This window comes from Acinetobacter sp. T63 (assembly GCF_053852345.1).
In genome coordinates this window covers 2,593,167-2,704,695 of record NZ_CM132659.1, presented here as the reverse complement: position 1 = coordinate 2,704,695, position 111,529 = coordinate 2,593,167, and the positions used below count along the sequence as shown (strand labels likewise).

The window sequence follows — 111,529 nt, the reverse complement described above, 5'->3', positions numbered from 1 at the left end:
TTTGATAGCGAAAAAATGTCTGATTACGGAATGATGAGATACATTGATTACAATAAGGAAACCTCTGATAGTCTTCATAAGAAAGCATCCCATCACCATTTTTACATGGTAATGAGGGTAGTGTTCAAAAATCTGTGTCATTTCAATAAACTGAATCAAACAGGAAATGACACATCATGGCAAACAACTTTGATTTCGAAGCAGCTTTAAAACAATTACAATCAGGACAACCCCTCACTGGTGAAAACGGTATCCTGACACCACTAATCAAACAGCTGACAGAAGCGGCTTTAAATGCTGAAATTGAAAACTATCTGGAAGAAAATCCTAAACCATCCAATCGCAGGAATGGTTACTCTCGCAAGACCGTAAAATCATCCTCCGGTTCATTTGAACTGGAAACACCTCGTGATCGCACTGGTGATTTTGAGCCTCAACTCGTCAAGAAAAATCAAACCAAACTCTCTGAAGAGATCGACAGTAAAGTCATCTCACTGTTTGCGCTCGGCATGAGCTACCGTGATATTCAAAAACATATTGCCGATATGTATGCACTGGATATTTCCGAGGGTGCCATTACCAATATTACAGACAAGCTAATCCCCGAATTACGTGCCTGGCAACAGAGGCCGCTTGATGCCGTATATCCCTTTGTGTGGCTCGATGCCATCCATTACAAGATCAAGGATGAAGGCCGTTATGTCAACAAAGCCGTTTATACCGTGCTGGGATTAAATACCGAAGGCCATAAAGAACTGCTGGGTCTTTACCTATCAGAAAGTGAAGGTGCTAATTATTGGCTCAGCGTACTCACAGATTTGCAGAACCGTGGCATACAAGACATTCTGATCGCCTGCGTTGATGGGCTTAAAGGCTTCCCTGAAGCAATTGCTGCGATATTTCCGCAGACAGAAGTGCAGTTATGTATTATTCACCAAATCCGCAATAGCTTGCGTTATGTGGCCAGTAAGGATCAAAAAGCCTTTATGGCTGATCTGAAGCCTGTTTACCGAGCAGATACCAAGCAGGCAGCTGAAATGGCGCTAGATGAGCTGGAAGCCAAATGGGGGGATAAATACGAGAAAGTCATTCGTTCATGGCGTGAAAAATGGCATTTACTCAGTGCCTATTTCAAATATCCGAAAGCGGTTAGGAAGCCAATTTATACCACCAATGCGGTTGAAGCAGTACATCGCCAATTCAGAAAACTGACCAAAACCAAGGGGGCTTTCCCGAATGAAAATAGCCTGCTGAAATTGCTGTATATTGGCATTCAACAGGCTTCTGAAAAATGGACAATGCCGGTGACAAACTGGGGGCAAACCATCACACAGTTATCGATTTACTTTGAAGGCAGGCTCGATGATATAATTAAACTCTAGCCAATTCGGCTGACACAGAATTTTGAACGCTCTCGTAATGAGTGATTAATTGTTAAATTGCCGCCACATACATTGCCTGTATTTGAATGACCGACAGAAACAGAATTATTTGTCATAAGAATCCTAGCTATTTATTTAAGAGTTATATCTCTTCCTGCAACATTCCCAGTATTTGAGTCACCGACCGTAACAATATTACCCTTAGGTGGTTCTGGAGTATTTTGAGTTAATAACCCAGCCAAGATATGTCTTTGTACAGTTTCTGGTGCTTGCCGAAATAATTCAATCAGCACTTTTTCTTGTGTTGCCAGACTTAAAGACTCTCTTTTTCCTGTTAAAACGTAATTAATATCAAAGCCTAATTCCGTAAGTTTAGCAAGATACTCTGCATCTGGAGAGCGTTTGCCATTTTCATAATTAGACTGTGTAGGAATTGCTACACCAACAAATTCAGCTACATCTTTTGCTTTTAAATTCAACCTATTACGTTCTTCTGTTAAAAAAATCTTATTCATTTGAATAAATCCTGTTGATTTTAGTTAATCAAACGATTAATATTAATTTGTTAGCGATACTAACATAGTGTAACACGCTCGAGAAAATCATGAACTAACACGCAAGGGTAAACGATATGAAAGGAAAGCCATTCTTGGTTCGGCTACCGAATTCTGAAATTCGTGAGGCTTATCAACGATATTGTTCAGATCATTTAAGAAGTCTTGATGCACAGTCTTCAGTACTGATTATGAGAGAACTTAAAATCCAAGGCTATTTGAATGATTTGTCAAGTATAAATCAAAAAACGCTACAAAAGAGATAGATGCTGTGGGCTAAATTTTAAAAGTAATTATTTTCATTCGGCAAAAAGTATAAAAGCCCATGCGGGAACATGAGCTCTTATGAATGTCTTCATTGCTGATCAGACATTTGTATTTTGATGAATAGGGGCATTTTTGTCAATCCTATCTCAAGATCACTTTTTGCCTGTTTTTTAATAAACAGGAGGCTCAAAATGAGCACTAAACTTAAAAATGGTCAGTCACGTTACCAATCGAAAGCCAAAGTTGTGACTATTAAAAAATTTCAGTTATCGACGTTGAGAAAGGCAACTGATCGTTTAAATGATGCAGCATTCGAAAAACATGGTGATGTGTATCTTGAATTCCCTGTAATTATTCAGGGAGATGGCAGCCCTTCTGACGTTTTTAATCTGTATTTGCTGAAAAAACTTGAGCAAACAATACAGTATGATTCTAAAACATTTGCATCTATCGCCAATCAGTTGGTTGATTTTCAGCGTTTTTTAGAAGATGAGCAACTGGACTGTTTGAAATTCCACAAACTAAAACAGTCAAATGCGATTTTTAAATATCGCACTCGTCTTATTGAGCAAGCGAATGCAGGTCTAATTTCAGCTCGCTCTGCGAGTAATCGAATTAATGCGGTAGTGAATTTTTATCGATTTCTCGTTACAGAAGACTTAGTTGATCATCAGCGTTATGGCATACCGTTTAAAGACGTCTACAAATATATTGCGGTGGATAATGAGTTTGGCGCACGTAGAAAAATGGCAATTAAGTCGCATGATCTTGCGATTCATGTTCCAGCCAAAGCTCCAAATTCTGAAGCGATTGTGGATGGTGGTGAATTAAGCCCTCTCAGCGTTGAATCGCAAACTGTCATATTAAAAGCACTGCAAAAATCATCACGAGAATATCAGTTGATGTTCTATCTAGCATTATTCACAGGTGCTCGTTTACAAACGATTTGTACTTTACGAATCAAAAACTTAATTGGTTGTGAGCTTGATAGTCATGGCTTTATTCGTCTGCCAATTGGGGCAGGTACAGGTGTGGACACTAAATTTCAAAAGCCAATGACATTGTTAATTCCAAATTGGTTAGCACAAGATCTTAAAATCTATATCAATAGTGAGCAAGCACGCCAGCGTAGAAACAAGTCCAATTATGGTGATTCGGATGAAAATTATGTGTTTCTCACCAAGCTTGGCACACCATTTTATACAAGCAAAGCCGAACAGCAAGAACTAACTGAGCAGATCAAAGCCTCTGACTCATTTGGGGCGAGGCTGAAACTGTATGAGGGTGAAGCGGTACGTAGTTATTTAAAAGTCGTGCTATTACCCGAAATTCGCTTGATTGATCCACAATTTAAAAGTTTCAAATTCCATGACTTACGTGCCAGTTTTGGGATGAATCTGCTGGAAAGTCAGTTACAGCATCTACCTGAAGGGCATTCTGCTATGACTGCGGTTGAGTATGTGCAAGCTCGGATGGGACATCGCAACATCAGCACGACTTTACAGTATTTGAATTATAAATCACGATTGCAATGGCGCAGTAAAATTCAGCATGAGTATGAATCAAGCTTAATGAAGTACGTGATGTCTTGTACAAATTTAGCAGGAGAATTGTCATGAATTTTAGACGCTCTCCAATTTTTGTGCATATCTCAGATATCAACAAACAAATTAATGAGCATGAGCGACTTGTTCTTGTCTGCAAAGATAAGACAGCTTCTTTTGCTTTTAAAACATTTGACATCGGAACTCTGTTTTATCGTAAAAGAGTATTTGGCGAGGTTTTGTCAGAACAACAGTTATCTGCATCTTTTGATGAAAAAAGACGTTATTTTTTGCAGTGTTTAACGGACTATTTGTTGCAAATGAGCGGATCAGATTTGTCAAAAGGATTGTTTTACTACACTAGTAAACTTTTTTTAGATTGGGTGGATAGCCAAAAGAAAAATTTTGATTTATCAAATCAAGACAGTGTAATAGATGCGTATCGTCGTTACAGCAAATATTTAGTTGATCGCACTTTGCTTGCAGATACTGATGAAGAAAACCTAGCTGCACATACAGCAAAGCAATATCAGCGTAATGTGGCGAAGTTAATCGCATATGTATTTGACTGTCATGAAATTGATATTGTTAGTCAAGCGATGCAAGTACAGTCTCAGCGTTATGATGTGCCTGTTTTGCCAATCGCTAAAGAAGATCATCAAAAAACTTATGCAACTTTGTTGAATGTCTTTCTTGAAATTCATCGTATTGTTGTACAAGAAAATGACTTTCCTGCGCATTTTCAATCTATAGATGAAGAAGATTTTTATTTTTACTCGGGCTTTCATCATCAAACTGATAAACAACATATTCAGTTTGATGTACAGAGTTACTTAGCCAAATATAGCTCAATTCCGACATTGTCAAAAATGCTAGCTGATTTTGAGTTAGAAGAAGATAGTGAGCATCGAAAACGTGTACGTGAAAATCGCAATCAAGCGATCCGTAAATTTGAAGAACGCAACAAAGATAAGAGACATTTAGAGCGTGAAAGACTTGCCTCCTACGGTCTTGCCATCGGCATGCTGTTATTTATTGCACAAACTGGAGCAAATCTAGACACTGCTCAACAGTTACAACTTGATACGATGGAAATCCTACCAAGTACCCAAGGGCGAAGGTTTTCAGGAACAAAAAGCCGTGCAGGTGACAAGATAGTACGACCAGAATTTGGGGTGAAATTTGAGCCAGTTTTTAGGAAGATTTTGGAACTTCGAGAATGGTATGTACAAGATGAAGCATGTGATTTTGTCTTTCCATTGCGCAATGAAATTCAGCAATTGGGACCTGTAAGCAACGGCAGATTACAATTAATAAAAAATTTTTTACAGCGCATTTTCCCGAAAATGGCTTGGATCACTCCGCAAGAGTGGCGCAAGCATGTTAGCAGTCAATATGTTGAACTGAGCGATGGCGATTTATTGCTTGAAGCTGAAGTCATGGGTCACTCACTCGATACCGCAAGAAATAATTATGCACGTACTTCATTCAAAGATGCAGCTCAACAAATTTCACAGTTTTTTAATGAGCTGCGAGAAGTTGCCGTCGCAAAAGCGCGAACAGTTGAACGTATTCAGGTGCAAATGCTAGATGAAACTATTGAAGCTCAAGCCTCGCCTGTCGGAGCATGTGCCTCTATCCATCCACAGCCTGAAAAAGCTATTGGGTTTACTGAACAAGCCCCTACACCCAATTGTCAGCAATTTGAGCATTGCTTATTCTGCCAACACTATGCAGTCCACGCTGATGACGAAGATGTGCGTAAGCTTTTATCACTGAAAAGCCTGCTCGGCTACGTTAAACAAAAAGCTACGGACTTAATCAAGTGGGAACAGCAGTTTGGGGTTGTACTACACCGAATTGACGAAGTACTCAACGATTTATCAAATACTTATGAAAATTTACGTAATCGTATTTTTTCAATTCAAGAAGAAGTAGAAAGTGGGGATTTAGATGCCTATTGGCTCAATCATTTTGAGCTTTTAATTGATCTGGGGTGGATATCATGAGTTCATTTAATTCATATCTATATTCATTGGGTATTGCTGAGCAGTTTTTACCTGATGAGTACAATCTACAAAATAATCAGCTGACTATTCCAAGTTCTTTTGTATTGTCTCGAATGAAAAGTGGTGCAACATTATCGGTTTATGCAGACAATGTTTGGGATCTTTCACCCTATTTACCGAAGTGCCACTGTCGCCTGAATTTTGATAGCTGGCTTGAAAATGCTCGTGAAGATAATTTTTTATTCTGTCAAATACGTGCAGAAATGAAAAAAATCATCTTTGCATTATTATACGTTAAAACAGGTAAGTCGATCATTAAAAGTATTAAGCAACGCCATCTTGCATTGCGTCAGTTTGCACGACTTGCATACAAGAATGGTTGTACGTTGCAGCAGTTATTTGGTAATGGTGCTTATCTATCGAAAGTCAATGATGCTTATGCTGGCGTGAGTTATTCAACCGCTTTGTGCATCAAAGCATTTTTAACCGATTGTTTTACGCTACAACAGCAGTACCCCTTATTAATCCCTGCTTTTAGTACATATCAACCGATTGAGCATTTAGTCAAACTCGTTGCATTATTGCGCTTACAGTCAGGTAAAGTCGGCCCGCAAACCAAACTTATTCCTTCACGGCTTTATATCACTTTAATTAATGCTTTAGCAGATAAATTGAATGAATTTAATCAAAATGCACCTGCGTTGTTGCAATGGTTTCAGCGTATTCAGCAGGATGCCAATTTTGCACTGATGCCTGTAGAGTTTAAACGTGCTAAACGAGCAATAAGTTTCGACGATGCTCGTGATTTGCTGGGTTTAACAGAACTATTTGAGAATCATCAGATTAAAAAACACCCAAATCTGACCCGTTATATGACGTTGATTCAAGGCATGGCCAAACTTTGGATTCACTTATTCACAGGTATGCGGGATAACGAAGTCAATCAACTGTCTTATGATTGCTATCAAACGGTTAAGAGCAATGAGCATCTTGTGCATGTGCTGATGGGTTATACTTCAAAATTACACGGTGGCGGTAATAAATCCACCTATTGGATCACATTTGAAGATATTCAAATCGGAGTGAATGCTGCTCAAAGCATTGGTGAGATTTATGCTTTGCTCAATCCACATTATGATTTTTCTAATCCTCGTGAATATCCCTTATTTCCAACAAGATATTTACAAAAACCTCGGCATAAAAATAATCGAAATATTGAGCATGAGGCGGATTTTATTTCTAATTATGAAGGTGCGCCGACTCGCACAGAGACTAATTTTAATGACTATCGTCAGCATCTTCTAGAAAAGTTGGGAGATGAACTACGAATCACTGAAAGCGATATAGCTGAGCTGGAAGCATTCGATGGCTTCCGCAACTGGCGAGAAGAAAAAGACTGTCAAATTGGTAAATATTGGAATATTTGCACGCATCAATTCAGACGTTCTTTGGCGGTCTATGGTGCACGTTCAGGCGTTATTGGGCTAGGGGCCTTGTCGGTGCAATATAAGCATTTAACCGAAGCGATGACGCTATATTATCGAGAAAATTCAGTATTTGCTCCGAATATTTTAGCCAATGATAGCCAAAAAGAGTTTATTCAAGAGCTTGAGTATCAGCGACTGGTACATTCTTATGCCCAGTTCGAGGACAGTGTAATTAATAGTTCTAGTCGCTTGGCAGGTGGTGCAGGAACCTACTTACAGTTGCAAAAAGACCGTGAGCAGTTATTGAAAGTTTTTCCAGATCGGGATGAAACGATTAAGCGCATGAAGAGGGGTGAAATTGCCTATAAGCCAAGTCTATTTGGTGCCTGTACCAACCCTGATTCTTGCGAAAAAATTTCATTTACGGCTATTACCAGCTGTTTGAGTTGTGCCCATGCTGTATTTGATGCAGAGAGTGCGGAAAAGATGCAAAAAGCGGTTCATCGACTACAACGAGTCAGAGATATGCAAGTACAGAACAGTCTGCTATACGGGCAAATGGACAGTGATATTTTGGCTTTAAACAAAATGATTCAAAAAATTAAAACGATTAATATTGAGGTGTAAAATATGAGTGCACTCAATGATTATTACGCTGCTTTAGAGCGATTAAAAGCCAACAAACCGATTATTCTACCGAAAGGCTCTGCCATTAATAACGATACGGTTGCAATGGAGGCTGGACGTAAACGAGGCTCGATTAAAAAGAGCCGTCATGCTGCGCTTATAGAGGCAATTGAGCTAGCTGCGCAGGAAGTAGGGCAACATATTCTTGCGCCTGCACAGCAGGTTGAACTAGCTAAAAGCAGGACCAAAGCGGTGAAAAGTGATTATGAGCAATTGAAAGAAGATTATGAAAAATTGCTTGAAAAAGTGAATTCGCTATTGTTAGAAAATTTTGAGTTAAAGCAAAAAACGCATCAAATTTGATGCGTTTTTATATCTAATACTTAATTAGCTAGCAGCAAGATTACGGCATTCAGTCGGAACATATTTGAAATTAGTTTCAATAGTAGTACAAGTCCAAGCAATACCAGGGTTGTTTACTGCTTTTGAGTCTGCCTTATCTGGATCAGCTAAGCTATCTGGACTAGGAGTAAGAGTAAGAGCCACTCCCTTACCTTTGTCATTCATAGTAACTGTGATCGATCCATCCTCAGGATCACACGCTAATGTACTTACATTACCAACCCCTTTTCCATCTTTAGCAGTAGCATCAAAGATACCTACACCAGCACATGCACCCTTTCCACCATTATCGGTTTCAGCTGGTAAAACACCACCATTCATTGTAATATTTTCTGCTACTGTTGCTTTCGCAGTACCTGCAACACCTAAAGCTTCTGAAACACGGGCACGTACAGTGTAATCTTGGTAAGCTGGAAGTGCAATCGCAGCAAGGATACCGATAATAGCGACAACTATCATCAGCTCGATCAAGGTAAAGCCTTTTTGAGCATTCATAACATTCTCCACAAATGTTGTTAATTTAGTTATAAGCTTTGTAAGCTAATTTATAAATAGCATAAAGTGTGCCAAAGTATATTACTCAATTATTTCTAACTAAATCAATACATTGTTTAATAGATTAAAAATCTTAGTATACGCATAGGTAAATTTATGTAACTAAGTGACAAAAAATGTCAGTTTTGTTAGTTTTGAGAGATATGAATATGAAAGTTACTTGCAGCAGAAAAACTAAATTATTAGCAGCTAAGTAAGCAGACAGCTATATTAGTTTAGTGATGATTGCTTGTGCAATTACGAGTGCGGTGTAAAATTGAAAAAACAATGCTCTATACATGGGGGAGTAATAGAATGAAACAGCTAGAAGACTTCAAAGTAAGTGAACGAATACCTCGTCCAGCTGTAAAAGTTTTTCCCATGCAATTTGGTTATGACGAAGCAACTAGACGTATTGTTCTGCATTATGCAAGACGTGTGATTCTTCAGTATAAAAAAGAAATACAGAAGTTGGCTTATAAATGAGTCTGGATTTTCTACTCTATTTTTAGCTTGTCAAAATTTTAAAATAAATCATGACCAGTCTGCTTTTATCAAAATTTATCCTACCACACTGAGTAAAAGCCATTTTCGAATATGGACAAAACTCAAAAATTTGTCCATTAAAAGGCATGTCCATATGGACAAGATGTATTAACAAATAAAATAATATAATTCAATGGTTTGATACGTGTCCATATAAAGTGACTTATGGAATGTTTAAAATTAATGATTGTTGTTGCGATCATTGGTATTTTGGCTGCAATTGCGATTCCTGCTTATCAGGACTATACAACACGTGCTAAAGTAACTGAGGTAATGAATTATGCTGCTGCTGCTAAATCTGCAGTAAGTGAATGTTTAAGTTCTACTGGTGATTCTACAAAGTGTGATACAAATGCGGAAGCTGGACTTGAAGCTGCAGCATCTTTAACTTCTCCATATGTAACAAGTGTTACAGTTGGGGATGGTGGTAGCGTTACTGCTCTAATTAAGGGTACTAATGCTTCATCAGGTGATGTGAATTTAGATGGTGCTAGCTTGGTTTTAACTCCAACGTTGTCTAATGCAGGAGTGGCATGGAGTTGTAAAATTTCTAACTCGGCCCTCAATAAATTTGTACCTCAGACTTGCCGTGGGACCTAATGTTTAATTTAATTAAACATTTTAAAAATAAAGAGCTATTCGTAGCTCTTTATTTTTTGTTGTTTATTGTGGGTTTTTCTATATATGGTTTTAATTTTTATAACGAATTAAGAGTTTTAGAAGTATTTATCTTCATTGGGTTGGTTCTTTTTGGTTTAATTCATAAAAAAAACTACTTTTCTAAATATGATTTTTGTTTTCTTATTTTTACGTTGTTGGGGTTTTTATTTGGGTCTAATTATTCTTATATTTTTTATGAAATTATTCTATTTTATTTGCTTTATAAGGCTTTCTTAAATTTAAACTATAATGAGTTTTTATCCAAACTTGTAATCTGGTTAAGTTTTTCTATTTTTTTGATGCTACCTATTGCTATTATAGAGTTTATGCTAAGTGGAGTCTATAAAAACTGGTATCCTATGCCATGGAATATTAGAGTCTATAACAGCTATTTTTTTGTATTATCTATTTTTGCAATTTGGTTTTACTTAAAACAAGAAAAATTTAAAAATATCTATTTAATTTTTTTATTTTTGGCATTTTTATCTATTCTTTTAGATGGTGGTCGTTCAGCAACTTTAGCGTATAGTGTTTTTATTGCATGCGTATGTATATTTAACCGTGCTGCGCGATTTAAATTATTATTCACTTATATTGCTATATGGCTCGTATATTTTTCTATTTTATTTTTTTCAAGTCATTCTGCTTCTAGTGTAAGATCAATTGTTAGAGAATCAACGAGTGGACGCTATGAGCTTTGGGTAAATGCTTTTCAATGCTGGTCACAAAATCCAATCTTTGGATGCGGGTTTTATCAATTAGATCAGTACTCAGGCGTGATTTCAGCACATCCACACAATTTATTTATTCAAGTGTTAACAGAAACGGGCTTGATAGGATTTGGTTTTCTTATCTTGGTCATTTGTAATATTTTAAAAAGAATAAAATGGAATCTTAAAGAAAATTATTTTGTAATTTCCGCATTTATAGCAGTAAGTATCGACTTATCTTTTTCAGGTATACATATTTATCCTATTACACAAGTTGCACTTTTATGGTTATTCGTCTTTTTACTTAAAAATCCTGAATTTCAGCATGCGACTTCTTTTCAACCATCAACATATGAAGCTTCAAGAGTTTCTCAAGTTTTTGGATATATAGTCTATATTTTAATTGCTCTAGCTTTTATTTATTTGTTTTTTTATACATCTGCCTTATCTGAAAGTTTGCCATCAACACCACCCCGATTTTGGGAGTATGGTTATCAACTATTTTAAAATAACAATGCCGTGAGGTTTTAATGTCTAAACGCCTAAAGTTTTTCCTTAGCCACTTGTCACTGTCTTTTTTAGTAGCTTTGTTGGTAGTAGGACTAGTTTTTTTTTACTTGGTATCCATCTCCACTCGCCACAGCCGTTGGCGTAACGCATATCTTTTTAATGCTATTGGTCATCGACGTAATTTTGGGACCACTTTTGGGGTTGTTGGTCTATAAAGAAGGTAAGAAAACACTTAAATTTGACCTCAGTGTGATTATTCTTATTCAAATTGCGGCTTTGTGTTATGGAGTATATAGTATTGAACAAGGTCGCCCTGCATGGTTGGTTTATAACGTAGATCGTTTTGAACTTGTACGCAAAAATGAATTGGTTGACAGTAATATTCAGCAAGCACAGCCTCAATTCCAACAAGCTTCATGGCTTAAGCCGCAATATGTCGCAACTGAATTTGCCAAAGATACACAACAACGCAATGATGAAATGTTTGCGGAAGTTTTTAGCGGTATTTCAATTGCACAGTGTCCAGAACGCTATGTAGAACTGACTCAAGCCAAAACCCAAATCCAACAACGTGTATTACCACTTAATGAATTGGAACAGTACAACTCAAAAGCAGAAGTTGAAAAAGCTTTAGCAAAATATCCAAATGCAGATGCTTGGCTACCGCTAAAAGCCAATGCAGTAGATATGGTGGTATTGCTCAACAAAGAAACCGCAGAAGTCATCAAAATCGTCGACCTCCGCCCTTGGCACTAATATAAAAATAGAACAGTAATTTCACCAAGCAGCTGATTCCCTCAGCTGCTTTTTTGATTATCATAGCTCATCTTTTTCTCAACTCTTGCAGCATGAAATTTTTCCTCTTGCTTCTCGCTGGTATTTTTATCTCCCTCGCTTGGCTCCTTCCCATCCATTACCGCCCTTGGGTGACCTATACCGGCGAGCTGTATGCCTTTTTTGCACTGTTTGCTTTGGCTGCTATTTTTCTAAAAGAGAAACTAATTCTCCCGAAAATAAGCCTGCCTTTACTGGCCTTAACCGCTGTTCCATTTATCCAATGGGCCTGTGGTTTGCTGTTCTTTTTTGATAAAGCGCTATTTAGTAGCTTATATATCTTTGGTTTTTGGCTGGCAATCGTATTGGGCTATAACCTGACCTTAGATGCCGCGCAGCGAGAAAAAATATTTACGGGTTTAAGTTATGTCTTTTTAGGTGTCGGCTCCATAACTGGTCTCATGGCCATTTGCCAATGGCTCACCATCGACCAGTATTTCCCGTTTATAGTCGATATTCGTACCGGCCAGCGTCCTTATGCCAACTTTGCCCAACCGAACAATATGGCCACCTTTCTGGTCATGTCCTTAATGGCCTGTTTATATCTGTATGAAAAACAGAAACTGAAAACAGCACTTTTGGTTGCAACTGGTTTGGTGATCTTAAGCGGGGTGGTGCTAAGTCAATCGCGTACCTCTTGGGTCGCCTCGCTGTGTATTCTGGCTTATCTCGGTTATCAGCAATATCAAGGCTATATCCGCCTGAAATGGTTCTATAGTGCGCTCTGGTTTGCCGCTTTTGTTGGTTTAATCTTTATTGCACCTTCTTTAAGTCAGCTACTCTCTCAAAGCGCAGATATAGCGGTCCAGTCTCGTGATGTGGTACAGCGTGCTACAGGGGATATGTCGCGGCTGGCAATCTGGGAGCAAATGCTGCATGCCATTGCCCATCAACCCTGGTTTGGCTATGGCTGGCATCAGACCAGTGTCGCATACACGACGATTAGTGAATTTTTCCAGGGACCGGTATGGATTCGTAGCGCTCACAACATCGTGCTCGATCTTCTGCTCTGGAATGGTCTGCTGATTGGCTTGCCATTGTTGGCTTATCTGGCCTATTGGGGTTATCAGCTGCATCGGCAGGTGAATTCGACTGTTTCAGTGATTGGTCTGTTGATGCTCGGTGCCTTCCTGATTCATGCCATGCTGGAATTCCCGCAGAACTATGCTTATTTTCTGCTGCCCGCCGGTTTTATCTTGGGGATTGTACAATCACAACGTCCAAATACTGGCGTGCAGTTATCGCCAATATTCATGCGGGTTGGCTTTGGCGTGGGCTTAGTCCTGCTGCTGCTAATTTATCGTGATTATGAGCTGATGGTACCGAAGCTAAATCAATCGGTGCGTTATGAAAAGACACCGGAAAAAATCACCAATCAGGATCAGATTTATCTGCTCGAGGAATTTAACCGCCGCATTGCCTGGATTCGTCTGAATCCGTATAGCCAGCAAAGTCCGGAGCAATTACAGCAGATTCATGAGATTGTGCTGAATTATCCAACCCAGTATGACCTGCTTAAATATGCCCGTGTGCTGGCATTTAATGGCTATGAAGCCGAAGCCAAACAGCAGCTGGAGCTGTTAAAGATCGTGCGAAAGGTCGAGGTGGATTATGACAGCTTGCTGGATGGGGCAGAAATCAGACCAGAACCATAAATCATCTGCTGATTTTTAAGGCTGCTGTTTGGGATTTGAAGCACATTGCTCAATCCATAAAAAAGACCGGAACTCCGGTCTTTTTTATGCAGTTAATCTTTTTAATTGAGCTTAGAGCTGGCTCTGAATATAGTTTTCAATACCGACAGATTCAGTTAAATCCAGTTGCGTGGTTGCCCAGTCCAGATATTCTTCTTCTTTTTCCAGGATTTCCTGAACCAGATCACGGGTCACATAATCCATTTCCTGTTCAGCCAAAACGACGGCTTTCTGAATGGCTTCAATATTTTCTTTGACTTTACGGACATCACAGTTCAGCACTTCAACGGTGTGCTGACCAATATACAGTTTGCCCAGATGTTGCAGATTTGGCAGACCTTCTAGAAATAAAATCCGCTCGATAATTTTATCGGCATGTTTCATTTGACGAATTGATTCTTTATATTCCGCCGAACCGAGTTGCTCAATGCCCCAGTCATTAAACATGCGCGAATGTAAAAAATACTGGTTAATAGCGGTTAAATGATGATACAGCACCTGATTCAGCTGATTAATCACCTCACGATTGCCTTTCATTGCACTACTCCATCTCACAATTTCTGCCCTAAACAGTTTTAAGGCAATCTAGAGCTTTATCTTAAACAAGATGATGCAGGATGGCGAGTAATTTATTGAACGGCAAATGAAAATCGTCATCAATGCGATTCGGCAGCAATGCCCGGTCAGGCAATAAAACCCCGCCTGAGTCAGAAGCGGGGGAGGAGAGTCGGCCCACGGACCGAAGGATTTATTCTTATTGGAATTAGGCAGCAACTGCGAGACGGCCAGCAAGTTCGGCCACCTCATCGCTAATAATGGCACGTGCTTCAGGGGCACAGCGGCCACAGCAGGTTCCCAGATCCAGCAGGTCACGAATTTCGCGATAGCTTTCAGCACCATTCGCTACGGCGTCTTTAATGTCTTGATCTGTAATACCACGGCACAAGCAAACGTACATTGATACAACCATAAAGAATTAAATAAGATAAGTGTTATTATTGATAATTATTATCGTTTGTCAATAAAAATCATTTGAAAATTCATTTGTTGTGATTGGGTTTTTGAATAAAAAAATACCATCTTATCGATGGTATCTTTTTTGTACAGCTAAGTTATTGATTAATAATCACCACGCCATCCATTTCAACCAGTGCACCTTTGGGCAGGCTGGCCACACCTAAAGCGGCACGTGCAGGATATGGCTGGGCAAAATATTCACCCATAATCTGGTTCACCAACTGGAAATTGGATAAATCGGTCAGGTAGATGTTCAGTTTGGCAATATCAGCCAGCGTGCCACCTGCGGCTTCACAAACGGCTTTCAGGTTGTCAAAAACACGGCGGATTTGCGCTTCAATGCCTTCAACCAGTTCCATGCTGTAAGGATCAAGGCCAATCTGTCCTGACAGGTACACGGTATTGCCAACTAAAATGGCTTGAGAATATGTACCAATGGCAGCAGGCGCATTTTCAGTATGGATCACTTGGCGGGACATCGATTTCTCCTTTTATAAGTATGGACAGCATAAACGATTAGCCGGGCAGGCTCAGGCCTATCGTATCATGATTAACAGGCCTTGGATGTTTCGGCAATATTAGGCGGCAGTTCCAGACGGATAATCCGCGGGAAGCCAAAATGCATACGCAGGTCACGAATAATCTGGGCAATCTGCTTGCGGTTATTTACCACAATATTGACATAGGTTTTGGCATCATGGCTACGGACCATTTCTACCCCGGTTTTGGCTTTACGGCATTGATAGATCAGGTCGGAAATCTGCTCATCATTCATTTCAATATCAATGCATAAATAGGCGGTGAAACTGACGTCATCGACATCATCCGAGTTCCACTGTAGCGGCATGATATTTTCCGGATGCAGATGCTGTTCATGCAGCAGGTTATGGCAACGCGCGCGATGCACAATTAAGCCACGACGGGATAAATGGCCCTGAATCGGATCACCCAGTACCGGATTACAGCAATGCGCATATTTAACATCAATGCCTTCGGTGCCCTGAATCAGACGATCCGAAACTTCCGAGCTGCTGTCCTGTGAATAAAGATGGTTGGCCACCAGTTGGGGTAACAGGTCACCGACTGCAATCTGTTCGAACAGGCGTTCTTTACTGTCGATATGACGCCATTGCAACAGGTTAATCCAGTCGTCTTCGCTTAAATCTTTAATCGAACAGTTAAACAGTTTTAAGGCACGGTTAAGGGCCTGCTCACCGACCAGACGCTGCTCGTCAATATCTTGGTCTCGCAGAATGTTTTGCAGGGCACGGCGTGCTTTCTGGGTGTTAATAAAGCTGAGCCAATCTGGGTTTGGGGTGGCCAGTACATCGGTAATCACTTCCACCACCTGGCCGCTGGTCAGCGGCGTAGAGAGCGGTTTGATTTCTCCATTAATTTTGGCACCGACCGCATGGTTACCCAGGAACAGGCTAGCCGAATAGGCAAAATCCACCGCGGTAGCACCTTGCGGTAATTCATGCAGATGGCCATGCGGAGTATAAACCCAGATTTTTTCCTGATGCAGATAATCCAGCAGTTCGCTAAAGGTGGTTTTGGCACAGGCGCCATCAATCAGCACGTTCAGATTTTGCATCGAGGCCTGAATCGCCGAGCGGCAGGCTTGTGGTGCATTTTCACCGAGAACCACGCCAAAACGGGCCGCTTTACGCATCAGCTCGGTTTGAATGGTTAAGGATAAGGTGGTTTCTTCACCTTTTAGACGCAGCATTAGTGACTGGTTGCCACCGGGTAAGGGTCGGCGAATATGATCGGCAAAATGCAGTACCTGAAAATGTTCACGTAAAATATCGGCTAAGCGGTCACAGTCGGCGATGCTTTGCAGAATAATTTCAAAGGCGTGGCTGTGAGTCAGCTCTTGCAGATCGATGTCGTTTTTGACGAAATAACGGAGCAGTTCGATATTGTTATTTTTCTTTTTAATCCGGCCGCTAATTTGATGATATTGCAGCAGCTCGGCCAGGTTCTTTTCCCATTTGGCCTGATATTCACAGCGTTTCGGCTTGGTTTCTAGCAGGGCAGCCTGAACATTATTGAACATATCTAGGTCAAGATTCTGGTAGCACAGATGTTCCAGGTTGTCGGCCATTTCATTCATACCGACAATACGCGCCATCGGCACAAAAATATCAAAGGTTTCCTGGGCAATGCGGGCGCGTTTATCTGGACGCAAGGCATCTAGCGTGGTCATATTGTGATAGCGGTCAGCCAGTTTAATAATGATCACACGCGGGTCTTGCAGGGTCGCTTGCAGAATTTTACGGAAGGACGCGGCTTTATTGTATTCTTTATCGCTGGAATGGCTGAGTTTGGTCACGCCATCGACCAGCTCGGCCACGGTTCGGCCAAATTTCTCGGTAATATCTTCTTTGCTAAATTCGGTATCTTCAATCACATCATGCAGCAGCGCCGCCATCAGGGTTTCGGTATCCAGACGCATATGCGCCAGAATGCAGCTGACTGCAATCGGATGCAGAATATAAGGCTCGCCGCTTTTACGGGTCACGCCATCATGCGCCAGATCGGCATAGTCACAGGCCGCAAGCACGCGCTCGCTATCGCTTTCACTCAAGTAAGCGTCGATAATCATATTTAGTTGCTGTTTGGCTTGGCTGACCTCTGCGCCTGGCATATACCACCTTTAACTACAATGCTCGTAACAATCACAAAAACTGATCTTCTAATGAAAAACATATTGCATGACTTGTCAATTTTTTTCACCGAAAATATCGAAATAAAAGCTCGTTGTAATTACGAGTTCCGATGCTTATGTTATAACGGTTATTGCGCAATTATTAAAGTTCAAATAATAAAAAAGCCTAGTAAAAACTAGGCTTTTTCAGGATGTATTTTCTTATTGGAAAGAAAAACCATCTAAATTCAAGTTATTTGCTGAAAGTGCAAGGTCAAGGCTAGAGGCTTGGTAGTCCTGATCGCGTTGTTTCAAAATGTCTTTAGAAACGTGGCCTTCTGCAATTTCACGTAAAGCAACAACGGTAGGTTTGTCGTTGTCCCACTCAACGGTAGGTTCAATTCCTTGACGTGCCAATTGACGCGCGCGTTTGCTTGCCACTAGTACAAGCTCAAAGCGGTTGTCTACATGGTCTAAACAATCTTCAACGGTGACGCGTGCCATAAGAGTTCTCGTTTGAATGGTAAATTTAAACAGACTGTGCAGTATAAGGTGCTTTGTCTGAAGACTCAAGTTTTAATCAGGGTGCTGTAGGGGTAATCAGCTTCTGGATCAGCTCCTGGTGACGGTTGGCCTGCTGGCTTAACACCAGACGGTTGGCAATAATCACGGCTTCTAGGTCATGCAGTGCTTTATTGAAGTCATCATTGATAATCACATAGTCAAAGTTGACATATTGCTGCATATCTTCTACCGCACAGCTTAAGCGATGTTCAATCACATCCACGGCATCGGTGCCGCGATTGGACAGGCGCTGGCGCAAGTCAAACTGGCTTGGCGGTAAAATAAAAATCTGTTTCGATTCAGGAAAAAGTTTGCGCACCTGCTGCGCACCTTGCCAGTCAATTTCCAGCAGGACATCGTGACCTTTGGCCAGTTGTTCTTTGACTGTGGCTTGGGCTGTTCCATAATAATTGCCAAAGACTTCGGCATATTCAATAAAACCGCCTTGTTGCACCAGGTCGATAAAATCCTGTTTCTGGGTGAAATGGTAATGAACGCCGTCCAGTTCGCCAGGACGTTGACCACGGGTCGTGTGGGAAACAGAAACGTGCAGATTGTTGACACGTTCAAGCAGGGCTTTAACAAGGGATGTTTTGCCTGTTCCTGAAGCTGCAGAAACGACAAACAAGAGACCCGACATGATATTTTTCCTGATATGATAAAATATCTTCTCTATTTTAGAGCAGAGCTGGCTTAAACAAAATAGTTAAGCATCTATTTGTTTGCATTAATTTCGCATCTGTCTGCAAAAGTTGAAATGAATATCGAGGGTTCTATGGAAATTGTATTGGCTAATCCACGTGGTTTTTGTGCGGGTGTGGACCGTGCAATTGCGATTGTGAATCGTGCCCTTGAATGCTTTAATCCACCAATTTATGTGCGTCATGAAGTGGTGCATAACAAGTTTGTGGTCGATGATTTACGTCAGCGCGGTGCGATTTTTGTAGATGAGCTGGATGAAGTACCAGACGATAATATCGTGATTTTTAGTGCGCATGGCGTATCAAAAGCCGTTCAGCAGGAAGCGGAACGCCGTGGCCTGAAAGTGTTTGATGCCACCTGTCCGCTGGTGACCAAGGTGCATATTGAAGTAACCAAATATGCCCGTGAAGGGGTCGAGGCGATTTTAATTGGACATGAAGGCCATCCTGAAGTGGAAGGCACCATGGGTCAATATGACAAGAAAAATGGTGGTGAAATTTATCTGGTGGAAGATGAAGAAGATGTTGCGGCTTTAAGCGTGCGTCATCCTGAAAAAGTCGCGTTTGTTACGCAAACCACGCTGTCGATTGATGATACCGCCAAAGTGATTGATGCCTTGCGCCAGAAATTCCCGCAGATTCAGGGGCCGCGTAAAGATGATATCTGTTATGCCACCCAAAACCGTCAAGATGCGGTGCGTGATTTAGCCAGTCAGTGTGATGTAGTGCTGGTGGTCGGGTCGCCAAACTCGTCGAATTCGAACCGTTTACGTGAACTGGCCGAGCGCATGGGCAAACAGGCGTATCTGGTCGATAATGCCGATCAGCTGGATCAGGCCTGGTTTAATCCTGAAACAAAAATTGGCGTGACTGCCGGTGCGTCTGCTCCGGAAATTTTAATTAAACAGGTGATTCAGCGTTTGCAGGACTGGGGGGCAACCGCACCTGCCGAGCTTGCTGGTCGTGAAGAGAACATTACCTTTAGTTTACCGAAAGAGTTACGTATTCCTGTAACTCAGGCTTAAACTGAGAAATAGATAACAGTCTAATTTTTCTTTTAAAAATAAGCAGATGATTGTGATATGACAGTCATCTGCTTTTTTGTGCCTTTTATCTGTTCTGTGTAGTTTTTGTAACTTTAATAAGTATGATTTTAACTGGGCCAACATTTTTGCCTAGGGGGAGAGCATGCGAAAAAGTCAGGGGTTTACCTTAATTGAATTGATGGTCACGATTGCGGTGCTGGCGATTGTGGCGATGATGGCAGCGCCTTCTTTTGGAGATTTGATTGCAAAACGACATTTAGATACTTCAATTCGTGAGCTGTCTTTGGTGTTGAGTGATGCCCGAGCACAAGCTACGACTTTAAGAAAGAATGTGACAGTAAAATTTGAAAGTGGAACAAACACAGCAGAAGTTCGTTACTGGATACCCAAATATGAAGATGTGGATATGAATTCAAATGCCAGGGATGTTGATTTTTCTGATGTTACTTATAGTCCAGTCGGGATTCCACAGCAGAGAACTAAAACGATTAATAATCCAGATCATAACCCTGAGGAGGAATCTAAGCCCGATGCTGTTCCTCCAATCAATCCAGAAACATTACAAGTGTTGTTACCGCTCAAATTTGAGTTATGTAATTCAAAAATAAATCAAAGTCGAACGATTACACTTTCAATGAATGGCACTGTAGAAAAAATCGAATCAGGGGTGTGCTCATGAATAACATGAATACGCAAAAAGGGGTTGGTTTAATAGAGGTCTTGGTTGCCTTGCTTTTGTTAGCTATTGGTATTTTAGGCTTTGTTGGTTTGCAGTTGAGAGCTATGGATGCAGCAAATGAGGCAACAGATCGGACCATTGCAATCAATATAGCGCGTGATTTAGCTGAACGTATGAGGGTAAATAGGTTGGCCTTACCTGAGTATAAAGCAGCAATCAATGCCAAGACTGAAAAAAGTGGCTGTGTAGGAAGTGAGCAAGGCTATTTGCCGAATTGTTCTAGTGAAGAAATGGCAGAGGTTGATTCTAGTCAGATTACGGAGAAAGCAGCTGAAGTTGGCCATACTGTAAAAATCAATAATTGTGTTGGCAGTAGTTTGAACTGTATTTATGTCGCTTGGGGCGATACCAATATAGACAGTAACTTAGATGCTTGTATTGATACTTCGACTGGAGCATATGTAGCGAATTCTAAATGCTTGGTTATGGAGGCTTTTTAAAATGAGTTTGAATAAAAAGCTTTTTTCATTTTCCAAACAAAGCGGCTTCACTCTTTTAGAACTTATGATTGCGCTTAGCCTAGGGCTGATTGTTAGTGCAATTGCGATTCAGTTAGCTTTAACAGGACAAAGAGGTGTATCGACTCAGCAGGCACTCTCCGACCTACAAAATGATGCTCTTTTTGGATTGGAAGCCTTTGTTCGTGAAATACGTTTGGCAAACTTAAATGCAGCTGAACCAATGATCAACGACAAGGTTTTACATGGAGGGATTGTACTAGATGCTAGAAATTACACCCAAAAGTTCAAAAATGATGATAGTGGTAATCCCACTTCAAACTTGGATATTACGTTAAAGAACGCTTTATCTGAAGGCAAGGTAGAAAATAGCTCTAATTTAGTGGGGCAAGCAAGTGACCAATTGGTGATCCAATATAAAAACTCTATGAGCAATCAATTTGATTGTGAGGGTCGCCAAATTGTAAAAGATGCGTATGTGGTACAACGCTATTTTTTAAGAAATGACACGAATAGGGGAGACCCAAATAAACCATTGGCTTTAGCGTGTAAAGCTTTTAGCTATATGGGGGATGAGCCTGCAGAAATTGATTTATCTGGTGATGGCCAAATTATGATTCCTAGAGTCGATCATTTAAGTGTGCAATTGGTTGTTGCCAGAGATGGAATGAACAGCACTTGTTCGGCAGCTGCAGATGCAGATGGGCAGTTAGATTGTTTTGGTCAAATTTCAATTGATGATTATAAAAAGCTTACGGGTGCCGTGAAACCGCAGATTGTCGCAGTCAAAGTAGGGCTGTTAGTTCGTTCTAATAATACCGTGGGAAATAATGACTTATTTAATGCTGATAAAGAATATCAAGTTTTAAATACCGGGGATACCGGGGCGAAATTAATTCCACATGACAAAAATAAGTTGTATATGCGAAATGTAGTTACACAAACCATTGCGATACGAAATGGTTTTGGCATTGCGAAGTAAGGAGTTGAGAATGAATCTACTAAAAGTAAATCATAGACGCTCTCAAAATGGTTCAGTACTTATTGTTGTATTGGTGATGCTGATTGTGATTGCAATTGCAGGTACATGGGCAATTCGTTCCAGTATTACTTCTTTAAATATTTCAACAAATGCGCAGGCTCATTCACTTCTTGTACAAAATAGTGACTCTGTTTTTTTTACTTTAGAAAATAAAACCAGTAATGCTTTGCAATTTGCTGAAATGCGTATTGGTGATGGCATGTTGGCTTATGCGCTACGTCCTGAAAATAAAGGTAAAGAATTAGTATTTTGTGTGCGAGGTAATGTGACAGATAACTTTTCTGGGAGTCGTATTGCCAGTTCTGTGTATTGGCAGAATAAAAAAATTGTAAATACCGAATTGGGACAAAATGGTTTTTGTCAAACGACTCGTGGTGATTTTATTAGTGGTCGTCAAGCTGTAATGACTCAGGTCACTGTGCGTGCGGCAGATACGGATCGAGATTGGGAACACATGATGGAAGGGGATGACAAAGAAAGCTCAAAGAGTACGGGAATTCAGCGAGTGGTGATTACTGCAACCTCTTTACTTCCAAATTTAAGTTCAGCCAGTGTCCAACAAGTTAATAATTGTTTAAAAAATCATACCAGTTTTGTTGATCCTTTGGTTGAAAACGATACCGTTACCGATTGTTTGGCAAGAAATAATGTTCCATATAGTACCCAAGATATGGAATACAGTTTGCGTTCGCTTAAAGCTGGCTCGTAGGAGATGAGAAAATGAATAAAGAATTACTTCAAAAGCATCAACTGCAGCAGTTGCAGAATATAAAAGATAAATTCAAGATTGCTACATTGGCAGGGGCTATTGCTGTTTTAATAGCACAAACAACAAATTCTTATGCAAGCGATATTGAGATCTATACAAAGCCAAGTGAGACTTCTACTTCTGGGGTTGTCATAATGATGTTAGATACATCAGGTAGTATGGATATCAATACACTTCATTATACAGAAAGTGGGCATTCTTTTGAGACAAAGAGATATGCATGCGATATACCTTCTAGTGTTACTTCATTTAATATTTTGGTAGCACAAGAAGTTGCCCATAGAGGGTATAGTGTTAACCTTTGTTACACTGGCAATATAACAAAAGTTAATAGATATCGAAAAAAAATTAGTGATAATTCGGTGCAAGAGTGTAAAACAACATGCACGAATAACTCTCCTACTTGGTATAACTTATCTGCTTTACCAAGTACTGTTCTGAATAACACAAATTATGATTACCGGAAATATTATATTCAAACTGTAGAGTTAGGAAGTGGATATAATAAAACAAAATATGAGTATTATTATGAATATACAGGTGGAACAATTTATCTTGATCGAATCAGTCGATTAAAAAATGCACTTTATTCTTTGGCTGTTGCTCCTGTCGATGATCCTCTTACTGAGGACATAAATGAAGGTATCAAGGCTGATGTTAAAATTGGTATTGGAACATATCCAGAATATGTGAGTAGTAGTAATAATAATAGAAGAGGTTTTATACGAATTCCTGCTAATGCATGGGGAGATATAAATTCACGCCAACGTAATGCTGTTTTAGATTTAATACGTAGTAATAGCTTTTATGGTAGAGGAGGAACACCAACGTCAGCTGCTTATGCTGAAGCTGCTGCGTATTTATTAGGTACAACGACAGGTGGGGGGATTTATAGTGGGATATCAAAGAGTAAAACATTTAATGATACTGCAGTTATTTCAGGATATGAAAATATAATTGTAGAAAATGACGATACTTATAAAACACCTCTAACTGCATCAACTGCATCATGTAGTGGACAAGGCATTTATTTTTTAACTGATGGTCAACCCCAAAGTCCTAAAGCAACTAATACAGATGTACTTATGGCAAATGCATTAGGTCTTGATTCATATACAGAGGTTAGTGATTTTGATGCAGATGGATCTAATGATAAGGGAGATCATAAATCTGATTGGCCTTTAATAGGTGCTTTTGCTAAATCTTTAAATGATGTTTCAAAAATTCAAGACGCTTCTGGTTTAAACTTATCTACAGGGATATTAACGGCTGTAGTTGGTTTAGGAACAAGTTTGGCAGGCAAGGATGCGACTTATGCTCAATCATGGGGAGGAGCAAACTATGGAGGTGGTGGATTTATACTTGCAAATGATTCAGAGGAAATTGTTGAGAGTTTAAATAAGTTCATTGGAGATGTAGGTGGAAATATTCCTAGTATTAGCACTGGGTCTTCAACAATTCCATTGGATGCTTTAAATCCTGAAAGTCTACAAGCCTTTTCTTATTTTCCACAGTTTGAACCTAAAGTTGCTGATAATGACAAACAACAGTTATGGTTTGGTAATTTAAAAAAATATTATGTGGTCAATAATAGTGTTTATGCTTCAGAAAGTGGTGGTCCAGCTTCACTAGTGGTGAAAAAAAGTGTTTTACAGGATTTAAAAGATATTTGGGGGGATAGCACCAGTTACCCTTCAGGAACAGCGACCTTTGCGAAATGGGGAGCATTATCTAAACTTCCGCTGGGTACACAGCAAAATGATGATACATTTACAGGACGTAAACTGTTAACCGATTATGATTTTAATGAGGCTGCTTCTGGTACAGAAAAAGTTTCTCAAAATTTACAGCTAGTAAGAATTACCCATCAATACACCACAGATGAAAAAACCAAAACAGACAACCCAGAACGCATTAAAGGTTTAATGGGCTTGTTAGGTTATAACATCGCTTCAGCAAGTGAAAACTTGGAAGGCGCAACAGCAAACTTAAGACAAATGGGCAGTATTTTACACTCATTGCCTGTGTTACTTACCCAAAGTGGTAAAGCCGTTGCTGTGAAAGATGCAACATCAGGTAATGTCTATGTCGATACTACAGACCGTAAAGACTATGTGCTCTTTGGAACAACGCAAGGTTTACTGCATGTAGTCGATGCTAAAACCGGGGTAGAGAAATTTAGCTTCTTACCTAAAGAGATGGCAGAAAAACAATATGAATTATTTAAGTCGGGTGCGGGTACCTGGGATAATGGTAAAAATGCTCTTTATTATGGGGTAGATGGTGAGTGGGCAGCCCATACCGTTTATGTGAGTAAAGATGATGGAACTCTAACCGTTGATGGGGTTGTGCGCGATGTTGCAGGCGGTTTAGAAGGGGAAAAAGAAAATTTACAAGGTAAACAGTGGGTTTACGGTGGTCTGCGGATGGGAGGACGTAGTTATTACGCTTTAGATTTAACCGGTTTAGATGATTCATCCAGCAGCAGTCCTAAAATTAAATTCCATATTGATCCTGCATCAAGTTCAGTCAAAAGTTTGGGTTATGATGAAGATGGCAACCCAGTTTTGATCACAAAAAAATATGCTGCTTTGGCTAAAATGGGCCAAAGTTGGTCTAAGCCGAAGCTTGATTACGTAAATTGGAACGGTGAGCGTAAATTAGTGATGTTTGTGGGTGGTGGCTATGATGCTGGCGGTGATGATGGTGATGGCCTGTATGATGCGAATGGTGTAAGAACAGGTTATGCGGGTTATGAAAAATATAATTATGAGCAAGACAATGAAATCGGTGCGGGTGTGTATATGTTCGATGCCGATAATGGCGAGTTATTGTGGTATGCCAGTAAAACGGAAGCGAGTGGTAGTGTAGAACATACCGAGCACGACGACTTACAATATAGTGTCGTCAGTGAAATTAAAACCGTTGACCGTAACAATGACGGTGTTGTCGATCACCTGTACTTTGGCGATTTGGCTGGACAGGCGTTTCGAGTTGACTTACATCAACCTCAAAGCGATGGTTCTTTTGAGTTTGTACCGCAAATTACCCGTATTTTAAATTTACATAAAACCAATGGTACAAGTCCTCGCTTTTACTACCCGCCGGTCTTTACAGCTCACCATAGTGCAGGGGGAACCGAAGGGGGGAATATTGTCGTAGCATCCTTCCTGTCTGGAAATAAAAGCTCTCCTTTATTAGCCACTAACGATTCACCGACGACTACAGGAACGACTAGTTCTTCAGGATTGGAGTTCGATGGTGTTTATGCTTTGTATGAATATGATATCCATCCGACGGGTACATATTATCCAGCTTCATCACGAGCGGATAAAACTATAGCAGCAGCGGGTGAAGGTATAAGTCTAGATAAGTTAATGCCTTTATCTGTCTTGGTAAATAGTAAAACTGCAACGACGAATCGTGGTGCAGCCATTAGCCCGACCAGTGGTTGGGGAGGGTGGTATTATAAATTTGAGCATAAATTTGAAAGTACTACTGGTGCAGCTAAAACAGAAGGTGCGGGTGTGATAAAAGGTCTTACCCCACTGGTTGCAATGGAAGGAAACCTCTACGTTACTATGTTTGATGCAGCAGAAGCTGGTACGACTTCAGCTTGTGGGGCGGGTGTCAAAGGACAAAGTTTTACCCAGCGTCTCTGTTTACCTACAGGTGTTTGTCCCGAGCTGGCAAATTATAAATACAATTTGGGTTCAGGAATTGTGAGCTTAAACGTCGGTCCAATGTCAGAGCCTACAGGAGGTAGAGGGATTGTAATTCCTGATAATGATCCAGAAAATGTAAAATGTGAGGGAGAAGATTGTGCTGAACCAGGTAAACGTTTTATTCCGGCTGGCGGAGCATTAAAATTTATTCCGCATCGTTGGTATGAACGATATTCGGTAAAGGAGTGAAAAAATGAAATTTATTTTTTCACAGTCTAAGCCCCAAACAGGTTTTACTCTGATTGAACTGATGGTGGTCGTAGTGATTGTGGCATTACTTGCTGCAATTGCGATGCCAAGTTATCAGGTTTATATTCAACGTTCGCATCTTGCTCAAGCACAACAGGAAATGCAAAAACTTGCTGAGCAACTGGAACGACATAAAGCTAAGAACTTTAGTTATAAAGGGTTTGAGGCGAGTTATTTATATAAAGATAAAACAGGCACGTTAAGTTCAAACTTTGATACCGCCAAACAGCAAGTTTTACTTCCTATTCATTCGGATAACCCTAAATATAGATTGAGTATTATTGGGTTTTATTCTGTACGTGAGTTTGCAAAGGATGAAGATGGAAATATTACCGATACGGCAAAAGATTTAGAGGTCAAAGCAGATTTATTGAATAAAAAGATTGATTTTGATCGGTCAGCGCAGGCTGATATGTTTGCTATTGGAAGTAATTGGGCTATTAAAGCAGAAAGTCTAGATCAAAAAAATTATAGTCTTTTGTTAAACAGTTTAGGCACCAAATGTATGAACAAAGAAGACTATACCAAAGTGACTTATACTTCTTGTGGTGAGGCAAATGAGGGAAGCGAATCATGGTAAGACAAGGGTTTACACTTATAGAACTTATGATTGTCATTGCGATTATTGCAATTTTAGCTGCTATTGCTTATCCCTCTTATCAGCAATATAAAATTAAAGTAAATCGGGCAGAAGCACAATCAGAGATGATGTTCATTGCTGAAAGAATGAATGCCTATAAAGGAATGAATGGTTCTTTTTCGGGGGCAACGATTGCACAAATATATGGATCAACAGTAACTCCCAAACAAGGCACTGCATTATATGATTTAAGCTTTGATGCTGCACTAACCAATGCAACCCGTTGGACTCTAATTGCTCAACCTAAGGCAGGTACGTTACAAGCGGGCAATGGTTGGATTTGTTTAAACAATCAATCAGAGAAATATTGGGCAAAAGGCGAAGCGCGTTGTGACTTGTCGCCAAACTCTACCTGGTCCGATAAATAAATTCAAAACTGCGGATAAATACTTTTTGATCTTTCATTCAGGGCAAACTTCGCGTAAAATACTGCCCTCTATGAAAGGGGTTTGAAATGTATCGATGGTCGGTACAGGGATAATCCGTAAAAACTATAAGGTTGTATCATGGTAGTTATTCGTCTTACTCGCGGTGGTGCTAAAAAGCGTCCATTCTATCAAATCGTTGTAACTGATAGCCGCAATCCACGTGACGGTCGTTTCATCGAACGTATCGGTTTCTTCAACCCTACAGCGCAAGGTAAAGCAGAAAAACTTCGTTTAGATGCTGACCGTTTTGCTCACTGGGTAGCACAAGGTGCTCAACCTTCTGAACGTGTTGCTTCTTTAGCTGCTCAAGCGAAGAAAGCTGCAGCTGCTGCATAATTTTAAAGAATTAAGTAGTAGGTAGCCCATGACACCAACACAGAATGTACCCGAAGATCGTATTCAGATTGGACAGCTACGTTCAGCATATGGATTAAATGGGTGGCTCTGGGTCTATTCCAATACAGAACCTATGAGCAACATGTTTGACTACCTGCCTTGGTACATTGAGACCAAAGCAGGTTGGCAAACTGTCGATGTAAAACGTTGGAAACCACATGGCAAAGGCCTGGTTGTCAGCTTAAAAGGTGTGAGCGATCGCACTGCAGCAGACGGTCTGGTTGGCGCAAATATCTGGATTTCAAAATCGCAACTGCCTCAAGCGGGCGTGGATGAGTATTACTGGTCTGATTTAAAAGGTCTAACCGTGTTAGGTCTGGATGATGAGGAACAGGAAGTCAATCTCGGTCAAATCCACGAACTGTTTGAAACAGGTGCTAACGATGTGATGGTGGTTCGCGCAACTGCCGACAGTATCGATGGCGAAGAGCGTATGATTCCATGGCATAAAGATGTGGTACAACGCGTTGATCTCGAAACAGGTCGTATTTATGTCAATTGGGGCGTAGATTACTAATATTTTTGGAAATACGGGAGTCTGCGATGTTTTTTGCAGTCATTACGCTTTTTCCTGAAATGTTTGAAGCGATTACACGTTTCGGTATTAGCGGGCGCGCAGCACAACGTGAGTTGATGCAAATTCATTGTATCAATCCTCGCGATTATGCTGAGGGTAACTACAAACGAGTGGATGAACGTCCATTTGGTGGTGGTCCCGGTATGGTAATGATGGCTGAGCCACTGGCAAAAGCAATCCGCCGTGCCAAAGAACTTGCTCATGAAGCAGGTGCGGTCAACGTACCCGTGGTGTATATGTCACCACAAGGTCAAACCTTAAATGAACCCGCTGTACAAGAATTTGTCCAATATGACGGATTAATTGTGCTGTGTGGCCGTTATGAAGGTGTCGATGAACGTTTAATCCAGAAATATGTCGATCAGGAATGGTCGATTGGGGATTACGTGTTATCGGGCGGTGAACTGCCTGCGATGGTTCTTTTAGACAGTATTATTCGGAGACTTCCGGGTGCAATGTCTGATGAACAATCTCATGTACAAGACTCGTTTGTGGATGGTCTTTTAGATTGCCCGCAATATACAAAGCCAGATCATTTTGAAGGTTTGGATGTACCTGAGGTACTTAAATCAGGTCATCATGCAAATATTGAAAAATGGCGCTTTTTGCAGCGTTATCAGCGGACACTTGAACGTCGACCTGAATTGGTTGAACAAGTGGAGTTGAGCAAGCAGCAAAAAAAATGGCTCAAAGATTTGCCAGAACATAAATCTTAATTTATGCTTCGGGCGCAATCAAAAGCTTGATCTACGGATTAAGTACTTAAATAGGCTCTTTATGTCTTGAAGCGGTCAAGCATAAAGGGAAAGTTAATCGGGTCTATGCGCTTTAGCCTCTAGCCCCAGTGGATCTCAGACCTCTTCTGACCCACACATATTGGAGATACCCCATGAGTGGTAAGCATCCTTTAGTTCAAGCTGTTGAAAATGCTCAGCTTAAACAAGACATCCCAGCTTTTGCACCAGGTGACACAGTAGTTGTTCAAGTAAAAGTTAAAGAAGGTGACCGTGAGCGTCTACAAGCGTTCGAAGGCGTTGTTATTGCGAAGAAAAACCGTGGTCTGAACTCTGCGTTCACTGTACGTAAAATTTCTAGCGGTGTTGGCGTTGAGCGTGTATTCCAAACTCACTCTCCAATCGTTGCTAAAATCGAAGTGAAACGTCGTGGTGACGTTCGTCGTGCTAAACTTTACTACCTACGTGAACTTTCTGGTAAAGCTGCACGTATCCGTGAAAAGTTACCAGCTCGTAAAGCGTAATTTTACGTTTTATCGAATTGAAAAAATGCGCCTTTGGGCGCATTTTTTTATGTCTAAATTTTATAAACCTTGCAACTTGAGACGGTTGGCATGTTGACGGTAGACATCGACAGGGTTTGGCGCAAAGATACCCGTGATACCAAACAATAAATTCACCTCATCTAAGTGATTCCATGGAAAATCATCTCGAATCGTTCTACCAAATTTCGCACTACATACGGAGACAATGCCATCATTTGCACTTGCTTTAGAAGCAGAGATCAAATCCAGTGCCTTCATCGCGGCATCACTGAAATCTAATGCATTGGTCATTTGTTTGTGCCCATTATTGAATATAGCGCAATGCCTTGATCGTTATATTTGCCTTCACCACAATGCTTTAAAGATAGCCCAAGCGTAAAACGTTGATTAAATTCAGCGGTGCCTTCAATAGAAGTGCTATGACCTGCAGCTAAAGCGTTATGCGGAAAAGCATGTGCATCCAAACCCTGTGCCCACATAATCACAGCGCCAAAACTACTAATCAGGGTATTTAGTAAATCAGAGGTACCAGTTTGACTGGCAAATTTCATCACATCCGATGCCACGATTGAGCCTTGATTGGCGCCAGCGACTGTCATAACAGAAGTGACATGTTGTGGCATGACTCCTGCTGCATAGCGCACTGCATGGGCACCGTGGCTATGTCCAATTAAATTGAGTTTTTTGGCGCCCGTAATTGCCATACTTCTTTGAGCTGTTCGACATATTGTTCGCCACGGACTTCTGATGAATTAAAAGGTGACATGCGGGCAGCAAAAGCGGTTGAACCATTACGTGCTAAATCAGGCAAAATTTGATGCCAATAATCCATGCCCAAAACATCCATAGCAATGCGATTAAAGCCCATCATGCCATGTGCAAATACGAGGGGGTATTGCATTTTGGCATAGTTAGAGATCACGTTTTTACTTTGTGCTTTTTGTAAATTTGAAGCAGTACCGAATGAGCTAAAGAGTAGGGCAGCTATGGTGAAGTATATTGTTTTAATTTTCATGCAATATCCCAATCATGAATGCAAAGAAAAGCCCTGCAATGCAGGGCTTTAATGAGTTGAGCTTTATAGCCCTTGTAGTTTTAAACGATTCGCATGTTGACGATAAACATCCACAGGGTCTGGAGCAAACATGGCTTTTAAGCCAAAGACCATATTGACTTCGTCTAGGTGGTTCCAGTTGTAGTTATCACGAATGGTTTTACCGAATTTGGCACTGCAACGCGACACTAAGCCATCATTGTTTTTGCCACCATCAATCAGTAGTGCAGTCACTTTGAGCGCAGAGTCAGGATCTAGTAGATTCGTCACTTGACCTACGCCTGTGAACGAATAGTTATAAATGCCTTTTTCTTGATAGCTACCTTCACCACAACTCGTTGTTGGCATACCAATTGGGAATTTTTGGTTAAAGGCTGCGGAACCCGCAGCAGTTAAACTGCGTCCACCTTCAAGTGAATTGTGAGGGAAACTATTTGGATCTAAGCCTTGTGCCCATGTGATGGCTTTGGATACAAGGTTCACGCCACCTACCAATGTACCCTCAACAACAGTGCCTTCAGCTTTTAAAATTAAATCGGCAACGGGTGAGCCTTTATGTGGTCCACCGACAGAAGTTAAAGATGCAACTTTATTTGGGATGACACCTGCCACATAGCGAATCGTTGGTCCGCCATGTGAATGGCCGATTAAGTTGACTTTCTGTGCGCCGGTAATCGCCAAAATTTCTTCCACTTGTTGTTTCAACTGCTCACCACGAACTTCTGAAGAGTTAAATGGCGAAACACGTGTTGCCCAAACATTGGCACCATTACGCGCTAAATCTGGCAGAATTTGATACCAATAATCTAAACCGAAAGGATCGCTACCAATTTGAATAAAACCTGCCATACCATGACCAAATACTATTGGATATTTGGTTTTGGCATACTGTGTCGATGCTTTGGCAGTATATTGTTTGGCTTGCGTACTGTTGGCTTGAGCCGTCGTCATGGTCATGGCTGCGATACAAGCAGCAGTGATTAATCCATATTTCATTGTTGTTTCCTCTTGTTGTTTTAGGCAGTCCCAGCCTGATTTCAATCTAAACAATCCACGTAGGTTTATGGTTGAATATATGTAATGCTTGTTTATAAACCTTGTAATTTAAGACGGTTGGCATGTTGGCGATACAAGGCCACAGGATCTTGTGCAAAAGTGCCAATAATGCCGAAGAACTGATTCACTTCATCAAAATGATTATGTTGATAATCTTGACGGATAATTTGTCCATAGCATCCGCTGCAAAGAGGCAATGCACCATCATTGGGGCTGCCTTTCAAGAAACTACCACCCAAGGTAACGACGGTGGATTCAATGACATCGACTGCATTGGTGACTTGGCGATTGCCCATCCATGAGTAATGATGAATCCCATTCGATGTGATTTTAGTCCCTTGGCTGTTGCAATCTTTCGGAATAGCACTCGAACCATACAGCGCATTAAAGCGTTGTATTTTTTCTGGATGCATTGCATCTAAAGCCGCGGTGATCTCAACAGGATATTGATTCTGAGTAAGAACATTCATGCTATGCCCGAGCAAACTACTAAAGCCATGTGCAAAGACAATGGGATACTTCGTTTTCGCATAGCTAGAGAGTACAAAAGATGCTTGATAGGCTTGTAAGGCAGTGCTGGCTTTTGTGGATGAGATTGCACCCACCCCTAAAGCCAATGCCAAGAATGGAAATATTTTCATTGTTCATCCTGAGGTGAGCGCAATAAAAAAACAATGCCTTTATATCGCGTAATATAAAGGCATTTTGCTTATAAACCTTGTAGTTTTAAGCGGTTGGCATGTTGGCGATACATCGCGACAGGATCTGGTGCGAATAGACCTTTTAAGCCAAACATCATGTTGGCAAGATCGGTGTGATTAAGTTTGTAGTCATCTTTAATGACTTTACCAATGAAGGCGCTGCAACGTGCCACCATGCCGTCATTGTCTTTGCTGCCATACGACAATGGCCCAAGTTGCATTAAAATCGTATCAATGTCTAAGGCGTTGGTCGCTTGCGCCACACCTGTCCATGAATAGTAATAGATGCCTTTACTGTCACGTGGTTTTAGGTTTTTATTACAGTTTTCAGTCGCTGCTAAAACGCCATCTTTCACGGCATTTTGTGCAACCGTTGCATTAAAGGTTTTTGAACCTGTTTGTGTGAGGGACTTCATCGATGCATCAAAGTCAATTTCCAGTTCAGGTTTGAGCTGACCTAAGGCAATTAATGGTCCAATAATATAATCACCTAGAATATTAAATGCTGTACGGGTCAGCGTATTATTTTGGATGTCATCTGCAACTTTAGAGCCATGATAAGTTCCTGCAACCCCAGTGATTGAAGCAATTGCATTTGGTTTTACTTGTGCTGCATAAAGGACTGTAGGGCCGCCATGCGAGTGACCAATCAGATTCACTTTTGGCTGACCTGTGATTGCCATGACATCTTCAACTTGGGCAATGAGGGCTTCACCACGATGTGCGGTTGTATTGGCAGGTGATAGCTGTGCTGCAAATACAGTTGAACCATTACGTGCCATATCTGGCAGAATTTGATACCAATAATCTAAACCAATGGTATTGGTACCAATACGTTCCCAACCGAGCCAGCCATGAACCATTAAAATTGGGTATTTGGTTTTCGCATAATTTGAAGTGACTTTTGCTGTCACTTGGCTTGCACTACCTGCCGCTTGAGTATGCATGCTGAGCCCAATCGCTAGAGTCGACAAAGCAAGTGCCTGTGTTGTTCTTATGAAAGTTTTCATAAACAATTCCTATGTTTTATATTCTTGTTTTCTAGCCGATGCTCATCCGCAAGGGCATGTTATTTAAGCCACTTATTACAAATAAAAAGTGCTTGTTTTTGGAGCAGTTATTTTTTCATGCTAGGGCTTAAAAACCATGTCATTTTGGGACAGTAACGAGCATTTCGATGAATGCTAAAATATTGTTTTATATACAAATGTATATAAATATTTAACGCTTTGATTTTTAATGAATTTGAAAAACTGCACTTGAATTGAGAAAAATTTGCATACAAAAAAGGGACAATTTATGTCCCTTTTTTAAAGTTATGAATTAATCTGCAAAGGGCAGTTTGCCTCCTTGATCATGTACTTGCTCAAACGTTTCAGCACGTAAGCGTTCTTCTGGTGATTTAAAGTGTTGTTGGCGTAGCTTTTGTACGGCTTGCTGTTTGGCTGCATCACTCATGCCGCTTTTCATAATACCATCTCGTTCCGTTAAGTAGTTATTAACGCTAGACTTCCAGTTGGCACGTTCGCTATCTAGGTTTTCTAAACGTTGTGTGGCTTCAGGACCTACCAGATTCAGACGCATTTGGCGAATTTCTTCACTTGAACCACCACGGGCTTTAATTTCTGCGGTCAGTGCTCTTAAATCTTCCAGCTTGTTGAGCTGTTCCAGATTGGCCTGCCAGTCTTCCGGCAGCTGCTCAAACAGGGCTTTTAACTTCTGGGCTTTTTCTGCTTCGGATAGCTGTTTATTGTCCATCACACTCAGGCGCTCCAGGGTATAGTCATGATAAACATCTTCCACCCCAAACAGACCCTCAATTTCATAGGCCGAGAAAAACTGCTGACGCAGGTTTTTCATGCTAGTAAAAATGCTGCGGTAATATTGCGGACTGTCCGGATCCAGTTGCGGCGGCTGCAATTCCCCCAAACGCTCCCGATAATCCAGATAGCGCTGCCATAAATCCAGAATTTGTCCCAAGGCCGGTTCCTGATGAGTCTGGGCGATATAACGCTGAAAATCCTGACGAATCTGCTCCAGGGTTTTCTCGCCATATTGGGTAATAAAATATTCAAAACAGTTGCGGGTCTGTTCATTGACCATCAACCGGTTGCCCGAGTCGAGCTGTAACTGGCAGTTAATTTCAGTGTCCTGCTGACTGGGACTTAAAAAGGACAGGGTTGCAGAGCTGTTTGGACTGCTCACGGGTAGAGACGAGGTTGCAGATGTACGCGCTGTGGCGGCCTGTGCATGACCGGGGGATGGTGGTGAATGGGGAATTAACCAGTAAATAATGCCCATCACTGCCACGGTAATCAGGCCCAACCAGAGCCATAATTTATGTTTTTGCATTCCTATGCACCTGTTTTTCCATTGTATTTATTTTAGGTTTTCAGTTCGCCCTCAATATGCCATAAAAATGACATTGTTTTATAGAAAAGTTGTAAAGCTTGTGCTCAGATTGCTACCATGGCGCAGTTTAGAATTGTCCGATTTTTGCCATGAAAGCATCTTCTCCTAAAATTCAGCGTCGTCCTGTGCATGGCGTATTTTTATTGAATAAACCCCTGGGTATCAGCTCCAATGCTGCACTGCAAAAGGTGCGCTGGCTGTATCGTGCGCAAAAAGCCGGACATACCGGTGCTTTAGATCCGTTGGCCTCTGGTTTATTACCAATCTGTCTGGGCGAGGCGACCAAGTTTTCGCATTTTCTTCTGGATTCAACCAAGCGTTACCAGACCACCATTCAATTGGGACACAGCACCACCACCGGTGATGTTGAAGGTGAAGTGCTGTTAGAGGCTGCGGTACCGGCATTGACTGAAGAAAATATTTTAACCGTCCTGACGCAATTTACTGGCGATATTCAGCAGGTGCCACCGATGTATTCAGCGCTGAAAAAAGAAGGCCGTCCCTTATACGAGCTGGCCCGTAAAGGCATTGAAATTGAACGGGATGCGCGTCCCATCAGTATTTATGCGCTGGAGCTGCTAGGGTTTACTGACAATAGTATCACCCTGGATGTGACTTGTTCCAAAGGCACCTATATTCGTGTACTCGGTGAAGATATTGCCAAGGCGCTCGGCAGCTATGGGCATCTGACCTATTTGCACCGTATTCAGACCGGGCATTTTGATCTGATCCCAAGCTACACCCTGGATTATCTGGAAAGCTTGAGCGAAGCCGAGCGTGAAGCGCTGTTGCTGCCGGTTTATGCCCCGATTGAGCATTTTCCACAGGTACAGGTGCCAGAAGGCCGGGCCGAATATTTTTGTCGCGGCATGGAAAGTAATATTGACCATGCGGCGGCAACTCAGGTATTGGTATTTGAGGGCGAGAAATGTTTAGGGCTGGCGGAAATTACCGATAAAAAACGTCTGGTACCAAAACGGGTCTTGAATCTCTAATTTTCATCTGCACTGAGGCCACAGGATTGCCCCGATATGGATATTGAAATCGTCATCAGCCTCGTGATTTTTGCCTTCTGTGCCGGTGCAATTGATGCCGCGGTTGGTGGTGGCGGCCTGATCCAGATTCCGGCGATTATGGGCGCAATGCCGCAACTGGCGCCGGCCACGGTGTTTGGCACCAACAAACTGGCTTCCATTTGTGGCACTGCTTCGGCGGCCTTTTCTTTTTTACGCAAAGTGCAGCTGTCCTGGAAATTGCTGGGCGTGATTGGACTATGTGCCTTTCTCAGCTCTTTCGTTGGCGCAGCCTGCGTGTCAATGATTCCGACCGATATTTTGCGGCCCTTTGTGCTGCTGATGCTGATCGTGATTGCCATCTACACCTTCATGAAAAAGCAGTTTGGCCAGCTGCATGTGCAGCAGACTTTAAACCGCAAAATGTTGCTCCTGGCGGCGTTGGGCAGTGTGCTGATTGGTTTTTATGATGGTATTTTTGGCCCCGGCACGGGCAGCTTTTTTATTTTCTATTTTATTCGTTATTTACAGGTCGATTTTTTGCATGCCTCGGCCTTGTCGAAAATTGCCAATTTTATGACCAATCTGGCAGCGCTGAGTTTCTTTATTCCCACGGGGCATGTGCTGTTTATGGTCGGGGCGATGATGGCACTGGCTAATATTACCGGTTCTCTGGTCGGGGTACGTCTGGCCTTTAAATATGGCAGCGGCTTTATCCGGATTGTATTTCTGATCCTGGTTAGTGTGCTGATTGTACGCATGGCCTATCAGATGTTCTGGTTGTAAATCATTCTCATTATTAAAATTTCCCATACAAATTGCTGCAGGAACCGTCGCACGGGCTTGGCGTATAGTGAATGCTTAGCCTGACCTGTCTGCTTAACAATAATGATGCAACCCGTTGTCGGGTGTTTAAATTTTGGCATTTGAAAGGGTAATAACAACATGAATATTTTTGAAGCACTGCGTGAAAGCCATGAAATACAGCGTGATCTGGCCGAGCGTTTAATCCAGACCTCGGGGGATACACCAGAACGCCGCGAGCTGTTTGATCAACTGAAAAATGAATTATTCGCCCATGCTGTGGCCGAAGACCGTTATTTTTATATTCCACTAATGATGACCGATTCCGGGCTGAACATTACCCGGCATGCGCTGGCAGAACATCATGAAATGGATGAGCTGCTGGAAAAACTGACCGAAACCGAATTTAGCAATCCGGGCTGGCTGGCGATTGCCAAGCAGCTGTCTGAAAAAGTGCATCATCATTTGCAGGAAGAAGAACATGGCTTTTTCCAGCAGGCCGGGAAAATTTTGGAAGAGCGCCAGAAAACCGAGCTGGCCAAACAGTATTTAAATGAATACAGCAAATATAAAGCCATTCAAAAAGACAGTCTGGTCTAAATTCAGGACTTAAAAAAGATGGCTCTCTTGGCCATCTTTTTTTATTCATCTTCTTTGATCTACCTTTTTGCTTAAGGGCTGACAGCTTTCTTACGGCTGGCTCTTAGAGTCACGCCCACGGAGGCCAGCATCACGCAGAATAAAGCGACCCATTGCAACAGGCTGATCTGTTCACCGAGTAACACCAGACCGGTTAGCGCGGCCAGTGCCGGCGATAAACTGGACAGGGTGCCATAACTGAGCTTGCTTAAATGCTGTAAGGCTTTCAGGTCCAGTGCATACGGAATGGCGGTGGCCAAAATGGCAATGGCGATGGCTTTGCCCCAGTATTGGGTATCGACCAGGGCCGCGGCATTGTGATACAGACCAATGGGTAACAGGGTCAGCGCAGCCAGACTAATGGCAATGGTGAGGGCATGCATGCCAATATTCTGCTGTACCACGCGCTGCCCGAAATAAATATAGAGGGCCCAGCAAAAGCCGGCGCCCAGCGCACAGAGGGCACCAAAGACTGAGAAATTGTCACTGTTGGCCTGTCCCCAGGGCACCATCAGCGCAATTCCCAAAATGGCTAAAAGCACCCAGATATAATCACTACGCTGTTTAATCGAGAGCAGGGCCAGTCCCAGTGGGCCAATAAATTCCAGACCAACCGCAATCCCTTGCGGCAATTTGCCCAGCGACATATAGAACAGCACATTCATCAGACACAGGGCCGCGCTATAGCAGAGCAGATCCCGCCATTTTAAAAAGGACAGCCGGGAAATAATCTTCCAGGAACGGAACATCAGGCAGATAATAATGGCGGCAAAGCACAACCGTAAAATGGTCACGGTAAGCGGATCGAGCACCTCAAACAGTTGTTTGGCAAAGGAGGCACTAATCTGGTACGAAGTCATGGACAGCACCATGAACAGTACCGACAGCAGTTGAGCATTTTGCATAAGCGCACCACCAACACCGGAAGGTGTCAGCATATTGGGGAGATGCTGCTGATTATAGCAATTTGCTTAAATTTTGATGAGTAGCCGGTCAAAATAAATTCCAGCACTACACAGCAGGAGGCTCAGTCTGGCCAGATCCACTCTACTTAACTGGACTGCTGTTTACGCTGCTGTACGGTATAGGTACAGCCAATAGAGGCGGCAATAATGGTGCTTAAGGCCAGCCATTGATTCCAGAGTAACTGTTCGCCCAAAAAGACAAAACCGGAGAGCGCGGCAATGGCCGGTTCCATGCTCATCAGTGTACCGAAACTGAGTGCGGTCAGGTTGCGAAGTGCAATCATTTCCAGACTAAAGGGCAAGGCGCTGGCCAGAACTGCCAAGGCAATAAAATAGATGAAATTGCCCGGTTCAAATACGCTAACAGGCAGGCCATCCCATAAAGCAATGGGTAATAAAATCAGGGTACCGACTAGCATACCCAGACAGACCGTATGATTCCCGGACACACCCGATGGTTTCTGTCCGGCTACAATATATAAGGCCCAGCAGGCACCGGCGCCTAAGGCAAACAACACGCCCAGACCATCGAGCGGCTGCGCGGTCTGATCAAAAGGAAACAACAGCACCAGCCCAACAATGGCGAGGCCGACCCAAATAAAGTCGAATTTGCGCCGGGCATAAAACAGCGCCACGCTTAATGGCCCGATAAACTCAAACGATACCGCAATCCCCAGTGGCAGGCGGTCAATCGCCAGATAAAACAGCATGTTCATGCCGGCCAGTGCGGCACCGTAACTGAAAATCGCTGGCCAGCGTATGGCTTTGGGCTGAATGTTCCAGAGCTGAAAAATCAGCATCAGCACCAGCGCGCTCAGCAGCAGCCGCATGGCAGAAACGGTCAGAATCGGAAACTGATCAAATAGCAGTTTGGCCATCGAGCCGCTGCTTTGCAGGCTGAGCATGGCAATCAGCAACAACAGCACAGCGCGGAGATGCGGCGCATTTTGAAGTATCGACATAACTGGAATGGGCTGGTGGGGAGAGTAGGGCGATCATCAACAGATCAATAGCCGCTAGCATAGCATGAACAGATGACGCTTCCATGTCGTGGCTGCGTAAGTGGCCAGCAGATAAAACAAGGCTCATTCACGATTTCAAAAGAACATAAAATAAGGATTGCGTATTGTTTTAGAAGCGGGAAATAAAAAACCACAGCGCAAGGGCTGTGGTTTTGGGTGTTACTGTCTAATTGAAATTAGAACAGAACACGTACACGGATAGTGCCTTCAACATCATGCAGCATATCCAGTGCTTCTTGAGATGCAGTTGCATCCACATCCATCACCAGATAACCGACATCACCTTTGGTCATTAAAGATTGACCCGAAATGTTGATGCCTTGCTCAGCAAACAGGTTGTTGATTTTAGACAATACGCCTGGAATGTTTTTATGAATGTGCAGTAAACGGTGTTTACCTTCAGTCAATGGTAAGGCAATTTCAGGGAAGTTCACTGCAGACAGGGTCATACCCTTGTCAGAATAAGCCACAAATTTCTCAGCCACTTCCAGACCAATGTTGGCTTGCGCTTCCATGGTTGAACCGCCCACGTGTGGAGTCAGGATCACATTGTCCAGACCGCGCAGTGGAGAAACGAATTCTTCACCATTGGCTTTCGGCTCTTTCGGGAATACGTCAACCGCAGCGCCAGCCAGATGACCTGATTTAATTGCATCTGCCAGATCTTCAATAATGACACAGGTACCACGTGCCGCATTCAGGAAGATCGCGCCTTCTTTCATTTGTGCAAACTGTTCTTTGCCCATAAAGTTACGGGTTGATGGAACGTCTGGCACGTGTAGCGATACCACGTCTGCATTGGCCAGCAATTCAGCCAAAGAACCGACCTGGCGCGCATTACCCATTGGCAGTTTGGTCACTGCATCATAATAGATCACATGCATACCCAGGCTTTCAGCAAGCACAGACAGTTGCGAACCAATTGAACCGTAACCCACAATACCTAAAGTCTTACCGCGTGTTTCAAAAGAACCCGCTGCAGATTTTTCCCAGCCACCGCGGTGACATGATGCCGATTTGGCTGGTACGCCACGAAGCAGCAGAATCAGTTCAGCAAGGACCAGTTCCGCAACAGAACGGGTATTTGAATATGGTGCGTTAAATACTGGAATACCACGTACCATGGCTGCATTTAAATCGACTTGGTTGGTTCCGATACAGAAACAGCCAACCGCGATCAGCTTGTTCGCAGCTTCAAAGATTTCTTCAGTTAATTGCGTACGTGAACGAATACCAATGAAGTGTGCATCTTTGACCGCTTCTTTCAGCGCTTCACCCTCAAGCGCAGTTTTACGGTAGTCGATGTTGGTATATCCGGCAGCATTTAACGTGTCGATGGCATTTTGGTGAACGCCCTCTAACAACAGGAAACGAATTTTATCTTTAGGTAGTGAAAGATGTTGGCTCATTACGGCTCCGCTACAAAGGCCAAATTTAGTGGCAGTATCATATCATAGGAGCGGGCAGGAGATACATTCCATTTATGGCTGATCGGTCTGCTATTTCTGTAGAAAATATAAACGCAGGATTCATTTTTGGTTGAATTAACTCTGTATTTTCAAAGCTATATTATCAAAATGATGGTTTTTCTCAGGTTTTACAGAAAAATCGCTTATAATAGCCCCAGACGGCAAAAACCAGGCTCAGGCTGTTGGTTTCTTGCCCGTTTTTTATCTTTTACTGTGCTTTGGCATGACTTTAAAATGTACAGCGCCAGTCCGGATAAATCTCTTCTTGTTTAATTCTTGCCAGGTCTGCAAACGATGAATGCTCCAGTCGCTTTAACCCCAGAGTTATTGACCCAATTGACTGCAATTGTAGGTGAAAACCGTATTAAAACTGATGCGGACAGCCTCCAGAATTGGGGTCGAGATCATACCAAGCACTTTGATCCAAACCCATCCGTCATCGTTTTTCCATCGAGCACTGAGCAGGTGCAAGCGATTGTGAAACTTGCCAATCAGTTCAATGTCGCAGTGACCCCATCGGGCGGTCGTACCGGTCTTTCTGCGGGTGCGGTAGCGGCCAACGGTGAAATCGTGGTCAGTATGGACAAGATGAACCAGATTCTGGAATTCTTCCCGGCAGACCGCATGGTGCGCGTACAGGCCGGTGTGGTGACTGAACAGCTGCAAAACTATGCCGAAGAGCAGGGCATGTATTACCCGGTCGATTTCGCCTCTGCCGGTTCATCACAAATTGGCGGTAATATTGGTACCAATGCCGGCGGCATTAAAGTCATTAAATATGGCATGACCCGTAACTGGGTGCTGGGCTTAACCGTGGTGACCGGTAAAGGGGATGTGCTGCGTTTAAACAAAGGTATGATCAAAAACGCCACCGGTTATGCACTGCAACACTTATTCATTGGTGGTGAAGGGACTTTAGGCCTCGTCACTGAAGCGGAAATCAAGCTGGAACGTCAACCACAAGACCTGCAGGTGATGGTGCTGGGTGTACCGGATTTTGATGCAGTGATGCCTGTGCTGCATGCTTTCCAGGCCAAAATTGATTTAACCGCATTTGAGTTCTTTGGTGAACTGGCAATGCAGAAAGTACTGGCCAATGGTCATGTACAGCGTCCGTTTGAAACTGAATGTCCATTCTATGTATTGCTTGAATTTGAAGCGCCATTTGAACCGATTATGGACAAGGCAATGGAAATTTTTGAGCACTGTATGGAACAGGGCTGGGTGCTGGACGGCGTACTCAGCCAAAGCCTGGATCAGGTCGAAAGCTTATGGCGTTTACGTGAAGATATTTCGGAATCGATTGCGCCGTTTATTCCATACAAAAACGATATTTCAGTGCTGATTACCCACGTGCCGGCATTCATTAAAGAAATTGATGCGATTGTGGCCGAGAACTATCCGGACTTTGAAATCTGCTGGTTCGGTCATATTGGTGACGGTAACCTGCACCTGAACATCCTGAAACCTGCCGATTTAAGCAAAGATGAATTCTTTGCCAAATGTCAGGTGGTGAACAAGTATGTGTTTGATACTGTGAAAAAATATGACGGTTCAATTTCTGCAGAGCACGGTGTTGGCATGACCAAAAAGCCATATCTGGAATACTCGCGTTCTGCTGAAGAAATCGAATATATGAAAGCCTTGAAACAGGTCTTTGACCCGAATGGGATTATGAACCCGGGTAAATTATTCGACCTGTAATCAGGCCAATAGAACGAAAAAGCGCATCTCCGGATGCGCTTTTTTTATGGCACTTATCATGTGCACTCTCGCTCAAATTACATTCTGTGCATAGTGTTAAGCGCAAAAAGCCGGCATCATTTTTACAGTGTTGAATCAGTTTGGATAGAGTTATGTTTCGTTTCGCTGCAATGGCAGGACTGGCGATTGCTGTTACAGGATGTGCCACCACCCAGAATATTGTGTCTAAAGTGACACCGTCTGCCGAAACACCGTTGGCACAGGTGTTAAAAGAGCGTCCGGATTTACGTAAACAGCTGGCGACAGTCGAGCTGCGTCAATTCTTTAATAATGTCGAATCACCGACCGCGGCTCAGGTTAAAGTGACTGAAACCGGTTTAATGGATGATTCGGTACGCTCGATTCGTACCATTTACAGTTTTAAACTGGTCAATGGCGACTGGGAAAAAGTGAAAACTGAAAAGAGCTATCAATGTCTGCGCGGCAAAAATACCAAGACTTTCCAGAAGGCTGTATGTCCTTAATCCGCTTGAGTCTTTCAATGATTTTGATTGAAAAGCGTAGCTAAACCCTGCGCTTTTCTGTTTTTAAACCGGGGATTTATACTGATTTTGTTCAGCCGCTCTAGCTAAGTGTTGCTGCCGGAAGTTCAGCATTTCCCCATCAGAAAAGTCACAGATTTTAAAAATAAACTCTGCTACACTGCGCCCATTGTTATGATTGCAGCCTGCTAATCTTGCAGGCTTTTGAGCGCTATGCAAACCACTCCAACTACAACGCTCTCCCGCGCCACCTTAATGTTTCCGCTGGCTTTGGTGCTGTTCGAATTTTCCGTCTATATTGGCAATGATCTGGTACAGCCGGCCATGCTCGCCATTACCCAGGATTTTGGCGTCAGCAGTTCCTGGGCAGCCTCTTCGATGTCGTTTTATCTGCTCGGCGGTGCCTGTGTCGCGGCCATTTTAGGCCCTTTATCGGACCGTTTAGGCCGTAAAAAAGTCCTGCTGGGTGGGGTACTGTTTTTTGTGGTGACCTGCCTGCTGATTTTATTGACCCAGAACATCGAAAGCTTTTTATTGCTGCGCTTTTTGCAGGGCTTTGGCCTGTCGGTAATAACTGCGGTGGGCTATGCCGCCATTCAGGAAAGTTTTGCCGAACGCGATGCAATTAAAGTCATGGCACTCATGGCCAATGTATCGCTGCTGGCGCCGCTACTGGGGCCAGTGTTGGGTGCGTTTATGATCGAGCATGTGTCCTGGCATTGGGGCTTTATTGGGATTGCAGCTTTGGCGGCTTTGAGCTGGCTCGGACTGAAAGCCAAAATGCCGGAGCAGCAGCTCAGTATTCCGAAACAGCCGATTGGCTATATCTGGGATGATTTTAAACAGGTACTGAAAAACCGCCGTTTTCTGACCATGACCTTTGCCTTGCCGCTCTTAAGCATGCCGCTGATGTTATGGATTGCCTTGTCGCCGGTGATGCTGGTGGAGCAGCTCAATCTGAGCAGTCTGCAATATGGTCTGGCCCAATTTCCGGTCTTGGGCGGGCTGATTGCCGGGAATTTATTGCTGCTGAAAATCATTGACCGTTTTGCTTTGGGACAGACTGTGCTGATGGGCTTGCCACTCATGTTGGTCGGTACCTTGCTGTTAATTCTTGGTCTGCTCATACCAGACTATTTAATCTGGTGTCTGATTCTGGGTATGACTTTCATCAGCTTTGGTGAGGGCATCAGTTTTTCAATTATTTCCCGTTTTGCTTTGATGTCGTCCGAGGTGTCGAAAGGGACCGTGGCCGCAACTGCTTCTGTGCTAATGATGCTGAGCTTTTTTGTGGTGATTGAACTGGTGCGCATGCTCTACAGTCATTTTGAACTGTGGGCTTATAGCCTGTCCTGTTTTGCCCTAATTGCCTTGTGGTTTGCTTATCCACGGCTAGGCTTAAAACAGATTATGCACGAACGTGCCGAAAGCGGTCAGTTTTAAGTGGGCTGATCATCTGGCATTTATCAATAGGATAATGTGGTTAAAAGGCCAAAAAACAAAGGCATCCAGCAGATAGTAATCTGGTGGATGCCTGATTCACAGATCCGTCAGAAGTTACACTTCGACCTGCGGTTGTGCCATTTTCTTCAGTTTGGCATCAAAAATAAACGGGCCAAACGGTAAAATAGAGGCAATCACACCCATTAAAAATACCTGAATTGACCATTTCTGTTTTTCACAGACCACAAACAGCACCACCAGAAAGGCAATAAACAGCACGCCGTGACCCATGCCGACGTATTTCACCAGAATCGGGTTACCCCATATATATTTCAGCGGCATGGCAATAAACAGCAAGGCCAGAAAAGATAAACCTTCTAAAAAACCTACCACACGCAAGCTTTGGATGTTCATACTCTGCAATTTCCCCATAGATCTAGCAGCAGTGTAGCGAATATTGGCGCAGAGGGCCATGCTTTTTAGTGCACAGCCCGGTTTTAAGTTTTTGTTTTTTAATATAAATCAGACTATCGTGCTTGGTTTTTGCTAAGCTGTTGATGTTGAAATAAAAGCCAGAAATTTAACTTTAAAACTTTAGATTGCTGTTTAATCTAGGCATAGAAAAAGGCACTCATCTCTATGGATAAGTGCCTTAAAAATCAGAAAACTGTGGATAAGTCGGGATTTATCCGCATCAAGGTTTAGATCACGCCACAGGCAATCCGGTCACCACCACCGCCTAACGGTTTTGGCGTATCGGCATAGTTATCGCCACCGGCATGAATCATGAGCGCCAGACCTTGTACATCCTGTAATTTCAGACGCGGCGCCAGTAGGGTGACACGTGCCGTGCCATTGGCTGCCACATTCAGGACCGGTAAATCACCGAGATGGCCGCTTAATGGATTGCCGTGGTTGGGTGCCTGATTCGGATTAAAGTGACCACCTGCGGCTAGCGCAGCCTGCATTTTACCGTCTTTTTCTGCTGGGGCGCAGGAACCGTTTTCATGAATATGGAAACCATGTGGACCCGGTGGTAACTGGGTCAGATTGGTACGGATGACCAGACCCGCAGCACTATCGGTCAGTTGGACTTCACCGAGCTGGGCGCCAACGCCTTGGGCAGAGACCGCATTAACGGCAACGTTTTTACTGGCGCCAATCACGGTATCGGGTGTGGTGGTACAGCCGACTCCGACCAGCGCGGTAAACGCACATAAAGCACCAAGTTTAAAAAGTGGGGTCATGGTTTGCATCCTGTCTTATTCGAATATGTGGCTTCATTCAAACAAGGCTCAGGAGGCAACACAATGCTGTTTGCGTACAGGCGTGTATAAGTTTCTTAATGAAATTTAGCCTTTTGGTGCAGCCGGTCCCTGATCATCGGGCAGGTCATAGGCCATGGTGGTTTTTGGCATCATCATGGCCTCGGCTTCATTGGTTTCATGCAGCCATTCACGCCAGATTGCCAGCAAGACCGCCAGAATCACCGGACCAATAAACAGGCCAATCAGGCCAAAGCTGGCAATACCGCCCAGAACCCCGAACATGATCAGCAGGAATGGAATCTGGGTGGCGCCGGAAATCACCAGCGGACGAATCACGTTATCTGCGGTACTGACCACACACACGCCCCAGGCCATTACGCCAATTGCTTCAATGGTTTGTCCTTGAGAGAACAGCCATAGCGCCACCGAGCCATAGGCCAGCGGTGGGCCAAACGGAATCAGGGCAAACAGGAAAGTGACAATGGTCAATACCATCGGGTTTGGCACCCCGGCCACAAAGTAGCTGACCCCGGCCAAAAGTGCCTGGGCAATTGCAGTCAAGCCAACCCCGTAAACCACCGCACGGGTGGTTTCAGAAATGGTATCTAAATAATGGTGTACACGTGGTCCGATCACCATTTCCAGCGCTTTACTGACCTGATTTAAAATGGTCTGGCCATCACGATAGAAGAAGAACAGCGACAGCATGGCAAAGCCGAGTTTAATTAAATTGCGGCTAATTTCACTGAGCAGGAAACGGCCATAATTCAGATGGCCTTGAATCCAGACCGAAATGGAATTAATGATACTGTTCGGATCTTCATTAATTTCACGTAAGGAACGGCTAATTTCTTTACCGACAAAGGGCAGATCGCGGATAAAATCCGGCACATTCAAATGTCCGGAAAAGACCTGTTTCTGTAATTCGTAATACAGGTTACGACCTTCGTGCTGCAAGATAAAAATCGCAAAGGTCAACGGAATACCGACCACCAGTGTCACCAGAATCATCATAATTGTGGCACTTAAGGTCGGCCGTGGACCGCACATACGCTGTACCGACTGATACAGCGGCCAAGTCATATAGGCAATAATAGTGGCCCAAACTACAGGAACAATAAAGTATTTGAGGACATGAAAGCTCAAAAAAATCAGGACAAAAAATAGTCCAAATAGCAAGACTTTTTGTAAAGTGGGCGCGTATTGTTGCACTGAGTTCACTGGCTCATTCCTAAGGTCTTGAAGCATATTAACTGAAAACCCAGCGCTCGCAAATGAACGCTGCGTAAGTTCTGTTAAATATTGAAGCGGGAGTGGAAAGGCAAAAGCCGTTTAATCGCTTAGGCGCTTAGAACCATTGGGCCGGATCATCAATAATCGCATTCAGGACAGGTTGCCACTGATTTTGAATGGTCAGGTAATTTTTCTGGGTTTTATCAAATACGCTTAAGCCCTGCATCGCCAGTTGACCATAGGCAGCACGTTCAGAAATCCAGGCCACCGGTTCCTGTTCAATTTTTTCAAAGAAATCACGAATTTCTTTGGAGCTGGCACTGTTGGCCTTGACCCGGTTGGCCAGCAGTAAAATCTGAACCTTGCCTTTACGAATCCGTTTAATTTCCTGCAAATGCTTTAAAAAGCGACGGGTCGAATCAATATCGAAGAAGGAGGGCTGCAGCGGGGTAATAATCGCATGTGCTTCACTAATCAGCTGCTCGGCCTGATCACCAGATAATGCCCCCGGCGCATCAATAATCAGGTATTCGATATTTTTAGGCGCATCACCGACCGATTTTTCATGACGCCAGTCCAGACTCTGAATGGGAGCGGCGCTTTCTGGACGCTGTTTTAACCATTGTCGTGCAGATTTCTGGTTATCGGCATCGGCCAGGGCGACTTTATATCCTTTTTGGGCTAAGGCGGAAGCTAAACTGATGGCGGTAATGGTTTTTCCACATCCACCTTTTTGATTGGCGACTAAGATTGTTTTCATGACCCTACTAAAGATTTTATTCTGCTCATCCCTAGCATATCATTGTTTGATGTGCTGGAGATGACCGTTGACAAAAGTCGTAGCGCTGCTTGCAAATTTTAAAAAATCAGGAAAACCCCATGTCGATATGGATGGCAATGCTTATAGGCGCTGCAATAGGAGTGGTGCTGACCACCATCATTTTAAGTCATAGCCGCAATGGCCGTATTAAGGCCGAATATGAACAGTATATTGCCGAGCTGGAGCTGGAACATCAGCAGGCACTGGCGCAGGCCCAAAAGCGCAGCGTCAATACCAGCCGCGCGGTGCTCAAAGGGAAAATGGCCGAGCAGATGGCACCAATTATGCCGCAATTTGAATACTTGCCCAGCGATGCCAAATTTCTGGGCGATCCGGTCGATTATATTGTGTTTGATGGCTATACCGACTTTCGGGATGGCGATGGCCGGGCTGAGGATATTCAGGTGGTGTTAATTGATATTAAAAGTGGCGGCGCGCGCCTGACCAAAGGCCAGCAGGCCATTGCCGAAGCCATTCAGCAGGGACGACTGCGCTTTGAAACCATCCGAATTGATTTCGAGGATTAATTTTTTGATGACCGAACTTTCTTGTGAATAAAATACTGCTCAGCCTAGCGGGACTGGCCCTGATGATCTGGCTGTGGTCGGAATATTTTCGTGCTATCCCGCATCTACAGCAGTCGGGGGTATTAAAGAACTTCGCGCTGGAAACTGAAGGATATTTTTCCGGGCAGTATCAGGTCGTGGCAAAACGCTACTACAGTCCGGACCGGCGGGTGATTCATCCGGCTGCACCGGTGGTGGGACATTTTAATGATCTGGCCTATGTCAGCAATATTGATCTGCTGCTGGCCAAAGACGTGTTTAGTTCATCAGAACAGGCCAAAACAGTTGATTTTGAACAGACCCAGCGCTGCTATCAGTTTCAGTTGGCGTCCACTAGCCCGCTTGCAGCACAACAGGTGATTGCCAACACGCTCAATATCAGCGCCATTGCTGCCAGCGAACAGATTGCTCAGCGCCTGCGCCGTGTTAAAGCCGGGCAGCGTATAGTGCTGCGCGGCGAGTGGGTCAAGGTGCGTTCAGTCAGCACGGGGCAGTATTTTCAGATCAACCATTACCCGCTACCAGCGAACAATTGCCGGATAGTACGGGTGCAGCAGCTTCAAGTACTGGATTAACCGCGTTTAAGCCGGTTTACGCACACGGGCCAGCAGCATCCGCTGGCCAATTTTCGGAATACCGGCCGCATCTATCTCGTATTTTTCCTGAAATTCAAAACCGGCCTGCTGTAACAGCAGCGCCAGATCGCGGTTGAGATGACAGCCATCCGCCAGCCGTTTTTGTAGCGGCGTGAGTAGATGCTGCAAGCGTTGAATATATAAATTTTCAGGATGCAGCACATGCTCGACCAGATGCAGGCAACCACCCGGTTTCAGTACCCGATAAATTTCGGCCAGACACTGTTCAATCTGTTGCACGCTGCATAAGGTCCAGGTTGATACTACATGCTCCAGACGATTATCGGCAAAATCCAGCTGCTCAGCTTTGCCAGCCAGATGCTCCACCAGAATGGCACTGTCACGAATCCGTGTTTCGGCCAGCTGGAAAATCTCCAGGTTTGGCTCCAGCGCATAGACTACATCGACATTTTGGTAAAAGGGTAAATTCAGCCCGGTGCCAAAGCCAATCTCCAGTACCTCACCCTCAATTGGCAGCAGCAATTCACGGCGTAAATCCATCAGGCTCGGCGTCTGCATCACCTGATTCAGCAGGTGTGGGAAAATATGCTGTTGATAGAATTTATAAAGCATTGAAATCACATATTTTTATTTAATCTATGTTTATTTTAACTGAGCCGCGCAGGCAAAGACAAAAATGAGACCAAAGGTAACTATTTTCTTACCATTTCTTTATTTTCTGCTGATCAACATCAATTAATATCAAAGATATATCTGTTCTGACTGAAGGATCTGAGACTCTCATGAAGCTGCGCTTTGGACTTATTTCGTTTATGACGGCCGCCTTGTTACAGACCAGTGCCATGGCATCGGTCGACTATAATATTGCCAAAGGGTTAGCGCCGGCATCTGCCGATCAGTCGATTTCGGTCTTGCAGTCCTTTCGTGGCGATTTCCGGATTTTAGGTTCAAAAACCTATACCGATGATGAACAGGCCAAGTTTTCTCCGATTGATTATGCCGTGAGCTGGGGCCTGTTTGCAGAGCCGGAAATTGCCCGGCATATTACGGTAAATCAGTATGACCGCTATTTAAACTGGAAGATGGATCGTTTGCCGGTGCCAGCAGAGCAGGCCATGCAGATGGTTTCCAATATGCACATCATTCCGGCCAATCCAAACATTGCCAAACAGATTAAACAGGTCAAACGTGGTGATCTGGTGCGTTTAAGCGGGGAGTTGGTCGAAGTTAAAGACAAAGATATGGTTTGGACGTCGTCACTCACCCCGACCGATACCGGCGATGGTGCCTGTGAAGTGTTCCGGGTCAGTTCAATCCAGTGGATTGAAAAAGTAAAACGCAGTTAATGTGGCCTGACCGGTAAAATGTAGCGGCAGGGGAATGTCGATGAATCATAGGTGGATGAATCATAGCAAGACGCTCATTCTCTGTAGCTGGCTGGGGCTGTTGACCCTCAGCGGTTGTGGCAGTGTCAGTACCCCGGTCGATGGTACTCATGTTTATCATGCCGATCAGCAATGTCCGGCACTGTTAAATTTAAAGATCGGGGAAACTCTAGAATTGCGTCTGGCAGAAAATCCAGCCACCGGCTATCACTGGTCGGTGATGCAACATCCGTCCATCTTTAAGCTGGAAACCTTGTATCTACAGGCGGATGCAGAAAATACTCAGCATGACTCCGCGCAGTTAAATGCGGCTGGAGAAAAAACTTTCCGTTTTCGTGCGGTTCAGGTCGGTGAAGGACTGATTCATTTAAAACAGGCCAGGGCGGGAGAACCGCTTCCCTTGGCAGAATGGAAATGCCGGGTGCGCGTGGCTTAAGACCTGAACATCAGACATAAAAAAACCTCTGTTTTAGAGGTTTTTCGTTTTAAAGGCTTATTTGGCCGTCAGCGCTTCGCCTTCAAACTGTACACCAGCCCAACCTTGCTGCATAAACTGGCGGATATTCTGGTGATCGGTGGCTTCAGGCGTAGCCAGTACCGCCGCATAGTGTTCAGCAAACAGGCTTAAGGTTTGCGCGTGGTCTAAGCCATTTAATTTGGCAAAACTCAGTACTTTGGCGCTGCCCTGGTTTTCGGTGGCGGCATTGTGTTGCTGGCCATTGCTAAACGCAGTTGGCGTGTGGGTATAACGTGCATCAATATAGGCAATCACATCGGCAAAGTTCGCTTTGCCTGCATGCAGCTGGGCCAATAAATCTTGAGCCATCATGTTCTCAGTCCATAGAAAAAATTGGTAAAAGCCCTGCGACAATAGCATGTTTTTTCGCAGGGGTTTAGCCTATTTCGGCCTCAATTTTTGCACCCATTAGATGAAAAAATCTGCGCTTTGGCCCAACTTGTGGATAAAATGGCAGTTATACACATGGGAATCAACACGACATGAATTGGCTTTGGGTGGCATTGGGTGGAGCAATCGGGGCAAGTCTACGCTATGGCCTGAGTCTGTGGCTATTTAAGCCCGGTGTGTTATTTCCCTGGCCGACCTGGTCGGTGAATCTGCTCGGCTGTTTTGCTGCCGGAATATTCTTTGCCTTCAGCCAAAAGTTCCCGGTACTACAACAGGAGCTTCGACTGTTTCTAATGGTGGGTATTTTAGGCGGCTTTACCACCTTTTCCAGTTTTGGGCTGGAAACCTTTCAATTGCTGAAACAGGGACACACCAGCGTGGCGTTAATGTATGTGATCTCAAGTGTGATTTTGGGTGTGCTCTGTCTGGCGGTGGGTTTTTATCTGTTTCAGGTGCTATTAAATACGCAATAAAAAACAGGAAAATCAACTGCATAAAATAAAAAAATGAAGCCTAGCTGGAGATAAAGGTCTAGACTTCATAAAGGATGTGTATGCCAATTTTTTTCTACTGCGCGGCTTAGTCCTTGCTGCGTTTAAAACGGGCAAAGCGTTTATTGAAGCTGGCGACACGGCCTTCATTGCTGGCCTGACGCTGCTCACCGGTATAAAACGGATGCGAAGCACTGGAAATATCTAAAGTCATATAGGGATAGATTCTGCCCTGATATTCCTTAGTCTGCTGCGGTTTCAGGGTGCTGCCAATAATAAAATAGGCATCGGCATTGGTGTCGTGAAACAGCACTTCCTGATATTCGGGATGGATCTCTGGACGCATAACAATTCCTCATGTTTGCTGAATAATGTAATGTTATAACGTAACAAATAAAAAGTAAAGTCAGCCCGAATGGGTCATTCGGGCTCAGTGTGGTTTTTAATATATGGTTTAAGCGTGTGGTGGAACCAGTTCTTCAAACAGATCATTTAAATTGTCATGCACTTTTAAATGAATCAGGTTCCAGTAATGACCCGACACCGTGCGGTTGACCATTAAGGTATCGGGTGATGGCTTGAATACATCCCAATATTTTAACGAGGGTTTCATCAGTTCCATACCATCATGATGGGCCGAGTTTTCGGCAAAATCATAATCGGTGGTCAAAGGGCGCATCAGCACTTCCAGCCAGGCCTGATACAGTTCTGGCGGGAATTTTCCTTGCTCGGACAGGGAGTGCAGGGCAGTCAGTTCCTGTTCCATTAAGGCAATATTCTGGGCACGGCCGGCCTGAATCAGCGCTTTAAAATGCTGCACAATGTCATTGGACAAGGTCTTCACACCGCCGTAATCATAAATAATCACGCTGCCATCTTCACGGAAGGCAAAGTTACCCGGATGCGGGTCACAGTGGAAACGCTTGAGATAGAAAATTTCCTGACCAATAGCGCGAAACAGCCGGCGTCCCAGTTCATTCCGGGTCGCCAGTGGCCACTGGCTGGCGGTTTCAATACTGTCACCCTGTTCCAGACTTAACGTTAAAATATGCCGGGTCGAATAGTCCTTAAAGACCTGCGGAATAATAATTTTACTGTCCAGCGCCTGATGGAAGGTACGCGCCACTTCCAGGTTTTGTGCTTCAATCTGGTAGTTCAGCTCATTGTCCAGACTGTCCTGAATTTCCTGGAACAGTTTGTCCTGCAATTTGCGGTCAATTTTTAACACACCCATTAAACGCAAGGCCAGACGCACCTGTTTCAGGTCACTTTCACAGGCTTCATCGACACCCGGATACTGGATTTTCACTACCACCTGTTCACCCGTCGGCAAAATTGCCTTATGTACCTGGCCAATGGACGCGGCGGCAAATGGGGTTTCATCAAAATGCTGGAAAATCTGCGCGAGGGGCTTGCCCAGTTCTTTTTCGATTTGTGCCTGAATTTCGGCAAAAGGCATGGGCGGTGCCTGACGTTGTAATTTGCTGATGGCCCGCGCCACTTCTGGTGGGAAAATATCTTTATATTGCGAGGCAATTTGCCCCACTTTCATGACCGCACCTTTCATTTCTCCCAAGGTATCGGCAATCTGGATACCAATATCCTGAAACAGTTTGCTGCGTGCGGCATTCTTCTGCTCGTCATCGGCAGAAAAGTTTTTAATTGAATTGGAAACGGTTTTGGTGGCGATACTGGCGGTCATACTGGCCAGTTTCATAAAGCGACGACCCGGTGTACTAGCCGTTTTTGCCATGCGAGGTTCCTTAAGATCATCTTGACTATCTGCCTTGAGCATACCGGCAGTTGGGTGAAAAGCCTACTTTAAATTGTTAATAAGCAAATTCACTACATGTTGCACATCAAAAAGCCGGCGGTAATGGCCGGCTAAAGATGATGAGAGGCGAATCGCTTAGCTGCTTTGACTCAGGCGCTGGTTGTTCATATACAACCGGATCAATAACAGCACACAGGCCACGCTCAAGCCGACAATCAGGCCGACCCAGACCCCGGCGGCGCCCATGCTGCCAAAGCGGGAAAAGTATACCCCGACCGGAAAGGCAATGACCCAGTAGGCCAGCATGGTAATCCACATTGGGCCTTTGGTGTCCTGCATACCGCGCAAACAGCCGGCTGCACTAATTTGCCAGGCATCCATTAGCTGGTAGGCAATTGCAAACAGCAGCAGATACATTGCCACCTGTGCCACATCGACATCCGAGGTATAAATCGAAATAATTTCCGGACGGAACAGCCACATAAAACTCATGGTCATAAAGGCCAGCAGGGTTGCGGTAATCAGCCCCAAATACTGCACGCGGCGCATGGCAGCCCAGTTTTTTTCACCATAATAGGTGCCAATGCGGATGGTCAGTGCAATGGCTAGAGACATCGGAATCATAAACAGCTGTGAGGTCACCGACATGGCAATCTGGTGTGCTGCTACCAGCGTTTCCCCTAAGGGGCTAATCACGATGGCTGCGGTACTGAAAATACTGACTTCAAAGAAAATTGCCAAACCAATCGGCAGGCCGAGCATTAAAATCCGTTTCATCCAGTAACGGTCGATGGGTTCCCAGCGGGTGAAAATCTGGGTGCTTTGGTAGGCGCTGCTTTTGGAAATGTACAGCGCCAGGGTAATAAACATCAGCCACTGTAAAATGGCCGTGGCAAAGCCGCAGCCGGCACTGCCCAGTTCAGGCAGCGGCCCTAAACCATACATAAAGATCAGGTTCAACGGCACCAGTACTACCAGCGCCAGCAGACTGATGACCGTTACCGGCCGTGGATAACCCAGCGCCTCGGAATAGCCACGTAGCGCAGCATACATGGTCACCGCCGGCATACCAAACCCAATGGCATGCAGAAACAGTCCAGCTTTCGGTTGCAGGCTTTCTGGTACTCCAAGCAGCGGCAATAACAGCGGTGCCAGCTGTAAAATCAGGCAGGCAATCCAGCCCAAAATAAACGCCACCCATAACGATTGCCGGGCAATGGTGGCAATTTTTTCCGGTGTACGCGCACCATTGGCCTCGGCCACCAGCGGCGTGGTGGCAATCATGATGCCGCTAAACAGCAGCATCACCGGAAGCCACAGCCCCACACCGACTGCAATTGCGGCTAAATCGGTCGGTGAAAACTGACCGGCCATAATGGTATCAATTAGCCCCAGACCGGCCTGGGCAAATTGCGTCACCAGAATCGGAATCATTAAACGGAACAGTTGTTTTAATTCAAAACGTGTGCTGCCAAGCGTAGCCACAGTTATTACCCATATTCATCATGTGCTTAGAACAGAGCGATTAGCGTTGTAAAGTGAGAAGCACACCTATAAAAATCACCACGCCACCCAGAAGACGTTGCCAGTTGATGGGTGCTTTTTCTGTGCCCAGGACACCAAAATGATCGACCAGCATCGACATGGCAATCTGGCCAAACAGGATTAAACCGGTCAGGGTGAGATAGCCGAGTTTCGGTGCTGCATAAATACTTAAACTGATGGCATAGACCCCTAACACACCGCCCAGCCACATATACCAGGGTAAATGGATGATCTCGTGCAGATTGGGTTTGGGAACCTGTTGAAAAAACACCAAAATAGCCAGCACTATTGTACCAATCAAAAACGAGAAAAGGGCAGCCTGCAAAGGAGAATATAAATATTCGCGTAGCTGGGTATTGATGGCGGTTTGCAGGGTCATGGCAATCCCGATCCCCATGGCCAGTGGCATTAAAAGCAGTAATTGCGAAGATATTTTCATCATTCTAACACGCTAATTCTTCTGTAATTTTTTCTAGTGTAGCGGTATTCGCTGTGAGATTTTATCGGTGTCCTGATGCAGTCATGTTAAAATATGCATCTTCCTTTGCTGTTTTTGAGCTTGTTCCTTGGCTGAATTGAATCCTGCGTCTGTTCCCTTGTCCCTCTATATTCACATGCCGTGGTGTGTGCGCAAGTGTCCGTATTGCGACTTTAACTCGCATGCCGTCCCGGATGGCAAACTGTCACTAGATTTGGAGCAGCAATATTTACAGGCTTTGGTCGCCGATTTTAATACGCAGCTGGAATTTGCCCAGGGCCGTGAAATTCACAGTGTGTTTATTGGCGGTGGGACCCCATCGCTGATTTCAGCAGTCGGTTATCAATGGCTGTTTACACAGCTTAAAGCGCTGTTGCCGTTTCAAGACGATTGCGAAATTACCTTAGAGGCCAATCCGGGCACCATTGAACATGATCCTTTTGCCGGTTATCTGGCAGCGGGAATTAACCGCCTGTCAATTGGGGTACAAAGTTTTAATAGCGATCATTTGCAAAAACTGGGCCGGATTCATAGCCAGAGCGATGCGCTTTCAGCGATTCACTTGGCGCGTGAGGCCGGCTTTCAGCGCATTAACGTCGATTTGATGCATGGTCTACCGGAACAAAGCTTAGAGCAGGCTTTGCTTGATTTAAAACTGGCAGTCGAAAGTGGTGCAACGCATGTGTCGTGGTATCAATTGACCATCGAACCCAATACGGTATTTTTCCGAACCCAACCTTTGCTGCCAAATGATGAAGTACTCGAAGCGATTCAAGAACAAGGTGAAGCCTATCTAAAAGCCCAAGGCTTTATCAATTATGAAGTGTCGGCATGGCGTAAAGAACAGCCTTCGGCACATAACTTAAATTATTGGCAGTTTGGTGATTATCTGGCGATTGGCGCTGGCGCACATGGCAAAGTCACCCGACCAGATGGGGTATACCGTTTCCAGAAAACCCGTCTGCCAAAAGATTATCTGGCCAAGGTGCCGGCCGAGCATGGACAGTTCAAACGGATTACCGTTGAGGAGATGCCGTTCGAGTTTATGATGAATGCACTGCGCCTGAATGCCGGCGTCGATGCGAAACTTTATGCAGAACGTACCGGTTTAAGTCTGGATGATTTGGCACCGGTATTAACCTCACTACGTCAGCGCAAGTTGCTGGTGGAAGATGCCAGCCGGCTGGCCTGTACTGAACAGGGGCATGTGTTTTTAAATTCGGTGCTGGAAGAGTTTTTATAACAATCCAAAACCTTCGCTTAGGATATTCACTATTTTTACAGCATCCATAAAAAAGACCGCTTGCGCGGTCTTTTCTTTTTGGGGCTTTGACTTAGTAGTCGAAGCTAAAATGTTCTGGTGCTAATGCAGTCATGGTTTTAGATGGATTGACCATCGCTTCGGCATGACCTTGGGTACGTGGCAATAAGCGTTCAAAGTAGAAATCTGCCACTTTGATTTTCGCTTTGTAGAACTCTGGGGTTTCTGCGCCATCATTCGATGCCAGTTTGGCCGATGCAACGGCCGCCTGCTGTGCCCAGAAGTAAGCCATCATCACATAACCCGAGAACATCAGGAAGTCGACAGAGGCACTTGAGACGATATCGCGGTCTTTACGTGCTGCCAGCATGATGCGTACCGTCAGGGCATTCCACTGCGCGCATAGCTTGGTTAAGTCCCAGGCAAAACGGCGCATGTATTTATTGCGAGCATGCTGACCACAGAATTTCAGAATTTCTGCGGTATAGTCACGAATCACTTTACCTTTTGAGGTCAGCAGCACTTTACGGCCAATCAGGTCAAGCGCCTGTACACCGGTGGTGCCTTCATACAGGGTTGAGATACGCGAGTCACGTACAATCTGTTCCATGCCCCATTCTTTGATATAACCATGACCACCATAAACCTGCATGCCGTGGTTGGCTGCTTCATAGCCCATTTCAGTCAGGAAGCCTTTTAGAATTGGAGTATAGAAACCGAGGTGATCATCATGCTGTTCAAAGGCAGTAGTATCGCCACGCTCCAGAGCATCAGTCATCTTGTCGGCAATTTGTGCAGCATGATAAATCATGGCACGACCGCCTTCAGCAATGGCTTTTTGTGTTAGCAGCATACGGCGTACATCGGCATGGTGAATAATGGCATCGGCCACTTTTTCCGGATCTTTTTTACCGGACAGGGCACGCATTGACATCCGTTCTTTGGCATACGGTAAAGCACCCTGGAAGGCCAGTTCCGCATGACAGATCCCCTGAATCGCGGTACCAATACGGGCAGTATTCATAAAGGTGAACATGGCATGCAGGCCTTTGTTCGGCTCGCCAATTAAATAACCCACCGCATTGTCAAAGTTCAGCACTGCGGTTGCTGACGCGCGAATCCCCATTTTGTGTTCAATTGAACCACAGGTCACCGGGTTACGCTCACCCACGCCACCATCTGCAGATGGCAGGAATTTCGGTACGATAAACAGGGAAATGCCTTTGGTGCCGGCTGGAGCATCCGGTAAACGTGCCAGCACAATATGGACAATATTTTCGGTCAGGTCATGTTCACCGGCAGAAATAAAGATTTTGGTGCCTGAAATGGCATAAGTGCCGTCGGCTTGCGGTTCTGCTTTGGTTTTCACCTGACCTAAGTCAGTACCACATTGTGGCTCGGTCAAACACATGGTTCCTGACCAGGTGCCTGCCACCAGATGCGGCAGATAGGTATCTTTTTGTTCGTCTGTACCGTACTGGATAATGGTGTTGATACAGCCCACACTTAAACCCGGATACATCTGAAATGACCAGTTGGCGGTGCCCATCATTTCAGATTTGATCAGGTTTAACGACATTGGCAGGTTTTGACCGCCGTACTGTTCTGGATAAGACAGACCTTGCCAGCCGCTTTGCACAAACTGGTCATAGGCTTCTTTAAAGCCTTTTGGCGTTTTCACTTCGCCATTTTCAAAATGACAGCCTTCCTGGTCGCCGGTCTGGTTCAAAGGAGAGAGGACATTTTCACAAAAATCAGCCGCCCCTTCGAGAATCATGTCGACTGTTTCTGGATCTGCTGCTTCACCGTTAGACAAAGTTTGATAATGTGCTGGATAGTCAAACACTTCATTCATTAAGAAACGAATGTCGTGTAAAGGCGCTTTATATGCTGGCATAACATTAATCCTGATTTAAAAATAGTTTTGGATTATCTGATCGGATAGTTTGATTATTCACACTGCGCATCAAAATACATTGATGTTGAATTCAGTTAAAAATGTCAGAAAAGCGAATCAATAGAATCTTATAGACGTGGGATCAGTTCTAATTTAGGAGAAAATCCTGCCCTTGTCACCACTGTTTTTTGTATTCTATTTATTTAAATTATAACAAAATAAAACATAAGTGAGCATGATCTAGGACCAAAGCCTAATAGCGGCAAAGATGTTTAAATCTGGGCAAATCGGTTGCCATATTTGTGTCATTAAATCCAATCATAATACGGGTTAATTGTGCAGCCCAAAGGCTAGGCATAAAAAAAGAACCGTGCAAGATCGGTTCTTTTTCTGGGCAAAATCGCAGATTTTAAAGAAAATCTTTTAAATCGGGTTTGACCCCATTCCAGATTGAAAACGATTCAATTGCCTGTCCGACCAGCATGCCAAAGCCTTCCGAGGTTGGAATCTGACGGGCCTTGGCCTGTTCCAGAAAACTGGAGGGCTTGCCATAGGCCATTTCATAGGCATGTTGAAATTGCAGCGCGTCCGGCAGAATTAAAGCATCGCCACTCAAGCTGGCCGATGTCGCATTAATGACAATGTCAAACTCGCCCGCTAGTGCATCCAGACCAATGGCGGACAGTTCGGCCTGTGGTACGGCTTGCTGCAAATCAGCCACCAGCTGTTCGGCGCGCGCCAGAGTACGGTTGGCAATCACCACTTTTTTGACGCCGGCCTGAACCAGCGGATAAATCACGCCACGGGTGGCGCCGCCGGCACCAATAATCAGAATCTTGGTATTGTCCAAATTCCAGTTCAGCGCACGAATGGCATCGACCAGCCCTTGACCATCGGTATTGTCCCCATGCAGCTGGCCATCTTGCATCCACAAGGTATTTACAGCTTTGGCGGTTTTGGCCCGTTCGCTGAGTACATCACACAAGGCAAAGGCCTGTTCTTTAAACGGCACGGTGACATTCATGCCCACCCCACCTTCGGCAAAGAATTCACGAATATTGGCTTCAAAACCATCCAGCGGTGCCAGGCGTTTGCGATAGACCAGATCAACCCCGGTTTTTTCGGCAAAGGCATGATGCAGTTCTGGAGAGCGGGACTGTTCAATCGGGTTGCCCACAACGGCAAATTGTTTGCGCATTTTCACATGATCCATGTGCTGAAATGCCCATCAATATACGCCAAATCGGGCAGGGGCTAAAGTCTGCAAATGATGAACAATTGGAATAAATCCAATAAGCAAAACGACACAATCGGGTGTCGGGCAGGGAAGAGAGGGATAAGGTAAAAGGAGAGAAAATCGAATAGAGAAAAATAAAAAGATGAAAAACAGTCTGATCTGTAAACCTGTGATGACTTAAGGATTACAGATATCTAAAATAGTGTCTAAAACCAGTAAGACCGAAGTAAAAACCAGAGCAATCAGGGCAAAAACACTGGCCACAATCGACAGGCTGTCACTTAAAGGATGTTCGAAAATAAAGGTAATGCTGAGAGAGCAGACTAGAAGACTGAGAATCAGCCAGAACAGCAGGCCTTTGTGTTGAGCAATAAAATTTTGCAGCATGGGAGCGTTCCTTAAATCGATACTGGCTTAATTCCATCTTTCGCCAGACGCATTAAACCAAGACTATAGAGTCTACTCGCTTTAAATGAAAGTCTTATGAAGAGTTGGCGAAAAAGTGTATGCAAATATATTTAAATGTATGCACCTTGCAAGCGTGTGTTGCAAGAAAAAAGCTACCACTATTTGCGGTAGCTTTTTAGACATTTATTGTAGTTCGCGTAGCCAGTCATGCGGCTTTAAATAATAGTCGGTGAGTTTTTTCTCTGCGGAATCGGCATCCCATTCCGGGCGATAACTCCAGCCGGCCAGATTGGGCAAGCTGACCAAAATGGATTCAATCCGGCCGCCAGTTTGCAGGCCGAACAGGGTACCGCGGTCATAGACCAGGTTATATTCCACATAGCGACCACGACGATAGAGCTGGAATTCACGCTGCGCTTCGGTATAAGGTTTATCCTGATTGCGTTTAAAAATCGGCAAAATCGCTTCCAGATAGCCATTGCCCACCGCCTGAATATATTCAAAACAGGTGTCAAAATCCCACTGGTTTAAATCATCAAAAAACAGGCCGCCCACTCCACGCTGTTCATCGCGATGTTTCAGATAGAAATAGTCATCACACCACTGTTTATGTTCGGCATAGACCTGCTCGCCAAAGGGCGCACATAAGTCATGTGCCGTCTGATGCCAGGACAGGACATCTTCATCATTCGGATAAAACGGGGTCAGATCAAACCCACCGCCAAACCACCAGATCGGGTCCTGGCCTTCGGGTTCGGCCACAAATAAACGCACATTGGCATGTGAGGTTGGGACATTTGGATTTTTTGGATGAATCACCAGGGATACACCCATGGCCTGCGCTTTGGCACCGGCAATGCCAGGATGGCGTTCGGTTGCTGAGGCAGGTAGTTTGGAGATGTTAATATGCGAGAACATCACCCCGCCTTTTTCAATCACGCTGCCGTTTTGTAAGACCCGGGAACGGCCACCGCCCCCTTCAGGGCGCTGCCAGTCATCAATTACAAATTCAGCCGTACCGCCGCCGGCCCGTTCCTGTTGTTCTAACGCGGCACAGATGCGCGCCTGTAAATCGAGAAGAAATTCACGTACGCGTTGAATATCAGCGGAGGTTGGATGCTGCATGATGACACTCATGAATAAAAAACAATAAGCACATCAAAGCACAGATTGGTAAAAAAATTAAGAGGGGGAGGACTGCTGTACGCTGCGCATGGTTGATCTAAGTGAAGAGGCAACAGCATGAGCTTCTCGATTCCCGACCAAAAGGCTAGGTTGAATTCCTGTTTTAAGCTCCGCACAATAGTGAATACGGGCCTTGTGCCTACCTCATAGGGTCAATTGCAGTGGAGCAATGTAGATGTTGAAACCGGCCAGTTCTCTCGTACAAAAATACAATGTTCCAGGACCCCGCTATACCAGTTATCCGACCGTACCGTATTGGGAAGAGGCCAGTTTTTCTCGCGAGGCCTGGCAGCAAAGTCTGCAACGCGCGTTTGCTGAATCCAATGCCAGCGAAGGCATCAGCCTGTATATCCATCTGCCCTTCTGCGAAAGTTTATGTACCTTTTGCGGTTGCCATAAGCGCGTGACCAAACGCCATGAAGTGGAGCAACCGTATATTCAGGCGGTGCTGAAAGAGTGGGATTTATATTGCCAGTTGCTGCCAGACCGGCCGATGATTAAAGAAATCCATTTGGGTGGCGGCACGCCGACTTTCTTTTCTGTAGCCCATTTACAGCAGCTGATTCAGGGCATTCTGGGCAAAGCCACAGTGGCGCCCGAGCATGAATTCAGTTTTGAAGGCCATCCGAACAATACCACTCGTGAACATTTGCAAGCGCTGTATGATCTGGGCTTTCGCCGGGTCAGCTATGGCGTGCAGGACTATAATGAAAAGGTCCAGAAAGCCATCCACCGGATTCAGCCTTATGAACATGTGCAGCGTGTGACCGAATGGGCGCGTGATATTGGCTACACGTCAATTTCGCATGATCTGGTTTTTGGTCTGCCTTTTCAGAATCTGGACGATGTTCTAAATACCATTCAGCAGACCACCCAGTTAAATCCGGACCGTCTGGCCTTTTATAGTTATGCGCATGTACCGTGGATTAAAGGCAATGGCCAGCGCGGTTTTAAAGATGATGATGTGCCAAAAGATGAACTGAAACGTACCCTGTATGAAGAGGGCAAGAAAAAACTGCTGGCGCATGGTTATCATGAAATTGGCATGGATCATTTTGCCCTGAAAAGCGATGCCATGTATCAGGCTTTTCAGCAGGGCAGTCTGCACCGTAACTTTATGGGCTATACCGCTTCCAAAACCCAGCTGATGATTGGCCTGGGATTGTCTTCGATCAGTGATAGCTGGTACAGCTTTGTGCAAAATGAAAAGACCCTGGAAGATTATTATGCGCGATTGGAACAGAACGAAATTCCGGTATTTCGCGGGCATGTATTGACCGCTGAGGACCTGATGATTCGCCGGCATATTCTGAATTTGATGTGCAGTTTCCAGACCTCTTGGGCCGAACCAGAGATGCAGTTCCCGGAATTGCCTGAGGTGCTCAAGCAGCTGGAAGAAATGCAGGAAGATGGCTTGTTAACGCTGTTTGAGGATCATTTACAGGTTACGGAGCAGGGCAAACCGTTTGTACGTAATATCTGTATGGCGTTTGATTTGCGTTTAAAACGTAAAGTACCGAGTACCCGTATTTTCTCGATGACGATTTAATTTTTATCTCATTCAATTCAGCATTCAATCACATGACCCGGCGACAGGGAGGTCGCCATTTCACTGTATGGCAGGGATGCCATATCAGTGAAATAAAGGGGTTTGGTTACTTTGCCCCGTCAAAGTAACAAAGAAAAAGCCTTCATGCAGAATGAAATGTTATTGATACAGGTAGTCTGCCAATTTGAAATAGTTTAAAAAGAAGCCATTTAATCGAGATAAGCGGAAAGGCGACATTCCTGTCGCCGGTCATTTGATTAAAAGGTGTTTTGACTCTAAAAGAGGGAAAGCTGTTTTTGGAAACCTTAAAATGACTTAGAAGTCATCTTTTTGGTACATATGCGCCATACGCTCATGTTTGGTCTTTAAATACTGCTCATTAAACGGATTTAAACCCACCGTTAACGGCACGCGATCCACCACATTAATCCCTTGTTCACGTAGCGCTTCAATCTTCAGCGGGTTATTGGTAATTAACCGCACCGCTTTGACTTGCAGATGATCCAGCATAATGCTGCACATATCATATTGACGGGCATCGGCAGGCAGATTCAGCATTAAATTGGCATCTACCGTATCATGTCCCTGATCTTGCAGGGCATAGGCGCGAATCTTGTTGGTCAGGCCAATGCCGCGTCCTTCCTGACGCAAATATAAAATCACCCCTTGTCCGGCTTCATTAATCAGACGCTGGGTGGCCTGTAATTGCGGGCCGCAATCACATTTTAATGAAGCAAAGGCATCCCCGGTTAAGCACTCGGAATGGACACGAACCAGTACCGGTTCGGTCGGGGCCTGTTCCAGACCTTTAGACAGTGCAACATGCTCTTCGCCAGTTTTCGGATCTTGAAATACAGTAATTTTAAATTCACCAAAAGCGGTTGGTAGTCTTGACGTTGCGACAAATTCTATAGGCACAGTTTTACCCGTTAAATTGTTCATGAATGCGTTAAAGTATAGCCTAATGCTCAGACATTAGTAGAATAGGATTGCTGAATTTCTGCAGAAGATTTTCTTTTTTGTAGAAAGCGAACGATAATAGTTGATAAATAGCAAGGTTATTCAGGATAATCTACGCCACCTAAACACTGCCCGACTGAAATCATTGCTCAAAACTACATCGCTAGAAATGTGGCTGATTGAAGATGGTACAATTCGACTATATGATCGAGTAACTCCCCCTTGACCTAGCTTAGGTTTTGCCAGGCTTTAGAAGGCTTTGCCACATATGTTGTATACAGAAATACCGACTCAACGCCCTGTAACACCGTTGCTGGATAGCATAGATCATCCACAACAATTACGTTTACTCGCGCAAAGCCAGTTAGCACAAGTGGCAGATGAGTTACGTCAATTCATTTTGTATGCAGCAGGGCAAAGTGGCGGGCATTTCGGTGCCAATTTAGGGGTCATCGAACTGACTGTGGCCTTGCATTATGCGTTTAAGACGCCACATGACCGTCTGATCTGGGATGTCGGTCATCAGGCTTATCCGCATAAAGCCTTAACTGGACGCCGTGAACAGCTGACCACCATTCGAGCCAAAGATGGTCTGGCCGCGTTTCCGGCCCGTGAAGAATCTGAATTTGATACCTTTGGCGTCGGACATTCATCCACCGCGATTTCTGCCGGTTTGGGCATGGCGCTGGCTAGCCGTTATCAGCAGCAGCAGCGTGAAGTGGTGGCAATTATTGGTGATGGTGCCATGACCGCCGGAATGGCCTTTGAAGCCATGAATGATGCGGTGGCGCATCAGGCCGATTTAATGGTCATTTTAAACGACAATGATATGTCAATTTCCTGCAGCACCGGTGGTTTTGCCAAACATCTGGCGGCGCTGTGGCAGCGCGGCGAAAGCGTGCATATTGATGCTGCTGGCGAGGCCTATATCCAGCCACATCCCGAGTGGAACTACACCTCACGTTTGCATTGTGCTGCAACCGATGCGGCCGATAATTTATTTAAAGCCATTGGTTTTGATTATTTTGGTCCTTTTGATGGCCATGATGTTGATCAGCTGGTCAATGTATTCCAGGCGCTGAAAAAGCGTAAAGGCCCGCGTTTAATCCACGTTTATACCAAAAAGGGCAAAGGCTTTGCCCCGGCAGAAGCGGACCAGATTAAATATCACGCAATTAGTAAAATCAACAGCAGCGCGTCTGCAGCAGCGGCACCTAAATATTCCGATGTTTTTGGCCAATGGCTATCTGATGAAGCTGCACAAGATTCACGCCTGCTGGCGATTACTCCGGCCATGTGCGAAGGTTCGGGCATGGTGCAGTTTGCCAAGCAATATCCGGAGCGTTTCTTTGACGTAGCCATTGCTGAACAGCATGCCGTGACCTTGGCGGCCGGAATGGCCTGTGAAGGTTTAAAACCGGTGGTCGCGATTTATTCGACTTTCCTGCAACGTGGTTATGATCAGCTGATTCATGATGTGGCGCTGCAAAATCTGGATGTCACCTTCGGTATCGACCGGGCCGGTCTGGTCGGTGAAGATGGTCCAACCCATGCCGGAGCCTATGACTATGCCTACATGCGCACCGTACCGAATATGGTGATCATGGCGCCGAAAGATGAAAATGAATGCCGCCAGATGCTACACACGGCTTATCATTATCCGGGGCCGGCAGCGGTGCGTTATCCACGTGGTAATGGCGTTGGAGTCGAAATTCAGCAGCAATTGAACCTGATGGAGATCGGTCAGGCAGAAATTGTGGCGCGTTTTAATGAACAGTCGGATGAGCAGATTGCCATTTTGGCCTTTGGTAGCCGGGTCTATCCGGCCATTGAAGCAGCACAGGCATTTGCAGCCCGGCATGACATTGCCGTGCAAGTGGTGAACATGCGTTTTGTGAAACCGCTGGATGAAGCCATGATTGAACGCCTGGCTGAAAACACCCAGCTGTTTGTAACCGTAGAAGAACATGCAGTGATGGGCGGCGCGGGCAGTGCCGTCAGTGAATATCTGGCCAAGGCTCAGCTGGTCAAGCCTATTATTCACTTAGGCCTGGATGACAGCTTTATGCAACAGGCCACACATAGCCAGATGTTGCAGCAGGCCGGTCTTGATGCCGCCGGTATCGAGCAGGCCATGACCCAGGCCTGGAACAAGCTGACCGAGAGCGTTTCATCCTGAAGCAATAAATTTTAGAAACATTTATTCCCCAAAAGCCCCAATATTTGCTAAAATGTTGGGGCTTTTATGCATTATTCTTTATCAGTATCTTCAAATTTGTAGTGGGTGTTCAATGGAACCTATGGTGGTGATGGCTGCGCGTGCGGCTCAAACAGTTGGTCAAGAGCTTTTAAAAGCGCATCAGAATCGTCATAAACTCGATCTACAAGTCGAAGAAAAAGGAATTGATGGTCCAGTAACGCGTGTTGACCGTTACCTGGAACAGTTGACCATCGATACCCTACGTAAAAGCTATAAAAATCACAGTTTCTTGGGTGAAGAGTTCGGTCTGCAAGAAGGTAAAGGTCATGACGCCGATTGGTGCTGGGTGATCGATCCTTTAGACGGTACGCTTAACTTCATCAACGGTTTTCCGCATTTCTGTATCTCTATTGCTGTTCAGCACAAAGGCGTGACTCAGCACGGCGTGATCTATGATCCAGTCAAAGACGAATTGTTCTCTGCCAGCCGTGGTCGTGGTGCCATGCTTAATCAGCGCCGTATCCGCGTGAATGTTAAAGACAGCCTGGAGAATACGTTCCTGGCTGTGGGTCATGCTTACCGCGCCAAACGTAATGGTGAAGTGGTATCGTATGCCAAAAACCATTTCGAATCATTATTGAACGTGACTGAAGCTGGTGCGCAATATCGCCGTGCAGGTTCTGCTGCGCTGGATCTGGCTTATGTGGCAGCTGGCCGTTTAGATGGCTATTTCGAGCTGGGCCTAAAACCGTGGGATATCGCAGCGGGCGAGTTAATCGTCAAAGAAGCTGGTGGTACTGTAGTGGATGCACGTGGTGGCAGCGATTCTATGGACAATGGTCAGGTACTTGCGTGTTCTATGAAAATGCTGAAGCCTTTAATGAAGGCAGTAGTACCTGCCTGGGGCGACGCGGCAAAATAATAGACGCATTGAGTGAAATGACAAGGCTTGCTCCCAAGCCTTAAAAAACAGCCCGCCCAGTCGGGCTGTTTTTTTTGCCTGTTATTTGTGCTTGATTTAATTCAAGTTTAACGACTGGTACAGAAATTAACGCAAAAGTTGATTAAATTAGATGACTTTTAAAATAATCCTGCTATAATCCGCCCACGCACTTAATTTCCGTTCATTACCTGAACATTTCTCTTCTAATCATTGTGTATGCGCGTGCGGTCCAAAGAGAGGACGATATCTCGCGCCCCAATCGCTAAAGCGATTCCTTCAGGTTAAGCCGTAATCATGCGTGCGTTATATCAACATCGTCGTTACTCGGATCGCCGCTGAATTCTTAAATTTTCAGCGTTCAATGCTGTGCCGCTTTTTGCCGATGTCCATTTGACTTTATTATTATGGAGCACCCAATTCTCGGGTGAAATACTCTATGAGCAAAACTTTTGCTGATTTTCCTCTACACGAAACTTTACAACAAGCGTTAGACGCTCTTGGCTTTACTGCGCCTACGCCTGTACAGGAACAGTCAATTCCTGCGGCATTAGAAGGTAAAGATCTTCTTGTATCAAGCCAAACCGGTTCGGGTAAAACTGCAGCGTTCCTTCTCCCAACGCTGAACGCACTTGCAAACCAGGACACATTCGTTCCGTTTAAAGAACGTATGAAAGCCATTACTCAGCCATCTATTCTGGTACTTTGCCCAACACGTGAACTTGCTCAACAGGTGAGCCAGGACGCGATTGCATTTGTACGTCACATGAAAGGTGTTCGTATTGCTGCGATCATGGGTGGTATGCCTTTTGGTAAACAAATTCAACAGTTAAAAGGTGCACAAGTGGTTGTAGCGACGCCAGGTCGTCTACTTGACCTTGTGAACCGTCGTCAAATCAAACTCGACAAAGTTAATGCGTTAATCGTTGACGAAGCTGACCGTATGCTGGACCTGGGTTTCTCTGAAGATCTGGAAGCAATCAGTGATTTGGCTGCAAACCGCGAACAGACTTTAATGTTCTCTGCGACATTTGCACCACGTATCATCACGCTTGCTGAACGTATGATGAATGAGCCAGAACGTATTGCGATCGAAACCGGTCACTCTACCAATACGGACATTACTCAGACTTTACACTGGACTGATGGCTTCGAGCACAAGAAAAAACTGTTGACGCACTGGTTGAGCGAACAGGATCTTGATCAGGCCGTTGTATTCGCTTCTACCCAAGAAGATACCGATATGCTGGCTGAAGAACTGGCTGAAGCAGGTCACTCAGTTGTTGCGCTGCATGGTGCAATGCCACAAACCGTTCGTAACCGCCGTTTACGCAGCATTCGTGAAGGTCGTGCCAAGATTTTAGTTGCAACTGACGTTGCAGCGCGTGGTCTGGACGTACCGACTATTTCTCACGTGATTAACTTCGGTCTGCCAATGAAGAACGAAGACTATGTACACCGTATTGGCCGTACTGGTCGTGCCGGTCGTACTGGTAAAGCGATTACTTTGGCGACTTACCGTGAACGCGGTAAAATTCGTGCGCTTGAAGATTACTTAGATGCACGTTTAGAAGTATCTGAAATTGAAGGTTTAGAGCCATCTCCACCTCCAGCACGTCCACGTCGTGACGGCGGTCGTGGTGGTAAACGTGACGGTGGTCGCGGTGGCCGTGGTGGTTTCGGCGGTGGCCGTCGTTTTGAAGGCGAAAGCAACTTCAAACGTCGTGAAGGCGGTGATGACCGTCCACGTCGCAGCTTCGACGACAAACCACGTGGCGAGCGTCCATTTGGTGAAGACCGTCCACGTCGTGAATTCAACAGCGATCGTCCGCGTCGTGAAGGTGGCTTTGGCGACCGTCCACAGCGTTCTTTCGATGACCGTCCACGTCGCGAATTCAACAGCGACCGTCCACGTCGTGAAGGTGGCTTTGGTGACCGTCCACAACGTTCTTTCGATGATCGTCCACGCCGTGAATTCAACAGTGACCGTCCGCGTCGCGAAGGTGGTTTCAATGAGCGTCCACGTTTTGACAGCAATGATGACAACCGTGGCAACCGCGTAGACTACAAACCACGTCGTGAAGGTGCTTTCGGTGACCGTCCTAAGCGTGATTTTGGCGACCGTCCAGCGCGTTCATTCGGTGAAGATCGTCCACGTCGCGAGTTCAACAGCGACCGTCCACGCCGTGAAGGTGGTGACCGTCGTCGTAAATTCAACGACTAAGTTGAACTGAGCGAATTCAGAAAACCGGTGCTTGCACCGGTTTTTTATGCGAGAAAATTTGAATTTTGATGAGGAAAATGTATACTGGTTCAAGTTTATTTAAGAATATATTAAGCGATGTCTCATTATCGTTCGCACAAACTGCCCGGTGTGTCATCTATGAAAGAGGTGCTTATGCCATATATTTTTTTGGTTTTGCTGCTCTGTAACCTCATCTTTTTTATTTACAGAACTTTTGCCTAAGCTGCATCTCTTTGTTTCTACACTCAAATTAGACCATAATAAAATTGTACAACTTGTACACAGTTTTAAAGAATTTCATAGATAACAATTTGTTCTCCAATCCTTTATAGTATGCATGCTGAAAAAATGCAGGAAAATCCTCAGCTATGAATAATCAGACACCTCTACAGGCGCCAGCACTGATTGAAGTCAATCACCTGAGCTTTAAACGAGGGGAGCGGGTCATTTACGACAATGTCAGCTTAAAAATTCGACGTGGGCAGATTACTGCAATTATGGGACCGTCAGGCACGGGTAAAACCACCTTGCTGCGTTTAATTGGCGGGCAGCTCACTCCGGATCAGGGTGAAGTGCTGCTCGATGGTAAGAATATTGGGAAAATGTCACGTCAGGAGCTGTTTGCAGCACGGGCGCGAATGGGCATGCTGTTTCAAAGCGGTGCCTTGTTTACCGATATGACGGTTTATGAAAACGTGGCCTTCCCGATTCGTGCACATACCCGTTTACCCGAACATCTTATTGCCGAACTGGTGGCTTTAAAGCTGGAATCGGTGGGTTTGCGTGGTGCCGAGCAGCTCATGCCGTCTGAACTGTCTGGCGGGATGAACCGTCGTGTGGCTTTGGCGCGTGCCATTGCGCTGGACCCGGAACTGATTATGTACGATGAACCTTTTGCCGGTCAGGACCCGATTGTGATGGGCGTATTGACCCGTTTAATCCGTTCATTGCGTGAAGCACTGGATTTAACCACCATTATTGTGTCGCATGATGTGGCCGAAACCCTATCCATTGCCGATTATATTTATGTGGTGGCGGAAGGGAAAGTGCAGGGTGAAGGCACCCCAGAACAATTAAAACAGCATGCCTCGCCTTTTGTACGTCAGTTCTTAACCGGTTCAGTTGAAGGCCCGGTCGACTATCAGTTTAGCCATCAACCCTATTTAAGTCATGAGGTGCATTCAGCATGAATGCGATTGCTGCATTAGGACGCCGTGTGATTGAGCGGGTACGTGGTATAGGCGTTGCCACATTAATGCTGCTCCAGATTTTATTTTCAATGCCAACCTGGATTGGCGTGAAACTGTTTATTTACCAGATGTACCGCGTCGGGGTGATGTCACTGCTGATTATTGTGGTGTCGGGTTTATTTATTGGGGCGGTGCTGGGCCTGCAAATGTACAGCATTCTGGTGACCTTCGGCAGTGAAGCCATGCTGGGTACTGCTGTGGCCTTAACCTTGCTGCGTGAACTGGCACCGGTGGTTGCGGCCCTGTTATTTGCTGGCCGTGCCGGTTCTGCTTTAACTGCTGAAATTGGCCTGATGAAAGCCACCGAACAGTTGTCCAGTATGGAAATGATCGGGGTGGATCCTTTAAAACGGGTCATCTCGCCACGTTTATGGGCCGGTATTTTCAGCTTGCCGATGCTATCCGTGATTTTTGCTGCAGTCGGCATTATGGGCGGTAAATTCGTTGGGGTAGATTTTTTAGGCGCCGATGAAGGCTCTTACTGGAGCGGTATGGAAAGCACCGTGCAGTTCTATAAAGATATCTTTAACGGCACCATTATTAAAAGTTTTGTTTTTGCATTAATTTGTACCTGGATTGCGGTCTACCAAGGCTATGCCTGCGAGCCTACGTCTGAAGGTATCGCGACATCTACCACGCGTACCGTGGTGTATTCATCGCTTTGTGTTTTAGGTTTTGATTTCGTATTGACTGCGGTCATGTTCGGAGGTGTTTAATGAAATCACGTACTAGTGAGCTGGCCGTCGGTGTTTTTGTCATTCTGTTTGGTATTGCTTTATTCTTCCTGGCGATGCGGGTCAGTGGTCTGGTGGGCACCACCATTCAGGACAGTTATTCCATGACTGCAACGTTTGACAATATTAACGGGATTAAACCACGTGCCAAAGTGGCTTTAAGCGGGGTTAAAGTCGGGCAGGTCGAATCTATTACTTTAGACCCGGTGACGCGTCTGGCCACTGTGACCATGATTCTGGATGGTGAGCTGACCACCTTTAATCAGGAACAGTTACAACAGGTGCAACAATATGCCCTGGAAGAGTTGCGTTACAGCAGCGAATACAGCGAAGCCGATCCTGCGCAACAAAAAGCAATGGAAAAGCAACTGTTGGATAACATGACCTCCATCACCAATATCGATGAAGATGCTTACATAATGGTAGCAACCAATGGTCTTTTGGGTGAGAAGTACCTGAAGATTGTACCGGGTGGTGGTCTGAATTATTTAAAACGTGGTGATCAAATCAGTAATACCCAAAGCACCATGGAAATTGAAGACCTTGTGACCAAGTTTGTGACCGGTGGCGCAGGCAACAAGTCATCATCCGATAACCCGGCAGATGAGACATCCGCTGAAACAACAGATGCAGAAGTGTCATTTGTTGAGTAATTGAGAGGAGAAATTTTAGTGAAGACATTGTTCAAACAAACCTTGACCGCAAGTGTTTTGGCCACGCTGGTGGCAGGTAGTGCATTTGCTGCACCAACCGAAACTCCTCCCGCATTTATCAAGAAAGTGGCGGATGGCCTGATTTCGCGTTTAAAAGCCGATCATGCCAAATTGCAAAATAATCCGGCCTTGGTGAAAACCATTGTGCGCCAGAACCTTGATCCGTATATCGATTCGCAAGCCTTTACCCGTATTGTGATGGGAACCTATGCGACCAATCAGTACAGTTCGGCTGCCCAGCGTGCCCAGTTTGAAAAGAATTTCCGTGAAACCCTGATTGAAAACTATGGTTCAGCCTTTGCGAAATTCAGCAACCAGACTTATACCTTACGTCCGTATAAAGCCAGCAACAGCAAGAACCCGGTAGTGACCATCGACTTTAACAACAAAGGCGAGAAAATTCCGGTATCGTTCCAGCTGGTCGATAAAGGCAATCAGTGGAAAATCCGTAACATCAACGTATCCGGGATTGATTTAGGTCTGCAGTTCCGTAACCAGTTTGCAGCCAACGTCAAACGTAATGGCGGCAATATTGATAAGGCGATTGCGACCTTTAAACCAGATGCAGAAGCTGCGGTTGATAAAAAATAATAGGACGTGCTGTGATTGAATATGTAAATCAGGAACTGCGGGTTTCCGGGAAAATTGACTTTAACAATGCCGAGCAGTATTACCAGCAGGGGCTGCAGCTGATTCAACAGCAGCCCGCCCCGGTGGTGGTGAATCTGGCCGAACTTGAGCAGGGCAGTACCCTGGCTTTGGCTGTGCTGGTGCGCTGGTTAAGACAGACCCCGGATGCGCAAGGGCTGGTCTTTAAAGCCGTCCCGGAAAAAATGATGAAGATTATTCAATCCTGTCATTTGCAGGATGATTTACAGCTCAGCGCTTAAACAAAAAGCACCTCAACTGAGGTGCTTTTTTATGGCATTAAGTTTCTCGCTTGACTCAAGGGAGGTGAGGAGGGATAGAAGATTAGCGAAACCAGCCCTCTCTCTAACTCTCTCCCTCAGGGAGAGAGGACATGTCGCATTAAATCCATTTCTTCCATCTGAAGTAAATCAGCGGCCCGATAAAGAAGCCAATCAGGATAATACTGACAATAATAAAACTGGTGGTGCCTTTGGCAAAAGGCAGTACGTCGGTGTTCATGCCATAAACACTGGCCACCAGCATTGGCGGTGCCAGCATACTTGGTAAAATCGAGAAGCGACGGATGGTGTCATTCTGTTCGGTGTTAATGAAACCCGAAGTAGTATCGAGCAGGAAGCGTACTTTCTGGAACAGGAAGGCGTCGTGTTCGACCAGCGAGCGTACATCTTCACTCAGTTCACGGATATCGGCATCATAAATATGACTGCCCAAGGCACGTGGACGCGCTAAAAAGGTCAGCACACGGCGTAAATCAATCAGACAGAGCTGGGCTTTTCCAAGCATATCTTCCAGTTGAGCCAGCCGGGTAATCATGTCATCAAGGTCTAAAATCATTTCCCGGTGGCGGTTATTCAGCACTTCGGTGGAGTATTTTTCCAGGTCCTTGTGGATATCTTCCAAGATATCCGCAAGCTCATCCAGCTTGGCTTCTAACAGACCGAGCAGCACCCAGGTCGGGTCTTTATAATCAATTTCATAATCATTGCGCCGTGCACGGGCACGAAAGGCACGAAAGGCCACCAGTTTTTCACCGCGCAGGGTTAGCAGGCGGTCCCGGTTTAAAATAAAGGCAACGGTTTGTACCGTGGCGAGAATACTGGAATTTTCTTCCGATTCATCATCGACCTGATAGTTTTTATTTTTCGTTAAAAAATAGGTGCTGATGTGTAAAACCCCATCATCATCACGGTAAAATCGGGCAGATGAGGAAATGTCTTCCAGGGACTTTAAGGTGGGTAAATCCTGCCGGTAGGCGTCCATGACCCACTGTTGTTCTTCTTGTGAAGGGGCGATCAGGTCAATCCAGACCAGTTCTGGATGCAGGTCGAAGCCGCCGTTGATGGTGGCATCTTCCAGACTACCGCGCTCTGTGGCGTAAAAGGCTTCAAGCATTAGTCTTTTCTCCCTTGCGCAGTATGGGTTTTATTGATGGGTGTATTTTAGACAAGGATTTGATTAAAAACACTGTTTGAAGTGCTAATTTATTTAAAAAACCAGCTCAAGGGTATATTTGCGGCATCATAGCCGCTGAACATGGTGAAAAAATGACAAATTCAATTGCAGTCTTCTGTGGCTCGGCTTTAGGTTCCGATGCGGTTTTTGTGGACACGGCGCAGCTGGTCGGGCAAACGATTGCAAAACAGGGCAAAACCCTGGTCTATGGTGGTGGTCGCTCCGGGTTAATGGGCGTGGTCGCAGACAGTGCCTTGCAGGCCGGTGGTGCCGTAATTGGCGTGATTCCGGAGCCGCTGGTTGATCGCGAGCTGGCCCATCCCGGTTTAACCGAGCTGCATGTGGTGAAGAATATGCATGAGCGTAAAACCAAAATGTCAGAACTGTCCGATGCCTTTATTGCCATGCCAGGTGGTGCCGGCACACTGGAAGAAATTTTTGAGCAGTGGACCTGGGCCCAGCTGGGAATTCATTTAAAACCGAATGCCTTTTTAAATGTTGAAGGTTTTTATGATGATCTGCTGCGCTTTATTCGCATGACTACTGACAAGGGCTTTACCCATGCACGTTTTACCGAGGCGTTAATTGTGTCTGATTCTATGGATGAGATTTTAAGCCAGTTTGAACGCTTTCAGGCACCTGAACCGAAATGGGGTATGGCCGACCGTCAGGCCTTGGTGAAATAAATATGAACACCATTACCGTAGCTGCGGCCATTATTCTGAACGAGCAGCAGCAATTGCTGCTGGTACGCAAACAGCACACCCAATGTTTTATGCAGGTTGGCGGCAAGCTGGAAAGCAATGAGCCACCGGAGCAGACCATCTGCCGGGAAATTGCGGAGGAAATTGGCTGTCAGGCCCGGATTAAACAGTTTGTTGGCCGTTTTGAAACCGCTACAGCCAATGAGCCGGATCATCGTCTGGTCAGTTATGTTTATTATGTGCAGCTCGATCAGGACCCGCAGGTTCAGGCGGAAATTGCGGAAATGAAATGGATTGAACTGGAGGATAAGACGACACGTCTGGCACCGTTAACCACAGAAGTGGTGATTCCCTGGGTGAAACAGCATCTGTTACAGTCGGCTTAAGGCTGGCTGTTTTTCAGATGATTTAACCATCGGCACTGGCAATACACACCGCATAGACCTTGTGACAGCCAAGTTGCTCCAGCTGCTGTTTCAGTGCACGAATTGAGCTGCCGGTGGTGACCACATCATCAACAATTAATACCCGGCGATAAGGCCGGCCGGCATCGGGTCGCAGCTGGAATTGCTGGTCCAGATTTTCCAGTCGTTCCAAGCGGCTTAAGCCTTTTTGACTGTGTTGATGGCGCCGTACAACCGGTTGCCAGATTGGTAGCTGTAAATGGCGTGCCAGCACCTGAGCCAGCAGCAGGGTATGATGATAGCCACGCTCTGCCAGTCGCTCGGTTGCCACCGGCATCGGGACAATGGCCTGTACCCGTGGATAGGTCAATTCACACAGGCTGCCCGCCAGTAAAGACTGATAATGCAGTTGCTGCTCATATTTGAATTGCTGAATCATCCGGTCGACTGGATAACGATAATGACAGGCCACCTGAATCTCGGTTTCCTGCCGGTAGACGTTTGCTTTTAACCATGGCAGTTGCTGCAAGCAATCTGCACAGACCCGGTACTGCTGCTGGGCCGCACTGCCACAGAGCTGGCAGGGCAGTAATTTTTGTAATAGCGTACGGCTATGCGCCAGCAGCTTAAACATAGGCATAACGTGGTGCTTCCGGCAGCCAGCGTTTGAGCAGGGCCTCGGCCTGCTCGGGATAATCTTTCAGCATCTGCTGGGCCACATAATGTGCCTGATTCAGTAGATGATCATCGCGTTCCAGCTTGGCCACCCGAAAGCCCATATCGCCGGTTTGTTTGGTGCCCAGCAACTCCCCGGGGCCGCGTAGTTCCAGATCTTTTTCGGCAATCACAAAGCCATCATTGCTTTCTCTTAAAATCCGCAGCCGTTCCTGGCCGTTTTGCGACAGCGGATGCTTATACAGCAGGGCACAGAAACTGGCTTTGGCGCCCCGACCGACCCGGCCACGCAGCTGATGCAATTGCGACAGCCCTAAACGCTCGGCATTTTCAATCACCATAATTGAAGCATTCGGGACATCGACGCCGACTTCAATCACGGTGGTGGCAATCAGCAATTGTAGCTGGTTGTCTTTAAACTGCTGCATCACCGCCTGTTTGTCATCAGCCTTCATTTTGCCATGCACCAGACCAATATTCAGTTCCGGAAAGCGTTCCTTGATTTCAGCAAAAGTCGCTTCGGCAGCTTGCGCATCCAACGTTTCTGACTGTTCGACCAGGGTGCAGACCCAATAGGCCTGTTTGCCTTCGGCACAGTTGCTGGCAATACGCTGTAGTACCTGTTCGCGCCGGTCCAGTGGAATGGTCACGGTCTGAATCGGGGTACGGCCCGGCGGCAGCTCATCAATAATGGAAGTGTCCAGATCGCCATAGGCGGACATCGCCAGCGTACGTGGAATTGGGGTGGCGGTCATCACCAGCTGATGCGGAGTCATGTGATTCAGGCCCTTGTTTCTTAAGGCCAGCCGCTGATCGACCCCAAAGCGGTGCTGCTCATCAATAATCACCAGTCCCAGCTTGGCAAATTCGACATTGTCCTGAAACAGCGCATGGGTGCCGACCACCAGCTGGGCGCTGCCATCCTGAATAATCTGTTCGGCGCTGGCGCGGGCCTTGCCTTTCTGTTTGCCAGAGAGCCAGGATACGGTCAGTCCCAAAGGTTCAAACCAGCGTTTAAAGTTTAAATAATGTTGTTCAGCCAGAATCTCAGTCGGTGCCATCAGCGCCACCTGCCAGCCTTCTTCCAGTGCATGACAGGCCGCCACCGCCGCCACCAGCGTTTTGCCGGCGCCGACATCACCTTGTACCAGCCGCAGCATCGGCTTGTTTTGTTTCAGGTCCTGGATAATTTCCTTGGACACCCGTTTTTGTGCGCCGGTCATGCTAAACGGTAAACCGGCCAGTAACTGCTTGGCCAGACGTTGGCTGGGCGCAAAAGCTGGCGCTTCAATCTGCTGGATATAAGCGCGGCGGGTCAATAAACTGACCTGATGTGCCACCAGTTCCTCAAAAATCAGCCGCTGCTGGGCCGGATGCGAACCCTGACCAAGCTGCAGCATATTGGCACTGGTTGGCGGCTCATGGATATATTCTAGCGCCTGTTTCAGTGCATAGCCGTTGGTAAATTTTTCCGGCAACAGTTCCGGCAGATCATCACTGTGCTGTTTCAGCGCCTGTTTGACATAGTCGCGCAGTTTGGACTGGGTCAGCCCTTCGGTGCTTGGATAAATCGCCGTGAGCTGGGTTTTCGGTAGCGGAGTATGCTCGCTGATCAGCTGGATTTCCGGATGATACATTTCCAGACCACGTGCGCCGACCCGGACTTCACCAAACACGCGCAGGCGGTTGCCGACTTTGGCACGGTCGGTTAGGCCTTTATAAATATGATAAAAACGTAAGGTGACTTTGGCGCTGTCATCATCCAGCAGAATTGCCATCGACTTGCGTTTGCCGGGTGGGAAATCGACCCCTTTGACAATGCCTTCCAGTAAATAGCTGCGGCCGACGTTCAATTGGTTCATCGGAATGATCGTGCTACGATCTTCATAATCACGCGGCAGATGAAACAGTAGGTCATCTGTGGTGAAAATATTCAGTTTTTCCAGTAACGCGGCAGCAGCAGCGCCAACGCCTTGTAATTGATGGACTGCGGCCATGTCCCCTCAACAATGGTAATGAGCAAGTGGGTTATGCATATTTTATTTATCGGTTATGGTAAAACATCTGCACGTGTGGCTAAACAACTATTTCAAGCTGGCCACCAAATTACCACAATTAGCCGCAGCCGGAAAAGTGATGCGCATGCAACGCATCTGATTCAGGATGTGCAGCAGCTGGATTTAAGCCAGCTGGCGCCAATTGACTGGGTCTATGTGCTGCTCAGTCCGGGCCAGAGCACGCCGGAGGCCTATCAGCAGACCTATCTGGATTCGGTGCAACCAATTGTAACGGCGCTGGCAGCGCATCCGGTGCGTCGTATGGTGGTGGTGTCATCGACCCGGGTGTATGGACAAAATGCCGGGGAATGGATTGAGGATACCACACTGCTTCAGCCGCCAGATGCACAGGCAGACATTCTGCTCAAGATGGAGCAGGCCTATTTAAGCGCTTATCCGGAGCGTTGCACCATTATCCGGCCCAGCGGTATTTATGGCAGCTCAATCGCAAGGATGGTCAAGCTGGCGCACACGCTCACTGAATATCCAAACCGGCACTGGTCTAACCGGATTCATATTGATGATCTGGCGCGTTTTCTGGCACAGATGATTCACGTGGAACATCTGCAGGAGAGTTATATTGTCAGTAATGGTCAGCCGCAACTGCTGCATGAAGTGGTGCAATGGTTTCAGCAGCAGCTACATCGGCCGTTATTAACCCTGACCAGTCCGCACGAAACCGGCAAGCGGATTCGACCGAAACGGATGCAGGACAGTGGTTTTAAGTTACAGCATGATGACTGTTTTCAGGATTATCTGGCCCTGTTACAGCAAACGGATGTGAACTAAGGATTTTTCATTTTATTGAGGATGGCTGATATTTCCCGCACCTTTGCACGAAGGCAAAGATACGGGTTATGGACGGTTTTTTATTTCTTTTTACGTTTTAAGCGACGTTTGGCTTGCTGTGCGGCTAGTGCATCTAGTGCATCTTTCAGTTCTTCATCGCTAAAGGTGGTGATGTGTTGCAGCATTTGCAGGGTTACATCATCCAGCACCAGATTGGCATACTGCGCCACATTGCTAAAGTTCTCATCAAAGACAATGGCATTGTCGCTGTTGGTGCTGATATAGCCTTGCTGGGTCAGCACTTTAATAAAGCTCTGGAACAGGGCCTTATCGAAGAATTCCGGTGAGTTGAACTCATACAGCACCGATAAACGCTGACCCACTAGATGGCTCAGTTCTTCAACCTGACGGGCGGAAATATTGCCCGAACCACGCTGGGTAATCAGCGCCAGGGTCATGTAGTAGCGTTCCAGACTTTGCATTACCGGCGCAGCCAATACTACCAACTGGTTATGATCTTCACTGTTCGGTGCCGGAGAAAGCAGATTCCCTTCAGCATCTTCACTAATCAGCTTGGCCTGAATTAGCCCATCAGCATAGGCACAGATTTGCTGTTTCAGTTCTGCTTCATTCCATTTCAGGAACAGCTCGGCTTTCAGGAACGGATACAGCGTGCGAATTACATTAATTAAATCGCCACGCTTGATTGAACCATTGTGCTCAACCAGTGCCGCTACCAGAGATGGCAGGACAAAGGCATGCAGAATATTGTTGCGGAAGTAGGTCAGCAACACCGCCTGATTGTCTTCAATGGCAATAATATCGCCCAGAACGTGCTGCACACGTTTAATCAGTTTCAGCTTCAGACCGTAGGCAATAATTTCCTTGCCTGAAAGCGGGGTGATGTGGGTGCGCTCATCGTAAGGCAGGGCAGTGAGCAGGTCACGATAGGTATCCAGCTGCTTGATACAGATCGCTTCATCCAGGGTATGTTTTGGCGTGGCCAGCAAAATCAGCGATAACAACGATACCGGGTTAATTACCACGGCGCGGTTAATATTTTCCAGAATCGCATAGGCCGAGCTGTTTACTGCATCGGACACTTCCTGCGGAATCGGGTCGTCATTTTTTTCGATACTGATCTGCTCGGCGCCATGCTGTTTCAGCATGTCATCCAAAAAGACTGGCTCGCCAAAGTTCACATGCACCTTGCCAAAAATACGCTCGATTTTTCTCAAGGTTTTTAGAATGCCGACAATGGATTCGGCTTCTTTCGGTTTACCCTGCATTTCACCGACATAGGTCGAACCTTCCATCAGGCGTTCATAGCCAATATAGGTTGGCACAAAGGCAATCGGTTTGGCGCGGCCACGTAAATGTCCATGTACGGTCATGGCCAGCATACCGGTTTTTGGTGGCAACAAGCGGCCGGTACGCGAACGGCCGCCTTCAATAAAGTATTCCAGCGGCGTATTGCGCGACAGAATGCTGTACAGATATTCCTTAAATACGGTGGTGTACAGGCCATTGCCACGGAAAGTCCGGCGAATAAAGAAGGCTCCGCCACCGCGTAATAACTGACCGACAAAGGGCATGTTCAGGTTATCGCCAGCCGCAATATACGGCACCATCATGCCGCGTTTATAAATCACATAAGACAGCAATAAATAGTCGATATGACTGCGATGGCACGGGGTATAAATAATTTCGTAGTCTTTGGCCAGTTCACGCACGGTACTGAAATTATGCACCTCGACGCCATCATAGAGCTGGGTCCATAAACGGGTTAGCGCCGTTTCAGCAAAGCGGATGGCCGCATAGGAATAGTCCGACACGATTTCATTTAAATAGCCAATGGCACGGCGCTCGGCTTCAATCATGCTGATTTTACTGCGGATGCTTTCGCGGCGAATGGCTTCTTGTACATCCGGCGCTTTAATCAGGCTATGCATGACGTTACGGCGGTCCGATAAATCGGGACCTAATACCACTTCGCGCTGGCTGTCTAAATAATTATTTAAGGTATTAATAATACAGGTCGCTGGCGACAGGTTCGGGGCCTGAATCTTGGCGGTCTGCACCATCGCTCTTAAAGACTGTGCCTCATGAAACTCCAGATAGGACTGGCGACCATGCAGGCCAATATTGACCAGCTGCTTGACGGTACCCGGCGTAGCCCAGGTATCGGTCAGGAGCAGTTTGAGCCAGGAATCTTCTTTATCTGGTGCGCGGCCCCAGAGAACGGTTACCGGAATCAGCTCAATATCCAGTTCCGGGTGCTGTTCCAGCAGTTCAATCAGGCGTAGTAAACGCGGCGGAAAGGCGTGCGGCGGCGGATTCAGCAGATTGTTTTCATCATAGTGCTGTAGAAACAGAATCGAAGCTTTTTCCTTGTGCTGGCCAATCTGCATCGGGTCTAATGCGGGCGGCAGCTTTAAGCGGCGTGTTTCACCATCAAGGACCAAGGCATTGCTGCGGGAATGGTTCTGCAACACATAGCAGACAATTTTCTGGGTCGGCTGTTCTGAATGGTCTGTCGCTGCTGCTTCGGCAGGAACCTCGCCCAGTACATGCGGGGTTACCACCAGATCAAGCAGTTTGCTTGAAAGCTGACGATAAATTTGACCAAAACCACTCTTGGACATACCAACTCCTAAATCAATGACCAGTACCGCAGATTATCTGAGGGAAAAATAATGAATCTAATTGTAGCGAAAAATAGCCTGACATTTTCTGACAAATTCTATCTTTAGTGCTCAATTTTATCGTTAAAAATCGTATTTTTAGTGCGGCGCATTATACGGGAGCCGTGACAGGGCAGTCAGTTAAACTTTAGTGTTTTAGTCGACAAATATGGCAAAATAGGCAAGATTGAGCTGTTTCTATTTTGCTTGTTTTGATTTTTAAATATCCCGACATAGGTTTCCCCGCATGAATGCACTGACTCAGGAACTGGTTGAACTGCTTAGCCTGGAAAAACTTGAAGAAAATATCTACCGAGGCATCAGCCGCAATCTGGTCGGTAAGCGCGTGTTCGGTGGACAGGTACTGGGCCAGGCACTGCGTGCAGCCTCGTATACCACCGACCGTCCGGCGCATTCCTTACATGCCTACTTCCTGTTTGGCGGCGATGTCAACGCACCGATTATTTATGAAGTGGACCGGATTCGTGAAGGCAAGAGCTTTGTTAGTCGTCAGGTGCGAGCCATCCAGCATGGCCGGACCATCTTTATGTGTATGGTATCGTTTGCTGCGCCAGAAGAAGGGCTGAATTACCAGATTTCCGAGCCTGAATATCCGGCACCGGAACAGTTAAAAAATGAAGCAGAACTGGTGCAGAGCATTGTCGAATTTATTCCGGAAAACGTTCGTGCCAGCTTTACCCGTGACCGTCATGTGGAAATCCGCCCGGTGAATCCAAGCAATCCGTTTCAGCCGCAGCCGGAAGCGCCGTCTTATGCGCACTATATCCGTACACATAGCCCGATTGCAGCGGAGCAGGATGAAATTGCCTTGCATCAGGCCATTGCTGCCTTTTATTCAGACTTTACCCTGATGACCACCGCGCTGCGTCCGCATGGCCTGAGTTATCTGTCGCCAAGTCTGCAATGTGCCAGTATCGACCATGCCATGTATTTTCATAAGCCATTCCGGGTCGATGACTGGATGCTATATGACATGGAAGCCACCATCAGCAACAGTTCGCGTGGCCTGAACTTTGGCCGTATGTGGCAAAACGGTGAGCTGGTCTGTAGCACCACCCAGGAAGGTTTAATTCGCCTACGCGAAATTGAAACCCAGTAAACCAATATCAATAAAAAAAGCCGAATCAGTCGATTCGGCTTTTTTTATCCTACCTTCAATGGCAATGCGGCAAATCGCTTGGTGCATGTTTATGGCAGCCTTGTGCCTTGCTGTTGCCCGAAGAATGGGCAAAAACCTGAGAGGTGCTACAAATTAGTGCAAGAATAAGGGCGAGTTTTTTCATGAGGTTACTCTTTTAGTCTTAAAAACAAGGTAATGCACTGATAAAGCACATCTTATGCCAGTTTTTCTGGCACCGGGCTTTTTTCCTGAGCTGGATTTGCTTTTGACAAAATAATGCTCGATTCAGCGCAGCTCGCATGGCATAGTGCCAAGCAAGATGACATCACAATATATGCACCCATGAGCTTAAATACACAAATTCTGGTGGCCGCAATTTTAGGGGTTCTATTCGGGTTTTTGTTGAACCTGTTGCCGGGCAGCGCATTTTATGACGGCAGCTTATATGGCCTGAGTATTGCCAGCAGTATTTTTATCGGCCTGCTGAAAATGCTGCTGATTCCCCTGATTTTCAGTTCGATTGTAGTCGGGGTATCCAACCTGCAGGCTTCTGGCCAGCTGAGCCGGGTCTGGAAAATTACCTTGCTGTGCTGTGTGACCACCACCACATTGGCACTCATTTTAGGTCTGGCCTGTGCGCATCTGTTTGAAGTCGGCAAAGGTGTAGATGTGCGTTTATTCCAGGACGCGATGAGCCAGCATCAGACGCCAGATACCTTAACGCCGTCGTCTTTCTTCACCAATTTTATTCAAAACACCCTGATTAATCCGTTTAAGGCCTTTGCCGAGGGCAATGTGCTGGCGGTGGTGGTGTTTGCCTTATTTGTCGGGGTGGCGCTGGTCAAAGGCGGTGAGCAGTTCCGGACTGTGCGCCGGCTTAGTCATCAGTTTTTTGACATCATGATGCTGATGATCGGCTGGGTGATGAAACTGGCACCGCTGGGGATTTTTGCGCTATTGGCCAAGCTGATTGCCACCGAAGATGTGACCGTGCTCAGCCGTCTGGCTGAGTTTGCTGTGGTGGTAACGGGTACCACCATTTTTCATGGTCTGGTGGTACTGCCGCTACTGCTATGGCTGTTTGGAAAAATGAATCCGGTGACCTTCTTTAAAGGAACGCGCGCTGCTTTAATTACTGCATTTGCCACCAGTTCCAGCTCGGCCACCATGCCGCTTTCGATGAAATGTGCCCAGGAAAACCTGAAGGTGCGCCCACAAACAGCTGGCTTTGTAATTCCGCTGGGGACACAGCTGAATATGGATGGCACAGCCTTATATGAAGCCGCTGCGGCGCTGTTTATTGCCAATTTAATGGGGCTGGATTTGACCTTGGGCCAGCAGCTGGTGGTTTGCGCCACCGCCATGATTGCCTCCTTGGGTGCGCCGGGAATTCCAAGTGCCGGCATGGTCACCATGATTATGGTGCTGCAATCGGTCGGTCTGCCGGCAGAAGCAATTGCCATTTTACTGCCGATTGACCGTTTGCTGGATACCGTACGTACCGTAGTCAATGTCCAGGGTGATATGATGATTAGTGTGGTGGTTGACCGTTATACCCGCGACGATGAGATCGCAACTCAATCCTGAGTATCTTCCCAGCACGGATTCCAGACCACTTCCCAAAGATGGCCATCGGGGTCCTGAAAATAACCGGCATAACCGCCATAAAAGGTGGCTTGTGCCGGTTTGACAATGGTGGCACCGGCACGCTCGGCCTGCTGCATCACCTGATCTACGTCCAGCGGACTATGCACATTATGCCCCAGACTGATTTGGGTCGGGCAAAAACGGCTCAGGGGCAGGCCTGAATCTTGCGCCAAGGCAGCCTGCGGCCACAGTGCCAGTGTCAGGCCTGAATCCAGCGTGATAAACGCCACTGCGCCCTGTTCAAATTCCTGCCCGACGATACCTTCACTCTGCCAGCCCAAACCTTGCTGATAAAAGCGCAAAGCTGCGTCTAAATCCTGCACAGCCAGCGTGATCACACTCAAAGATGCGCGCATTGTTCCTGCCTTTTCATTCAAGTCTGATTTTTATCTTAGCGGAAATCTGGCTCGACACAGTGCTGCCTGTGTCGGGCAATTGTATCTCTGCAATTCTGCACCAGGTGGATGCTTTACGCGACTTTAAGCTGGGCGCGCTGTGCCGCCGGGGAGGCTTGCAGATAGGCCAGCGCATCTTCGGTTTTGGCTTCATGCAGCGGGTCATACCACGGCATTAAATAACCCAGCTGCTGTGATACCAGCCAGAATGGTGAGGGCAATAAGCCGTTATTGGCCTGTGCAGTGCGGTACCATTCCCGCCAGATCCACGGTTTATACAGGGCCGGCCGGATTGATGCATAACGCGGGTCCTGACGCATAATATGCGCCGCACCATCGACCCAGAGACCAATTACTCCAGCAATCACCAGCAGGCTCAGATAATAACGGGCCAGATAACTGCCACCCAAATGCCGATACAGGTCAAAGGCCACGGTGCGATGCTCGATTTCTTCTGCGCCGTGCCATTTGACCAGATCCAGCATGGCCGGGTCGGCACCCTGACGCTGCCATTCGCGGTTATACAGCGCATATTTACCCAGCACGCAGGTCATGTGTTCTACCGTGGCAACAATGCCTAAACGGAACAGATCCCAGTGCCGTTCGCTCCATTGCGGCAATTGCAGACCTAAAGGCCGATCGGCCAGTAACTGGTTAAACAGTCCGTTCATCAGGCTGATATTGCGCTGAATATCAATCTGGCGTTCGCTTAAATAATCCTTGTTGGCCGAGTTATGCGCCTGGGCGTGCATGGCTTCCTGGCGGATAAAGGCCTGCACATCCTGTTTTAGTTTTTCATCCTGAATCTGCGGCAAAACCTTGTTGTACAGCCGGCAAAACCAGAACTCGCCGGCCGGCAGAATCATGTTAATTTCGTTAATAAAATAACTGGCAAAAGGCTGCTGCGGAATCCAGTCGATGGGGGTGTCCTGCCATTCAAAGCGGACTTTACGCGGTTGAATAAAGTAGCCAATGGATGAGCCACGGGCAGCACGGCGAAAACGTGCGAGGAGTTTTTTCATGCTGTATTGCACCTCTAAAATGTGATGCGGTTCAAATTGTGCTCAGCATGAGTATGAAAAAAATATCCCCCATTGAAACTAGCAATAGGGGACATTCCAATATCAATAGATGTAAATTATTGTCAGACAGTTTTGAGTTGTTGCAAAGCTTATGGCTCTTTGGCGGCCGTTTCAGTCAGCTGTTCAACAGCTTCTGTATCCGGCAGCTCTTCTGCTTCCAGTTCATCTGCCGTGGCTTCCGGAATGCTGGCCAGATCAAACTGCTGCGATTGTTCCAGGGTAAAGTTCAGACGACCGGCCATTACACTGGCCAGTTCTTCCAGACCCTGACGATTGAGTGAGGAGAACAGTTGAATCGAGAAATCCAGCTTCATCTTTTTCAGCTGCTGTTTTACTTCCAGCAGGACTTTATTGGCCGGGCCACGATTCAGCTTGTCGGATTTGGTCAGCAAAACATGCACAAACAGATGACGAGAATAAGCCCATTCCAGCATCATCACATCAAAATGCTGTAGTGGATGGCGAATATCCATCAGTAACACCAGACCCTGTAAGCTCTTGCGATGAATCAGGTAATTTTCCAGCTCTTTTTGCCAGACAATTTTCATCGATTCCGGTACCGCGGCATAGCCATAACCCGGTAAATCGACCAGACGCTGCTCCGGATTGCCCAGACTAAAGAAGTTGATCATCTGGGTACGGCCCGGTTTTTTCGAGGCACGTGCCAGCTGTTTCTGGTTGGTTAGGGCATTAATCGCACTGGATTTGCCAGCATTGGAACGTCCGGCAAAGGCCACCTCATAGCCGCTATCTTCTACACAGAGATTCAGCTTTGGCGCACTCATCAGGAATTCGGCTTTACGTAGCCAGTTCAGGGCACGAACGGCATATTCGGTAATCGCAGGATCAGCCTTTTTCTCATAGCTAATCTTTTGCTTCGGCGCATTAGCGGCCTTAGTGTTTTTCGATTTTCCTCTGCTATGGTGCATAACTTAACTTCATCACTGCTTTTACAAAGCGGTATTATAGATCAACTCGCGCAGACACGCGAACTTTGCTGTAGCCGTGTGCAAAAGTTATCTAACTCAGAGATTGATCAGCTGAATTGGCGATTGTGTGCTCCACTGTGCCGGTGCAGGAGTATCTAACACGTCGGACAGGGTGTACTGGTCCAGACTCTGATAAAACTGTTCCAGCGCCTGATCTAAAATGCCTTTTAAGCCACAGCGGCTGCGCAGCACGCACGGCGGGGTATTACATTCCACAATCTGGGTTTCACGTTGCAAAATACGCACGATCTGGCCCAGCTTCAGTGCCCGTGCATCCGGATTTAAACGCAGGCCGCCCCCTTTACCGCGGGTGGTAATCAGCCATTCCTGTTTGCCCATGAAATGCACAATTTTAACCAGATGGTTTTGGGAAACATGCAAATCCTGCGCAATTTCCGCAATCGTATACGGCAGATCTCGCGGTGGGGAGATATACAGCAGAATACGTAATGCATAGTCGGTGAATTTATTTAATTGCATGATCGCACAAATATTTTTTCAAAGTTGAAATACAAGAAGGCTAGTCTACCATAAGCAGACTAGCCCTCCTATGTTTTACACGTGTGGGGTTTTAGTGACGTACACCACCCGTACCAAACGCTTCACTGTGAATCTGTTCGGCTTTAATACCACGTGCCAGTAAGGCTTTTTGCTGCTCGGCCATGAATGGCATTGGGCCACACAGGTAGTAATCAGCATTTTCCGGTAATAAGGCAGCATCCATGGTGCTCAGGTCCAGACGACCGGCCACATCATAATCCTGACCTAACACATCTTCGGTATTCGGGAATTCATAGGCTGTAAAGGTATGAATACGTGGATACTTCGCCTTGATGTCCTGAATATGCTGTTTCATGGCATGTACCTGTTTGCTGCGGCAGGCATGAATGAAGGTCACCGGTTGTGGCACATCTAAAGTGACCAGCTGGTTCAGCATCGCAATCATTGGGGTTAAGCCAACACCACCACTAATGAACACATTACGTTTGTTGCTGTCGATCAGGTAGAAGTTTCCGGTTGGCGCTGAAATTTCAAGTTCTGCACCTTCTGGCAGCTGATGCAGCGCATTAGATACCCAGCCTGCAATCTTGTCGGCGCCATTACCCGGTTCGCGTTTCACTGAAATACGTAAGTAGTCTTGCTGCGGGCTGGTTGACAGCGTGTATTGACGTGGTTGTTTCAGGTCCAGTTCAGGGACAAAAACACGTACTGAAATGTATTGGCCGGCTTCATATTTTGGTAAGGCACCACCATCGACCGGTTCAAAGTAGAACGAGGTAATTTCGTCGCTTTCTACCACTTTCTTGGCGATTTTGAAATTACGCCAGCCTAACCAGCTGCCTTGAGTTTGCTGATGCTGCTCGTAAATGGCACGTTCGGTATTAATAAACACTTCTGCAAGCTGGCCATACGCGGCGGCCCAGGCATCAATCAGTGGATCATCCATGGAAATATTCAGCACTTCGCTGATGGAGTGCAGCAGGTTTTCACCGACAATATTATAGTCCGGAGCTTGAATATTCAGACTGACATGCTTGTGTGCGACCAGTTCAATTACTGGCGCCAGTACTGATGGATCTTCAATATTTTCTGCATAGGCCAGTACCGCACCTGCCAGTGCCTGCGCCTGCGCACCACTGCGTTGATGACCCAGGTTAAAGGTTTCTTTAAGGTCCGGATTATTCCCCAACATGCGGTTATAGAAATAGCTGGTCAGGGCCACACCATTTTCACGTAGAACAGGAACAGTTGCTTTTACAAGGTCAATTTGCTGTGGAGTCATGGCTGATCTCTCATGGCTGGTTATTTATAAGATGTATTTAAAATACATTTTATAAAACGCCAGTGCAAGCACTGTTTTTAAAAAACCATAAAAAAATTATGGGATATAAAAATATCCCATAATGAAAGCGGTTCCTATCGGTTTTTTGATTATTTTCGGCCAAACAGGGAGCCTAATAATCCGCGGACAATTTTCTGTCCGGTGCTGCCGCCTAAGGTGCGGGCCGCGCTCTTGGCAAAGGTACCGACAATATCCTGAGTCAGCTTTTCACGCTGTCGTGCAGTGCGTTCAGCTTCTTTTTGCTGTTCGCGGGCCAGACGTTCCTGCTCACGCGCTTGCTGTTTGGCTAAAGCAGCCTGCTCTTTAGCTTGCTGCTTGGCTAGGGCTTCCTGTTCCTTGGCGCGTTGCTGTTCGAGCGCGGCCTGTTCAGCCTGTTGCTGACGTTCCGCTACTTTCTGTTGCAGCATTTCATAGGCACTGTCCCGGTCCAGACTCTGCTCATATACACCGGCGACAATACTCTGGCTCATCAGTGCCTTGCGCTGTTCAGGGCTAATCGGGCTAAACGAGGAGTAGGGTGGCATCACCCAGCCGCGCTCTACAATCTGCGGCGTGCCTTGTTCATCCAGACAGCTAATTAAAGCTTCACCGACGGCCAGTTCGGTAATGGCCTGTTCCACCTGAAATTCCGGATTGGCACGGAAAGTTGCTGCCGCGGTTTTGACCGCTTTCTGATCTTTCGGGGTAAAGGCGCGCAAGGCGTGTTGCACCCGGTTGCCGAGCTGTCCCAGTACACTTTCAGGCAAATCCAGCGGATTCTGGGTGACAAAATAAATTCCGACGCCTTTGGAGCGAATCAGGCGGACTACCTGCTCAATTTTCTCCTGCAGGGCCGGGCTGGCATTGTCAAACAGTAAATGCGCTTCATCAAAGAAGAACACCAGCTTGGGTTTGTCCATATCACCAACTTCCGGCAACTGTTCAAACAGCTCTGATAGCATCCACAATAAAAAGGTCGCATACAGTTTCGGGGTGTGCATCAACTTGTCTGCAGCCAGCAGGTTGATGTTGCCGTGTCCCTGGGCATCGGTCTGCATGAAATCCAGAATATTCAGGCTGGGCTCGCCAAAAAACAGATCACCGCCCTGATCGGCCAGTGCCAGTAAATTGCGCTGAATCGCGCCCAGACTGGCTGGAGATAAATTGCCATAGTCGGCCTTTAACTCTGCCGCATGTTCGCTGACATAGCTGAGCATGGCTTTCAGGTCTTTAAAGTCAATCAGCAGGAGGCCCTGATCATCGGCAATCCGAAACACTGCCGACAGTACACCTTCCTGGGTGTCATTTAAATTCAGCATCCGGGCTAGCAGTAGCGGTCCGATTTCGGAGATGGTGGTGCGAATTGGATGGCCCTGTTCACCAAATAAATCCCAGAACACCACCGGCGAGGCAGCAAAGGGAATACTGTCAATACCCAGGCTTTTAATCCGTTCATCAAATTTGGGATTGCTGGAACCAGCCTGCGCCAGACTGGAAACATCGCCTTTGGCATCGGCCAGAAAGACTGGGACACCAATGCGGGAAAAACTTTCTGCCAGTACCTTTAATGTTACGGTCTTGCCGGTACCTGTTGCCCCAGCAATCAGGCCATGACGGTTGGCAAACTGGGAATGTAAGACTATCGCTTGTGTGGTATCACGGGTTTTTTTGGCAATGGTAATTGGTGTACCCATACTGTACTGATCCTCGTTGTTATTCGTTTTTATGCTGCTTTAAATGTTGTAATGCTTGCGCTATATCTTGAATTAAATCATCCGGATGTTCCAGTCCTATACAGAAACGCACCAGCAAACCTTGTTTTAGGTGTTTATGCTCAAGCACACGCATCTCTTTAAGGTTATACAGCATTACCAGGCTGACCGGCCCGCCCCAGCTAAAGCCCAGCTTGAACAGGGTTAATGCATCACAGAATGCCCGAATATCGTTTAAATTGTATTGCGCATCAAAAATCACACTAACCAGTCCGGCGCTGTGACCGTCTTTGCAGATGTCCTTCCAATATGCATGACCGGCACTGTCCGGATCAGCCGGATGCAGGACCTGAACCAGCTCTTTTTGCTGTTTTAGCCAGTTCAGCAAGGTCAGTGCTGATTGTGACTGTTGCTGGTAACGCAGCTGCATGGAGGCCAGACTGCGCTGGATTTGCGCCGTATCATCTCCGCTGACACAAATCCCCTGAATGGCATGCATCCGGAATAATTGATGATGGAGCTTCTGGTCACGCGTCACCACCGAGCCCATTAAAATATCGCCACCCCCGCTTGGATATTTGGTCAGCGCATGTACGGTCAGATCTACGCTTAAGTGGTCCTCGCCAAAATCAAAGGCATTAAAGGCCAGTCCTGCGCCCCAGGTATTGTCCAGCGCAGTCAGAATGCTATGAGCTTGGGCTTTTTTCACCAGACCGCTTAAGTCCGGAAACTCCAGCGTCACCGAACCAGCCGCTTCCAGCCATAACAGTTTGGCTTTATCACTTGGGTTAAAGCTTTCTACCTCCACCGGGTTATAGACCTTAACGGCAATGCCATAACGCTGCTGCAGATTACGCAGATGCTCCATATTCGGGCCATAAATATTATCCGGAACCCAGACTTCATCGCCCTGACTTAACAAGCAGGAATTGACCAGATTAATCGCAGAAAGGCCGCTCGGCGCCAGCAGGTGATAGAGGCCGCCTTCGATCTGCGCGATGTGATCACCTAAAGTAAAGGTCGTCGGCGTGCCGTGCGTGCCATAACTATAGTCATAGACATCGGTCCAGTGGCGATTAAACAGTGCATCGGTGTTGTTAAAAATAATCGTCGATGCACGATAGAGGGGAGGTTGAACCGTAGAAATCAGTTGAGGGGCTTTTCGTGGTGCATGAATCAGTTCGGTTTGCGGATTTTTTTTCACGACTTCGCTCAAATCAGGACAATCAATTGAATTTAGCTTAAGAGAAAAGGATCAGTTGTGCCATATCTGGCTGTATTTATTTGACTTTGAACATGCAGCGCTAAAGTTGGCTTCATTTTTGCAAAACCTAAAAGCAGAGCTACAACAACAGGTTTCAGCGCATGGCGTCGCATTTAAAAGTACATTATTTTCAGCATATTGCTGGTGAAGGATTTGGAAGTTGTTATACGCATTTAAAACGGTTAAATGCAGAGATCAGTGCCACAGAATTTTTTGCCTTGCCGGTTGATTCAGCACTGGATATTGAAGCGCTGCCGCAGATCGAGGAGGTCGATTTATTAATTGTCATGGGCGGCACCATGAGCGTTAATGATGAAGCCAATTTCCCCTGGTTAAAAATGGAAAAACGCTGGCTCAGGCGTTATTTGGCCATGGGTAAACCGGCCATTGGTTTGTGTTTGGGCGGGCAACTGATCGCCAATGCGCTGGGCGCGGCCGTCAGTCGCAATCCTGTACAGGAGCTGGGCTGGCACGAGGTGCGCAAGGTCAGGCATGTGCCAGCAGACTATTTTCAGTTGCCGGAGCAGTTTAATGTCATGCAGTGGCATAGCGAAAGCTTCGAGATTCCCAAAGGGGCTGTGCATCTGGCCGAAAATGATGCCTGTCGCAATCAGATGTATCAGATTGGCAAAAATGTACTGGGCTTTCAGTTTCACCCGGAAACCACGCCAGAAAGCCTGCAATTATTCCTGGAAGATGAAGAAGAGCTGGCCCTGTTTCAGGGACCTTATGTGCAATCGCTAGAGCAGCTGCAGCGCGCTAATAAAAATAAATTTATTCAAGGAAATCAGATATTAAATCAGGCGATAGATTATGTATTACAGCAAACTGCAGCGCAGCGGCAGGCTGTATAATTATTAAACAATTGATTTGTCGAAATATTTGAAAAATGATGTAAAAAGCCACAAAAGGATTTGCTTATGCATTAAACAATCGTTATAATGGGCGACCCTTTGATATTAAGGGGGTTAACCGCGAAGAAAGTGGTTAACTATCGTTACAGTCGTGGCATCGATCACGACCTTAGTGATATTTCACTGCTCTTGACACTTGCCTTTATTAGTGGGGTGAGATGCGTCAAGAGTGATTCTTTATATATTTTGGCTTGGAGTTAACTGGTATGTCTAACCAGAGAATTCGTATCCGTCTTAAGTCTTTTGATCACCGTTTAATTGATCAATCTGCTCAAGAGATCGTAGAAACCGCTAAGCGTACTGGCGCACAAGTGTGTGGTCCAATCCCGATGCCTACTCGCATCGAACGCTTCAACGTTCTTACATCACCGCACGTTTACAAAGATGCGCGTGACCAATATGAGATCCGCACTTACAAACGTTTGATCGATATCGTTCAACCTACAGACAAAACTGTAGATGCATTGATGAAATTAGATCTTGCAGCTGGTGTTGATGTTCAGATCGCATTGGGTTAAGGCTTTCGGTTAATTAACGCTCTAAGTTAATTAAGCCGCTTTTTTAGAGGTTTATGCACATGGCTATTGGTTTAGTCGGTCGCAAGTGCGGTATGACCCGTATCTTTACAGATGCTGGTGTTTCTGTACCTGTTACAGTGATTGAGGTTGATCCTAACCGCATCACACAAATCAAAACGCTTGAAACTGATGGTTATCAAGCGATTCAAATCACTACTGGTGAACGTCGCGAATCTCGCGTAACTAACGCTCAGAAAGGTCACTTTGCGAAAGCGGGTGTTGCTGCTGGTCGTCTGGTTCAAGAATTCCGCGTTACAGAAGCTGAGCTTGAAGGTCGTGAAGTTGGTGGTACGCTTACTGTAGATTTGTTCACAGTTGGTCAAATCGTTGACGTAACTGGCACATCTAAAGGTAAAGGTTTCCAAGGTGGTGTTAAGCGTTGGAACTTCCGTACTCAAGACGCTACTCACGGTAACTCTGTTTCTCACCGTGTTCTAGGTTCTACAGGTCAAAACCAGACTCCTGGTCGCGTATTCAAAGGCAAAAAAATGGCTGGCCATTTAGGTGCTGAACGCGTAACTACACAGGGTCTTGAAATCGTTGCAATCGACACAGAGCGTTCAGTTCTAGTTGTTAAAGGCGCGGTTCCTGGTGCTACTGGTGGCGACGTAACTGTTCGTCCTACTATCAAGGCCTGAGGGGAAATAACGTGAATTTAAAAACTGTTTCCGGCTCTGCTGTTGAATTGTCTGAAGTAGCTTTCGGCCGTGAATTTAACGAAGCGCTTGTACACCAAGTTGTTACAGCTTACTTAGCTGGTGGTCGTCAAGGTTCTAAAGCTCAGAAGTCACGTGCAGACGTTTCTGGCGGTGGTAAAAAACCATTCCGTCAAAAAGGTACTGGCCGCGCTCGTGCTGGTTCTATTCGTAGCCCAATCTGGGTTGGCGGTGGTAAAACTTTTGCTGCTCGTCCACAAGACTGGTCTCAAAAAGTGAACCGTAAGATGTACCGCGGTGCAATGCAATGTATCTTAGCTGAACTTGTTCGCCAAGATCGTCTTGTATTAGTTGAAGAGTTTGCTGTTGAAGCGCCTAAAACTAAAGCATTGCTTGCAAAACTGAACGACTTGAATGCAACTCGCGCATTGATCGTTACTGAAGCTGTAGATGAGAATCTATACCTTGCAGCTCGCAACCTTCCACACGTTGATGTGGTTGACGCTACTGCAATCGATCCTGTTAGCTTGATCGCGTTCGATAAAGTTGTAATGTCTGTTGCTGCTGCTAAGAAAATTGAGGTAGAACTCGGATGAACAACGAACGTTTATATCAAGTCCTACAGGGACCTGTATTCTCAGAAAAAGCACAAGTTTTAGGTGAAACTGCTGGTGTTCAAGTGTTCAAGGTTGCATTAAATGCAAACAAGCTTGAAATCAAAAAAGCAGTGGAACAATTATTTGGTGTAGAAGTTGTTAAAGTTAACACGACTATCACTAAAGGTAAGACTAAACGCTTTGGTAAAACTATCGGACGTCGTTCTGATGTTAAAAAAGCATACGTCACCCTGAAAGCTGGCCAAGATGTTGAAATGGCTGACTTGGGCGATACCGCTGAAACCGCAGCGGAATAAGGACGAAAATTATGCCTATTCAAAAATGTAAGCCAACGTCTCCAGGACGTCGCTTTGTAGAGAAAGTGGTTCATGATCACCTTCACAAAGGCGCGCCATATGCTCCGTTGGTAGAAGCTAAAAAACGTACTGGTGGTCGTAACAACAACGGTCACATTACGACTCGTCACGTTGGTGGTGGCCACAAACAGCACTACCGTATCGTTGACTTCAAACGTAACAAAGACGGCGTTCCTGCTGTAGTTGAGCGTATTGAATACGATCCTAACCGTACTGCACACATCGCACTGCTGAAGTATGCTGACGGTGAGCGTCGTTATATTATTGCGCCTAAAGGCTTACGTGCTGGTGATAAAGTACAGTCTGGTAACGATGCTCCAATTCGTCCAGGTAACTGCTTGCCACTTCGCAACATGCCTATCGGTTCTACACTTCATAACATCGAACTTAAAATCGGTAAAGGCGCGCAGTTAGCTCGTTCAGCTGGTACTTCAGTTCAGTTGTTGGGTCGTGACGGTTCTTACGCTATCGTTCGTTTACGTTCTGGTGAAATGCGTAAAGTACACGTTGAATGTCGTGCTGTATTGGGTGAAGTTTCTAACTCAGAAAGCAACTTGCGTTCACTTGGTAAAGCAGGTGCTTCACGCTGGCGTGGCGTTCGTCCTACCGTACGTGGTATGGCGATGAACCCGGTTGACCACCCACACGGTGGTGGTGAAGGGCGTAACAAAGGTATTCAACCTGTAAGCCCATGGGGTCAAAAAGCTAAAGGGTACAAGACACGTACCAACAAGCGTACGACTAAGATGATTATTCGCGACCGTCGCGTTAAGTAACAAGTAAAGGAATCTGACTAATGCCTCGTTCATTGAAAAAAGGCCCATTCGTCGATGCGCACTTGTTCGCTAAGGTTGAAGCGGCTGTTGCGAGCAACTCTCGTAAGCCGATCAAAACTTGGTCGCGTCGTTCGATGATTCTTCCGGATTTTGTTGGTCTAACAATTTCTGTACACAATGGTCGTAACCACGTTCCAGTAATCGTTACTGAACACATGGTTGGCCATAAACTAGGTGAATTCGCGCCAACTCGTACCTATCGTGGTCACGGTGTTGACAAGAAGTCTAAACGTTAATAGGTGCTATGATGGAAGTAACTGCTAAATTACGCGGTGCCGCTATCTCGGCACAAAAGGCACGTTTGGTTGCAGACCTTATTCGCGGCAAATCTGTTGCGCATGCGCTTAACATCCTGAACTTCAGCAACAAAAAAGCTGCTGTACTGGTTAAAAAAGCGTTGGAATCTGCAATTGCAAATGCTGAACACAATAACAGTTTAGATGTAGACGACCTTAAAGTTTCTACGATCTACGTTGATGAAGGCATGAGCCTGAAACGTATTATGCCACGTGCTAAAGGCCGTGCAGATCGTATTACTAAGCGTACTTGTCACATCACCGTTAAGGTAGGGGTTTGATATGGGTCAGAAGGTTCATCCAATCGGTATCCGCCTAGGTGTTGTGAAACGTCATAACGCTAACTGGTATGCGAATCCGAAACAATACGCTGAATACTTGCTTAAAGACCTTCAAGTTCGTGAGTTTTTAACTAAAAAACTTAAGAACGCAATGGTAAGCAATATTCTTATCGAACGTCCGACAGGCGCTGCTAAAGTAACTATTAGCACTGCTCGTCCTGGTATCGTTATCGGTAAAAAAGGCGAAGACATTGAGAAATTACAGCGCGAACTTACCAACATTATGGGTGTTCCAGCGCAAGTAAGCATCAACGAAATCGATCGTCCAGACTTAGACGCACGTCTGGTTGCTGAAGCAATCGCTTCTCAATTAGAAAAGCGTGTAATGTTCCGTCGTGCTATGAAGCGTGCGGTTCAAAACACTATGCGTGCTGGTGCCAAAGGTATCAAAGTTGAAGTTTCTGGCCGTTTAGGCGGTGCTGAGATCGCTCGTACAGAATGGTATCGTGAAGGTCGTGTACCTCTACATACACTTCGTGCGGACATCGACTACGCGACTATGCGTGCTGAAACGACTTACGGTACGATTGGTGTTAAAGTTTGGATCTTCCGTGGTGAGATCTTGGGCGGCATGAAACAAGTCATGAACCCAGCTCCAGCTGAAGAACGTCCAGCTAAACGCGGTCGCGGTCGTGGTGAAGGTCAAGAGCGTCGTGGTCGTCGCAATGATCGTTCTGCTGAAAAAGGAGAATAGTCCATGTTGCAACCTAAACGTACTAAGTTCCGTAAGGTTCAAAAAGGCCGTAACACTGGTCTAGCGCACCGTGGTAGCACTGTATCTTTCGGTTCTATCGCACTTAAAGCGACTGAACGTGGTCGTATGACTGCGCGTCAGATCGAAGCTGCGCGTCGTACAATCAGCCGTCGTGTTAAACGTGGTGGTAAGATCTTTATCCGTGTATTCCCGGACAAACCAATTACTGAAAAACCATTAGAAGTTCGTATGGGTAACGGTAAAGGTAACGTGGAATACTGGGTTTGCGAAATCAAACCAGGTAAGATCCTGTACGAAATGGAAGGTGTGAACGATGAATTAGCAACTGAAGCATTCAAGCTTGCTGCTGCTAAACTTCCGTTTAAAACCACTATCGTGACTCGGACGGTAATGTAATGAAAACTAAAGATCTACGTGAAAAGTCGGTAGAAGAGTTGAAAGCTTTGCTTGATGAGCAACAGCTTAACCAATTCCGTCTTCGTATGGCGAAAGCAACTGGTCAATTGGGCAAATCGCACGAAGTGCAAGTCGCTCGTAAAACTATTGCTCGTATTAAGACACTCCTTACCGAAAAACAGGGGAACGGACAATGAGTGATAAAACAGTCCGCACGTTAACCGGCAAAGTCGTAAGCGACAAAATGGACAAGTCTATTGTTGTGCTTATTGAACGTCGTGTTCAACACCCGTTGTATGGCAAATCAATCCGCCGTTCAACAAAATTACATGCTCATGATGAGAACAATACCGCTAAAATCGGTGATGTTGTAACCATCAAAGAAAGCCGCCCAATTTCTAAAACTAAGTCTTGGACTCTAGTTGAAGTTGTTGAAGCAGCTGCTGAGTAATTAACGTTCTTGTTGCATCATCGGTCAATTTCGAGTACTCTTTGAGCCTTTCGAAATTGTGACCGGTGATGCTCGGTTTTGGAGTAGGGCAATGATTCAAACCGAAACGATGCTCGACGTAGCAGACAACAGTGGTGCTCGCCGCGTACAATGTATTAAAGTACTTGGTGGTTCACATCGTCGTTATGCTTCTGTTGGCGACATTATTAAAGTTACTGTAAAAGAAGCAATTCCACGCGCACGTGTTAAAAAAGGTGACGTGATGAATGCTGTAGTTGTACGTACAAAATTCGGTATCCGTCGTCCAGATGGTTCTGTGATTCGTTTCGACGATAACGCAGCCGTTATTTTGAACAACAACAAAGCGCCGATTGCTACTCGTATTTTCGGACCAGTGACTCGTGAACTTCGTACTGAACAGTTCATGAAAATTATTTCATTGGCTCCTGAAGTTCTATAAGAGGCAATCATGGCTAAGATTAAAAAAGGCGATCAAGTAATCGTGATCGCAGGTAAAGAAAAAGGCAAACAGGGTACTGTTTTGTCAGTTTCTAATGACCGCGTTAAGGTTGAAGGCCTTAACCTGGTTAAGAAGCATCAAAAGCCGAACCGTGTTACTGGCGCTGAAGGCGGCATCGTAACTCAGGAAGCTTCGCTTCATATTTCAAACGTGGCAATTTTTAATGCTACAACCCAAAAGGCTGACCGTGTTGGTTACCAAACGATTGACGGCGTGAAAACTCGCGTTTACAAATCAAATGGTGAATCAGTGGCGGTAGCGAAGTAATAGGTTGAAATAGGCAATGGCCAGACTTAAAACACGTTACAACGACGAACTTAAAGCTCAATTACAAGAACAATTGGGCATTAAGAATGTGATGGAGATCCCTCGCATCACTAAAATCACTATCAACATGGGTGTTGGTGCAGCTGCAGCTGACAAGAAACTCCTTGATGGTGCTCTTTCTGATATGCAAGCTATCGCTGGTCAAAAACCAGTTCTTACGTTAGCTCGTAAATCTATCGCAGGTTTTAAAATCCGTGATGGTTGGCCGATTGGTTGTAAAGTTACTTTACGCGGCGAACGCATGTACGAATTCTTAGACCGTTTGATCTCTATCGCGATCCCTCGTATCCGTGACTTCCGTGGTTTCTCTGCGAAATCATTTGATGGTCGTGGTAACTACTCTATGGGTCTTAAAGAACAAATCGTTTTCCCTGAAATCGATTTCGATAAGATTGATCGTATTCGTGGTATGGATATTACCATCACTACGACTGCTCGCACCGATGACGAAGGCCGTGCGCTTATGCGTGCATTCGGCTTCCCGTTCAAATAAGAGGTCGATATGGCTAAGAAAAGTATGATTAATCGCGAATTGAAACGCGAAGCTACTGTTGCTAAATACGCTGCAAAACGTGCTGAATTAAAAGCTGTTATTGCAAACGTAAATGCAAGCGACGAAGAGCGTTTCGAAGCGATGATGAAGTTACAAGCATTACCACGTAATGCGTCTCCAGTGCGTCTTCGTAACCGTTGTGGTTTAACTGGTCGTCCTCATGGTTACTTCCGTAAGTTCGGTTTAAGCCGTAACAAATTACGTGACACAGTAATGCAAGGTGATGTACCTGGCGTTGTTAAGGCAAGCTGGTAAGGAGCGACTAGAATGAGTATGCAAGATACCGTTGCCGACATGTTAACTCGTGTTCGTAACGCACAAATGGCGAAGAAACAAACTGTTTCTATGCCTAACTCTAAGTTGAAAGTTGCGATTGCAAACGTACTTCAACAAGAAGGTTACATTGCCAATGTAGAAGTTGCTGACGTTGAAGGCAAAGCAACTCTTACTTTGACATTAAAGTATTTCGAAGGCAAACCAGTTATCGAAACTGTGAAACGCGTAAGCCGTCCTGGTCTACGTCAGTATCGCGGTAAAGATGCACTTCCAAGCGTTAAGCAAGGTTTAGGTATTGCAATTGTTTCTACAAGCAAAGGCATCATGACTGATCGCGCTGCACGTGCTGCGGGCGTTGGTGGTGAAGTTATTGCTTTTGTTTCTTAATAGGTGATTCCTCATGTCTCGTGTGGCTAAAGCCCCAGTAACTGTACCTAACGGTGTAACAGTTACTCAGAACGGCCGGCAGGTCGAAGTGAAAGGCAGCAAAGGTACATTGTCTTTCAACCTGCATGCGCTGGTCGAGCTAAAACAGGAAGATGGTACTCTTCAAGTTGCTCCAGTAAAAGAGTCGAAAGACGCTTGGATGCAAGCTGGTACTGCTCGCGCTGTATTAAACAACCTTGTAAAAGGTGTGAACGAAGGTTTCGAACGTAAGTTACAACTGATCGGTGTTGGTTATAAAGCTGCGGTTAAAGGTACTGTTGTTAACCTTAACCTTGGTTTCTCTCATCCAATCGATTACAGCCTTCCTGAAGGTGTAACTGCAGAAACTCCTACTGCAACTGAAATCATCCTGAAATCTGCTAACAAGCAATTATTAGGTCAGGTAGCAGCTGAGATCCGTGGTTACCGTCCACCAGAGCCATATAAAGGTAAAGGTGTTCGTTATTCTGACGAAGTTGTACTTCGTAAAGAAGCTAAGAAGAAATAAGGCGCGAGGTTCTTATGAACGAAAAGAAACAATCCCGTTTGCGTCGTGCGAAAAGCACACGCTTGCACATCCGTGCATTGGGTGCGACTCGTTTGTGTGTAAACCGCACTCCGCGTCACATCTATGCTCAAGTTATCTCAGCAGATGGTGGCAAAGTTTTAGCGCAAGCTTCTACTTTAGATGCTACTTTACGTGCTGGTACAACTGGTAACGTTGAAGCTGCCAAGAAAGTTGGTGCTTTAATCGCAGAACGTGCGAAAGCAGCTGGTGTAACTAAAGTTGCATTTGACCGTTCTGGTTTTAAATATCATGGTCGTATCAAAGCCTTGGCTGATGCTGCTCGTGAAAACGGCTTGGAGTTCTAATCATGGCTAAAGTTGAACAAAACGAAGGTCTTGTTGAAAAGCTGGTAGCCGTTGATCGTGTTGCCAAAGTTGTTAAGGGTGGTCGTATCTTCTCTTTCACAGCATTAACTGTTGTGGGTGACGGTAATGGTCGCGTAGGTTTTGGTCGTGGTAAAGCGCGTGAAGTTCCAGCTGCTATTTCTAAAGCACTTGAAGCTGCTCGTCGCAACATGATTACTGTTGACCTTGTTGACGGTACTGTTCAGCATCCTATTCATGCTCGTCACGGTGCAAGCCGCGTTTACATGCAACCTGCTTCTGAAGGTACTGGTGTAATTGCTGGTGGCGCTATGCGTGCAGTTCTAGAGGCTGTTGGCGTGCGTAACGTATTAACAAAATGTTATGGCTCTACAAATGCTGCGAACGTAGTAAACGCGACTTTCAACGGTCTGCGTGATATGACTTCTCCTGAGAAAGTCGCTGCGAAACGTGGTCTGACTGTAGAACAAATTCAAGGGTAATCAATCATGAAAACGATTAAAGTTACCCAGACTAAATCTGCATCGCACCGCTTGAAAAATCACAAGCTTTGCCTGAAAGGTTTAGGTCTGCGTCGTATTGGTCATACTGTAGAAGTGCAAGATACGCCTTCTAACCGTGGTATGATCAACCAAGTCTACTATATGGTTAGTGTAGAGGAATAAGCCATGACTCTGCGTTTAAATGAACTTGCACCTGCAGAAGGTGCTAAACGTGAAAACCGTCGTCTGGGCCGTGGTATCGGTTCTGGCGTAGGTAAGACTGGTGGCCGTGGTGTCAAAGGTCAAAAATCACGTAAGAGCGGTGGCGTACGTCCAGGTTTCGAAGGCGGTCAAACTGCGTTATATCGTCGTTTACCTAAATTCGGTTTCACTAGCCAAATCGCTTTAAAAACTGCTGAAGTACGTTTATCTGAGCTTGCTAAAGTTGAAGGCGACATCGTTAGCCTAGAAACTTTAAAAGCGGCGAACGTTGTGCGTAAAGACATGATCCGTGCGCGTATCGTACTTTCTGGTGAAATTACTCGTGCTTTCACTGTTCAAGGTGTTGCATTGACTAAAGGCGCTAAAGCTGCTGTTGAAGCTGCTGGCGGTAAAGTCGAGGAGTAATCTCCAGTGTCTATGTCTCCTAGTTCTTCAGGTCATGTACATATGATGAAAGGCCAACCATTTCACGTGAAATATCGTGAAATTATTCGCCGAATGATGTTTCTCATTGGTGCATTATTGGTATTTCGACTAGGAGCGCATATTCCAGTACCAGGCATTAATAATGCCGCACTTGAAAATCTTTTTAATGCAAACTCAGGTACTATCCTGGGTTTGTTTAACATGTTTTCGGGTGGTGCATTAGAGCGAATGTCGATTCTTGCTCTCGGGATCATGCCCTACATCTCTGCGTCGATTATCGTGCAGCTGATGTCAACCGTGGTTCCTTCGCTGGAAGCTTTAAAGAAAGAAGGCGAGCAGGGCAAGCGTAAGATTAATCAATATACGCGCCAAGGTACCTTGTTCCTTGCCTTAGTACAGGCAATCGGGATGTGTGCAGGTCTGATCAGTCAAGGGATTACCTTAACGTCAGGTCTTGCGTTTTACGTTCCGGCAGTCACCTCGCTGGTGGCGGGTACAATGTTCCTGATGTGGTTGGGTGAACAGATTACCGAACGTGGGGTGGGCAATGGTATTTCCATGATCATCTTCGCCGGTATCGTTGCCGGATTGCCAAATCTGATTTTGCAATCGCTATCTTCAGTCGATAATGGTCAAACCAGCCTGATTGGTCTGGTGATTTTTGGTCTGTTGTCACTGGCGGTACTGGCAGCCATTGTGTTTATCGAGAAAGCGCAACGTCGTATTCCGGTAAACTATGCTCAAAAACAGCAAGGTCGTCGTGTATTTACTGCACAGCAAACCCATTTGCCATTAAAAATTAATATGGCAGGTGTGATTCCGGCAATTTTTGCCAGCTCTCTGCTGTTGTTCCCGGCCAGTCTGGGTCAATGGGTAGGAAGTGCGGATCCTGATGCAGGGATTATCAAGCGTAGCTTGCAAGATCTGGCACTCGTATTGTCGCCTGGACAGCCATTGTATTTGGTGCTCTTTGGTGCGTTAATTATCTTTTTCTGTTATTTCTATACCGCGCTAGTTTTTAGTCCGAAAGAAGTGTCAGAGAACTTGAAACGCAGCGGAGCTTATGTGCCTGGTATTCGCCCAGGTGAGCAAACTGCTCGTTACTTAGATCATATTCTCAATCGTTTGACCTTTATTGGTTCGATTTATATCACAGTGGTCTGCTTGATGCCGATGGTATTGCAGAGCTCGTTTGGTATTCCATTCTATTTGGGTGGTACCTCATTATTGATCGTTGTGGTAGTCGTGATGGACTTTATGGCTCAGCTTCAAGCACATCTCACCTCGCACCAGTACGATAATCAAACGTTAATGAGAAAAACGACTGCTCATCCTAAGGGATAAGCGCACTTAGAGGTTTCATCATGAAAGTACAAGCTTCTGTAAAGAAAATTTGTGGTAGCTGTAAAGTTATCCGTCGTAATGGGGTTATCCGCGTAATTTGCAGCGCAGAACCTCGTCATAAGCAGCGTCAAGGTTAATCTGATCAAGACCTGTTGATTTCAGTAGGCTAATTAGGTTATTATCCGCCCCTCAAGATTTTTGTGGGGCGGTTGATTATCTTAACTGCCTTTTTGGAGAAAATTGAATGGCTCGTATTGCCGGTGTAAACATTCCGGATAACAAGCATGCTGTTATCTCTCTAACGTACATCTTTGGTATTGGTCGCCACACTGCTAAGAACATCTTAGCTGCTGCTGGTATCGCTACTACCACTAAGATCCGTGAATTAGATGACGCTCAGCTTGATGCGATTCGTGCAGAAGTTGCTAAGGTTCCGACCGAAGGTGACTTACGTCGCGAAATTTCCATGAACATTAAACGTTTAATGGATTTAGGCTGCTACCGCGGTCTTCGTCATCGTCGCAGCTTGCCTGTCCGTGGTCAACGCACCAAAACTAACGCACGTACCCGTAAAGGTCCGCGCAAACCAATTAAGAAATAAGATTTCTGGAAGCTAAAAGATGGCTAAAGATACTCGCACACGCAAGAAGGTCACCCGTACCGTCTCTGAAGGTGTTGCACACATTCACGCTTCTTTTAATAACACCATTGTGACTATTACCGATCGTCAAGGTAATGCACTGGCTTGGGCCACTTCAGGTGGACAAGGCTTCCGTGGATCACGTAAATCAACTCCGTTTGCTGCTCAGGTAGCTGCTGAAGTTGCTGGTAAAGCTGCTTTAGATTACGGTTTGAAAAACTTGGACGTCCTTGTAAAAGGTCCTGGTCCAGGTCGTGAGTCTGCGGTTCGTGCATTAGGTGCAGTGGGTTATAAAATTAACAGCATTACCGATGTGACTCCAATTCCTCACAACGGTTGCCGTCCACCTAAAAAACGTCGCGTGTAAGGAGAAACATTCATGGCTCGTTATATTGGTCCAAAATGCAAACTCTCTCGCCGCGAAGGGACAGACCTGCAACTAAAATCTGGCGTTAAACCATTTGACGTCAAAACTAAAAAACACGCTAAAGCTCCTGGTCAACATGGCCAAGCGCGCGGCAAACAATCTGAGTATTCACTACAATTACGTGAAAAACAAAAAGTACGTCGTATGTACGGTGTTTTAGAGCGTCAATTTAGTAATTACTATAAAGAAGCAGCTCGTGTTAAAGGCGCAACAGGTGAAAACTTGTTGAAATTGCTTGAAAGCCGTCTTGATAACGTCGTTTATCGCATGGGTTTTGGTTCTACACGTGCAGAAGCTCGTCAGCTTGTATCTCACCGTAGCATTACTTTGAATGGCCGTCGTGTTAACATCGCGTCTATCCAAGTTAAAGCTGGTGACGTGATCGCAGTTCACGAAGGTGCTAAACAACAATTACGTATCAAAAACGCAATTGAATTAGCTGCTCAACGTGGTATCCCTTCTTGGATGGAAGTTGATCACGCTAAATTAGAAGGTACGTTCAAAGCTGCACCAGATCGTTCTGATTTACCTGCTGAAATCAACGAAAGCTTGATTGTAGAATTGTATTCTAAATAATCCTTGAGGTAGCAATAATGACGCGTACTGCAAATGAGTTTCTAACTCCGCAAGCGATCAAGGTCGAAGCGGTTAGCGGGACCTCGGCAAAAGTTATTCTGGAACCATTAGAGCGTGGCTTTGGTCATACTCTTGGTAATGCTTTACGTCGCATCCTTCTTTCTTCTTTACCTGGCGCAGCTGTGGTTGAAGTTGAAATTGAGGGTGTTGAGCACGAGTACAGTACCTTAGAAGGCTTGCAGCAGGACATCGTCGAGCTCTTGCTGAACCTGAAAGGATTGTCTATTAAGCTATTCGATCAAAATGAAGCTTATTTGACATTGGAAAAACAAGGTCCAGGTGACGTTACTGCAGCTGACCTTCGTTTACCGCACAATGTTGAAGTGGTTAACCCTGAACACTTGATCGGCACTCTAAGTGCATCAGGCGCGTTAAAAATGCGTTTGAAAGTGGCTCAAGGCCGTGGTTATGAAACATCTGACTCACGTTTCCCAGAAGGCGAAACTCGCCCAGTGGGTCGTTTACAGTTAGATGCTTCTTATAGCCCGATCAAACGTGTGTCTTACATCGTAGAAAATGCGCGTGTAGAACAACGTACTGACCTTGACAAGCTGATCATTGATCTTGAAACCAACGGTACTGTTGATCCTGAAGAAGCAATCCGCAAAGCGGCAACAATCTTGCAACAACAAATTGCAATCTTTGTTGACCTTCAGAAAGATCAGGCACCTGTGGCTCAAGAACCTCGTGAAGAAGTTGACCCAATTTTGCTTCGTCCAGTAGATGATCTAGAGCTTACTGTTCGTTCTGCTAACTGTTTGAAAGCAGAAAATATTTACTACATTGGTGATCTTGTACAGCGCACCGAGGTTGAGTTACTTAAAACACCTAACCTGGGTAAAAAATCGCTTACTGAGATCAAAGATGTTCTGGCATCGAAAGGCTTGCAGCTCGGCATGCGTTTAGAGAACTGGCCACCAGCTAGTCTCCGCATGGACGACCGCTTCGCTTATCGTAGCCGTTAATTAAGTAGGACTATTCACCATGCGTCATCGTAATAGTGGTGTGAAATTAGGCCGTACCAGCAGCCACCGTAAGGCGTTGTTCCAAAACTTAACCAATGCTTTAGTTGAGCACGAGTTAATTAAAACAACTTTGCCTAAAGCGAAAGAACTTCGCCGCGTTGCTGAGCCTTTAATCACTTTAGCTAAAAACGATACAGTTGCAAACCGTCGTTTGGCGTTTGCTCGTACTCGTAATGCAGCAACTGTTGGTAAATTATTTACCGTTCTTGGCCCTCGTTACAAAGAACGTAACGGCGGTTATCTACGTGTTCTTAAAGCGGGCTTCCGTGCAGGTGATGCTGCACCGATGGCTTACGTTGAACTTGTAGATCGCGAAGTTAAATAATTTCGCAAGAGCAGTTCAGTTGTTCTAAAAAAGGTCGGTTTTTTAAACCGGCCTTTTTTATGGCCAGTTGTCTGACAATTTTTCTGTTGTGTCCCGAATTGATATAAATTTTATCGCCTTTTATTAAACTTGACATTGAGTATTGTCAAATTTGTGCTTTAATAAAAACAGAACGTTGAACAGGTATAAAAACAAAATGGAAAAGCATGTTGATATTCTAATTGTGGGTGCGGGCATCTCTGGTATTGGTCTGGCCGCGCATCTTTCCAAACACTGCCCACAGCGCACCTTTGAAATTATCGAGCGTCGTGAGAGCTTTGGTGGCACTTGGGATTTATTTAAATATCCGGGTATCCGTTCCGATTCGGATATGTCGACCTTTGGCTTTAATTTTAAGCCCTGGACGCAAGACAGTATTCTGGCTGATGGCGCTTCGATTAAAAACTATCTGTCAGAAGTGATTGCAGAGTATCAACTGAAATCCAAAATCCATTTCCAGCATCGGGTGCTGTCTGCCAATTATGATAGCCAGACCCAGAAATGGTTTGTGGTGATTGAAAACGCACAAGGTAAAAAACAGACCTGGATTGCCAATTTTGTTCTGGGGTGTACCGGTTATTATAATTATGATCAGGGTTTCCAGCCGGATTTCCCGAATCAGTCGGCATTTAAAGGTACTTTTATTCATCCACAGCATTGGCCGGAAAACTTCGATTATTCCGGTAAAAAAGTAGTGATTATTGGTAGCGGTGCTACCGCTATTACTTTGGTGCCTGCAATGGTCAAAGGCGGTGCAGCGCATGTCACTATGCTACAGCGCTCACCGACCTATATTGCCTCTATTCCATCAGTGGATTTTATCTATAACAGCATGCGTAAGGTGTTGCCGGAGGAATTGGCTTATAAGCTGACGCGGGCACGGAATATTGGCATGCAGCGCGGTGTATATGCGCTGGCACAGAAACAGCCGAAGCTGCTGCGTAAATTCTTGTTAAAATCAATTGAAATGCAGCTGAAAGGCAAAGTCGATATGAAACACTTTAGCCCGAGCTATAATCCATGGGATCAGCGTCTGTGTGTGGTGCCAGATGGCGATTTGTTTAAAGTGCTGCGTGAAGGGCAGGCCAGTGTTGAAACCGACCAGATTGAAGCCTTTACCGAACAGGGCATCCAGCTAAAATCGGGCAAGCATCTCGATGCCGATGTGGTTGTATCAGCTACCGGTCTGCAAATTCAGATTTTAGGCGGGGTTAAAGCCACCATTGATCATCAGCCTTTGGATACCTCGAAACATATGCTGTATCAGGGTGTGATGGTCAGCGATGTGCCGAATATGGCCATGATTATTGGCTATATCAATGCCTCCTGGACTTTAAAAGTTGATATTGCTGCGGATTATATCTGTCGTCTGATTAATCATATGGATCAGCAAGGCTATACCGAAGTGATTGCGGAAGGTGATCCTTCAGAGTTGATGGAAGACACTGTGATGGGCAGTTTAACTTCGGGTTATATTGCCCGTGCCGCGAATGTGATGCCAAAGCAGGGTAAACATGCACCTTGGCGGGTGAGTAATAATTATCTAAAAGACCGCAAGGATTTAAAACAGGCTTCATTTGCTGATCCAGTGCTGAAGTTCCGTAAAGCAGTCAGTGAACCCGCACGTAAACCTAAACTGGTGTCTTAAGCACACATCATCATGATCGTGCAATGAACAAAGGAAGCTCAATTGAGCTTCCTTGTTGTTTATATCGGGTTCTACGCTTGTAATGCGTTATAGGGAGCGGGAAATCAGCTCTTTCATAATTTCATTGGTACCGGCATAAATCCGGTTGGCGCGATTGTCTAAATACGCACGGGCAATCGGATATTCCAGCATATAGCCATAGCCGCCATGCAATTGCAGACATTCATCCACCACTTTGGAAAACAGCTCCGAGATTTTGTATTTGGCCGCCGCTGCTGCATCAACACTTAGCTGATCTTCGAGCTGCAGTTCCATACACCGGTCCAGATAGGCACGGCAAAAATCAATTTCAGTGCGCATTTCCGCCAGTTTAAAGCGGGTATTCTGAAAGGCACCAATCGGTTTACCAAAGGCTTTACGTTCTTTGGTGTATTGTAGGGTATGCGCAAAGGCTGCTTCGGCACCGGCCTGACAGATAATCGCCACAATCATGCGTTCCCAGGCCAGCTCTTTCATCAGCATGATAAAGCCCATACCTTCCATCCCGAGCAGGTTTTCTTTGGGCACTCGCACATTATCAAAAAACAGCTCGCAGGTGTCCTGACCTTTCATGCCAATTTTATTCAGCGGTTTGCCTTTGCTAAAACCGGCACGATTTGCCTCGACCATAATCAGCGATAGGTTGGCCGAACCTTTGTCGCTATTGCCAGTTTTACACACCACAATCGCCATATCGCATAAATAGCCATTGGTAATAAAGATTTTTGAGCCGTTAATGACGTATTCATCGCCCTCTAAAACTGCTGTGGTGCGTACCGCTTGTAAATCTGAGCCTGTGCCCGGTTCGGTCATGGCAATGGCAGTGACCACTTCACCTGTCGCCATTTTCGGCAACCAGTACTGTTTTTGCTGTTCGTTGCCAAAGTTATGAATATAGTTGGCGACAATATCGGAATGCAGCGAGAAGCCGGTGGCCGAGTCGCCAGCATAGGCCTGTTCTTCAATCAGAATCATACTGTAGAGGCGATCTACCCCGGAGCCACCATACTGCTCTGGCATGGTGGTACACAGCAGCCCCTGTTCACCGGCCTTGTTCCATAAATCGCGGTCTACATGCTGTTGCTGTTCATATTTTTCCGTATTCGGCAAAACTTCCTTTTCATAAAACTTGCGCACTGTATCACGGAATGCCTCATGCTCACTCTGAAATAATTTTCGTGGCAACATGTTGTTGAGTGGGCGAATTGCAGCAGATTGCATGGTTAGAGTTCCTTCACTTATTTTTATGCCTTGAAACTAAAGCAAACAGAGCCGGCAGTACAATGTGCAGAAACATCATTTCTGGCTTTTTGCTGGCGGTTTTGGTCAGTCCGATAAATTCATCGAAACTTTTTCTGGGCTGGGTTAAACTAATTGCGATATCAATATGATGTGGACCAAACCATGAGTGAAGACATTAGCTTAGAAGAGCGTAAAGTGATTTATCGTGCCCGTCGCGGTTTAAAGGAAATTGATGTCTACTTTGATCCTTATGTAAAAAACTATTATTTAACCGCTGATCCGGAAGAAAAAGCCACGTTTGCTGCGCTGGTTGAACAGGAAGATCCGGATTTACTGGACTGGTTTATGGAAGTGTCTGAACCGCCACGCCCGGAAATGCGCGAGCTGATCCGTAAATTAAAACACTATGTCCACGGCTAAGCGCGACTTTCAGCTGAAACCGAGCCGTCTGGCGCTGCTGTTTCAGCTGAGCCTGCTGATTCTATTTTCTGTTTTAAGTTTTCAATTATTACATCCGCTGCTTTGGCTGCTAGGTCTGCTCCTGGCGGCTGTCAGTTATTACGGGTTTCAGCGACGCTCCCAATTAACCGCCTTGGCGCATTTAGATGGGGCAGAGTGGAGTCTGCAGTTTAATTCTGGCTCCAAGATTCAACGCGGTCTGCTCGAGCATATTCTGGATCATCAGCTGTATCTGGTGCTGTATTTTCATCATGCACCGGTCAAATCTGCAGTCATCTGGCGTGACCAAGTTTCGTTTGCAGAGTGGAAAGCCTTAAAAACATTGGCAAAAACTATCTAATTGTCAGACAGTTGCATATTTTAGTATAAAAATAAGATATTGATTTTAAATAAATTTATAAAGTCTATCATTTTGTTTGTTCTACACAGTCACGGTAAATTGGCAAAAAATACCGATTGTTGGACAAAAGCCTCTTGTGTTTGAAAATTATCCAGATATATTAAAGACATCAACAGCAAACGGGGAAATCACCAAGGTGATTGCCACGTAGAGGTTTCTGGTCATCGCAATTGTGTTCAATTGTGGCTGGATGATGAGGTACCTCGCTGAAGGAACGAATTGCACCAATAAAATGCCCGTAATCGGGTTCCAGTTAATAAGTAGCATGTGCTGAACCGTCGCAATGCTACTTTTTTTTGCCTAAAATTTGGCTTTCCTGCAAATTCAGTCAATTTTCTTGTCCGCTTTTCATGTCAAAGTACAGCTCTCAGATTAGAGTAAATGCTCTTTTATTCAGATAATGCATCTGATATGTTTGTTGCCATGGACATAAACACAATTATAGAGGACAGGAAAATGTCGCAAGTCCAAAAAATCTGCCAGGGTGTGGCGGTTATTGCATTCACAACAACACTTCTTTCCGGCTGTTCACAAGTGGTGAAAACCGGTGCCAATGTGGCTTTAGGTTTTACTGAAAAACATATTGTTCCTCCCATTCTGGCCATGGATGATGCCGAAATGGTCTGTAGCAGCGGTAATTCCCTGACCCCTGCAATTATGGCCACCAAAGATATGGGTGCAGACCCGACCCGGGTTGCGGTGCTAATGTATTCAGCCGCCGGTATCTGTGCGGAAAACCGTGCTTTGGATGCCGAGCTGCGTTATTTACGTGCGTCAAAAGCCGGACAGGTCAGTGAAGCGCAAGATGCCCGGATTGAACAGAAACGCTGGGCGGCCATTGCGGCACAGCGCCAATATACCGGTTATCAGTTATTCCAGAATCGCTGGGAAAAGAAATACAGAAAACCACTGGGTGAAGGCTGCCCGAAAATGAACAGCGATATTGATCAGACCGTGTATTTGCTTGGCATGATTAGTGGTTTGCAGGCCATGACCAATGACATTAACTCTGGCGGTGCGGTGCATGTGCCCAAAGATATTGCTGCCGTGGTCGAGCGTGGCATGACCTGTCTGAACAACGAAAAGTTCTGGGGGGCACCACAAGCCACCCG

123 protein-coding genes and 3 pseudogenes (2 of these 126 only partly in view) are annotated in these 111,529 nt (G+C 45.5%); 81 read left to right on the top strand and 45 right to left on the bottom strand.

The window, feature by feature from the left end:
- Positions 1–88 carry the 5' portion of a hypothetical protein gene (locus ACVLR6_RS13035; protein ID WP_455995397.1) on the bottom strand. Its footprint begins 236 nt before the window's first position, so only the first 88 of its 324 coding nucleotides appear in the window; it begins with the start codon at positions 86–88; its stop codon lies beyond the left edge, outside the window.
- Between the two features lie 88 nt (positions 89–176).
- Here ACVLR6_RS13035 and ACVLR6_RS13030 point away from each other — a divergent pair, with 88 nt between their 5' ends.
- Complete coding sequence (locus ACVLR6_RS13030) at positions 177–1,382, top strand: IS256 family transposase (RefSeq protein ID WP_004911237.1); 1,206 nt, start codon at positions 177–179, stop codon at positions 1,380–1,382.
- Between the two features lie 131 nt (positions 1,383–1,513).
- Here ACVLR6_RS13030 and ACVLR6_RS13025 read toward each other — a convergent pair whose 3' ends face one another.
- Positions 1,514–1,897 carry a helix-turn-helix domain-containing protein gene (locus ACVLR6_RS13025; protein WP_017400549.1) on the bottom strand — a complete coding sequence of 128 codons (384 nt, stop codon included), beginning with the start codon at positions 1,895–1,897 and terminating at the stop codon, positions 1,514–1,516.
- A gap of 497 nt (positions 1,898–2,394) precedes the next feature.
- Between ACVLR6_RS13025 and ACVLR6_RS13020 the strand changes: the two genes are divergently transcribed.
- From ACVLR6_RS13020 to ACVLR6_RS13005, 4 genes are read left to right on the top strand one after another with little or no spacing between them, the layout of a single operon-like run.
- A complete protein-coding gene (locus tag ACVLR6_RS13020) occupies positions 2,395–3,822 on the top strand; it encodes a tyrosine-type recombinase/integrase (RefSeq protein WP_455995396.1) in 1,428 nt (475 codons plus the stop codon).
- Complete coding sequence (locus ACVLR6_RS13015) at positions 3,819–5,756, top strand: hypothetical protein (RefSeq protein WP_455995394.1); 1,938 nt, start codon at positions 3,819–3,821, stop codon at positions 5,754–5,756. The genes ACVLR6_RS13020 and ACVLR6_RS13015 overlap by 4 nt, the downstream gene beginning before the upstream one ends.
- Positions 5,753–7,810 carry a hypothetical protein gene (locus ACVLR6_RS13010; RefSeq protein ID WP_455995392.1) on the top strand — a complete coding sequence of 686 codons (2,058 nt, stop codon included), beginning with the start codon at positions 5,753–5,755 and terminating at the stop codon, positions 7,808–7,810. The genes ACVLR6_RS13015 and ACVLR6_RS13010 overlap by 4 nt, the downstream gene beginning before the upstream one ends.
- Before the next feature lie 3 nt (positions 7,811–7,813).
- A complete protein-coding gene (locus ACVLR6_RS13005; RefSeq protein ID WP_455995391.1) occupies positions 7,814–8,173 on the top strand; it encodes a hypothetical protein in 360 nt (119 codons plus the stop codon).
- 24 nt (positions 8,174–8,197) lie between these two features.
- Here ACVLR6_RS13005 and ACVLR6_RS13000 read toward each other — a convergent pair whose 3' ends face one another.
- Positions 8,198–8,707, bottom strand: coding sequence for a pilin (locus ACVLR6_RS13000; protein WP_455995390.1), 510 nt, complete (start codon positions 8,705–8,707; stop codon positions 8,198–8,200).
- 354 nt (positions 8,708–9,061) lie between these two features.
- Here ACVLR6_RS13000 and ACVLR6_RS12995 point away from each other — a divergent pair, with 354 nt between their 5' ends.
- The 5 genes and pseudogenes from ACVLR6_RS12995 to ACVLR6_RS12975 all read left to right on the top strand — a co-directional run bounded on the left by ACVLR6_RS12995 (position 9,062) and on the right by ACVLR6_RS12975 (position 13,661).
- Positions 9,062–9,232, top strand: coding sequence for a hypothetical protein (locus ACVLR6_RS12995; RefSeq protein ID WP_455995388.1), 171 nt, complete (start codon positions 9,062–9,064; stop codon positions 9,230–9,232).
- Between the two features lie 243 nt (positions 9,233–9,475).
- The gene (locus ACVLR6_RS12990; RefSeq protein ID WP_455995386.1) at positions 9,476–9,892 is read left to right on the top strand and encodes a pilin; all 417 of its coding nucleotides are present in this window, start codon (positions 9,476–9,478) and stop codon (positions 9,890–9,892) included.
- The gene (locus ACVLR6_RS12985; RefSeq protein ID WP_455995385.1) at positions 9,892–11,169 is read left to right on the top strand and encodes an O-antigen ligase family protein; all 1,278 of its coding nucleotides are present in this window, start codon (positions 9,892–9,894) and stop codon (positions 11,167–11,169) included. Before ACVLR6_RS12990 ends, ACVLR6_RS12985 begins: the two co-directional genes overlap by 1 nt.
- 23 nt (positions 11,170–11,192) lie before the next feature.
- Positions 11,193–11,928 (top strand): annotated as a pseudogene (gene tfpZ, locus ACVLR6_RS12980) (TfpX/TfpZ family type IV pilin accessory protein).
- A 92-nt stretch (positions 11,929–12,020) separates the two neighbouring features.
- On the top strand, positions 12,021–13,661 hold the full coding sequence (locus tag ACVLR6_RS12975) for a Wzy polymerase domain-containing protein (RefSeq protein WP_455995384.1): 1,641 nt from the start codon (positions 12,021–12,023) through the stop codon (positions 13,659–13,661).
- A 111-nt stretch (positions 13,662–13,772) separates the two neighbouring features.
- Here the strand turns inward: ACVLR6_RS12975 and bfr are convergent, their stop codons facing one another.
- The 6 genes from bfr to gmk all read right to left on the bottom strand — a co-directional run bounded on the left by bfr (position 13,773) and on the right by gmk (position 18,571).
- The gene (gene bfr, locus ACVLR6_RS12970) at positions 13,773–14,237 is read right to left on the bottom strand and encodes a heteropolymeric bacterioferritin subunit Bfr (RefSeq protein WP_005180468.1); all 465 of its coding nucleotides are present in this window, start codon (positions 14,235–14,237) and stop codon (positions 13,773–13,775) included.
- Positions 14,238–14,463: 226 nt separating this feature from the next.
- Positions 14,464–14,658 carry a bacterioferritin-associated ferredoxin gene (locus tag ACVLR6_RS12965; RefSeq protein WP_034597991.1) on the bottom strand — a complete coding sequence of 65 codons (195 nt, stop codon included), beginning with the start codon at positions 14,656–14,658 and terminating at the stop codon, positions 14,464–14,466.
- 154 nt (positions 14,659–14,812) lie between these two features.
- Complete coding sequence (locus ACVLR6_RS12960; protein ID WP_005180461.1) at positions 14,813–15,196, bottom strand: RidA family protein; 384 nt, start codon at positions 15,194–15,196, stop codon at positions 14,813–14,815.
- Between the two features lie 71 nt (positions 15,197–15,267).
- Positions 15,268–17,367, bottom strand: coding sequence for a RelA/SpoT family protein (locus ACVLR6_RS12955; protein ID WP_160240914.1), 2,100 nt, complete (start codon positions 17,365–17,367; stop codon positions 15,268–15,270).
- Positions 17,368–17,589: 222 nt separating this feature from the next.
- Entirely contained in the window at positions 17,590–17,871 is a 282-nt protein-coding gene (gene rpoZ, locus ACVLR6_RS12950) for a DNA-directed RNA polymerase subunit omega (RefSeq protein ID WP_005013174.1), read from the bottom strand.
- Between the two features lie 76 nt (positions 17,872–17,947).
- Complete coding sequence (gmk, locus tag ACVLR6_RS12945; protein WP_045795273.1) at positions 17,948–18,571, bottom strand: guanylate kinase; 624 nt, start codon at positions 18,569–18,571, stop codon at positions 17,948–17,950.
- A gap of 135 nt (positions 18,572–18,706) precedes the next feature.
- Here gmk and ispH point away from each other — a divergent pair, with 135 nt between their 5' ends.
- The 12 genes from ispH (at position 18,707) to rplS (ending at position 29,959) form a co-directional block, all read left to right on the top strand.
- Positions 18,707–19,657, top strand: a complete 951-nt coding sequence (gene ispH, locus ACVLR6_RS12940; RefSeq protein ID WP_045795274.1) for a 4-hydroxy-3-methylbut-2-enyl diphosphate reductase — start codon at positions 18,707–18,709, stop codon at positions 19,655–19,657.
- A gap of 163 nt (positions 19,658–19,820) precedes the next feature.
- Positions 19,821–20,357, top strand: coding sequence for a pilus assembly FimT family protein (locus ACVLR6_RS12935; protein ID WP_455995382.1), 537 nt, complete (start codon positions 19,821–19,823; stop codon positions 20,355–20,357).
- Positions 20,354–20,857, top strand: a complete 504-nt coding sequence (pilV, locus tag ACVLR6_RS12930) for a type IV pilus modification protein PilV (RefSeq protein WP_455995380.1) — start codon at positions 20,354–20,356, stop codon at positions 20,855–20,857. The genes ACVLR6_RS12935 and pilV overlap by 4 nt, the downstream gene beginning before the upstream one ends.
- Before the next feature lies 1 nt (position 20,858).
- A complete protein-coding gene (locus tag ACVLR6_RS12925; protein ID WP_177156228.1) occupies positions 20,859–21,857 on the top strand; it encodes a PilW family protein in 999 nt (332 codons plus the stop codon).
- A gap of 10 nt (positions 21,858–21,867) precedes the next feature.
- The gene (locus ACVLR6_RS12920; RefSeq protein WP_455995378.1) at positions 21,868–22,626 is read left to right on the top strand and encodes a pilus assembly PilX family protein; all 759 of its coding nucleotides are present in this window, start codon (positions 21,868–21,870) and stop codon (positions 22,624–22,626) included.
- Between the two features lie 11 nt (positions 22,627–22,637).
- On the top strand, positions 22,638–26,600 hold the full coding sequence (locus tag ACVLR6_RS12915; protein ID WP_455995377.1) for a hypothetical protein: 3,963 nt from the start codon (positions 22,638–22,640) through the stop codon (positions 26,598–26,600).
- A 4-nt stretch (positions 26,601–26,604) separates the two neighbouring features.
- A complete protein-coding gene (locus ACVLR6_RS12910; protein WP_104473453.1) occupies positions 26,605–27,240 on the top strand; it encodes a type IV pilin protein in 636 nt (211 codons plus the stop codon).
- Positions 27,234–27,668 (top strand): type IV pilin protein, encoded by a 435-nt coding sequence (locus tag ACVLR6_RS12905; protein WP_104473452.1) that lies wholly within the window; start codon positions 27,234–27,236, stop codon positions 27,666–27,668. The genes ACVLR6_RS12910 and ACVLR6_RS12905 overlap by 7 nt, the downstream gene beginning before the upstream one ends.
- Before the next feature lie 138 nt (positions 27,669–27,806).
- Positions 27,807–28,064 (top strand): 30S ribosomal protein S16, encoded by a 258-nt coding sequence (rpsP, locus tag ACVLR6_RS12900; RefSeq protein ID WP_004809941.1) that lies wholly within the window; start codon positions 27,807–27,809, stop codon positions 28,062–28,064.
- 28 nt (positions 28,065–28,092) lie between these two features.
- The gene (rimM, locus tag ACVLR6_RS12895; RefSeq protein WP_016658481.1) at positions 28,093–28,641 is read left to right on the top strand and encodes a ribosome maturation factor RimM; all 549 of its coding nucleotides are present in this window, start codon (positions 28,093–28,095) and stop codon (positions 28,639–28,641) included.
- Between the two features lie 26 nt (positions 28,642–28,667).
- Positions 28,668–29,417 carry a tRNA (guanosine(37)-N1)-methyltransferase TrmD gene (trmD, locus tag ACVLR6_RS12890; RefSeq protein WP_168399744.1) on the top strand — a complete coding sequence of 250 codons (750 nt, stop codon included), beginning with the start codon at positions 28,668–28,670 and terminating at the stop codon, positions 29,415–29,417.
- A 173-nt stretch (positions 29,418–29,590) separates the two neighbouring features.
- Positions 29,591–29,959 (top strand): 50S ribosomal protein L19, encoded by a 369-nt coding sequence (gene rplS, locus ACVLR6_RS12885; protein ID WP_104500703.1) that lies wholly within the window; start codon positions 29,591–29,593, stop codon positions 29,957–29,959.
- A gap of 60 nt (positions 29,960–30,019) precedes the next feature.
- Here rplS and ACVLR6_RS12880 read toward each other — a convergent pair.
- The 5 genes and pseudogenes from ACVLR6_RS12880 to ACVLR6_RS12860 all read right to left on the bottom strand — a co-directional run bounded on the left by ACVLR6_RS12880 (position 30,020) and on the right by ACVLR6_RS12860 (position 35,143).
- Positions 30,020–30,995 (bottom strand): annotated as a pseudogene (locus ACVLR6_RS12880) (esterase/lipase family protein).
- A 63-nt stretch (positions 30,996–31,058) separates the two neighbouring features.
- Positions 31,059–32,030, bottom strand: a complete 972-nt coding sequence (locus ACVLR6_RS12875) for an esterase/lipase family protein (protein ID WP_104505668.1) — start codon at positions 32,028–32,030, stop codon at positions 31,059–31,061.
- A 92-nt stretch (positions 32,031–32,122) separates the two neighbouring features.
- Complete coding sequence (locus ACVLR6_RS12870; protein WP_455995376.1) at positions 32,123–32,731, bottom strand: hypothetical protein; 609 nt, start codon at positions 32,729–32,731, stop codon at positions 32,123–32,125.
- A 68-nt stretch (positions 32,732–32,799) separates the two neighbouring features.
- Positions 32,800–33,801, bottom strand: a complete 1,002-nt coding sequence (locus tag ACVLR6_RS12865; RefSeq protein WP_160240921.1) for an esterase/lipase family protein — start codon at positions 33,799–33,801, stop codon at positions 32,800–32,802.
- Positions 33,802–34,114: 313 nt separating this feature from the next.
- Positions 34,115–35,143, bottom strand: coding sequence for a lipase secretion chaperone (locus ACVLR6_RS12860; RefSeq protein WP_411686691.1), 1,029 nt, complete (start codon positions 35,141–35,143; stop codon positions 34,115–34,117).
- 149 nt (positions 35,144–35,292) lie between these two features.
- Between ACVLR6_RS12860 and truB the strand changes: the two genes are divergently transcribed.
- The 3 genes from truB to ACVLR6_RS12845 all read left to right on the top strand — a co-directional run bounded on the left by truB (position 35,293) and on the right by ACVLR6_RS12845 (position 37,620).
- Positions 35,293–36,198, top strand: a complete 906-nt coding sequence (gene truB / locus ACVLR6_RS12855) for a tRNA pseudouridine(55) synthase TruB (RefSeq protein ID WP_104473448.1) — start codon at positions 35,293–35,295, stop codon at positions 36,196–36,198.
- A 36-nt stretch (positions 36,199–36,234) separates the two neighbouring features.
- Positions 36,235–37,002 (top strand): sulfite exporter TauE/SafE family protein, encoded by a 768-nt coding sequence (locus ACVLR6_RS12850; RefSeq protein WP_104473447.1) that lies wholly within the window; start codon positions 36,235–36,237, stop codon positions 37,000–37,002.
- A gap of 159 nt (positions 37,003–37,161) precedes the next feature.
- Positions 37,162–37,620 carry a hemerythrin domain-containing protein gene (locus ACVLR6_RS12845; protein WP_104513246.1) on the top strand — a complete coding sequence of 153 codons (459 nt, stop codon included), beginning with the start codon at positions 37,162–37,164 and terminating at the stop codon, positions 37,618–37,620.
- A gap of 71 nt (positions 37,621–37,691) precedes the next feature.
- Here the strand turns inward: ACVLR6_RS12845 and ACVLR6_RS12840 are convergent, their stop codons facing one another.
- The 3 genes from ACVLR6_RS12840 to serA all read right to left on the bottom strand — a co-directional run bounded on the left by ACVLR6_RS12840 (position 37,692) and on the right by serA (position 41,055).
- Positions 37,692–38,564: an EamA family transporter gene (locus tag ACVLR6_RS12840; protein WP_034598244.1), complete on the bottom strand. Its 873-nt coding sequence runs from the start codon at positions 38,562–38,564 to the stop codon at positions 37,692–37,694.
- Positions 38,565–38,710: 146 nt separating this feature from the next.
- Entirely contained in the window at positions 38,711–39,586 is an 876-nt protein-coding gene (locus ACVLR6_RS12835; protein WP_005180400.1) for an EamA family transporter, read from the bottom strand.
- Between the two features lie 236 nt (positions 39,587–39,822).
- Entirely contained in the window at positions 39,823–41,055 is a 1,233-nt protein-coding gene (serA, locus tag ACVLR6_RS12830) for a phosphoglycerate dehydrogenase (protein ID WP_005180397.1), read from the bottom strand.
- Between the two features lie 354 nt (positions 41,056–41,409).
- On the opposite strand from serA, the gene ACVLR6_RS12825 reads away from it, so the two are divergent.
- The 3 genes from ACVLR6_RS12825 (at position 41,410) to craA (ending at position 44,804) form a co-directional block, all read left to right on the top strand.
- A complete protein-coding gene (locus ACVLR6_RS12825; protein ID WP_045795292.1) occupies positions 41,410–42,819 on the top strand; it encodes an FAD-binding oxidoreductase in 1,410 nt (469 codons plus the stop codon).
- A 152-nt stretch (positions 42,820–42,971) separates the two neighbouring features.
- Complete coding sequence (locus ACVLR6_RS12820) at positions 42,972–43,343, top strand: hypothetical protein (RefSeq protein WP_016658494.1); 372 nt, start codon at positions 42,972–42,974, stop codon at positions 43,341–43,343.
- 231 nt (positions 43,344–43,574) lie between these two features.
- Positions 43,575–44,804 (top strand): chloramphenicol efflux MFS transporter CraA, encoded by a 1,230-nt coding sequence (gene craA, locus ACVLR6_RS12815; RefSeq protein ID WP_455995374.1) that lies wholly within the window; start codon positions 43,575–43,577, stop codon positions 44,802–44,804.
- A 114-nt stretch (positions 44,805–44,918) separates the two neighbouring features.
- Here the strand turns inward: craA and ACVLR6_RS12810 are convergent, their stop codons facing one another.
- The 4 genes from ACVLR6_RS12810 to ACVLR6_RS12795 form a co-directional block, all read right to left on the bottom strand.
- Positions 44,919–45,218 (bottom strand): DUF3817 domain-containing protein, encoded by a 300-nt coding sequence (locus ACVLR6_RS12810; protein ID WP_045795347.1) that lies wholly within the window; start codon positions 45,216–45,218, stop codon positions 44,919–44,921.
- A gap of 287 nt (positions 45,219–45,505) precedes the next feature.
- Positions 45,506–46,051, bottom strand: coding sequence for a superoxide dismutase [Cu-Zn] SodC (sodC, locus tag ACVLR6_RS12805; RefSeq protein ID WP_455995372.1), 546 nt, complete (start codon positions 46,049–46,051; stop codon positions 45,506–45,508).
- 105 nt (positions 46,052–46,156) lie between these two features.
- Positions 46,157–47,284, bottom strand: a complete 1,128-nt coding sequence (locus tag ACVLR6_RS12800; RefSeq protein ID WP_162182848.1) for an AI-2E family transporter — start codon at positions 47,282–47,284, stop codon at positions 46,157–46,159.
- Positions 47,285–47,420: 136 nt separating this feature from the next.
- Positions 47,421–48,065, bottom strand: a complete 645-nt coding sequence (locus ACVLR6_RS12795) for a ParA family protein (protein ID WP_005180385.1) — start codon at positions 48,063–48,065, stop codon at positions 47,421–47,423.
- A 119-nt stretch (positions 48,066–48,184) separates the two neighbouring features.
- On the opposite strand from ACVLR6_RS12795, the gene ACVLR6_RS12790 reads away from it, so the two are divergent.
- Together ACVLR6_RS12790 and ACVLR6_RS12785 are read left to right on the top strand one after the other, a co-directional pair.
- Positions 48,185–48,652, top strand: a complete 468-nt coding sequence (locus tag ACVLR6_RS12790) for a Holliday junction resolvase-like protein (RefSeq protein WP_005180383.1) — start codon at positions 48,185–48,187, stop codon at positions 48,650–48,652.
- Between the two features lie 23 nt (positions 48,653–48,675).
- Positions 48,676–49,266 carry a hypothetical protein gene (locus ACVLR6_RS12785; protein ID WP_455995370.1) on the top strand — a complete coding sequence of 197 codons (591 nt, stop codon included), beginning with the start codon at positions 48,676–48,678 and terminating at the stop codon, positions 49,264–49,266.
- A 6-nt stretch (positions 49,267–49,272) separates the two neighbouring features.
- Here the strand turns inward: ACVLR6_RS12785 and ACVLR6_RS12780 are convergent, their stop codons facing one another.
- Entirely contained in the window at positions 49,273–49,899 is a 627-nt protein-coding gene (locus ACVLR6_RS12780) for a class I SAM-dependent methyltransferase (RefSeq protein WP_168384184.1), read from the bottom strand.
- A gap of 200 nt (positions 49,900–50,099) precedes the next feature.
- Here ACVLR6_RS12780 and ACVLR6_RS12775 point away from each other — a divergent pair, with 200 nt between their 5' ends.
- Together ACVLR6_RS12775 and ACVLR6_RS12770 are read left to right on the top strand one after the other, a co-directional pair.
- On the top strand, positions 50,100–50,633 hold the full coding sequence (locus ACVLR6_RS12775) for a hypothetical protein (RefSeq protein WP_370459245.1): 534 nt from the start codon (positions 50,100–50,102) through the stop codon (positions 50,631–50,633).
- 55 nt (positions 50,634–50,688) lie between these two features.
- A complete protein-coding gene (locus tag ACVLR6_RS12770) occupies positions 50,689–51,108 on the top strand; it encodes a protease inhibitor I42 family protein (RefSeq protein WP_035363407.1) in 420 nt (139 codons plus the stop codon).
- Positions 51,109–51,165: 57 nt separating this feature from the next.
- Here ACVLR6_RS12770 and ACVLR6_RS12765 read toward each other — a convergent pair whose 3' ends face one another.
- Positions 51,166–51,498 carry a HopJ type III effector protein gene (locus ACVLR6_RS12765; RefSeq protein WP_035363454.1) on the bottom strand — a complete coding sequence of 111 codons (333 nt, stop codon included), beginning with the start codon at positions 51,496–51,498 and terminating at the stop codon, positions 51,166–51,168.
- 173 nt (positions 51,499–51,671) lie between these two features.
- On the opposite strand from ACVLR6_RS12765, the gene crcB reads away from it, so the two are divergent.
- Positions 51,672–52,052 carry a fluoride efflux transporter CrcB gene (gene crcB / locus ACVLR6_RS12760; protein ID WP_168414320.1) on the top strand — a complete coding sequence of 127 codons (381 nt, stop codon included), beginning with the start codon at positions 51,672–51,674 and terminating at the stop codon, positions 52,050–52,052.
- A 106-nt stretch (positions 52,053–52,158) separates the two neighbouring features.
- Here crcB and ACVLR6_RS12755 read toward each other — a convergent pair whose 3' ends face one another.
- The 4 genes from ACVLR6_RS12755 to ACVLR6_RS12740 form a co-directional block, all read right to left on the bottom strand.
- A complete protein-coding gene (locus tag ACVLR6_RS12755; protein WP_005180368.1) occupies positions 52,159–52,416 on the bottom strand; it encodes a type B 50S ribosomal protein L31 in 258 nt (85 codons plus the stop codon).
- Positions 52,417–52,524: 108 nt separating this feature from the next.
- Positions 52,525–53,823 (bottom strand): ABC1 kinase family protein, encoded by a 1,299-nt coding sequence (locus ACVLR6_RS12750; RefSeq protein WP_016658508.1) that lies wholly within the window; start codon positions 53,821–53,823, stop codon positions 52,525–52,527.
- A gap of 156 nt (positions 53,824–53,979) precedes the next feature.
- Positions 53,980–55,278: an MATE family efflux transporter gene (locus ACVLR6_RS12745; RefSeq protein WP_075168245.1), complete on the bottom strand. Its 1,299-nt coding sequence runs from the start codon at positions 55,276–55,278 to the stop codon at positions 53,980–53,982.
- A 91-nt stretch (positions 55,279–55,369) separates the two neighbouring features.
- The gene (locus ACVLR6_RS12740; RefSeq protein ID WP_455996190.1) at positions 55,370–55,828 is read right to left on the bottom strand and encodes a DMT family transporter; all 459 of its coding nucleotides are present in this window, start codon (positions 55,826–55,828) and stop codon (positions 55,370–55,372) included.
- Positions 55,829–55,955: 127 nt separating this feature from the next.
- On the opposite strand from ACVLR6_RS12740, the gene hemW reads away from it, so the two are divergent.
- The gene (hemW, locus tag ACVLR6_RS12735) at positions 55,956–57,110 is read left to right on the top strand and encodes a radical SAM family heme chaperone HemW (RefSeq protein ID WP_168397462.1); all 1,155 of its coding nucleotides are present in this window, start codon (positions 55,956–55,958) and stop codon (positions 57,108–57,110) included.
- Positions 57,111–57,201: 91 nt separating this feature from the next.
- On the opposite strand, the gene ACVLR6_RS12730 is transcribed toward hemW, so the two are convergent.
- From ACVLR6_RS12730 to hemF, 4 genes are all read right to left on the bottom strand, one after another.
- Entirely contained in the window at positions 57,202–59,025 is a 1,824-nt protein-coding gene (locus ACVLR6_RS12730; protein ID WP_160242773.1) for an acyl-CoA dehydrogenase C-terminal domain-containing protein, read from the bottom strand.
- 409 nt (positions 59,026–59,434) lie between these two features.
- Complete coding sequence (gene aroE, locus ACVLR6_RS12725; protein ID WP_168397463.1) at positions 59,435–60,223, bottom strand: shikimate dehydrogenase; 789 nt, start codon at positions 60,221–60,223, stop codon at positions 59,435–59,437.
- A gap of 216 nt (positions 60,224–60,439) precedes the next feature.
- Complete coding sequence (locus ACVLR6_RS12720) at positions 60,440–60,649, bottom strand: hypothetical protein (RefSeq protein ID WP_016658513.1); 210 nt, start codon at positions 60,647–60,649, stop codon at positions 60,440–60,442.
- A 204-nt stretch (positions 60,650–60,853) separates the two neighbouring features.
- A complete protein-coding gene (hemF, locus tag ACVLR6_RS12715; protein ID WP_104470047.1) occupies positions 60,854–61,795 on the bottom strand; it encodes an oxygen-dependent coproporphyrinogen oxidase in 942 nt (313 codons plus the stop codon).
- Between the two features lie 235 nt (positions 61,796–62,030).
- On the opposite strand from hemF, the gene hemN reads away from it, so the two are divergent.
- Positions 62,031–63,404: an oxygen-independent coproporphyrinogen III oxidase gene (hemN, locus tag ACVLR6_RS12710; RefSeq protein ID WP_455995367.1), complete on the top strand. Its 1,374-nt coding sequence runs from the start codon at positions 62,031–62,033 to the stop codon at positions 63,402–63,404.
- Between the two features lie 315 nt (positions 63,405–63,719).
- Here hemN and ribA read toward each other — a convergent pair whose 3' ends face one another.
- Entirely contained in the window at positions 63,720–64,322 is a 603-nt protein-coding gene (gene ribA, locus ACVLR6_RS12705; RefSeq protein WP_034598236.1) for a GTP cyclohydrolase II, read from the bottom strand.
- Positions 64,323–64,632: 310 nt separating this feature from the next.
- Between ribA and dxs the strand changes: the two genes are divergently transcribed.
- The 8 genes from dxs to ACVLR6_RS12665 all read left to right on the top strand — a co-directional run bounded on the left by dxs (position 64,633) and on the right by ACVLR6_RS12665 (position 73,336).
- A complete protein-coding gene (gene dxs, locus ACVLR6_RS12700; RefSeq protein ID WP_455995365.1) occupies positions 64,633–66,543 on the top strand; it encodes a 1-deoxy-D-xylulose-5-phosphate synthase in 1,911 nt (636 codons plus the stop codon).
- A 112-nt stretch (positions 66,544–66,655) separates the two neighbouring features.
- Positions 66,656–67,486: an inositol monophosphatase family protein gene (locus ACVLR6_RS12695; RefSeq protein WP_034597976.1), complete on the top strand. Its 831-nt coding sequence runs from the start codon at positions 66,656–66,658 to the stop codon at positions 67,484–67,486.
- Between the two features lie 457 nt (positions 67,487–67,943).
- Positions 67,944–69,728: a DEAD/DEAH box helicase gene (locus ACVLR6_RS12690; RefSeq protein ID WP_005180331.1), complete on the top strand. Its 1,785-nt coding sequence runs from the start codon at positions 67,944–67,946 to the stop codon at positions 69,726–69,728.
- Positions 69,729–70,117: 389 nt separating this feature from the next.
- Entirely contained in the window at positions 70,118–70,939 is an 822-nt protein-coding gene (locus ACVLR6_RS12685; RefSeq protein ID WP_005180329.1) for an ABC transporter ATP-binding protein, read from the top strand.
- Positions 70,936–71,715: a lipid asymmetry maintenance ABC transporter permease subunit MlaE gene (gene mlaE, locus ACVLR6_RS12680; RefSeq protein ID WP_005180328.1), complete on the top strand. Its 780-nt coding sequence runs from the start codon at positions 70,936–70,938 to the stop codon at positions 71,713–71,715. The genes ACVLR6_RS12685 and mlaE overlap by 4 nt, the downstream gene beginning before the upstream one ends.
- Positions 71,715–72,386 (top strand): outer membrane lipid asymmetry maintenance protein MlaD, encoded by a 672-nt coding sequence (gene mlaD, locus ACVLR6_RS12675; protein ID WP_075168244.1) that lies wholly within the window; start codon positions 71,715–71,717, stop codon positions 72,384–72,386. The genes mlaE and mlaD overlap by 1 nt, the downstream gene beginning before the upstream one ends.
- An 18-nt stretch (positions 72,387–72,404) precedes the next feature.
- Positions 72,405–73,037: an MlaC/ttg2D family ABC transporter substrate-binding protein gene (locus ACVLR6_RS12670; RefSeq protein ID WP_005180322.1), complete on the top strand. Its 633-nt coding sequence runs from the start codon at positions 72,405–72,407 to the stop codon at positions 73,035–73,037.
- A gap of 11 nt (positions 73,038–73,048) precedes the next feature.
- Positions 73,049–73,336 (top strand): STAS domain-containing protein, encoded by a 288-nt coding sequence (locus ACVLR6_RS12665; protein ID WP_045795311.1) that lies wholly within the window; start codon positions 73,049–73,051, stop codon positions 73,334–73,336.
- Positions 73,337–73,475: 139 nt separating this feature from the next.
- Here ACVLR6_RS12665 and ACVLR6_RS12660 read toward each other — a convergent pair whose 3' ends face one another.
- Positions 73,476–74,489 carry a CorA family divalent cation transporter gene (locus tag ACVLR6_RS12660; RefSeq protein WP_005180320.1) on the bottom strand — a complete coding sequence of 338 codons (1,014 nt, stop codon included), beginning with the start codon at positions 74,487–74,489 and terminating at the stop codon, positions 73,476–73,478.
- 152 nt (positions 74,490–74,641) lie between these two features.
- On the opposite strand from ACVLR6_RS12660, the gene ACVLR6_RS12655 reads away from it, so the two are divergent.
- Entirely contained in the window at positions 74,642–75,235 is a 594-nt protein-coding gene (locus tag ACVLR6_RS12655) for an LOG family protein (protein WP_005180318.1), read from the top strand.
- A 2-nt stretch (positions 75,236–75,237) separates the two neighbouring features.
- Positions 75,238–75,639 carry an NUDIX hydrolase gene (locus ACVLR6_RS12650; protein WP_455995362.1) on the top strand — a complete coding sequence of 134 codons (402 nt, stop codon included), beginning with the start codon at positions 75,238–75,240 and terminating at the stop codon, positions 75,637–75,639.
- Positions 75,640–75,661: 22 nt separating this feature from the next.
- Here the strand turns inward: ACVLR6_RS12650 and ACVLR6_RS12645 are convergent, their stop codons facing one another.
- Positions 75,662–76,297, bottom strand: a complete 636-nt coding sequence (locus ACVLR6_RS12645; protein ID WP_160232300.1) for a ComF family protein — start codon at positions 76,295–76,297, stop codon at positions 75,662–75,664.
- Positions 76,284–78,329, bottom strand: a complete 2,046-nt coding sequence (recG, locus tag ACVLR6_RS12640) for an ATP-dependent DNA helicase RecG (RefSeq protein ID WP_005180314.1) — start codon at positions 78,327–78,329, stop codon at positions 76,284–76,286. Before recG ends, ACVLR6_RS12645 begins: the two co-directional genes overlap by 14 nt.
- A 33-nt stretch (positions 78,330–78,362) precedes the next feature.
- Here recG and ACVLR6_RS12635 point away from each other — a divergent pair, with 33 nt between their 5' ends.
- Complete coding sequence (locus ACVLR6_RS12635) at positions 78,363–79,178, top strand: SDR family oxidoreductase (protein WP_455995360.1); 816 nt, start codon at positions 78,363–78,365, stop codon at positions 79,176–79,178.
- 80 nt (positions 79,179–79,258) lie between these two features.
- On the opposite strand, the gene plsB is transcribed toward ACVLR6_RS12635, so the two are convergent.
- Positions 79,259–81,823 (bottom strand): glycerol-3-phosphate 1-O-acyltransferase PlsB, encoded by a 2,565-nt coding sequence (plsB, locus tag ACVLR6_RS12630; RefSeq protein WP_005180311.1) that lies wholly within the window; start codon positions 81,821–81,823, stop codon positions 79,259–79,261.
- Between the two features lie 286 nt (positions 81,824–82,109).
- Here plsB and ACVLR6_RS12625 point away from each other — a divergent pair, with 286 nt between their 5' ends.
- Entirely contained in the window at positions 82,110–82,982 is an 873-nt protein-coding gene (locus tag ACVLR6_RS12625; protein WP_075167392.1) for an acyl-CoA thioesterase, read from the top strand.
- A gap of 55 nt (positions 82,983–83,037) precedes the next feature.
- Here the strand turns inward: ACVLR6_RS12625 and ACVLR6_RS12620 are convergent, their stop codons facing one another.
- The gene (locus ACVLR6_RS12620) at positions 83,038–83,166 is read right to left on the bottom strand and encodes a YHYH domain-containing protein (RefSeq protein ID WP_194088134.1); all 129 of its coding nucleotides are present in this window, start codon (positions 83,164–83,166) and stop codon (positions 83,038–83,040) included.
- Between the two features lie 179 nt (positions 83,167–83,345).
- Between ACVLR6_RS12620 and ACVLR6_RS12615 the strand changes: the two genes are divergently transcribed.
- Positions 83,346–84,590: a dicarboxylate/amino acid:cation symporter gene (locus ACVLR6_RS12615; RefSeq protein WP_034597932.1), complete on the top strand. Its 1,245-nt coding sequence runs from the start codon at positions 83,346–83,348 to the stop codon at positions 84,588–84,590.
- Here ACVLR6_RS12615 and ACVLR6_RS12610 read toward each other — a convergent pair.
- The 7 genes from ACVLR6_RS12610 to ACVLR6_RS12580 form a co-directional block, all read right to left on the bottom strand.
- Positions 84,581–85,006: a VOC family protein gene (locus ACVLR6_RS12610; protein WP_127799321.1), complete on the bottom strand. Its 426-nt coding sequence runs from the start codon at positions 85,004–85,006 to the stop codon at positions 84,581–84,583. The genes ACVLR6_RS12615 and ACVLR6_RS12610 overlap by 10 nt on opposite strands.
- A gap of 113 nt (positions 85,007–85,119) precedes the next feature.
- On the bottom strand, positions 85,120–86,067 hold the full coding sequence (locus ACVLR6_RS12605; protein ID WP_127801050.1) for a metal-dependent hydrolase: 948 nt from the start codon (positions 86,065–86,067) through the stop codon (positions 85,120–85,122).
- 149 nt (positions 86,068–86,216) lie between these two features.
- Positions 86,217–87,056 (bottom strand): ribosome biogenesis GTP-binding protein YihA/YsxC, encoded by an 840-nt coding sequence (gene yihA / locus ACVLR6_RS12600; protein ID WP_005180304.1) that lies wholly within the window; start codon positions 87,054–87,056, stop codon positions 86,217–86,219.
- A gap of 96 nt (positions 87,057–87,152) precedes the next feature.
- A complete protein-coding gene (locus tag ACVLR6_RS12595; RefSeq protein ID WP_160240938.1) occupies positions 87,153–87,596 on the bottom strand; it encodes an RrF2 family transcriptional regulator in 444 nt (147 codons plus the stop codon).
- Positions 87,597–87,687: 91 nt separating this feature from the next.
- Positions 87,688–88,899 carry an NO-inducible flavohemoprotein gene (hmpA, locus tag ACVLR6_RS12590; RefSeq protein WP_005180299.1) on the bottom strand — a complete coding sequence of 404 codons (1,212 nt, stop codon included), beginning with the start codon at positions 88,897–88,899 and terminating at the stop codon, positions 87,688–87,690.
- Between the two features lie 149 nt (positions 88,900–89,048).
- Positions 89,049–90,632 (bottom strand): helicase HerA-like domain-containing protein, encoded by a 1,584-nt coding sequence (locus ACVLR6_RS12585; protein WP_168384193.1) that lies wholly within the window; start codon positions 90,630–90,632, stop codon positions 89,049–89,051.
- A gap of 19 nt (positions 90,633–90,651) precedes the next feature.
- Positions 90,652–91,854 carry a PLP-dependent transferase gene (locus tag ACVLR6_RS12580; protein WP_455995357.1) on the bottom strand — a complete coding sequence of 401 codons (1,203 nt, stop codon included), beginning with the start codon at positions 91,852–91,854 and terminating at the stop codon, positions 90,652–90,654.
- A gap of 161 nt (positions 91,855–92,015) precedes the next feature.
- On the opposite strand from ACVLR6_RS12580, the gene ACVLR6_RS12575 reads away from it, so the two are divergent.
- From ACVLR6_RS12575 to ACVLR6_RS12430, 30 genes and pseudogenes are all read left to right on the top strand, one after another.
- Positions 92,016–92,768: a type 1 glutamine amidotransferase gene (locus ACVLR6_RS12575; protein ID WP_168384195.1), complete on the top strand. Its 753-nt coding sequence runs from the start codon at positions 92,016–92,018 to the stop codon at positions 92,766–92,768.
- A gap of 266 nt (positions 92,769–93,034) precedes the next feature.
- Positions 93,035–93,346, top strand: a complete 312-nt coding sequence (gene rpsJ, locus ACVLR6_RS12570) for a 30S ribosomal protein S10 (RefSeq protein WP_005180291.1) — start codon at positions 93,035–93,037, stop codon at positions 93,344–93,346.
- Between the two features lie 59 nt (positions 93,347–93,405).
- On the top strand, positions 93,406–94,044 hold the full coding sequence (gene rplC / locus ACVLR6_RS12565; protein ID WP_005180289.1) for a 50S ribosomal protein L3: 639 nt from the start codon (positions 93,406–93,408) through the stop codon (positions 94,042–94,044).
- Between the two features lie 11 nt (positions 94,045–94,055).
- A complete protein-coding gene (gene rplD / locus ACVLR6_RS12560) occupies positions 94,056–94,658 on the top strand; it encodes a 50S ribosomal protein L4 (protein ID WP_005180287.1) in 603 nt (200 codons plus the stop codon).
- Positions 94,655–94,975: a 50S ribosomal protein L23 gene (gene rplW, locus ACVLR6_RS12555; protein ID WP_005180285.1), complete on the top strand. Its 321-nt coding sequence runs from the start codon at positions 94,655–94,657 to the stop codon at positions 94,973–94,975. The genes rplD and rplW overlap by 4 nt, the downstream gene beginning before the upstream one ends.
- Before the next feature lie 11 nt (positions 94,976–94,986).
- Positions 94,987–95,811 carry a 50S ribosomal protein L2 gene (gene rplB, locus ACVLR6_RS12550; protein WP_127801047.1) on the top strand — a complete coding sequence of 275 codons (825 nt, stop codon included), beginning with the start codon at positions 94,987–94,989 and terminating at the stop codon, positions 95,809–95,811.
- Positions 95,812–95,831: 20 nt separating this feature from the next.
- Positions 95,832–96,107 carry a 30S ribosomal protein S19 gene (rpsS, locus tag ACVLR6_RS12545; RefSeq protein WP_001138119.1) on the top strand — a complete coding sequence of 92 codons (276 nt, stop codon included), beginning with the start codon at positions 95,832–95,834 and terminating at the stop codon, positions 96,105–96,107.
- Between the two features lie 11 nt (positions 96,108–96,118).
- Positions 96,119–96,448 carry a 50S ribosomal protein L22 gene (rplV, locus tag ACVLR6_RS12540; protein WP_001982638.1) on the top strand — a complete coding sequence of 110 codons (330 nt, stop codon included), beginning with the start codon at positions 96,119–96,121 and terminating at the stop codon, positions 96,446–96,448.
- A gap of 1 nt (position 96,449) precedes the next feature.
- A pseudogene (gene rpsC, locus ACVLR6_RS12535) lies at positions 96,450–97,266 on the top strand (30S ribosomal protein S3).
- Entirely contained in the window at positions 97,206–97,619 is a 414-nt protein-coding gene (gene rplP / locus ACVLR6_RS12530) for a 50S ribosomal protein L16 (protein ID WP_005180280.1), read from the top strand. Before rpsC ends, rplP begins: the two are co-directional and overlap by 61 nt.
- Positions 97,619–97,816 carry a 50S ribosomal protein L29 gene (gene rpmC, locus ACVLR6_RS12525; protein ID WP_000849928.1) on the top strand — a complete coding sequence of 66 codons (198 nt, stop codon included), beginning with the start codon at positions 97,619–97,621 and terminating at the stop codon, positions 97,814–97,816. The genes rplP and rpmC overlap by 1 nt, the downstream gene beginning before the upstream one ends.
- A complete protein-coding gene (gene rpsQ, locus ACVLR6_RS12520; protein ID WP_005180277.1) occupies positions 97,813–98,070 on the top strand; it encodes a 30S ribosomal protein S17 in 258 nt (85 codons plus the stop codon). Before rpmC ends, rpsQ begins: the two co-directional genes overlap by 4 nt.
- Before the next feature lie 91 nt (positions 98,071–98,161).
- Positions 98,162–98,530 carry a 50S ribosomal protein L14 gene (rplN, locus tag ACVLR6_RS12515; RefSeq protein WP_001982634.1) on the top strand — a complete coding sequence of 123 codons (369 nt, stop codon included), beginning with the start codon at positions 98,162–98,164 and terminating at the stop codon, positions 98,528–98,530.
- A gap of 9 nt (positions 98,531–98,539) precedes the next feature.
- On the top strand, positions 98,540–98,857 hold the full coding sequence (gene rplX / locus ACVLR6_RS12510; protein ID WP_005180274.1) for a 50S ribosomal protein L24: 318 nt from the start codon (positions 98,540–98,542) through the stop codon (positions 98,855–98,857).
- Positions 98,858–98,873: 16 nt separating this feature from the next.
- Complete coding sequence (gene rplE, locus ACVLR6_RS12505; protein WP_005180272.1) at positions 98,874–99,410, top strand: 50S ribosomal protein L5; 537 nt, start codon at positions 98,874–98,876, stop codon at positions 99,408–99,410.
- A 9-nt stretch (positions 99,411–99,419) separates the two neighbouring features.
- Positions 99,420–99,725 (top strand): 30S ribosomal protein S14, encoded by a 306-nt coding sequence (gene rpsN / locus ACVLR6_RS12500; protein WP_005180266.1) that lies wholly within the window; start codon positions 99,420–99,422, stop codon positions 99,723–99,725.
- A 12-nt stretch (positions 99,726–99,737) separates the two neighbouring features.
- Positions 99,738–100,133 carry a 30S ribosomal protein S8 gene (gene rpsH, locus ACVLR6_RS12495; RefSeq protein ID WP_005180264.1) on the top strand — a complete coding sequence of 132 codons (396 nt, stop codon included), beginning with the start codon at positions 99,738–99,740 and terminating at the stop codon, positions 100,131–100,133.
- 13 nt (positions 100,134–100,146) lie between these two features.
- The gene (gene rplF / locus ACVLR6_RS12490; RefSeq protein ID WP_005180261.1) at positions 100,147–100,680 is read left to right on the top strand and encodes a 50S ribosomal protein L6; all 534 of its coding nucleotides are present in this window, start codon (positions 100,147–100,149) and stop codon (positions 100,678–100,680) included.
- A gap of 14 nt (positions 100,681–100,694) precedes the next feature.
- Positions 100,695–101,045 (top strand): 50S ribosomal protein L18, encoded by a 351-nt coding sequence (gene rplR / locus ACVLR6_RS12485; protein WP_005180260.1) that lies wholly within the window; start codon positions 100,695–100,697, stop codon positions 101,043–101,045.
- 2 nt (positions 101,046–101,047) lie between these two features.
- Positions 101,048–101,545 (top strand): 30S ribosomal protein S5, encoded by a 498-nt coding sequence (gene rpsE / locus ACVLR6_RS12480; RefSeq protein WP_005180258.1) that lies wholly within the window; start codon positions 101,048–101,050, stop codon positions 101,543–101,545.
- 6 nt (positions 101,546–101,551) lie between these two features.
- The gene (gene rpmD / locus ACVLR6_RS12475) at positions 101,552–101,728 is read left to right on the top strand and encodes a 50S ribosomal protein L30 (RefSeq protein WP_005180256.1); all 177 of its coding nucleotides are present in this window, start codon (positions 101,552–101,554) and stop codon (positions 101,726–101,728) included.
- Positions 101,729–101,731: 3 nt separating this feature from the next.
- Entirely contained in the window at positions 101,732–102,172 is a 441-nt protein-coding gene (gene rplO / locus ACVLR6_RS12470; protein ID WP_005180254.1) for a 50S ribosomal protein L15, read from the top strand.
- A gap of 45 nt (positions 102,173–102,217) precedes the next feature.
- On the top strand, positions 102,218–103,537 hold the full coding sequence (secY, locus tag ACVLR6_RS12465; RefSeq protein WP_171065119.1) for a preprotein translocase subunit SecY: 1,320 nt from the start codon (positions 102,218–102,220) through the stop codon (positions 103,535–103,537).
- A gap of 20 nt (positions 103,538–103,557) precedes the next feature.
- Positions 103,558–103,674, top strand: coding sequence for a 50S ribosomal protein L36 (rpmJ, locus tag ACVLR6_RS12460; protein WP_000867907.1), 117 nt, complete (start codon positions 103,558–103,560; stop codon positions 103,672–103,674).
- A 107-nt stretch (positions 103,675–103,781) separates the two neighbouring features.
- A complete protein-coding gene (rpsM, locus tag ACVLR6_RS12455; RefSeq protein WP_005012957.1) occupies positions 103,782–104,138 on the top strand; it encodes a 30S ribosomal protein S13 in 357 nt (118 codons plus the stop codon).
- 19 nt (positions 104,139–104,157) lie between these two features.
- Positions 104,158–104,544: a 30S ribosomal protein S11 gene (gene rpsK, locus ACVLR6_RS12450; protein WP_001040166.1), complete on the top strand. Its 387-nt coding sequence runs from the start codon at positions 104,158–104,160 to the stop codon at positions 104,542–104,544.
- 12 nt (positions 104,545–104,556) lie between these two features.
- Positions 104,557–105,180 carry a 30S ribosomal protein S4 gene (gene rpsD / locus ACVLR6_RS12445; protein WP_016658534.1) on the top strand — a complete coding sequence of 208 codons (624 nt, stop codon included), beginning with the start codon at positions 104,557–104,559 and terminating at the stop codon, positions 105,178–105,180.
- A 17-nt stretch (positions 105,181–105,197) separates the two neighbouring features.
- On the top strand, positions 105,198–106,205 hold the full coding sequence (locus tag ACVLR6_RS12440; protein WP_005180245.1) for a DNA-directed RNA polymerase subunit alpha: 1,008 nt from the start codon (positions 105,198–105,200) through the stop codon (positions 106,203–106,205).
- 19 nt (positions 106,206–106,224) lie between these two features.
- Positions 106,225–106,590 (top strand): 50S ribosomal protein L17, encoded by a 366-nt coding sequence (rplQ, locus tag ACVLR6_RS12435; protein ID WP_004754212.1) that lies wholly within the window; start codon positions 106,225–106,227, stop codon positions 106,588–106,590.
- A gap of 196 nt (positions 106,591–106,786) precedes the next feature.
- Entirely contained in the window at positions 106,787–108,277 is a 1,491-nt protein-coding gene (locus ACVLR6_RS12430; protein WP_455995351.1) for a flavin-containing monooxygenase, read from the top strand.
- 87 nt (positions 108,278–108,364) lie between these two features.
- Here the strand turns inward: ACVLR6_RS12430 and ACVLR6_RS12425 are convergent, their stop codons facing one another.
- Positions 108,365–109,537, bottom strand: coding sequence for an acyl-CoA dehydrogenase family protein (locus ACVLR6_RS12425; protein ID WP_455995350.1), 1,173 nt, complete (start codon positions 109,535–109,537; stop codon positions 108,365–108,367).
- 183 nt (positions 109,538–109,720) lie between these two features.
- Here ACVLR6_RS12425 and ACVLR6_RS12420 point away from each other — a divergent pair, with 183 nt between their 5' ends.
- The 3 genes from ACVLR6_RS12420 to ACVLR6_RS12410 all read left to right on the top strand — a co-directional run.
- Positions 109,721–109,978 carry an FAD assembly factor SdhE gene (locus ACVLR6_RS12420; protein ID WP_005180238.1) on the top strand — a complete coding sequence of 86 codons (258 nt, stop codon included), beginning with the start codon at positions 109,721–109,723 and terminating at the stop codon, positions 109,976–109,978.
- On the top strand, positions 109,965–110,357 hold the full coding sequence (locus ACVLR6_RS12415) for a hypothetical protein (protein ID WP_005180237.1): 393 nt from the start codon (positions 109,965–109,967) through the stop codon (positions 110,355–110,357). The genes ACVLR6_RS12420 and ACVLR6_RS12415 overlap by 14 nt, the downstream gene beginning before the upstream one ends.
- A 516-nt stretch (positions 110,358–110,873) precedes the next feature.
- On the top strand, positions 110,874–111,529 hold the 5' portion of the coding sequence (locus tag ACVLR6_RS12410) for a hypothetical protein (protein WP_045795327.1). Its footprint extends 418 nt past the window's final position; only the first 656 of its 1,074 coding nucleotides appear in the window; its start codon is at positions 110,874–110,876; its stop codon lies beyond the right edge, outside the window.

Excerpts from the sequence above, each read along its gene's own strand:
- rplR (WP_005180260.1), top strand. The coding sequence starts at position 100,695 with ATGAACGAAAAGAAACAATCCCGTTTGCGTCGTGCGAAAAGCACACGC.
- ACVLR6_RS12740 (WP_455996190.1), bottom strand. The coding sequence starts at position 55,828 with ATGAAAATATCTTCGCAATTACTGCTTTTAATGCCACTGGCCATGGGG.
- ACVLR6_RS12615 (WP_034597932.1), top strand. The coding sequence starts at position 83,346 with ATGAGCTTAAATACACAAATTCTGGTGGCCGCAATTTTAGGGGTTCTA.
- rplW (WP_005180285.1), top strand. The coding sequence starts at position 94,655 with ATGAACAACGAACGTTTATATCAAGTCCTACAGGGACCTGTATTCTCA.
- ACVLR6_RS12620 (WP_194088134.1), bottom strand. The coding sequence starts at position 83,166 with ATGAAAAAACTCGCCCTTATTCTTGCACTAATTTGTAGCACCTCTCAG.
- pilV (WP_455995380.1), top strand. The coding sequence starts at position 20,354 with ATGAATAACATGAATACGCAAAAAGGGGTTGGTTTAATAGAGGTCTTG.
- ispH (WP_045795274.1), top strand. The coding sequence starts at position 18,707 with ATGGAAATTGTATTGGCTAATCCACGTGGTTTTTGTGCGGGTGTGGAC.
- ACVLR6_RS12645 (WP_160232300.1), bottom strand. The coding sequence starts at position 76,297 with ATGCCTATGTTTAAGCTGCTGGCGCATAGCCGTACGCTATTACAAAAA.
- ACVLR6_RS13030 (WP_004911237.1), top strand. The coding sequence starts at position 177 with ATGGCAAACAACTTTGATTTCGAAGCAGCTTTAAAACAATTACAATCA.
- ACVLR6_RS12850 (WP_104473447.1), top strand. The coding sequence starts at position 36,235 with ATGGATATTGAAATCGTCATCAGCCTCGTGATTTTTGCCTTCTGTGCC.
- ACVLR6_RS12440 (WP_005180245.1), top strand. The coding sequence starts at position 105,198 with ATGACGCGTACTGCAAATGAGTTTCTAACTCCGCAAGCGATCAAGGTC.
- rpsK (WP_001040166.1), top strand. The coding sequence starts at position 104,158 with ATGGCTAAAGATACTCGCACACGCAAGAAGGTCACCCGTACCGTCTCT.
- ACVLR6_RS12745 (WP_075168245.1), bottom strand. The coding sequence starts at position 55,278 with ATGATTCCGATTCTGGTGACGCAATTTGCCCAGGCCGGTCTGGGGCTA.
- rplS (WP_104500703.1), top strand. The coding sequence starts at position 29,591 with ATGAGTGGTAAGCATCCTTTAGTTCAAGCTGTTGAAAATGCTCAGCTT.
- mlaD (WP_075168244.1), top strand. The coding sequence starts at position 71,715 with ATGAAATCACGTACTAGTGAGCTGGCCGTCGGTGTTTTTGTCATTCTG.
- craA (WP_455995374.1), top strand. The coding sequence starts at position 43,575 with ATGCAAACCACTCCAACTACAACGCTCTCCCGCGCCACCTTAATGTTT.
- ACVLR6_RS12610 (WP_127799321.1), bottom strand. The coding sequence starts at position 85,006 with ATGCGCGCATCTTTGAGTGTGATCACGCTGGCTGTGCAGGATTTAGAC.
- ACVLR6_RS12835 (WP_005180400.1), bottom strand. The coding sequence starts at position 39,586 with ATGTCGATACTTCAAAATGCGCCGCATCTCCGCGCTGTGCTGTTGTTG.
- ACVLR6_RS12635 (WP_455995360.1), top strand. The coding sequence starts at position 78,363 with ATGCATATTTTATTTATCGGTTATGGTAAAACATCTGCACGTGTGGCT.
- ACVLR6_RS12790 (WP_005180383.1), top strand. The coding sequence starts at position 48,185 with ATGTCGATATGGATGGCAATGCTTATAGGCGCTGCAATAGGAGTGGTG.
- ACVLR6_RS13025 (WP_017400549.1), bottom strand. The coding sequence starts at position 1,897 with ATGAATAAGATTTTTTTAACAGAAGAACGTAATAGGTTGAATTTAAAA.
- ACVLR6_RS12920 (WP_455995378.1), top strand. The coding sequence starts at position 21,868 with ATGAATCTACTAAAAGTAAATCATAGACGCTCTCAAAATGGTTCAGTA.
- ACVLR6_RS12925 (WP_177156228.1), top strand. The coding sequence starts at position 20,859 with ATGAGTTTGAATAAAAAGCTTTTTTCATTTTCCAAACAAAGCGGCTTC.
- rpsP (WP_004809941.1), top strand. The coding sequence starts at position 27,807 with ATGGTAGTTATTCGTCTTACTCGCGGTGGTGCTAAAAAGCGTCCATTC.
- hmpA (WP_005180299.1), bottom strand. The coding sequence starts at position 88,899 with ATGACTCCACAGCAAATTGACCTTGTAAAAGCAACTGTTCCTGTTCTA.
- rimM (WP_016658481.1), top strand. The coding sequence starts at position 28,093 with ATGACACCAACACAGAATGTACCCGAAGATCGTATTCAGATTGGACAG.
- ACVLR6_RS12415 (WP_005180237.1), top strand. The coding sequence starts at position 109,965 with ATGTCCACGGCTAAGCGCGACTTTCAGCTGAAACCGAGCCGTCTGGCG.
- mlaE (WP_005180328.1), top strand. The coding sequence starts at position 70,936 with ATGAATGCGATTGCTGCATTAGGACGCCGTGTGATTGAGCGGGTACGT.
- ACVLR6_RS12810 (WP_045795347.1), bottom strand. The coding sequence starts at position 45,218 with ATGAACATCCAAAGCTTGCGTGTGGTAGGTTTTTTAGAAGGTTTATCT.
- rplC (WP_005180289.1), top strand. The coding sequence starts at position 93,406 with ATGGCTATTGGTTTAGTCGGTCGCAAGTGCGGTATGACCCGTATCTTT.
- ACVLR6_RS12425 (WP_455995350.1), bottom strand. The coding sequence starts at position 109,537 with ATGCAATCTGCTGCAATTCGCCCACTCAACAACATGTTGCCACGAAAA.
- ACVLR6_RS12655 (WP_005180318.1), top strand. The coding sequence starts at position 74,642 with ATGACAAATTCAATTGCAGTCTTCTGTGGCTCGGCTTTAGGTTCCGAT.
- plsB (WP_005180311.1), bottom strand. The coding sequence starts at position 81,823 with ATGTCCAAGAGTGGTTTTGGTCAAATTTATCGTCAGCTTTCAAGCAAA.
- rplX (WP_005180274.1), top strand. The coding sequence starts at position 98,540 with ATGGCTAAGATTAAAAAAGGCGATCAAGTAATCGTGATCGCAGGTAAA.
- ACVLR6_RS12575 (WP_168384195.1), top strand. The coding sequence starts at position 92,016 with ATGGCGTCGCATTTAAAAGTACATTATTTTCAGCATATTGCTGGTGAA.
- ACVLR6_RS12765 (WP_035363454.1), bottom strand. The coding sequence starts at position 51,498 with ATGGCTCAAGATTTATTGGCCCAGCTGCATGCAGGCAAAGCGAACTTT.
- ACVLR6_RS13000 (WP_455995390.1), bottom strand. The coding sequence starts at position 8,707 with ATGAATGCTCAAAAAGGCTTTACCTTGATCGAGCTGATGATAGTTGTC.
- rplQ (WP_004754212.1), top strand. The coding sequence starts at position 106,225 with ATGCGTCATCGTAATAGTGGTGTGAAATTAGGCCGTACCAGCAGCCAC.
- sodC (WP_455995372.1), bottom strand. The coding sequence starts at position 46,051 with ATGACCCCACTTTTTAAACTTGGTGCTTTATGTGCGTTTACCGCGCTG.
- rpsJ (WP_005180291.1), top strand. The coding sequence starts at position 93,035 with ATGTCTAACCAGAGAATTCGTATCCGTCTTAAGTCTTTTGATCACCGT.
- ACVLR6_RS12825 (WP_045795292.1), top strand. The coding sequence starts at position 41,410 with ATGAATGCTCCAGTCGCTTTAACCCCAGAGTTATTGACCCAATTGACT.
- ACVLR6_RS12750 (WP_016658508.1), bottom strand. The coding sequence starts at position 53,823 with ATGGCAAAAACGGCTAGTACACCGGGTCGTCGCTTTATGAAACTGGCC.
- ACVLR6_RS13005 (WP_455995391.1), top strand. The coding sequence starts at position 7,814 with ATGAGTGCACTCAATGATTATTACGCTGCTTTAGAGCGATTAAAAGCC.
- rplO (WP_005180254.1), top strand. The coding sequence starts at position 101,732 with ATGACTCTGCGTTTAAATGAACTTGCACCTGCAGAAGGTGCTAAACGT.
- rpsD (WP_016658534.1), top strand. The coding sequence starts at position 104,557 with ATGGCTCGTTATATTGGTCCAAAATGCAAACTCTCTCGCCGCGAAGGG.
- ACVLR6_RS12955 (WP_160240914.1), bottom strand. The coding sequence starts at position 17,367 with ATGCCAGGCGCAGAGGTCAGCCAAGCCAAACAGCAACTAAATATGATT.
- gmk (WP_045795273.1), bottom strand. The coding sequence starts at position 18,571 with ATGTCGGGTCTCTTGTTTGTCGTTTCTGCAGCTTCAGGAACAGGCAAA.
- ACVLR6_RS12910 (WP_104473453.1), top strand. The coding sequence starts at position 26,605 with ATGAAATTTATTTTTTCACAGTCTAAGCCCCAAACAGGTTTTACTCTG.
- ACVLR6_RS12650 (WP_455995362.1), top strand. The coding sequence starts at position 75,238 with ATGAACACCATTACCGTAGCTGCGGCCATTATTCTGAACGAGCAGCAG.
- recG (WP_005180314.1), bottom strand. The coding sequence starts at position 78,329 with ATGGCCGCAGTCCATCAATTACAAGGCGTTGGCGCTGCTGCTGCCGCG.
- rplP (WP_005180280.1), top strand. The coding sequence starts at position 97,206 with ATGTTGCAACCTAAACGTACTAAGTTCCGTAAGGTTCAAAAAGGCCGT.
- ACVLR6_RS12965 (WP_034597991.1), bottom strand. The coding sequence starts at position 14,658 with ATGTACGTTTGCTTGTGCCGTGGTATTACAGATCAAGACATTAAAGAC.
- ACVLR6_RS12865 (WP_160240921.1), bottom strand. The coding sequence starts at position 33,801 with ATGAAAACTTTCATAAGAACAACACAGGCACTTGCTTTGTCGACTCTA.
- ACVLR6_RS12985 (WP_455995385.1), top strand. The coding sequence starts at position 9,892 with ATGTTTAATTTAATTAAACATTTTAAAAATAAAGAGCTATTCGTAGCT.
- ACVLR6_RS12875 (WP_104505668.1), bottom strand. The coding sequence starts at position 32,030 with ATGAAATATGGATTAATCACTGCTGCTTGTATCGCAGCCATGACCATG.
- secY (WP_171065119.1), top strand. The coding sequence starts at position 102,218 with ATGAAAGGCCAACCATTTCACGTGAAATATCGTGAAATTATTCGCCGA.
- ACVLR6_RS12720 (WP_016658513.1), bottom strand. The coding sequence starts at position 60,649 with ATGCTGCAAAATTTTATTGCTCAACACAAAGGCCTGCTGTTCTGGCTG.
- crcB (WP_168414320.1), top strand. The coding sequence starts at position 51,672 with ATGAATTGGCTTTGGGTGGCATTGGGTGGAGCAATCGGGGCAAGTCTA.
- trmD (WP_168399744.1), top strand. The coding sequence starts at position 28,668 with ATGTTTTTTGCAGTCATTACGCTTTTTCCTGAAATGTTTGAAGCGATT.
- ACVLR6_RS13015 (WP_455995394.1), top strand. The coding sequence starts at position 3,819 with ATGAATTTTAGACGCTCTCCAATTTTTGTGCATATCTCAGATATCAAC.
- ACVLR6_RS12430 (WP_455995351.1), top strand. The coding sequence starts at position 106,787 with ATGGAAAAGCATGTTGATATTCTAATTGTGGGTGCGGGCATCTCTGGT.
- ACVLR6_RS13020 (WP_455995396.1), top strand. The coding sequence starts at position 2,395 with ATGAGCACTAAACTTAAAAATGGTCAGTCACGTTACCAATCGAAAGCC.
- ACVLR6_RS12755 (WP_005180368.1), bottom strand. The coding sequence starts at position 52,416 with ATGCGTCCAGAGATCCATCCCGAATATCAGGAAGTGCTGTTTCACGAC.
- rpmC (WP_000849928.1), top strand. The coding sequence starts at position 97,619 with ATGAAAACTAAAGATCTACGTGAAAAGTCGGTAGAAGAGTTGAAAGCT.
- rpsQ (WP_005180277.1), top strand. The coding sequence starts at position 97,813 with ATGAGTGATAAAACAGTCCGCACGTTAACCGGCAAAGTCGTAAGCGAC.
- ACVLR6_RS12730 (WP_160242773.1), bottom strand. The coding sequence starts at position 59,025 with ATGCCAGCATATAAAGCGCCTTTACACGACATTCGTTTCTTAATGAAT.
- ACVLR6_RS12685 (WP_005180329.1), top strand. The coding sequence starts at position 70,118 with ATGAATAATCAGACACCTCTACAGGCGCCAGCACTGATTGAAGTCAAT.
- ACVLR6_RS12960 (WP_005180461.1), bottom strand. The coding sequence starts at position 15,196 with ATGTCCCGCCAAGTGATCCATACTGAAAATGCGCCTGCTGCCATTGGT.
- ACVLR6_RS12595 (WP_160240938.1), bottom strand. The coding sequence starts at position 87,596 with ATGCAATTAAATAAATTCACCGACTATGCATTACGTATTCTGCTGTAT.
- ACVLR6_RS12905 (WP_104473452.1), top strand. The coding sequence starts at position 27,234 with ATGGTAAGACAAGGGTTTACACTTATAGAACTTATGATTGTCATTGCG.
- rpmD (WP_005180256.1), top strand. The coding sequence starts at position 101,552 with ATGAAAACGATTAAAGTTACCCAGACTAAATCTGCATCGCACCGCTTG.
- ACVLR6_RS12840 (WP_034598244.1), bottom strand. The coding sequence starts at position 38,564 with ATGCAAAATGCTCAACTGCTGTCGGTACTGTTCATGGTGCTGTCCATG.
- rpsN (WP_005180266.1), top strand. The coding sequence starts at position 99,420 with ATGGCTAAGAAAAGTATGATTAATCGCGAATTGAAACGCGAAGCTACT.
- hemF (WP_104470047.1), bottom strand. The coding sequence starts at position 61,795 with ATGCAGCATCCAACCTCCGCTGATATTCAACGCGTACGTGAATTTCTT.
- ACVLR6_RS13010 (WP_455995392.1), top strand. The coding sequence starts at position 5,753 with ATGAGTTCATTTAATTCATATCTATATTCATTGGGTATTGCTGAGCAG.
- ACVLR6_RS12935 (WP_455995382.1), top strand. The coding sequence starts at position 19,821 with ATGCGAAAAAGTCAGGGGTTTACCTTAATTGAATTGATGGTCACGATT.
- rplV (WP_001982638.1), top strand. The coding sequence starts at position 96,119 with ATGGAAGTAACTGCTAAATTACGCGGTGCCGCTATCTCGGCACAAAAG.
- rplE (WP_005180272.1), top strand. The coding sequence starts at position 98,874 with ATGGCCAGACTTAAAACACGTTACAACGACGAACTTAAAGCTCAATTA.
- rpsM (WP_005012957.1), top strand. The coding sequence starts at position 103,782 with ATGGCTCGTATTGCCGGTGTAAACATTCCGGATAACAAGCATGCTGTT.
- ACVLR6_RS12860 (WP_411686691.1), bottom strand. The coding sequence starts at position 35,143 with ATGCAAAAACATAAATTATGGCTCTGGTTGGGCCTGATTACCGTGGCA.
- ACVLR6_RS12420 (WP_005180238.1), top strand. The coding sequence starts at position 109,721 with ATGAGTGAAGACATTAGCTTAGAAGAGCGTAAAGTGATTTATCGTGCC.
- ACVLR6_RS12845 (WP_104513246.1), top strand. The coding sequence starts at position 37,162 with ATGAATATTTTTGAAGCACTGCGTGAAAGCCATGAAATACAGCGTGAT.
- ACVLR6_RS12990 (WP_455995386.1), top strand. The coding sequence starts at position 9,476 with ATGATTGTTGTTGCGATCATTGGTATTTTGGCTGCAATTGCGATTCCT.
- aroE (WP_168397463.1), bottom strand. The coding sequence starts at position 60,223 with ATGCGCAAACAATTTGCCGTTGTGGGCAACCCGATTGAACAGTCCCGC.
- rplB (WP_127801047.1), top strand. The coding sequence starts at position 94,987 with ATGCCTATTCAAAAATGTAAGCCAACGTCTCCAGGACGTCGCTTTGTA.
- ACVLR6_RS12695 (WP_034597976.1), top strand. The coding sequence starts at position 66,656 with ATGGAACCTATGGTGGTGATGGCTGCGCGTGCGGCTCAAACAGTTGGT.
- ACVLR6_RS12605 (WP_127801050.1), bottom strand. The coding sequence starts at position 86,067 with ATGAAAAAACTCCTCGCACGTTTTCGCCGTGCTGCCCGTGGCTCATCC.
- hemN (WP_455995367.1), top strand. The coding sequence starts at position 62,031 with ATGTTGAAACCGGCCAGTTCTCTCGTACAAAAATACAATGTTCCAGGA.
- ACVLR6_RS12585 (WP_168384193.1), bottom strand. The coding sequence starts at position 90,632 with ATGGGTACACCAATTACCATTGCCAAAAAAACCCGTGATACCACACAA.
- ACVLR6_RS12870 (WP_455995376.1), bottom strand. The coding sequence starts at position 32,731 with ATGAAAATATTTCCATTCTTGGCATTGGCTTTAGGGGTGGGTGCAATC.
- ACVLR6_RS12775 (WP_370459245.1), top strand. The coding sequence starts at position 50,100 with ATGACGGCCGCCTTGTTACAGACCAGTGCCATGGCATCGGTCGACTAT.
- rpsH (WP_005180264.1), top strand. The coding sequence starts at position 99,738 with ATGAGTATGCAAGATACCGTTGCCGACATGTTAACTCGTGTTCGTAAC.
- ACVLR6_RS12770 (WP_035363407.1), top strand. The coding sequence starts at position 50,689 with ATGAATCATAGCAAGACGCTCATTCTCTGTAGCTGGCTGGGGCTGTTG.
- ACVLR6_RS12820 (WP_016658494.1), top strand. The coding sequence starts at position 42,972 with ATGTTTCGTTTCGCTGCAATGGCAGGACTGGCGATTGCTGTTACAGGA.
- ACVLR6_RS12975 (WP_455995384.1), top strand. The coding sequence starts at position 12,021 with ATGAAATTTTTCCTCTTGCTTCTCGCTGGTATTTTTATCTCCCTCGCT.
- ACVLR6_RS12995 (WP_455995388.1), top strand. The coding sequence starts at position 9,062 with ATGAAACAGCTAGAAGACTTCAAAGTAAGTGAACGAATACCTCGTCCA.
- serA (WP_005180397.1), bottom strand. The coding sequence starts at position 41,055 with ATGAGCCAACATCTTTCACTACCTAAAGATAAAATTCGTTTCCTGTTG.
- rplN (WP_001982634.1), top strand. The coding sequence starts at position 98,162 with ATGATTCAAACCGAAACGATGCTCGACGTAGCAGACAACAGTGGTGCT.
- ACVLR6_RS12780 (WP_168384184.1), bottom strand. The coding sequence starts at position 49,899 with ATGCTTTATAAATTCTATCAACAGCATATTTTCCCACACCTGCTGAAT.
- ACVLR6_RS12795 (WP_005180385.1), bottom strand. The coding sequence starts at position 48,065 with ATGAAAACAATCTTAGTCGCCAATCAAAAAGGTGGATGTGGAAAAACC.
- dxs (WP_455995365.1), top strand. The coding sequence starts at position 64,633 with ATGTTGTATACAGAAATACCGACTCAACGCCCTGTAACACCGTTGCTG.
- rpoZ (WP_005013174.1), bottom strand. The coding sequence starts at position 17,871 with ATGGCACGCGTCACCGTTGAAGATTGTTTAGACCATGTAGACAACCGC.
- ACVLR6_RS12660 (WP_005180320.1), bottom strand. The coding sequence starts at position 74,489 with ATGCTTGAAGCCTTTTACGCCACAGAGCGCGGTAGTCTGGAAGATGCC.
- ACVLR6_RS12915 (WP_455995377.1), top strand. The coding sequence starts at position 22,638 with ATGAATAAAGAATTACTTCAAAAGCATCAACTGCAGCAGTTGCAGAAT.
- rpmJ (WP_000867907.1), top strand. The coding sequence starts at position 103,558 with ATGAAAGTACAAGCTTCTGTAAAGAAAATTTGTGGTAGCTGTAAAGTT.
- ACVLR6_RS12690 (WP_005180331.1), top strand. The coding sequence starts at position 67,944 with ATGAGCAAAACTTTTGCTGATTTTCCTCTACACGAAACTTTACAACAA.
- rpsS (WP_001138119.1), top strand. The coding sequence starts at position 95,832 with ATGCCTCGTTCATTGAAAAAAGGCCCATTCGTCGATGCGCACTTGTTC.
- rplF (WP_005180261.1), top strand. The coding sequence starts at position 100,147 with ATGTCTCGTGTGGCTAAAGCCCCAGTAACTGTACCTAACGGTGTAACA.
- truB (WP_104473448.1), top strand. The coding sequence starts at position 35,293 with ATGAAAGCATCTTCTCCTAAAATTCAGCGTCGTCCTGTGCATGGCGTA.
- yihA (WP_005180304.1), bottom strand. The coding sequence starts at position 87,056 with ATGCACCATAGCAGAGGAAAATCGAAAAACACTAAGGCCGCTAATGCG.
- bfr (WP_005180468.1), bottom strand. The coding sequence starts at position 14,237 with ATGAAAGGCAATCGTGAGGTGATTAATCAGCTGAATCAGGTGCTGTAT.
- rpsE (WP_005180258.1), top strand. The coding sequence starts at position 101,048 with ATGGCTAAAGTTGAACAAAACGAAGGTCTTGTTGAAAAGCTGGTAGCC.
- ACVLR6_RS12625 (WP_075167392.1), top strand. The coding sequence starts at position 82,110 with ATGAATGCACTGACTCAGGAACTGGTTGAACTGCTTAGCCTGGAAAAA.